The sequence below is a fragment of the Variovorax sp. ISS6 genome, assembly GCF_056523145.1.
In genome coordinates this window covers 843661-957079 of the sequence record NZ_JAWRZC010000002.1, presented here as the reverse complement: position 1 = coordinate 957079, position 113419 = coordinate 843661, and the positions used below count along the sequence as shown (strand labels likewise).

Here is a 113419-nt window from a genome sequence, read left to right as displayed (position 1 = left end):
CGTTGGAGAAGCCCATGCCGACCCAGGTGTCGAGCCGCAACCGGCGCAGCTGCGCACGGGCCTGCGCGGGATGGGTCCGCAGCGCGTGGTCCCCGGGGATGCGCTCGATCTCCTCCACCTCCTGCGCCGCCTGCCAGAAGAACAGGTAGGGACTGATCGTGGTGCCGAGGATCGCCACCACCATCTTGATGCTCTCGGCATCCCCGTGCAGGCGCGGCAGCAGCGCACCCGCGAGCGCGGCCTTCCAGTCGACGTGCGCCACCAGCGCCACGCCCACGTAGGCCAGCAGCGAGAGCGTGAGCCACTTGAGCACGCGCACGTAGCGGTGGTAGGGCAGCCAGGCCTGCAGCGCCAGCGACAGCAGGCCGAAGCCCAGCGCATAGAGCGCCTCGGGCCCGCCCAGGCCCAGCCGCGCGACCTCGGCCATGGCACCGATGTCGGCCGCGAGGTTCACCACATTGGCGACCAGCAGCAGCAGGACCGCGAGCAGCACGACCGGGCGTGGCCACAGGGCGGCGAAGGCCGAGGTGAGCCCGTGGCCCGTGGTGCGGCCGATGCGCGCGCTCGCGAGCTGGATGCCCACCATCAGCGGATAGGTCAGCAGCAGCGTCCAGCCCATGCCGTAGCCGAACTGCGCGCCGGCCTGGGTGTAGGTGGCGATGCCGCTGGGATCGTCGTCGGCGGCGCCCGTGATGAGGCCGGGGCCGAGGCGGTTCAGGAAGCCGCGTTTCGCGGGAGGCTCGGCGCCTTCGCTGTCTTTGTCCTGCTCGTTCGGCCTCGGCATGCTCGCCTCGTCGGTGACCTCGGAAACTCGAACGTAGTGCGCCGGTCCCCGGCTCTCCTGTAGGACGCTGCTGCAACCTGGCTGCACCTGGCAGGCAGGGGCGGCCATGCCGGCGTCCTACGCCTTCTTCTTCCGCGCCGGCCGCAACGAGATCTCCGCCGGCAACGCGAAACGGTCGCGCGCGCTCTCCTCCAGCCGCGTCGGCAGGTCCAGCGCCCGCGCCAGATGTGCCGCGTCGTAGGGCGCATGCACCTTGATGTCGTTGTCGAAGTAGCAGAACACCTCGCGTGCGCCGCGTTTCGCCGCGACCTTGGAGGCCAGCCGCGCGTCGCGCACCTGCCGGCCCTTGCGCCAGGCTGCAATGCGTTCGGCCCAGCGCGCCAGCGCCTGCCGGCTGTAGCCGCTTGCGTAGAGTTCCTTGTCGCCATGCAGCCGCAGATAGACGAAGTCGGCCGTCAGGTCCTCCAGCAGCGGCCAGCGCTTCGCGGTATCGGCCACCACGAGCGCGATGCCGTGGCGACGCAACTGCGCGATGAACGCCGGGTCGACGAAGCTGTCGTCGCGCACCTCGACGGCATGCCGGATGCGCCGCCGGCCGCCGGTGTGCAGCCAGGCCTGCCCCGCCACATTGTCGTCGTGTTCGCGCGCGAGTTTCAGGGCGGCAGCGCTGCTTCGCGGCAACAGCGAGAAGAAGGCCTCGAAGCGCTCGGGATCCCAGGCCATGCGCGGCGGAAACTGCCACAGGATCGGCCCGAGCTTCTCGCGCAGCGCGAGCACGCCCGAGGCCAGGAAGTTCGCGAGCGGCACGCGCACGTCGTTCAGGCGCCGCATGTGGGTGATGTAGCGCGGCCCCTTGACCGCGAACACGAAGCCCGCGGGCGTCTCGTCGTGCCAGGCCTCGTAGGACGACGGTCGCTGCAGCGAATAGAAGGAGCCGTTGATCTCGATCGTCGGCAGCACGCGCGAGGCGAAGGCGAGTTCCTGCCGCTGCGCGAGCCCCGCGGGATAGAACCTGCCGCGCCACGGCGCATAGCGCCAGCCCGAGATGCCGATGCGGATCGCGGCGGCGGCCATGTTCGCCTTCAGGCCGGTGCCGCGTGCACCGGCCGGGTGATCGGCGCGCCGACCGATTTCGCGCCCAGCGTCATCTCGGTCATCCACGACACCAGCAGCGTGCCGTAGGCCTGGCGCGACTCCTGGCGCGACAGCGCGTGGTCGGCGCCCGCGAGCACGCGATAGGTGACCGAGCGCACGCCGCCCTTGAAGGCCGCGAGGTAGTTCTCGATCACGGGGTGCGGCACCGTCTGGTCGTCCTCCGACTCGACGATCAGCACGTCGCCCTTGAAAGCGGCACAGGCCGCGAGCGCGCGGTTGTCGTCCGGGCCGACCAGCGTGCGGCGATAGGCCACGAGGTCGGAGCGGCTCAGCTGCCCCTTGGGCGTGAGCCACTCGCGGTCGCGGTAGAGCGCCGGCGCGCGCAGCGCGAGCCAGCGCACCGGCCGCATGCTGCTGACCAGCGCCGCGAGGTAACCGCCGTAGCTGCTGCCCACGATCGCGATCGCGTCGGGATCGACCGAGGGATGGCCCACGAGCGCGTCGTAGGCCGCGAGCACGTCGCGCAGGTTGTCCTCGCGCGTCACGCTCATGCGCTGGTCCGCGTGCTGCGCATGGCCGCGCAGGTCGAAGGTGAGGCACACGCAGCCCAGCGCCGCGAGATCGTGCGCGCGCGCCATGTACTGCTGCTGGCTGCCGTCCCAGCCGTGCACCAGCAGCACGCCCGGCACCATGGTCGAGGCGGCGACCAGGGTGCCGGCGATGTGCTGGCCGTCCACGGGGATGTCGATGGTGCTATGTCGTGTCGCTGTCATGGTTCTGAATCAGGGCGTACTTGGCGAGCGGCCCGACTTCGGGGTCTTCGCCGCGGTACGCCACGATGGCCTGGGGCGGCACCATGGCCGCGCCGTAGACCTCGAAGGTCGAGGCCCGCACCGCCCGGCGTTCGGGCGCGCGGCGGAAGACCTCCAGCGCTGCGATCTCCGCACCGGTGGCGCCGCCGACGCGCCACGACTGCTCGAGCACGCCCGAGCGCCAGTGGCCGGCGGCATTGCGGCCCTGCGCCACGTCGTAGTTGACGCGCGAGGCGAAGAAGCCGGGGAAGCCCTCGCGCACGGCCTGGTGGTAGCGCCGGGCCTGGTCGATGGCCGCGCGCAGCGGCGCGCTCAGGTCGCGCGCGGCAAGCAGGTCGTCGAAGCCGCCGCGTGCCAGTATCAGGTCGGAACCGCCGTAGACCGCGAGCCCCGCGTTGTCGCGCGTCATGCGCTGGCGGCCGTGGTAGCTCACGGTGAGTTCGTCGACCACGACCTGGCCGACGCTGAAGGTGTCGGGATCGCGCAGGTTCTCCTCGAGCACCACGCCGTGGGCGGCGAGCTCTCCGGCGTCGAGCGCATCGAGCTGGCGGTCGAGCTCGGCCGTGTCGTTCGCCACGGTCTGGCCGCGGCCGCCCGTGGCACGCACCGGCTTGACCCGCACCGCGCCGGCCTCGAGCAGGCGCCGTCCGGCCCGGCGCGCCTCATCGGGCGAAAAGGCCGAGAAGCCCGCGAGCACCGCGCCGGCGACGGCGTGCCCGAAGTGTGTCGACCATCCTGCGGGACGCTCGGCATCTGCATCGGGCAGCGGATGCGTGATCGCCTTGGTGGCGACGAAGGCGAATTCGACGACACCGCCGAACAGGTCGTCCGCACCCGCGATACCCATCGCGCGGGCGCGAACGGGGTCTGTCACGGTGCCGCTCGGGACGAAGTAGACATGCCCGCCATAGGTCCTTGGCGCGTCCGCGCGCAGGCTCGGCCCCGCGCGCCCGCCGCAGTCGCCCGCGTAGGCATAGCCCTTGAGCGTGGCGAGCCGGCGCGCGAAGTGGGCGCGCGTCTCGCGTTCGTGCGCGCTGCAGTAGGCGCCGGGCTCGACATCCCACGTGACCACGCTGCCGAATGGAAGGCTCTGGAGGCTGGCCGCTGCCGCTGTCATGGGCGCCATCGTGCGACGGCACGCGGCGCAAAGCGTAGGACGATGGCACCGCCCGGCTGTCGGCATGGGCGCAATGCGAAGCGGCCATGGCGGAGATTCGTGACGACCCACGGCTCGAGGAAGCGCTGCCAGAGCGGGTGCCGAAGCGACCTCTACCAACGCCTGAAGACCGTCGACGCCAGTATCGGCCGCCAAACTTAAGCCGGCTTGAATGAAATCGCGATCGCTCGGGACGCCCGCTGCAAACGCACCGCGGTGGCGATGGCCTTGTCGAGCAGCTCGAGGCCGAGGTCGATCTCGCTGTCGCTGATGGTGAGCGGCGGCGCGATGCGGAACACGCCGCCCATCGAGGGCAGCTTCACGATGTTCATGCTCAGGCTCAGCTTCATGCATTCGCGCGTCGCCGTTTCTGTCCAGCCTCTCAAACTCCGTGACTTTCGATGAAGCATCCCGGGCTCCGGCCGGCCTCGGGAGCGCTCAACTGCGCGATGAGGTGGCGGACAGGAAGTGCCTGAGTTCTTGAACCAGATCGACGAAACACGGCTTCGGCGACTCAGGCTACCCGGGCATGCGCGAGCGCGCCGCGCCGCAAGGTCGGCCTGACATGTGACAACGCGGGCAGGCAGGGTGCTTGATCCAACCTGAGTTCGTGACCGAGCACATGGAGAAGGTGAAGGCCAGCATCCCAGCCAGGGTCGAACACCCGTTCCGATTTACCAAACTGCGATTCGCCTTCAACACGGTTCCCTATCGAGGCTTGGCGAAAAGCACGCCGCAGGTCGTCACGCTGCTTCTTCGCTAGAACCTGTGGATGGTGCCCGTAGGGGCACCCGCACGGCGGAGATGCACAGCAACGAAAAATCAAAATTCCTCCAACGAGCGGAGCGGTCGCATCGTCGCCTTTGGCCTCTTTCAATCGCCTTGGTAGATCACGTTCTGCAGCTTATCCTCAGCCCATAGCTGCGGTGTTCATCTAAATTTTGGCGCGGCGCATCCGCGACATGGAAAGAAACGCGCGGTCTCGTCTAGGACGTCCAGCGATACTTCTGCGATGGTCCGACGCTTGCTGGACCCGGCTAGCGCTTGTCGGCATCTTTTCCGACAAACGTTGCAAAAGCCGTTGACTACGCTCTTCTGGATCTTGGGATCAAACGAAGTCTCATTCCGATTCCTGATTCGGCTCCCCCCGTCTCTGCTCATCCGACATGTCATATATGCATCAGCCACGGGCCTTCCACTCCTTCGTTGCACGAAAGCAGCCAAAGACGCCCGCTGTGCGCGGTGACGAGCGCGATGCGCTCTCGCATTCCGAGCGCTATCAGGAATGGGAGTTTCATTACAGACTCATGCCGGCGCCCGCGCTCGCCACCTTCTCCGGAACTGCGCAAATTCGTCGCGGGGGCGAACGCTATTGCGAGTTGCCAATCTTCGAGCCGCAGTGCAATGCGCTTGCATCGATCGACCTGTTACGAGAACAGTGCCTCGCCTGGATAGGAAGCCGGTCGGCGGCCGTAGACCCGCCAACGTTTTCCGCGAGCTAAGCGCAATGGACTGGATTTCCTGGCTGCAATGGCCCGCATTCGTCGCCTCGGTCGGCGCCGCCTGGCTTGTTGCATCGAACATGAAGAGTAAGCGCAACATTGGATTTTGGGTATTTCTTGCAAGTAACGCGCTGTGGGGTGTCTGGGGCCTTTATTCAAGCGCTTGGGCGCTGATTGCGCTCCAAGTCTGCTTGGCCGTGATGAACCTGCGCGGACTTCGCAAGACCGATGGCGCGTCTCCGCAAAAATGATCGGCGAGCGACCTGAAGCCGATAGAACCTCTGAACCGAGTTTGATCAACGCTTAGCCGAGAGGAAAGCGAAGGGCGCCGGTTTCTGCCCTTACCACCCGCGCGGTCAATGAACTGTGCACGCCATCTACCCTACATGCCGCCCCAGCGCGACGTGCAGCAGGCCATCGATCTGTCACCCAGCATTCGCGGCTTCGCCCGCAACGGATTTCCAGCCCTGAACGTCGGCGGTACGCCAAGACCATCGAGATCTATGCCTTTGCACCTGGCATTGATCCCGCAACACCAGCACCTTAGCTCGATTTTCGCGAATCGACGATGTGCCTCAGAGCAGCCTCGAGCGTCGGCCAGTTGCGGAACACATATACCTTCTCGCCGGGATCGAAGCGTGCGCCAAACTCGAGGAGCATGTCGGCAAGACTGGCCACGCTGCCCAGCAACGCGGCCTCCGGCTGACCATCCGACGATGCGAACTCGCCCACCGTGCAGCCCAACTGGGCGGCAAGTCCTTGTGCGCGCTGAGAACCTAGGGGAGCTGGAAGAAGCATGTTGCGATTCTGCCAGGGGCCGTTTGTCGGCATGCGAACGAATTCGTGGCGTTCTGTGTCCTTCTGCAATTGAGGGTCGAGGCTGCAGATTGCGCCCGCGTCAGGCCAACTCGCAAGGTTCGTCGAACAGCAGGCGCGGGTGTCGCTCGAAAAGCTTTGCCCAGCGCGATGGTCGTGATGCAAGCTCGCCGAAGGCTCTCTTTAGACGTTCAGGTATAACGACTCCGCTTTCTCAGCGGGTCTCGCTGGCCATTCGTTTTACTGCCCTTTCTTGCGCACGAAGGCCTGCACCGCGATCCGGTGTTCTTCGCTTGCCAGGGCAATGGCTTGCGCACTCGCTTCCATCGCCAGCATCGTCGGCAAATCACTTTGGAGTGATGCGTCCAATGCCTGCTTGGTCAGCAACAGCGCGGTAGGCGAACCGGTGGCCAGTGCGGCGGCTACTTCGTCCGCCCTTGCATGGAGTGTTTGCCAAGGCACGACTTCGAGTGCCAGGCCCATGGCGTGCGCTTCGGTCGCACCGATCTCGCGCGCCGATAGGGTGAGGGCCTTCGCTCGCTGCAGGCCCACGAGACGCGGAAGGGTGAAGAGCGCGGCACAGTCGGGAATCAGGCCGACCCGCTGGAACACCATGCAGAGCCTCGCGCGATCACTCAGCAGGACCATGTCGGCCAGAAGTGCGAGGCTCATGCCGGCGCCGAAGGCCACGCCGTCCACGGCGGCGATCACCGGTCGCGGAAAACCATGCAGTGCGAGCACGAGCCGGCGGTACCGGCTCATGCCTTCGAGGGCTTCGCCTGCTTGACGGACGCCTTGTCCCGCCATGTCGCGCACGTCGCCGCCTGCGCAGAACGCATGAGCCGCGCCGCGCAAGATCAGCACGCGCACGCTGGGGTCGGCGGCGAGGCGTTCTAGCGCATCCGTCATTTCATCGGCCATCAACCGGTTGATGGCGTTGAGCGATGCGGGACGGTTCAGCGTGAGCGTCGCGACGCCTGCGTCTGACACGTCGCAAAGAAGGGTTTCGAAGCTGTGCGTCATCGATGCCTTCTCAAACGACGCGCTGCTCGCGCAACGATGCGATCGCTTCGGGCGCCATCTCCAGCACCTCGCGCAGGATGCGATCGGTGTGCTCGCCGATCGTCGGCGGCGCGGTGGGCTGCGGCGCCGTGGTCCCGGTGAAGCGGATCGGGCTGACGCATAGCGTGACTTCTCCCGCCGTGGGGTGCGGCACGCGCTGCGTCACGCCGCGGTGCACCACCTGCGGATCGGCGAACACTTCCGGATAACGATGGATCGGGCCGCTGGGGATGCCCGCCTTTTCCAGCGCCGCCAGCAGCTCGCCGGCACGCCATTGCCGGGTGAGCGCGTTGAACACGTCGGCCAGTTCGCGGCGGTGCCCCAGGCGCGCCGAATTGGTGACGAAGCGAGGATCGTCGGCCAGCTGCGGCTGCTCCAGCACGCCGCAGAATGCCCGGTACTGCGCCTCGCTGCCGCAGATGACGATGATGCCGCCGTCGGCGCATTCGAACGCCTGCGAAGGCAGGCCGCCGTTGCCTTCGGTGCCGCGGCGCGGCGGGATCACGCCGGCCGCCAGGTAGGTCATGACCGAATGCGTCTGGGCGGCGATGGTGCAGTCGAGCAAAGCGATGTCGATGTGCCGCCCGATGCCCGTGCCTTGAGGCCCATCGCGCTCGTACAGCGCGGCCAATACCCCTGAGGCAGCGTACTGCCCGGCGATGAAGTCGGCGAGGCTGGGGCCGGTCTTCATCGGGCCGCCACCGGGCACACCGTCGGGCAAGCCGGTCACGCTCATCATCCCGCTCATGGCCTGGAACACGGTGTCGTAGCCCGGCAGGTGACTCTTGGGACCGGTCTGGCCGAAGCCGGTCACCGAGCAGTAGATGAGACGCGGATTCAGCGCGCGCAAGGACGCATGGTCCAGGTGGTAGCGGGCGAGGTCGCCGACCTTGAAGTTCTCGAGCAGGACGTCGGAGCGCGCCGCCAGTCGCCGGACCAGGTCCTGCCCCTGCGCACTGGCGATGTCGATGGTGATCGACTGCTTGTTGCGGTTGGCGGACAGGTACATGGGCGATTCGCGCGTGTCGTTGCCCTCGCGGTCCTTCAGGAACGGAGGGCCCCAGCGGCGCGCCTCGTCGCCGTTGCCGGGGCGCTCGACCTTGATGACTTCCGCGCCGAGGTCCGCCAGGGCCTGCGCGGCCAGCGGGCCCGCCAGGATGCGGCTCAGGTCGAGCACTTTGACGCCGCTGAGCGGCATGCGTGGGCGGGTATCGTTCATGCGGTTTCCTCCAGATTCCAGGCCAGGGCTGCCAGGGCCAGTTGCTGCGCCTGCGCGCCGCCCAGGTCCGAGCGCAGCATCTTGGCCCGCGTGGTCCAACGGTGCAGCGGGTGTTCGAGCGTGAGGCCCATGGCGCCCATGAACTGGTGCAGGTCGTAGGTGATGGCGGGCGTGCACTCCTGCGCGTGCGCCAGCGCGCAGGCGGCGTCGGCATCGCTGCCGCTGCGCGCCGCCTGCAGCGCGAGCCAGCGCGCGGCCTCCACCTGCACCGCGGCCGCGGCCAGGCGGTGCCGGATCGCCTGCAGCGCGCCCAGCGGGCGCCCGAACTGGCGACGCTCGCTCACATGCGCGACCACGGCGTTCAGGCCGGCTTCGAGGCAGCCGGCGAGTTCGGCCGCGACCCCCAGCCGCCAGAGCCGGCGCAGCTCGGCCGCGTCCAGGTCGAGCGCGCGCCATGCGAGCGCATCCGGCGCGACCAGGCGGCCCACCGGATAGCCGAAGGGGCTGTCCACGGCCATGACATCGGCGTCGGCGAGCACGGCGTGCTCGACCGCGTCGCCGCGAACGCAGAGCACCGAGCGCGCGCCGGGAAGCCAGCGCGCGGGCCGGTCGCGGCGCTCCCAGACGAGCGCGCAGGGGCCGGGCAGCGCGGGCGCGAGCAACGGGCGCACCAGCGCGGCCGCGAGCAGTTCCACGCACTGCGGCAGTTTGGCGAGCCGATGGACCATCGCCACCGCGGCCACCGGGCCGAGTTCCTCCAGGGCCGCGGCGTCGAGGAGACCGGTCGCTTCCAGGTCGGCCTGCAGCGACGCGGAGCACTCGAAGTGGCTGGCGTGGGACAGCGCCCGCGTCTCGTGCTCCAGCGCGATGCGTTCGACCGCATCCAGCAGCGCCACCTGATCGGGGTTGAATTGAAGGTTCATGAGCGCTCCAGGCGGGATTCGCGCGGCAGCCGCAGCCAATCGTTCGCCACCAGGTTGAGCTGGATTTCGGCCGCGCCCGAAGCGATGCCGGCGGCGATGGCGCGTTCGTGGTGCGCCAGCACGAGCGGCCAGCGGTCGCCGCACAGCGCATCGCCGAAATGCGCGAGCGCGAAGTCCGACACGGCATGGTCGGCCTTGACGACGGCGACGCGCGCCAGGTTGGAGACGGCGCTGGGGGGCAGCCCGCGCGCGCGCTCGTCGACCACGCGGTAGACCAGCAGGCGCGCCGCCTCGCACGCGGCCAGGGCCTGCGCGGCCTGGGCCCGGACGGCGCTGTCGGCGAACCGGTCTTGCGCAGTCAGCTCGCCGACCATCCGGTCCAGCACGCGGCGCGAGAACGCGTAGCGGGCCAGGCCCACGCGCTCCAGCGAGAGCGCATAGCCGATGATGGCCCAGGCCTGCCCTTCTTCGCCAAGGCGCGCCGCCGCGGGCACCACCACGTCGTCGAAGAAGACTTCGTGGATGTCGCCATGGCCGATCAGCGACGGGATCGGGCGCACGGTGATGCCCGGCGTGTCCATGGGCACCAGGAAGATGGCGATGCCGCCCTTGCCCGCGCCGGTGCGCGCCAGCAGGAAACAGGTCTGCGCCATGCCGGCATAGGAGGTCCACACCTTGCTGCCGTTGATGACGTACTCGCCGCCGCGCGGCACCGCGCGCGTGGCCAGCGCGGCGAGGTCGGAACCGGCCGAGGGTTCGGAGAATCCCTGGCACCACACCGCGCGGCCCGCGGCCATGTCGGGCAGGTAGCGGGCTTGTTGCTGCGGCGTTCCGAATTTCATCAGCGTGGCGCCGATGAAGTTGGCGTTCATGTATTGCGGCCCGCGCGGCTCGCCCGCGGCGAACAGTTCCTCGCCGATGATGAAGTGCTCCCATGCCGGCGCATCGCGTCCGCCATGCGCGGCCGGCCAATGCGGCACCAGCAGGCCCTCGGCCGCGAGCTTGGGGCAGAACGCCAGCGAAAACGCCGTCTGCGCCGGCGAGCCCGGGCCATGGCGGCTGATGTGTTCCCAGTCGGGCGGCAGTTCGCGCGCCAGCAGCGCGCGCACGCGCTCGCGCAAGGCCCGCTGTTCGGGTGTCCATTCGAAATTCACGCGTTGTTCACCTTGTGGAGATAGCTCAGGTAGCCCATGGGCACGGGGCTGCCGCCGTTGACCGCGATGAGGGCGCCGGTGGTCCACGACGCCTCGTCCGACAGGAGGTAGGCGCAGAGCGGGCCGATGTCGTCGGGCGTGCCGAGGCGCCGCAGCGGCACCGTCTCCACCTGGCGGCGGATGCGGCTCTCGGAGTCGAACACTTTCGCCAGTTCCTCGGTCATCACCACGCCGGGCGCCACGGCATTGACGCGGATGCCCCGGTGCCCCCATTCGGCGGCCATGGTGAGCGTGAGGTTCTCGACCGCTGCCTTGGCCGCGCCGTAGTGCCCGGTGTTGGGATTGGGATGCGAGGCGCTGCGCGAGGTGATGTTCACGATGGAACCGCCGCGCGGCATCGCGCGAGCGGCCGCCTGCGCCGCGAAGAAGGTCCACTTGAGGTTCAGGTCGACCACGCGGTCCCATTGGTCCTCGCGCACCTCCAGCAACGGGCCGGTGTCGCCCGGCGCCGCGCTGCCGGCGTTGTTGACCCAGCCATCGATGGCGCCGAAGCGGCTTTCCGCTTCGGTCACGAGGCGCGCGATGTCGTCGGCGCGCGTCACGTCCGCGGCCACGGCGTGTGCCCGCGCGCCGAGTTTTTCCAGTTCGAGCCGGGTGGCGGCCAAGGCCTGCATCGAGCGGCCGCTCAGCACCACGTTGGCGCCGCAGCGCGCCACCGCCAGCGAGATGCCCCGGCCGATGCCGCGCCCGCCGCCAGTGACGACGACGGTCTTGCCTGACAAGGAGAACATGCGCCTACTCCGGCTTGTAGCCGATCGCCGCGGCGGCCTGCGCCCACATCTGCTGCTCGGCCATCACCTGGCTGGAATGGACTTCCGGCGGCCCGCCGACCGGAATCACGCCGGCCTGCGCGAGCCGGGCGCGGATGTCGGGCTCCTTCAGCACCTCGTTGAACGCGACGTTCAGCCGGTCGACGATGGGCTTCGGCGTGGCGGCCGGCGCCCAGAAGCCGAACGAGAAGGCGAAGCTGAGGTCGGGCACACCGACTTCCGCCAGCGTGGGCACGTCCGGCAGGGAGGGCGAGCGCTCGGACGCGCCGTGCGCCAGTGCCTTGATGCGGCCTTCCTTGATCATGCCGACGTAGAAGAGCGGCACGTCGATGCCCATCTGGATCTCGCCGGCGATCAGCGCCGTCGCGACCTGGGTGGACCCCTTGTACGGGATGGGCGTCGCGCCGAAGCCCGCGCGCGACTTCAGCATCTCGCCCGCCAGCAGGATGCTGCCCGCGGTGTAGCTGAAGTTGACCTTGTCGGGGTTCTTCTTCGCGTAGTCGACGAACTCGCGGAAACTGTTCACCGGCAGCGTGCCCGGGACCATGAGCGTCATGCCGCCGCGCGCCACGCACACGACGGGCCGCATGGCGCGCAGCAGGTTGAACTTCAGGTCCTTGACCAGCACGGGCGTCAGGCTGCCGCCGCCCAGGAACAGAATGGTGTAGCCGTCGGCGGGCTGGGCGGCCGCGTATTCGGTGCCGATCAATGCCGCCGCGCCGGGCTTGTTCTCGACGATCACGGGTTGCTTGAGTTGCGCGCCGAGTCGCTCGCCGAGTGCACGAGCCAGCGAGTCGGATCCGCCGGCGCCGAACGGCACGATGATGCGCACCGGCTTGTCCGGAAAAGCGCCTTGCGCCAAGGCGGGCCACGGGGCGATGCCTGCCAGCGCGGCAACCGTGGCGGCCGCAACCAGGTTGCGCCGGCGGCGGGAAGGCGTGAAGGAAATCGGGTAGCCCATGGTCGTGCTCCTGTTGCGGCTTCGGGGGAATCGAGATCAACCACATGATGGAATAATCGAGCATCGAATTTGGCGCATGCGTTCGATGACATCCAGCCCTTCGCCTGCCGGCAAGGGAAATCACGGCAACCGCTGTTCCACATCATGGGCACTTCTCCCGAATCGGATCCTCCCAGCGGCACGCAGGCGATACGCCGGGCCGCCGCGGTGCTGCGCTCCCTTGGCAAAGCCGGCGCCGAAGGCGTGACGCTGGCGGAGGTGGCGGCCGATTGCGGCCTGGCCCGCTCCACCGCGCACCGCATCCTGCGCTGCCTGATTGAGGAACGGCTTGCGAGCGCGCCCGGGCGGGACAAGCGCTACCGTTTGGGGGAGTTGGTCCACGAATTGAGCCTCGCGCCGTCCGCCAGCATGCTCGAGGTAGCGCACTGGCGGCCCGTGCTTAACGCGATTTCACGTCGAACGGGCGCCACCGCGTACCTGATGCGTCGAAGCGGCGTCGAAGCGGTCTGCCTCGCCAAGGCAGACAGTCAGGCGCTCATGCGTTTCGTGCCTGTGGAAGTAGGCCAGCGACGCTTGCTTGGGGTGGGTGCGGGTGCCACCGCATTGCTGGCTGCGTTGGACAAGGAACACAGCGAGCAGATCATCGACCTGATCGCTCCCGGTCTGAAGCCTTATCCCCGCTTGAATCCCCAGAGCGTGCGCAGTGCCGTGCGCATGGCGCGCAAGACCGGCTTCGCTTTGAGTCAGGGCACCGTGGTGAAGGACGGCTTCGGCATGGGCACTGCAGTGCCTAGTGCGAGCGGCGCCCCGAGCTTGGCACTCAGCATCGCGGCCCATGCCTCGGTGGTCTCCGAGTCAACGATCGAAGACTGGAAGCGCGTGTTTCTTCAAGAGATGAGCGACCGCCCCTAGAGGGGGCAGGGGATGTTGAGCGCTCGGCTTTCAGGTGCCGGGGGAAACTGCAACTTCGCGGCCGGGCACGCAACCATAGATTTCCCCGTTCCTCCTCCGCTTTTTAGGGGGCGTGTTGTGCTCGCTGATGGCTATAGCCACCAAGATCGAGTTTGAATGGTTTTTACTTAAACAATGGTCATCCGATCGCGGCCACCAAGCGTATTACAGGTTCCGGATTCTGGAATCCTCATGTCACCCGACGCCGCTTCGGTAACTCAAAACAAAATCGACATTCCCTCTTCTTGTCCGATATGCACCGCCGGGGTCGTGGCTTGTCGGAGCTGCCACGGCAGCGGCCTGTACCGAACGCACGACGGCGATGAAGTTCCCTGCCCTTCCTGCTTTACGGAAGGGGTGGTCATCTGCAGCGCATGCCGAGGCACCGGGTTCCCATTGCTGATCGCTCGACAGACAAGCGAGCGTCTGGATTCGCCCGTCGGGCAAGATCGCCCCGAGGAAGAGCGGCTGCCTGATCGTTTCGCTGAGCAGAGTTTTTGGGTCGGCCATCGTTTCGAGTGGTTGATGGCGGCATACATCATTGCGATAGCGTTGATGGCGCTGGTCACGACGTTCCTCTGACCCTGGCGGGTCCCGATGCCGGGGGGGAAGGCTGGAAGCTTTTTTGTCGCCCCGGGACGGCCTGTGAGCTTGCGAGCGCGCGGGAGCGGTTCTCGGATGGCGCGTTGTCCTCGAAGGCCTCCGTCCTGATCTTGTCGCATGCGTTCCGAGCGCCGCCATCCTCGCCGGATCACGCACGCTGGCGTTCGGTGACCTGTTCGTCGTTCATGAGCAGGTGCATCCATCAGCGCCGAGCTCATCGACACCGCTCAGCTGTTTGCCTCGACGTCCTCGCACAAGTGGACGCAGCCAGGCGGGCGTGCCGTGCGCCTTGCTTCAAGTGCCGCCGGCGAGGCGGTCAGCAGCTGCTGGTACTCGGGGAGAAGTCCCCGAGCGATCGTTGCGTCCATCACATTGTGATCCCTGATCTTTTGACCGAGGAACTCGTGCTGCGTGGCGTAGTGCGTCGAGACGACGTGGCCGGCGAGATTTAAGACGGTGAGTTGGTCGACCACGGTACACAGACATGGGTGTCTGCCGCGGGTCCAATACTGCGTCCCGAGAGGGAAACGATGCCTCATTTGATTTCCAAGCTATTCATGTTATCGGTACATCGGCGGAAAACTTGATGGTGCTTTCGTGGCCCGCAGAAGGTCGACATCCGTGTGTCGCTTGAACGTCGGTCTCACCAACAGCGGGTAGGGACGTCCACGCGTTCGCTCGGGACCGCCTCGACTGCGAGACGCCCATTCGAGGCGCTCGGTGCCCCGCGGCTCACGGGCAGGGCATGGCTTTTCGCGTGCGACTGCTCCATGGCTGTGGCGCCAACTGTGTCTTGCACGATACGACGGCTGTCGATGAAGAACGGCAGGCCCCGGCCCCGGACGCAGGCATGCGTGAAGAAGCGCGAAGTGCCGTGCGCGAGGTGTTGTTCGTATCGCCGTCGAGCACAAGGCGCCGCAGCTGTCCCCGGGCGACCTGAGTTGTTTGCACACATACACCAAGTCTGGCGGTTCTGTCCGTCGTCTCGCCGCCGTCAAAGCAGTCGCACCCGCGTTGATCCGCGCGCATGCAGAGCCTTTTGAACTACCACTTGCACCTGAAAGAGAAAAACCGCACAATTCAAAAAAAACGAAGCCTCATTCATTTTGATAGGAGACAAATGTTAGTTCTTCGGGATCACTCTGGCGCACCTCGGCGCCCTGCGTGGCTGCGAGCCACCATCGCCATTGCTTGTGGCAGCGTGCATCTGTACGCCAGTGCGCAGTCAGATGCGCCGCCTGCCGTGTCCACCTCCGAGTCCGCTGCGCCCAAATCGATCGAGTCCATCAGCGTCACCGCGCAGCGACGCAGAGAGCCGGCAAGGGAGGTTCCGTTGACGGCGGATGTGCTCAAAGGCGAGGACATGGAGCGTGGTGGCTACCAGTCACTGAGTGACCTGGCTGCATTGCTGCCCGGCATGAATCACAACCAGTCGGGGGGCGGCACGGGCGGAAGCCAGATCACCATGCGCGGCATTTCGACAGGCTCGCAAGTTGGGGCGACGGTCGGCATGTACGTGGATGACGTTCCATTCGGCTCGAGCTCCGCCTATGCAGGCGGGGGATCTTCCTCGCTCGATCTCGGCCTGTTCGATCTCGCGAGCGTCGAGTCGCTTCGCGGACCACAGGGAACGCTCTATGGCGCCGGCGCCATGGGGGGGCTGATCAAGTATGTGGCTGTAGAGCCGGATTCGAGCGCGTTCAGCGGCCAAGTGACCGCGGAAGCTTCCGGTGTGCAGGGCGGCAAGACCGGTCACGTCATGCGAGGTATGTTGAACGCGCCGCTGAGCGACGGCGTCGCCGGGCTTCGGGCGACCGTTTATCAGCGTTCGGACGGCGGATTCATCCGTGACGTCAATCGCTCCGGACGCCTGGTGGACGCTTCGAAGACGGACGGTGCTCGCGTCGCTTTGCTCCTCACGCCTTCGAAGGACGTGACTGTTCGGCTGACCGCGCTGACCCAGAACCAGGAGCGCGACGGAGCGTCGACCCAGGACACCGACATCGCGACAGGTCGCCCCCTCTTCGGCGCACGGACCAAGCGGCTCATGTTGAGCGAGCCATCCGAGGTTCGCAACGACCTCGTCTCTGCAGCACTCAAAGTCGATCTGAAGTGGGCCACGCTCGATGCGATCACCGGATGGCAGCGTACCTCGAGCGCGGGCCGCGTCGACACCTCTGCACTTTACGTGCCGCTGCTCGCGCCGCAAGGAATCGTCAACAGTGCGTATGGCATGGACTATGGGTTCAACAACCGGAAGTTCACGCAGGAGGTGCGACTGACCTCGCCGCGCAGTCGGCAGTTTGAATGGCTGGGGGGCTTCTTCTATACCGACGAGACTGGCTCCAAGACGCAGCATCTCAGCCCGTTCAACGCGTTTGCGCAGCCGACGAATCCGGTTCTGGCAGATGCCAAGTTTCCATCGACCTTCCGTGAAACCGCCATCTTCGGCACCGGCACCTACTACATCACGCCAGATGCCGACGTCACCATGGGGGTACGCCACAGCCGCAACAGCCAACGCTTGGATCAGCAGTTCAGCGGCATCTTCGCGCCAAAACCCCAGCCTGCGTCGCAGTCATCGGAGGGTGTGACGACCTGGCTGCTCACAGGAAGATGGCGTCCGGCCGAACATCAAGCGATCTACGTACGCGCTGCCAGTGGATACCGGCCAGGGGGACCGCTGCCACTCATCGTGAATCCCCTGACCGGAGCACCGCTCACCAACTCCTCCTTCAAGTCCGACAGCCTGTGGAGCTATGAACTGGGCTGGAAAGGCGACGTGATACCGGGCCGCCTGTCGACGGAGGTGGCGCTCTACCAGATCGACTGGAAGGACATGCAGGTGTTCACGTCGAGCGCGGGCTTTTCCGGCATAGGAAATGCGGGGCGTGCGCGTTCGCGCGGTCTTGAATGGACGCTGCGCGCGGCGCCGATCGACTCGCTGCGATTGGCCACATCGCTCAGTGTGATCGACGCGAAGCTCGTCGACGACAGCCCCGATCTGGGTGGAAGGGCTGGGGAGCGACTGCCCAACACGGCGCGGGTCTCGGCCGCCGTGCAGGCCGACTACAACTTCAGCGTCAGCGGCTACCCGGCGTACTTCGGTGCGACCCTGCGCTATACCGGCGACCGTTTGAACAGCTTCAAGTCCTCCCCTGGGATCCCTCAATACAGGTTGCCGGCGTACACGGCGATCGACCTGCGCGGCGGCGTGCAGGTGGGCAAGGTCAATGTGGGTCTGTTTGTGCGTAACTTGACCAATCGCCGCGGGCAGACTGCAGCCGATACCACCCTGAGCACTGCGGGCGGACCGGCGCGGGTGAACCTTATCACCCCGCGCACGATCGGGCTGCAGTTCTCCATGGACTTCTCCTGAGCGGCGAGACGCGATGGAAATACACGCGTCCGCGCAGGACATCCTTTTCAAGCAGCCGTTGGCCATTGCCGGGCGCGTGCTGCCGGGGCAGTGTGTCCTCGGCGTGGAAGGGCGCCATGGGCGCCATGTGGCGCGCGCCGAGGCCGCTGGCGTGTTCTACCGCGGCGAGGACGGGCTGCGGATGAAACAAGACATCGAGGCCATGCGCGACTGGCTGCCGCAGGACCTCCTTGGTGCCTGGCGCGAGGTCCAGAAAATGCCCGCGGGTGGCGCACGCAACGCACTCGATTGGGTGCTCTGGCAGCTCATGGCCGCGCAACGGGGGGAACCCGCCTATCGCATGGCATTTCTGCCCTCGCTGCGTCCACTCCCCACCATGGTGACGCTTGGGGTGGACGAGCCTCAATGCATGGCGTTGGCAGCGCGGTCGCACTCGGCGGCCAAGGCTCTCAAGCTCAAGCTCGATGGGCACGAGCTCGATATCGAACGGATCAATGCAGTACGCTCTGCACGGCCGGACGCGGCACTCTCCGTCGATGCGAACGAAGGGTGGTCGATGGCCCACCTTGAGCGAATGATGGGCGCCTTGCTCGCTTGCCGGGTAGTGCTCATCGAGCAGCCGTTGCCCGCCGCGAACGATCACGAACTGCAGGGCTACTTCTCGCCGATTCCGATCGCCGCGGATGAATCTCTGCAGACCATCGAAGACCTGGACGATGTCGCGCAGAGATACCAAGTTGCGAACATCAAGCTCGACAAATGCGGTGGTTTGAGCGCTGCCTTGCTGCTCGTTCACGCAGCGCGTGAGCGCGGCATGAAAGTGATGGTCGGGTGCATGGGAGGACGATCGCGTGCCATCCAGCCGGCGTTCATCGCAGCGCAGTGGGCCGACCTGGTCGACCTCGACTCGCCCTTGCTGATGGCTTCAGACACCACGCCGGCGGCAGCCTACGCGGATGGCTACATCGATTTTGACGATGCAGCCTTTGTCATCGATACGAGTGAGCAGCCGTTGTGGGCTACCGCTTCACCCGCACGGGGGCGCCGTGCAGCAACTTGATCAGCAGGCGCGCCGCCTTGAGTTTGGCTTCAGCATTGGTAGGAACACCGATCAGCATCTGGGCTTGGGCCGCGATCAGCAGCGCCAGGATCGACTCTCCGATGGCAAGCATCTCGCCGTCGTCGGCATGACCGGATGCCTGGCCGATGCGCGCCACCGCCTCGAGCAGGGCGCGACGCAAGCTCTTGAAGTTTCTTGTGACAACGGCCTGAACGTCCGGATTGCGTCGCGTGATCGCGGCGACTTCGAGCGCCGTGCGGGCCGTCTGGTTGCTGGCATCCGGGCGCTCCTGGGCTTTGAGCAGGCTTTCCACAAGACCCAGCAGTTCTCCCGCACTGCTGCACTGCTCGAAGGGCGAGGCATTGACATCCGCCGCTTCGATCAATTGAAGCAGGACATCCTCCTTCGCACGAAAGTGAACGTAGATCGAGCCGATCGAAAGGCCCGCTTGCGTGCTGATCTCGGCCATCGATGCGTCAGCGACTCCCTTGCGTTCGAACACGACGCGGGCGGCGTCCAGGATTTGCTTACGCACCGACGCCATGTGGCTCTCATCTCGTTTGGGCATGCTGCACAGAAAAAACAATGATTGATCATTCATTTTAGGACCGAATAGAACCATGACCCTCCATCGCACCGAAAAGCTGGAAGCCGTGCTTTCCGAACTTCACCGCAACGACGCCCCCGGCCTGGTGGCCAGCGTCCAGCACCATGGGAAGACGCTTCTGCGTCGCGGCTATGGCATGGCCAGCCTGGACTCGGGCCTGATCAACACACCCTCCACGAAGATGCGCATCGGCTCGACGAGCAAGCATTTCGCCTCAGCGCTCGCGCTGCTGCTTCGTGATGAAGGTTTGCTCTCGATCGATGAGCCCGTCGGGCGCTGGCTGCCTGAGCTTCCAGCGACTCAAGGAATCCGCACACTTCGGCAGTTCATGAATCACACGGGGGGCACGCGCGACTATTTGGACCTCTCCTTGTTGTCCAACGGGATGACCGTTGTGCCCAGCGAAGGGGCCTTCGACTATCAGTGCCGACAGCAGGAAGAAAACTTCAAGCCTGGCGAACAGCTCATGTACAACAACGGGGGCTACCGCATGCTGTCCAAGGTGCTCGAGCGCGTGCTTGGGATCTCCTTGGCTGAAGGGCTGCGTGAACGGCTATTTGAGCCGTTGTCGATGAACGATTCCTTCTTGTGGTGTACAGATCTTGATCCGCTGCTTGGAAGCGCGACCTCGCACATCGCGAGAGCCGAGGGCGGATTCTCGAAGGGGATTTTTCCCTCGGTCATTCTCGGAGAAGGTGGCATTGCGTCCACCTTGGATGATATGCAGCGCTGGCTGAGCCACCTCATCACGCCCAGGATCTGGCCGCAGCGGCTCTCACACGAGTTGATGGCACCAACCGAGCTGAACAACGGATACCTCCACCCTTACGGCTTTGGGCTCATTCGTGAGACATGGCGAGGCGTGCAGATTCTTCATCATGCCGGTGGCGTGGTGGGCGGAACATGTCAGATGATCGCGGCACCTGACTACGGTGTCCAGATCGTGGTCATGAGCAACCGCAGCGACGTCACCGCGGTAGAGATTGCACAGCGATTGTTGAGCGTGATGCTCGAGGACGAACTAGAAGCAGCGGAGGAACCAGTGAGCGCAGATTCTGCGGATGCGCTGTGCGGTGACTTTCACTGTGCCTTGAACGGCCGCCACTTTGCCATTGCAAAGCAGGGGGACACCTTGGTCCTGCGCAGTTTCGGGCTTCCGCTCCCCTTGACTCAATCGACGTCGGACGTCTTGCAGGTGAATCTGTTGTCGGTGATTGCCCTGACGGTCGAGCTGGTGCGCAACGACGCTGACAGGGTTGTCGCGATCGACGTGATCGAACAAGGCCGGCGCTATCGCTGTGATCGCCTCGAAAACGCCGGGAAGGATCGGAAGGTTCTCGAGGCCTTCGCGGGCAAGTGGCGCAGCAGGGAACTCGGTGGCGAGGCCGTGATTGAGGACAGCCGCCCTGGGTTGATGCGCATCGCGGGACTGTATGGACGCAGCACCTACAAGTTGGAGCCGTTGATTGCCGATACCTGTCTGATGGTCTGCGAGGATCCGGCATTACCCTTGCACGGCACGCTGCGCCTGGTGACCGGTAAGGACGGGGAGCGCGAGCTATTGTTGGATACCGCACGCACTCGACAGCTGCGGTTCACAAGGGATCGCTCCCATGGCTGAGATGCCCGCGCCCTCGCGCATAGCCCTGGCGGGATTTGGTGCCGGGGCGTTCGGCTCTACCTTGAGTTCTGGCGTGGTGCCTCTGCTTTTCCTGTTCTACCTGACAGAGTTTGCAAAGGTACCGCCCGCGCTGGCAGGCGTGCTATTGGCGATTCCCAAGCTTGCTGATCTGCTGCTCGACCCATGGATTGGGCGACGAAGTGACAACGCCGCGCGTGCCGCGGGCAGTCGAAGTCACTTGATTGCCTTCAGTGCCTTCTCGCTCCCCTTCATCTTGGTACTGCTTTTTGTGCCTACGTGGGCTTTTCCGCTGCCGATAAGGATCTTTGTGCTGGGGTCCATCTTGATCCTGCAATCGTTGCTGCTCACTGTCTTCACTGTGGCCCATACAGCGATTGCGAGTGATATGTGCGACGGCATGGAGCACCGGAGCACCTTGATGTCATCCCGTGCACTTGGGCAGACCATTGCAGGACTCTTGGTGACTGTACTGGCGCCACAGATCGTTGCGCACTTTAGCGAGTTTCATGGCGGCTACCTCGTCGCCGCGCTGGTGCTGGCCGCCGGTGCTTTCGTCGCTTTGGGTGTCTGCTGGCTCGTCGTGCGGAGGGTCCCGATGCGCACCGGGATCGAGCGCGAGCGGCCTCCGTCGCTGCCGAAGGCTTTGCGCGCGACGCTGCGTAACAAGGCGTTCTATGGCGTCGCGCTAGTTCTTTTGCTACTTGGCACGAGTTCGACGGCGCTCCTCAGCGCTTTGCCCTACGCCAACAAGCATTTGCTCAAGGCAGGTCCTGAAAGCCTCTCGTTGCTTCTTACGCCGATCTTTGTCGCGCTGTTGGCGGGCGTTGCCGTGGCTCCGTGGGTCGCGCGTCGCGTTGCCCCGGCTCGCATCCTTGGCGGCGCGCTCTTCTTGGCGCTCGTCGGCGTCGTCTGCCTCACTGCCGGACCGCGCACGCTCACGCCGATGGTTGCTGGAGCCGTTCTGTTCGGCGTCGCTTGTGGAGGGCTCACGGTAGTAATCACCACACTGGCGATGGAGACCGCTACACAGTCGTCCGCGCAAGGTGAAAGCCTCGGGCTATACCTCGGTGTTCTCTTTTCCGCCGAGAAGTTTGGTCAATCACTGGGTGGCATCGTTGTGGGGATCGGGCTCGGCTGGGTTGGAACCCTGGGCGCGGCGCCCGATGCGTCGTCCCTACAGCGCTTGGCTTTGCTCTGGCTGGCGGCGCCGGCATCAGTACTCGTGCTCGCGCTAGTGATCGTCGCTTTGCTCGCACCGCGCTTGCGTGCGCTTTAAGACAGGCTCTTTTTCATGAAGATCTTCACATCCGCGTTGGTCACGGAGACCAACACATTCTCGGAGCACCCCACGACCCTCGCGTCGTTCGAGGAACTGGGCATCATTCGAGGACCGACACCCGCGCGAGCGCTGGGCGACGTCGGCCCGATCGTGGAACAGTGGCGCCTTCGCGCGCGCCGCTATGGCGACGAGGTGATCGAAGGCGTGTATGCCATTGCTCAACCGGCGGGGCGGGTCAGGGCCGAAGCTTACGCGCAGTTGCGCGGAGAGATCCTTAGCGCAGCGCGCGCGGCGATGCCGCTGGACATGGTGCTGCTGTTCCTTCATGGCGCAATGGTGGCCGAAGGCGAGGACGACTGTGAGGGAGACCTGATCCACGCCGTACGCGAACTCGTGGGTCCCCGATGCGTGATTGGCGTGGAGCTCGACCCGCACTGCCACATGACGTCCACCATGACCCAGCATGCGGACGTCATCATCCTCATGCGCGAGTACCCCCACACGGACTACGAAGCCCGGGCCGCGGAGCTGTTCGACGCCTGCCGGGCCGCGGCAAGCGGTGTCACCCGTCCGGTGATGGCCGTCGCGGATTGCCGCATGGTCGGCTTCTACCCCACGACCATCGAGCCGATGCGCGGCCTGGTGGACAAGATGAGCGAGGTCGAGAAACGTCCGGGCGTCCTTTCGGTGAGCCTGGTGCATGGTTTCCCATGGGGCGATGTGGCGGATGCGGGAACGAAGGTGCTGGTGGTGGCGGACGGCGACGCCGCCTTCGCAATGGCCCAGGCCACAGAACTTGCGCAGGCGCTTTATCGGATCCGCCATGCGATGCTGCCTCGTCTGGAGTCGGTCAGCCAGGCGCTCGAAGGTCTCGACGCGCAGGGCCTAGCGCCCCGGCTGCTGGCGGACGCAGGCGACAACCCGGGCGGCGGGGCGCCGGGCGACCACACCGTGCTGCTGGCCGAACTCTTGGAGCGCACGCAGCTTCGCAGTGCGCTGGGGATGCTGGTCGACCCGCAAAGTGTCCAGGCATGCTTCGATTCCGGGATCGGGACGCGCTTGCGGTTGAGCCTGGGCGGAAAGAGCGGAGCGGTATCGGGACAACCTCTCGAGGTGGTCGCAATCGTTCGAGGGCTCGCGCCCGATCACGTGCAGTGCGTCGGGGGTATTCGTGATCCGCTGGGTCGCGCCGCCTGGATCCGCGTCAATGCCACGGACATCGTCCTGAGCAGCCGGCGGCAACAAACGCTGTCGCCATCCGCCTTCACCGGGTTGGGCGTTCCTCTGCATGAAGCCCGGGTCATCGCGGTGAAGTCGAGCCATCACTACTACGCGGAGTTCTCGAAGCTATCGACGGACCGGCACGTCATCGAAACCGGTGCGGCGCTGTCGATGGACTTCGCACGACTCCCGTACCGCCATCGGCACATGCACTTCTTCCCCGCGACGGACAACCCGTCCCCGCATCTGGCATGAACACCACGATCTCCTTGGCTAGCGGCGGATCACCGCCTTGTCTTGTCGAATCGCCGAGTGGCGCATCGATGATGGTCGACGGGCGGCAACTGCTTTGTTTCGGCGGCTCGGCCTACCTCGGGCTGGGAGGCGCGCCGGAGCTCGTCGAGATCGGCTGCGCTGCACTGCGGCAGTTTGGTGCGAGCACACACCTGCCGCGCCACTACGGCTTCAGTTCAGGCGCGAACCAGCAAGCGGAGGCCGAGGCGCGTCGGTTCTTCGGCACGGAAGCTGCGATGTATTTCGGAACGGGCTACCTGTTCGGGCTCGTTGCGCTCACCGGACTGGCGCCCGACTGTGATGTTGTCTACATCGACGAATCCGCCCACTACAGCCTGCGGGAAGGAGCCCACGCGGCCGGCAAGCCAATCCATTCGTTTGCGCATCGCGATGTGCAAGACCTGGCGCGCATGCTCGGAAACACACTCGAGCGCGGTCAGCGGCCACTCGTCGCCACGGACGGAGTGTTCGCGACGACGGGAGCCATTGCGCCACTGTCGGCGTATGCGGAGCTGATCGCCCCTTTCAACGGGTGGCTGGTGGTTGACGAGTCTCACGCCTTCGGAACGATCGGTCCGCAGGGAAGGGGGAGCGCAGAACTCGCGCAGCTTCCCTTCGACCGGCTGGTGATCGGCGGCTCGACTGCCAAGGCGTTGGGCGCGCACGGAGGGTTTGCGCTTGGTGATGCGCAAACCATCGCGCAGCTGTGGCGCACCCCGGTGGCGCGTGGCGCGGTGCTGGGCTGCTCCGCGGGCGCCGCTATGACCGCGGAGAGCCTGCGCCTGATTCGCAGACGCCCCGAACTCCTTCTGCGCTTGCGTGAGAACGCGCGGTCGCTCAAGGCGGGCCTGCGGGGCCTGGGTCTGAAGGTCGAGGACAACGCCGGACCCATTGCCGCCTTTGTGCACGGGGATGGTCTGCAGATGCAGCGGATCCAGCGCGCACTCTGGAAACAGGGCATTTTCGTGGCCTATTCCACCTACGTGGGCGCCGGACCGATGGGCGTGTTGCGTTGCGCTGCCTTCGCGGATCACACGCCTGAACAGATCGCCCAGTTGCTTGGCGCGCTGCGCGAGTTGCTCTAGCAAGGCCGGCTCTCGATCGCTCGCAGGCGCTCCCCCGGCTCTCGACAAGTTTTCCAACCTTTCACTTCACAGAAGTTATCTGCGCCAAAGCACGGCGCAGCGCACACGATGAACCGTACCGACAACCAACTTCCGTTCTCCAAGATTCGCAGTACGAATGGACTGGTCTTCCTCTCCGGCGAGCTCCCGATCCCGGACGCTGGACCGATTCCCGATGGCATCGCGCCACAAACCAATCTGACGCTTGAGCGCATCGATGCCTCGCTTCGCACCGTTGGCCTGAGCTTGGCCGACGTCGTACAGGTCACCGTCCATCTCGCACGCGCGGAGGACTTCGCTGAGTTCAATGCGACGTACCGAAAGCATTTTCAGACGCCGTATCCGACGCGCACGACGGTGGTGGCACAGTTGCTGGTGCCCGGCGCACGCATCGAAATCACGGTGACCGCCGCAACGCGGCTCGAAACCGAAGCCATGCCCGATGCCAGATGAAATCGTGGTGCTGGGCGCCGGCATGGTCGGCACCTGTACGGCCCTGGAACTGACGCTGCGCGGACATTCAGTCACGCTGGTCGATCGCTCGCCGGTCGGGCGCGAGACCAGCTATGGCAATGCGGGAGTCATTCAGCGCGAGGCTGTCGAACCCTATACGTTCCCGCGCGATCTGAAAGCGCTGGTCGGTGCCGCCCTCGGACGGGGCCTGGACATCAACTATCACTTCATGGACCTGTTGGCCGCTCTACCTCAGTTGGTGCGCTATTGGCGGAATTCTGCCCCGTCGAAGCACCGCCGCATCAGTCGCGAGTACGCGGGGCTCATCAAACATTCCACGCACGAGCACGGCCGCTTTGTGGCGCTTGCTGGCGCCGAAGATCTGGTACGCCGCAAGGGGCTTCGCTTGATGTACCGAAGTCCGCGCGCCTTCGAGGGAGCAGTCGCCCAGGCCGAGCGCCTGAAGCTGGAGTACGGCATCGCCTTTGACGCACTTGACACTCATGCGATGGCCTTGGCCGAGCCGGCGCTGCGCATGCCAGTTGCCGGCGCCGTTCACTGGGTGCAGTCGTGGAGCGTGAGCGATCCAGGGGCACTGGTCGAACGCTATGCCAAGGCGTTCGAGCGACGAGGCGGCCACATCATCCGTGCCGACGCGATCGCCTTGAGGGAGCGATCGATCGGTTGGGAGGCTCGTCTCGATGGCGGCATCTTGCATGCACGGCACGTGGTGGTTGCGCTCGGCCCCTGGTCCGATTCGCTGATCAAACCACTGGGCTATCGGTTGCCGCTGTTCGTCAAGCGTGGCTACCACCGGCACTACATCGGGGGAGATGGCGTGCTCGTTCCGACCCTGGACGCCGAACGCGGCTACGTGATGTCTTCGCAGCGTCGAGGCCTGCGCATCACAACGGGCGCAGAGATCGCGCGTATCGATGCGCACCCGACGCCACGTCAGCTCGCCGGTGCTGAAGCCGAGGCCCGCGAGCTGCTGAGCTTGGGTATTCCCGTCGAAGACGAGCCCTGGGTCGGCGCGCGGCCATGTTGCGCGGACATGAAGCCGGTCATCGGGCGGGCGCATCGCCATCGCGGCCTGTGGTTCAACTTTGGTCATGGACACCATGGATTCACGTTGGGGCCGGCCGGGGCACGCCTTCTGGCGGACCTTATCGAGTCCAAGCGGCCTTACACGGAGGCGAAGGCGTTCTCACCCTCGAGGTTCGCATGAACGGGTTGCTCAACGCTCTGACTTGCCGACGCCGCGGTTGCGTCGCCTCGCACTTTGCCGACATCTGCCTGGCAGATCCCCGGCTAGGAAATTGATCCATGGATTTCAGTGAAAACCGAAGACCTGCAAGCAAGGCGGTCGGCTTCTTCGTGGTGGTCGGACTGCATCTGCTCTTGGGCTGGGCGCTGGTGAGCGGACTGGCGCGCCGGGTCGTGGAAGTCGTGAAGGCACCCGTGGAAGTCAGCATCCTGGAGGAGCCCAAGGCACCGCCCCCCCCGCCGCCGCCCCCGCCGCCCAAAGAAACGCCCCGAAAGCCTCCGCCTCCACGCAAGGCCGCGCCGCCGCCACCGAGCTATGTGCCCCCGCCGGAGCTCAATGTCGCGCCGCCTGCAGATGCGCAGCCGTCGATCACGGCCTCTTCGGTGCCGCCGCCCCCCGCGCCCGTGGTCATCGCGCCGCCAGCGCCGCCGTCTGTGCCTCGACCCTTGGGCACACCGGCGCGCATCGACGTGTCTTCTTGCGAGAAGCCGGAGTACCCGAGAGCGGCATTGAAAGCAGAGGCCACAGGGACCACGCGCATTCGATTCACGATCGACGCGTCTGGTCGCGTGGCGAAAGCGGAGATCGACAGGCCCTCGGGACCGACCCGGGAGCATCGTTCGTTGGATGCGGCGGCGGTGGAGGTGTTGAGCCGGTGTCCCTTCAAGCCGGGCACCGATTCGGAGGGGCAACCGATAGGCGGTGCGGTCGCCACCGTCGAGTACGTGTGGAAGCTCGAGTAAGAGCCGCCTCGCCGTCGCGCGCTCGCCGCGTCTGCCGCGACAGGTCTGTTCGTGCGGGGCGCGTTGCCACGCGCGATCCACGTGCCAGTGATGCACGTTTTGTCAAATTTTCAAATGGAGAAGCACTCATGTCCCTCATCAATTTCATTCGCAGCGTCCGGCTCGCTGCCATGTCTGTCACCTTGATGGTTGGCGCACTTACGGCGTCAGCCCAGCCGGTGCCAAGTCCGATGCCAGCGGCCAGTGCGCCGGCAGTTGCGAGCACCCACGCGAACGTCCCCTCGTCAACGACCGGTGAGAGCCCGGATCAAGGCCGAAGTGCAGCGCCGTCCGCGCACGCGATAGAGAATCCCTATGGACTGAGCGCCCTTTGGGCGCAGGGTGATTTCGTCGCGAAAGGGACGTTGATCATCATGGTGCTCATGAGCATCGGAAGCTGGTGCATCATCTTCGTCAAGCTGTACGAGCAGCAAAAGCTGCTGAATGCTGCCAGCGCGGCCAGCAAGTCGTTCTGGAAGGCTGGCAGTGTGCAAGCCGGAGCGCAAACGCTGCGAAATGGAAGCGCCTTTCGCTACATCGCCGAACAGGGCCTGACGGCCAGTCAGCACCATGAGGGCACGCTGGTTGAACAGATCGATCTGCATACATGGGTGACGATGAGCATCCAGCGCGCCGTGGAGAAGGTGCAGAGCAGGCTGCAGGATGGGCTTGCCTTTCTTGCGACGGTCGGTTCCACCGCGCCCTTCGTGGGTCTGTTTGGCACGGTCTGGGGCATCTATAACGCACTCACGGCGATCGGTATCTCAGGCCAGGCATCGATTGACAAGGTGGCAGGTCCGGTCGGGGAGGCGTTGATCATGACTGCCATTGGGCTGGCGGTCGCCGTTCCCGCAGTGATGGGCTACAACTGGCTGATCCGACGCAACAAGAGCGCGATGGAGCGGGTGCGCAACTTCAGCGGAGATCTTCACAATGTACTGATCGGAGCCAAGCGATGAGCCTGGTCGTGCTTGTGCCTGCCTACCTGCTGCGCGCCTACGGACAGGCGGGCGCTCAGTCGCCTGTCATCACGACGGAGCCTGCGAAATGGGAATGAACGTCAGTGCCGATGGGAATGACGAGGCATTGAACTCGAGCATCAACACGACCCCTTTGGTCGATGTGATGTTGGTATTGCTGATCATTTTTCTCATCACCATTCCGGTTGTGACGCAATCCATCAAGCTCGAACTCCCCAAGGAACGTAACGTTCCGACGCAGACCAAGCCGGAAAACATCGTGCTTGCTGTCAGCCGTGGCGGTGACCTCTACTGGGGTGTGGAACGGATGCCCGACGTGGAAGCCTTGGTCGCCCGATTGAAGATCATGGCAGTCAAGGAGCCGCAACCCGAGGTCCACATCCGCGGTGACGCAGAAGTTCCTTACGAGGCAGTCGGGCGACTGGTGGCCGCCTGTCGCCGGGCGGGCATCCACAAGGTTGGATTCATCACCGAGCCGCCTGCGGGCAGCGCGAGCCGGTAGGAGAAAAAGATGGCAATGAGTGCGAATAGCGGCGATGGTGATGAAGAGATCATCGTCGACATCAACACGACACCGCTGATCGACGTCATGTTGGTGTTGTTGATCATGTTCATCATCACGATCCCCATTCAGACACACGCCGTGAAGATGAACATGCCGGTCCCCAGCAACGATCCGCATCCGCCGATTGTCACAAAGGAGGTCCGCATCGAGGTCGAAGCCGATGGAACAATCGGATGGAACGGAGAGGTCGTGTCTGGCCGCGCTGATCTCGAGCAACGTCTGGCAACGATTGCCGCGCAGCCCGACCAACCCGAGGTCCATTTGCGCCCCAGCAAGAGTGTTCCGTACAAGCATGTGGCAGGCGTCATGGCCAGCGCTCAGCGTCTTGGCGTCGTCAAGATCGGGATCGTCGGCAGCGAGCAGTTTGCCAACTGAGTGACGATCGATTCGGCGCGAGGATCTTGTCCTTGCGTCTCATCTGGCCTGACCACCTTCCGCAGCCCTGAGAGACTACTGCTGAGTGCTGGTCAGTCCTGGCTACCTTGCTGCGTACCGGCCCGGTACTGCCGGCGATAGTCACTCGGCGACATCTTGAGAACTCGCAAGAATGCTCGACGCATCACTTCTTCTGTCGAGAAGCCGCAACGCAAGGCTATGGCCTTGAATGACATCGGCGTTGTCTCGATCTCGTCGCAAGCCCGACTTAGACGAAGTAACTCGACCGCGCGCGCCGGCGTGATGCCAGTGGTTCGGAGGTAAAAGCGACCAAAAGTTCTTGGTGTCATCGCCACCCGTTCCGCCAGTGTCTCCACGGACAGGCGTTCGTGGAGGTTCTCGTCCATCCAGGCGTGCAGGGCAATGACACGACTGTCCCCGGTGGCGCGTGCGGGAAGGCCACTGCGAAAGCGGAACGGTGCGGAGATCGGCTCCCAGGAGGCGCCGATCTGTTCGGTCACCTTGATGGCGATAGGCTGCCCGAGGTCGTCCGCCACCAGCTTGAGTGCGAGCTTCATGCCTGCGGAGGCCGCCACGGCATCCCACAGGCGACGGGCGTCTGGTCGCCCGGTCCTTCGGTGTGCGGCGTCGGCCACCGTGAAACCAACGGTTCCGACCGAGGCAATGCGATCGATCTTCGATCGATGCTGAAGGATCCAATCACGCGCACGGCTCGTATGCGTCGAAGATGCGGACAACATGTGCGATGCAGTGCCACCGATCACCAGCGCGGTGTGAACATTTTCGCCGAAATCTGCCGGCAGTGCGCTGATGTTCAGGATGGTGCTGCCAGCGCCACGAACCGGAGTTGCTGCCGGAGCAAAGATGTGGATCTCATAGAACGATCTCCCGTAGATCTCGCCGTGAGCCGTGTTGGCTGCCTCGAAGACCTGTATCGCAGCCGCGACATCGAACAGTTCGAATCCGTCGACAACGATCAACCAGATTTGCGCCATCAAGGGTGAATGGAGGTATTGGGGGCGTCGAGACACTCAGAATTGGTGCCCTTGCTCGATCCTAGACGTCGTCGTTTCGAAATGGCCGCGAGCACGCTTCCGTGGCGGGAAGAATGGAATATTTGTCGGTGTGACGAAAGAAGTCTGTTCTTAGACTGCCTGCTACCGGTTTGGTTTTCTGCATTCATGCTCTGGTGAAGCAAAGACCGACGGACGTAGACATTTGTTGAATGAAAGTCCGGCAGTGAAGAAAAAATCCTACCTACCGTTTCTGGGTCACCGCCATGGCAATGCGCTGCGGCTCTCGAAACCCCGACGGAGCGACAGCCTCATTCGAACAAACAACTTTTTTTTGGAGATTGACGATGCGTTGCAACGCGCAACGGGAGTCGAGTCCAAATTCGAAGCGATTGCCCGTGGTGCGCGATGCTTGGGGTTCGAGCACTGTGCCTATGGATTTCGGGTCTTCAACTCTTTTGCCCATCCCAAGACGTTGATGGTCAACAACTATGCGCCGGCTTGGCAGCAACGCTATCGTGAGCAAGACTATCTCTCAATCGACCCGACCGTAGCGCACGGCGTTCGCTCGCGCGCGCCGTTGATCTGGCGACAGGATGTATTCAAGGATGTCCCGCAGCTCTGGACGGAGGCCCGCGAGGCAGGATTGCTTGCGGGTTGGGCCCAGTCGTCATTTGATGCCACCGGAAGTGTCGGAATGCTTACGCTGGCACGCTCGCATGAGCCGCTCTCCGCAGCGGAAGTATCGGCGCGAGGCGCGCAGGTGCAATGGTTGTCGGATGCGGCACACCAACACCTTTCGGAGGTACTCTGGCCGAGCGAGCGACGGCTGTGCCCGGCTCTCACGGCTCGGGAACTGGATGTTTTGCGTTGGACGGCAGACGGGAAGACGTCGGACGAAGTTGCTATCTTGCTCGGCGTTTCGCCCAATACGGTCAACTATCACGTAAAGAACGCAATCCGAAAGTTGCGGGTTGCGAACAAGGCTGCGGCGGTAGCGTGTTTGGTTCGTCTCCGACTGCTGATATGAGATTGGACCGCGGTGCCACAATGCTTTTCGGCAGCCTTGCTGTCGCCTTGCGGCAAGGTAGCGGCTGACACGCCAAAGCCGCTCGTGAGGGTTCATCGAAAAGGTCAATGGCCCGTCCGCCTGCGGATCGAAGGCGCGATTTCGATCCTGCATGCGTACAGGAAGTGCTGGTTCAGACAAACTGGCCTGCCCATGCGATGTGCGACAACACCGGCTCGACGAAGAATGCGCTCGACGCCGAGGGGCGAAACGGTGACGAGTTCGTCCGCGCCGCCGAAGGCGGCCATGCGCATCACGACGTCCAGCAGTGCCAGGGCGCGTTCGGGGGCGTCGTGTGAGGCTTGGCTTTCGAGGCGGGGAGCGTCGAGATCGATGACTGAGAATCTTGACAGCTCCCATACCTTTTCGCTATTTGGGGGTGGATGGCCGTCAAGCAGCTCCGGGAAAACGTCATTCAGCAGGTAAGGCTGATTGGTGGGTAGAAGTCTGGCTACACCTTTCAGACGAGCATCTCGCTCGCGGGCCATCACGTACATGGTGTCCGGACGATCGAACTGGTCGAGTTCGGTGACGCCATCGTTCTCTGATGTTGCCCCCGTACTTCCGGGCCCGTCCTATTCGCAATAAAGCGCCTGGTCCATCACTGACTCTTGGCGCACCTGGGCGGCCTGCTGCCGCCTGAACTCCCGAGGTGATCGCATTTTCAGCGACGAGTGCGGATGCACCTCGTTGAAGTGCTCGAAGGCGGCCGGCAACTGCGCCAGCACCGTCTGTGCGTCACGCAGGTCCATGCGCGCCACGTAGTCGCGCTTGAAGGTGTTGACGAAGCTCTCGGCCATGCCGTTGCTCTGTGGGCTGCATACGGGTGTGTTGATGGGCTGCAAGCCCAGCGAGCGTGCCAGTGCGCGCGTGTCCGCCGCGATGTAGGCGCCGCCGTTGTCGCTCAGGAACTCCAGCCGGTGGCCCGCGGGGACGGCTTCCACGGTCCCGAAGCGCCGCTCCACCGCTTCGATGAGCATCTCGCGCACCGGCTCGCCCGGCAGTCCCTTGCCTTCCCAGGCACGCCAGGCCATCACCTCGCGGTCGCAGCAGTCCTTGGCGAAGGTGGCCGTCACCGTCTGGCCCGAGTCGCACTTGATTTCCAAGCCGTCGGAGCACCAGCGCAGGTCGCTGTTTGTCACGGACACCTGACCCTCATGCGTGCGGGCCGACTGGCGTCGTCGTGGTGCCTTGGGCAATAGCAAGCCCGCGTGCGCCATCACGCGATACACGCGCTTGGGATTGACCCGCGCCTCGCCCCTGGCGTCGCGCTGGCGGTTCACCAGGGCGCAGGCGCGCCGATAGCCATAGCTTGGCAACTCGGCAATCTCGTGGCGCAGCTCGGCCAGCAAGCTTGCATCGCCTTTCGGTGTGCGATGCGTTCGACCGTCCGTCCAGTCGTCGCCGCGTCCCAGCACCTCACACACATGCGAGCGCGCCAACCCCATCGTCCGGCAGACCGTCTTCACTGGTCTTCCCCGGGCAACAAGGGCGAGCGCGCAATCCACTTTTTTTCGGCGGCGTACTCCACGGCTTCCTTGAGGATTTCGTTCTCCAAGGTCTTCTTGCCGAGCACGCGCTGCAGCTTGGCGATTTCCGCACGGGCAGCCGCCAGCTCAGACGCCGGAACCACTGCTTCGCCAGCGGACACGGCAGTCAAAGCGCCTTGCCGCTCGAGCTTGCGCCACTGGAACAACAAGCTGGCCGCTACGCCTTCCTGTCGAGCCACGAGCGACACGCTCATCCCAGGCTCGTAGGTGCGCCGCACCAGCGCTGCCTTTTCAGGGAGGGACCAGCGCCTGCGGCGCTGGTCTTTCAAAATCACCTCCACCGACTCCGTATGCCTAGTCGTATTCATAGTCCTATTCCTATCTCAAAGATAAGCGATAGGACGGGACCGGGGAATCAGGGGGCTATCTCATCTCAAGCTCCCAATGAAGCTTTTCGACAAAGACGCGATAGCGGTAGTGTGCCATCGCCGCGAATGCGCTATTCGACAAAGAGCTCGCGGTGCCTGCCACGATGTGCATGATTCGCTTTCACTGAGTTTGCCTCGAAGGATTAGATGAAAGCGCACAGACTTTGAGAACTACCAGATCTGGCACCGGAGACAGGCGTGCATCGCGGAGCGGTGACGGCTGCCAACGTTGCTCGCCGTGTGCAGATCAAAACGGTAGCGCTGCCACGGACCGTCTCCTGGCGAGAAGAGCACCAGTTTTCCGTGGCGGGAGAGGCCACCGCGGTGCCATAGCCCCCGACCACAATTGCGTCACACGAAAGACGCATGGCTCGGACTGACTTGTATCGTTGTCCGGCGCGGTTTCAAGCTTGCCGCGCGTTCAGGTCAGAGCGACATGACTTTGCATCTCATGCAAGCCTTGCGGTCGATCACGGAAGCGACAAGGATGGGGTCCAAGAATTTCTTCCATCGGACTCATGCAACCCCCATCTTCGTTCTATGCGCTCGACAGTCGGACAGTGAGCGCCAGCCCCGACCAAGCCCTCGCGAGACTGAATGCGCTTCACGATCAACTCGATGGCATTGACGAACGTCTGCTCCACGCACTCCGGCAGCGGTTGGACTGCAGCACGCGCATTGGTCTCCACAAGCGCAAGCACGGTATGTCACTCTTGGAGCCTTGGCGGATGGATCGCGTCCAGCGACTCGCGTCTGCGTTCGCCGCGGACCATGGCATTCGTGGCGGCTTTCTGCAAGCGCTCTATTCGTTGATCATCGACGAGGCCTGTCGCCTCGAGCTTGAAGTCATGAAGACGTCATGCGACAGTGGATCGACGTGACATGGCTTGGCCGCCAGCTAGGTCCTGGAGCGGATGAATGGTCGTCGTGTGTTTCCTCGCCCCCCGGGGACGCACAAAGCCCCCTGAAAATTCGGGACCCATTGAGCTTGCAACGAGACCGATGGGATATGCGCAGCGGTAAGAACTTGTTCGACCTTCGGAATGCGGCGTGCCTTTCCGAAAGGCAGTTGGCACGACGCGCCGGCGTGTCTCGCGCGATGATCTCTCGCATAGAACTCGGTCGGATCCAGCCGCCGCCGGACGTTCTCGAGCGAATCGGACGCGTGATCGATGTCGCGATGATCGATCGCTTCTTTTCGCGATGAACGCGGGAAGGGGGTGAAGACCCGTGGAGCGCCTTGCCGGCCGGGTACGCCGTGGGACGCCAGCTAGAATCAGTCAGGGTAGAGCATCCGATGCGACGGGGTTGCGCGCGTGGTCCGGCAGGACGTGCCGAGGCGTCGCGATCGTCCCGTCTCCGATATTTCACATGAAAACCCACCGTCAACGCCTGCAACGCGCGCACTTCGCGTTCATGCGCGCGTTGATCCAAGGTCTCGACGCTCGAGCGAGCTGGGATCGGTATCTGCGGCTCGAGGGGGAGTCGGCCGACATGCGCAATGTTCGGCGCACCATCGGGTGGATGCGCGATGCCTTCGCGGCCGCTGCGCGGCGCGAGCGCCGCCCTGGTACTGCGCGGCTGATCCTGTTGGACCCAGAGCGGTTCGCCAGCGCACCCAGTTTCCCGACCCTGGAGGATTTCGCGCGCGAGCAGGGGCTGGAAGATTTCTCGCATGCCGAGCAGATCGAGGCGTACGAGGCGGCCCATCCGAAAGCGGGTGCCAGCGACGGCGCCGCGCAGGGCGGCGCGAGCTCGCGTCGGGCCCGGGTCGTGCAGCGCCAGCTGGAAGCCTTGCGCTGGCTCGAGGATCTGACAGCTGAAGATCCACGACCCAACGATCCCGTCAGCGCGTGGCTGCATCCCTTGCTGGCGGGCCGGCTGGAAAGGGCTCAATTGCGCACGCTGCAAGAGCTGGTCGAGCGCGTTAATCAGAGCGGCGCGCGCTGGTGGGTCAGGGTGCCCGGTATCGGCGCGCACAAGGCGGCACGCGTGGTTGAGTGGCTGCAGGCGAATGAGCAAGCGCTGGGCCTGCGCGTGGGGCGACACGCCTTGCGCAAAAGATCACAACTGGCGCTGAATGAACTCCATGCGGTGGTGCCGCCTGCGCTGGAACTTCGACCTTTGGAGAAGCTGATCCTGCCACCCGCCTTGGATGGCAGCCAAGGGGCGTTCCGCAGAGCAGTTGCAGCCGATAGCAACCCGTCTGCACGCAACGATGTCGAGGCCATCGTCGAGTGGCTTGGCAGTCGCAGCGCTTCTCTGGGGGCGGTCACTTCGTCCCTGCCGTCGGTGCTCAGCGCCACGCAACGGTCCTATCGCAAGGAGGCCGAGCGTATGCTTTTGTGGGCTACGCTCGAGCGAGGCAAGCCCCTATCGTCGCTCACGGCTGAGGATGTGCCTGCCTACCAGAGATTTCTTGTATCACCGCCTGCCGAATGGTGCGGTCCGCGTCACCATCAACGCTGGTCACCGTTATGGCGACCCTTTGAAGGTGGACTCTCTCCCGCGGCACAGCGGCAGGCCCTGGTGATCTTGCGTGGCCTGTTCGCCCACCTTGTGAAACGGGGATATCTCACGCACAGCCCCTTTGCGGCACACGCCTTGCCCGCGACTCCGCCAGTGGTAGCGCAAGTTGATCGGGCAGATCCGATGCCATGGGATCACCTTGATCGGGAGTTGGAACGGCATAGCGACGACGAGGCGGCGCGCCGGCTCCGCCGAGCGCTGCGCTGGATCCGCGCCACCGGCCTGCGGCTCGGTGAGGTGACGGCACTGCGCTGCGAAGACCTGGTGCCGCCCGGAGACGAGGGAGGTGCCCACCGCGCAGAACCCTGGCTGCTCGAGGTGAGGGATTCTGCACGCGTGACCAAGCGGCTGCCGATTGCGGCTGAGCATGTGTACGAACTGGAGCAGGAATTGGCGCGTCACGGACTCGAGCCGCATGTCAACGCGCGAAGCAATCACGGTATCGCGGTACTGGCGCGCTTCTCCCCCGGGGTGCCCCAGCCCAGCCCCTGGTCCGCTTCGGGCCTTCACAAGGCGATGAAGCGCTTCTTGCACCAGGTTGCACAGGGAATGGACGAAGCGCAGGCAACGCAGGTTCGACGCCTCAACACGCACGATCTGCGTCGCGTCGCGCGACGCACGACGCCCGGATCAGCCACGGCCTGAGTTGCAGCGGGAGGGCCTCCGACTACGTCGGAGGTCATCGACAACCCGGCCGTCGCGCCGCATGATGGCCGGTGTCGGCCGGCCCTTGCGGCCCCGGCGCCCCTCCCGGTTTCGAAAGCCTTCCCATGCCCACAGCAGAAACCCTCGAGAAATTCATCGCGCGCGTGGAGTCCAACTTCCATGCCGAAGCCCTCGCCGAGTTCTATACCGAGGACTCGACCATGCAGGAGAACCAGTCGCCGCCGCGCGCGGGGCTGGCCGCCAACATCGCGCGCGAGCGCGCCACGCTGGCCCGCGCGTCCGCGGTCCGTTCGCAGTGCGTGCGCCCGGCCTTCGTGCAGGGCGACCATGTCGCGATCCGCTGGATCTTCGAGTTCGACTGGCTCGACGGCAGCAGCAGCCGCATCGAGGAGATCGCCTGGCAGCGCTGGTCGGGCGAGCGCATCGCGTCGGAGCAGTTCTTCTACGACCCCGCGCAGATGGCGCCGAAGAAGCCCGCGCCATGAGCGAGCCCAAGCAGCTGGCCCATGCACGCGCGGTGCTGCAGGCCCAGCCCTTCAGCGTGCTGCTCGGCACCGAGATCCTGGCCTTCGGCCCCGTGCTCACCGAACTGCGCCTCGCGCTGCGGCCCGAACTCAAGCAGCAGCACGGCTTCGCCCATGGCGGCGTGCTCAGCTACCTGGCCGACAACGCGCTGACCTTCGCGGGCGGCAGCGCGCTGTCCGATGCGGTCGTCACCGCCGAGTACAAGATCAACTATGTGCGCCCCGCGCAGGGCGACACGCTGCTCGCGCGCGCCCGCGTGCTGCATGGCGGCAAGCACCAGGCCGTCTGTGCCTGTGAGATCTTCGCGCTCGATGCCGACGGCGGCGAGAAGCTGGTGGCCGTCGCGCAAGGCACGATCTCCTCGATGGGCGAGCGGCCGGCCGCGTGAGCATCGCGCTGATCCTGCGCCGCACGCGCCTCGAGCACGGCATCAGCCAGCTCGAGCTGGCAGGGCGTCTCGACGTCTCGCAGCGGCACGTCAGCTTCCTCGAATCCGGCCGCGCGCTGCCGAGCCGCGGCCTGATCCTCGCGTGGATGGCCGAGCTGGGCGTGCCGGTGTCGGTGCGCAACGCAGCGTTGTTGCAATGCGGATTCGCGCTGCCGCAGCCCGACGAGGACACGCAGGGCGCCGAAGCCAATCTCGTGCGCGAGGCCGTGCGCCGCACGCTCGAGGCGCACCTGCCGCATCCGGGCCTGGCCTTCGATGCCGACTGGAAGACGGTGGAACAGAACCGCGGCGCACGCTGGCTGTCGTCGGTCGTGATGCCCGGGCTCTGGCGCACGGCCGGCGGTGGTGGCATGGGCCTGGACATCATCACGGCCATCGGGCATCCGCAGGGCCTGCTGTCGCGCGCCCGCGAACCCGAGGCCACGGCCGCCGCGCTGCTCACGCAACTGCGCGCCGAAACCTGGAGCCGGCCCGCGCTCGCCTCGCGCGTCGAATGGCTCGCACGCGCGCTCGAGCGCCGTTACCCGGGCCGCATGCCCGAGCGCGGCCGCGCGGTCGGCGTGCCGTATTTCAGCTTCGTCTTCGACACCGAGTTCGGCGCGCTGTCCTTCGAGGTCATGCAGAGCGTGTTCGCGCTGCCGCAGGACGTGACGCCGGCCTCGCTGCGCGTCGAGATGTGGTTCCCGCGCGATCGCGCCACCTCCGAGGTGATGGCGCGCCACGTGCCGCTGCAACCGGCGCTTCAGGTGCCGTAGAGCACGAACGGCGCCCAGTAGGCGGGCTTGCGCAGGCGTTCGCCGTATTCGCCCTCGGCGAAGGCACGCTTGGTCTCCGCCAGCGCGCGTTCCACCGGCAGCCTGCGCTCGATGCGCGCGAAGAAGGCCTCCATGAAGCGCGCCGTGCTCTCGTCGCTGACCGGCCACAGCGTCATCACCGTGTTGACGTTGCCCGCTACGTACAGCGCATAGGGCAGCCCCATCACGCCGTCGCCCGCCACCACCTTGCCGATGCCGGTCTCGCAGGCCGACATCACGACCAGGTCGCTGCGCAAGGTGTAGCCCGGCCATTCCGCGGCCGTGACATAGCCGTCCACCGACGGCGGGTTGTCGACCTGGCCCAGCACCAGCGCGCTCAGCGCCGGCACGCTCGGGCTCAGGTAGCCGTGCACCGAGAACAGCAGGTGCCGGTACTTCGCGAGCTCGCCGCCGCGGTCGAGCCGCTGCAGGTTCTGCTCGGTCGCGTCGGCGCCGCTGACCAGGTCGACCTGGCGATGCCGGAACACGCGCGCGATGCTTTCGAGTTCGCGCTGCGTGCCCGGCAGGTTCTCCCAGCTGTTCTCGCGCAGTTCCTCGACCGCCGCGCCGATGCCTTCCTCGCTCTCGGCCGAGGCGCGGGCCGACAGCAGCGCATCGTCGCCGGCGGCCGCGCCGCGTTTGGCCGAAGGCTGTGCCGCCCGTGCATTGCCTTCGTACACCGGATTGCCGATCGCCAGCATCGCTTTGCGCGGTGGCAGGCGGCCGTAACTGGCCGAGCGGCGCTGCAGCAGTTCCATCATCGAGAGCGACTGCACGTAGCCCACGCTGTGGCGCTGCGCGAGCAGCTCGCCGTCGACCGGCAGCGTTTCGAAGGGCAGCATCGCGAGCGCGCCATCGGGCGAGACGATCAGCCGCCGCCGCGCGCCGATGCTCGCCTGCAGCGGCGCGATCAGCCGCTTCGACAGCCACTGACCGATCGGCGCCGCATCGCTCACGCGTTGCGCGCCTTCCTGCGGCGGCTGCGCGGCCGGTGCCACGCGATAGCGCTCGGGCCCGAGTTGCCACACCGCCTGCCCCTCGCCGAGCGCATCGCCCACCAGCCGCCGGTAGGCATCGATGCTGTCGGCGAGGCCGGGCAGCGGTGCGAGTTCGGCAGCTTGCAGCAGCCCGCTGCCATCGACCACGAAGGCCATTACGCGGTCGCCATCGAGCAGGTAGCTCACGAACACGCTGTCGGCCGGCAGCAGCCGCTTCGCATCGGCCAGCGAGGCGAGATGCGGCTGCGACTGCTGCGCGTACTTCGGATGCCGAGCGCGCAGCCGCCGCTGCAGGTCGGCATAGGACAGCACCACGCGGTTGCGCTCGGCCTCCAGCGTCTGGCGGCGGTCGACCTGCGCGCCGGTCTCGTCGAGGCTGCGGTCGATGCGTGCCAGCTCGGCCTCGTGCCGGTCGACCGCCTCCTGCTCCTTTGCGGGCAGCAGCCGGCCACGGTTGGCCTGCTGCAGCGCCGTGCTCTCGATCAGCGTGCGCGCCTTCGAAAGCTCCGCGATCTCGAAGGCCCGCGCGTTCTCGCCGTCGCGCACGCTGGTCAGCGCATGGTGGCGATAGCCTTCCACGTAGCGTTCGAACAGCGCGCGGCGGCTCTTCACGCTCAGGCCATGCTGCGCACGCAGCGCTTCCACGTCGCGCTGGAACCGCGGCATCAGCGGCTTCACCGTGTCGAGCCGGTCGGCCGCCAGCGCGGCACCCATGCGTTCGATCAGCGACAGCAGCGTTTCGGGATGCGCGTCGCCCAGCAGCGCGCGCCGGCCCTCGTGCGCGCGTTCGAAGAGTGCGAGCGCCTCGTTCGCATCGCCGGCCGACAGCACCGAGCGGCCCAGGCTGTGGACCGCGGCCAGCGTCAGCGGATGCTGCTCGCCCATCAGCGCGACGCGGATGTCGAGCGCCTCGCGCGAGCGCTGCGCCGCTTCCGTGTACCGCCCCTGCGCCTCGAGCACGCTCGCATAGACGTTGAGCGCATAGAGCGTGTCGGGATGGCCCGCGCCGCGCGCGGCCGCGAGTTGCGTCCAGGCCGCGCGCGCCTTGTCGTGCGCCGCGCCGAGTCGGCCCATGCGCCGCAGCTCAATGGCCTCGGCGCTCGCGGCCCGCGCGCTGCGCGGATCGGCGTCGCCATGGGCCGCGGCCGTGAGTTCGTGCACGCGCTGCGCATAGGCCAGGGCCTCGCGGTGGCGATACAGCGCCGAGTAGGTGGCCGACAGGCTGGCCAGCGAACTCAGCGTGTCCGGTGCCTGCGTGCCCAGCACGCGGCGGCGCGCTTCGTAGACCTGCTCGTGCAGCTTCAGCGCCTCGGCGAAACGGCCGAGGTCGCTGAGGTTCACCGCCACCGCATTGCGCATGCGCAGCGTCGTCGGATCGTCGGCGCCCCATTGCGCCTGCGCGGCCGCGGCCAGTTCCTCGCCGATCGCCAGCGCCTCGCCATAGCGGCCCGATTCGCCGAGCGTGCCCGCGAGGTTGTGGCGCGCGACCAGCGTGTTGCGCGAGGTGGAGCCGGCCGACTTCAGCGTGAGGCGGTAGATCTCTTTCTGCAGCGCGAGCGCCTCGCGGCAGCGGCCGACCTTGCACAACTGCAGCGCGAGTGCGTTGCGGCCCGACAGCGCCGCATTGGCCTCGCGGCCCCAGAAGGCATCGCGCCAGACCGCGCGTTGCTCGAGCCAGGCCAGCCGCGCGGCATCGTCGGCACGCGCATCGCTGTTGTCGGCGAGCCGGGCGAGGATCAGGTCCTTCGCGAGAAAGGCCTCCATCGACAGCGAGGCGGCCTGCTCGCGCGGCAACTGCTGCAGCGCGCGCCGAAGCCGTTCATCGCCGTCGCGGAAGCGGCCGGCCTTCTCGAGTTCGTCGGATTCGCGCACGAGGCCGCCGACTTCCGAATAGGCCGCGCCCAAGGGCGGAAACGGCGGCGCGGCCGCGGCGGCCAGCGGCAGCAGGAGCAATGAAAGAAGGAGGCGGTGGAGCGGCGTGGGCAAGAGCATCTTTCTCGCGGTGGATGCCCCGAAGCTAAGGGCGCCGGCGCGGCTTCACGACTACGAGCTTTCGTAGCGCGAGGCCCGCTGCGATGGCGCGAGACTTTCGTCTTCGGCAATGGCGAATGGCGAGGCAATCGATGTTCAGAGAAAAGTTCTCAACCCTGGTCTTCCTGCTCTGCGGCGCGGCGTACTGCCATGCCGCCTCCAGCCTCGAGCTGATCACCGATGCCGAAGCGAAGCTGCCTTCGGCCTATCTCGAGAACAAGCGCGCCGGCCTCACGCGCGGGCCCGGCATCGAGGTCGCGAGCCCGAGTACCGAAGCCGGCCGCGAGGCGGTCGCGCTGAAGATCGGTTTCAAGCCGCGCGGCGGCGTCGTGATCGATCCGAAGACGGTGAAGGTGCAGTACATGAAGGAGCCGGTGGTCGATCTCACCGAGCGCGTGCGGCCCTACATCAGCGACACCGGCATCGCGATCGACGCCGCGCGCGTGCCCGCGGGCGAACACCAGCTGCGCGTGCAGGTCGGCGATGCCGAGGGCCGTGTCAGCAGCAAGTTGATCCAGTTCAAGGCGCAGTAGTCCGCATGGGGGTTGCCGCAATCTCGCCGGACGCGCCGCGCACGGTCGCCTGTCCCTACTGCGCCGAGCCCATCGCCGAGCAGGCGCTGGCTTGCCGGCATTGCGGGCGCGACCTGTTCTTCTTCGCGCCGTTGCGGCGCGAGCTCGAGGCGCTGTCGCGGCGGGTCGCGGAACTCGAGAGTGTGCTGAGTGCCTCGCGCAGCGCGGTGGCGACGTTCGTTGCCGTTCCCGTGGACGCGCCGGTCGCGGCACCGGAAGCAGCCGAGCCCGCGATCCCGCCAACCCCGGCACAACCCCAGCGTCCCGGCATCGGCTCAGTGCTGCTGTTCCTCGTGCTGCCCGTGCTGTGCCTGGTCGCGATGCATGCCGTGACCATCGTGCTGCTCGATCTCAACGAGCTGTTCCTGCGCGTGGCCTCGGTGATCTTGCCGCTGGGCCTGGGCATGCTGTTCGTCGCGCTGTTCAGGGTGCGGCTGCCCTACCAGCTGCTGATGGCCGGGGCCATCGCCGTGCTGTCGGTGCTCGGCATGGCGGCGGTCATCGCCTACACCGACGACGTGCCGCTGATGCCGCAGGGCGCGCGCGAATGGCGCGAGATCCTCTACTACGTGACGAGCATCGCGTTCAGCCACATCACGGGCATCTTCACCGGCCTGCTGGTGTTCCATCGCCGCAACCGCGGCATCGACCGCCTCTCGCACCGACTCGCGAGCGCGCTCACCGACGGTTCGCCCGCACCGGGCAAGGCGCAGCGGCTGCGCCAGTACACCGAGCGCATCCGCGACTTCATCACACTGGTCACGCCGATCGTGACGGCGATCGTGTCGGTGGTCACCGGCATCGTGACCTTGCTCAAGAAGTAGGGAAGCACCGGCCGACCATGGTCAATGTCCTGCACGCGCTGTCGCCGAAGGATGGCGTGCCGTGCCGTGCGCGCTGGCGAGGCTGTGTGTTTCACCTGCCCAAGCCCGCCAAAGGAGGTCCCATGACAGCCAGCACCCGCAGCGCCGAGCACGCAGAGAACACCGAGCCGCTTCCGCGCGAGGAGCCGGAGGTCACCCGCGAGGAGTCGGTGCCGACCGATGGTCGCGACACCGAGGGCGAGAAGCTGATGAAGGAAGTGAAGAATCCAAAGCTCCACGAGGCGGGCCTGGCCGAACACAAGACGCCCGAGAAGGCCGAGGGCGGCAAGAAAGACGCCTGATCCCTCAGTCGAGCACGAGCTGCGTCTGCGTCACCAGCGCGCAGAGCCGCCCGTCGGCATTGGTGACTGAGGTCTGCCAAACCATCGTCGTGCGGCCGCGGTGCAGCGCCACGCAGGTGCCGGTCACGCTCGTGCCCAGCTTCGCGCCCGCGATAAACTTGGTGCTGGAATCGGTGGTGGTCGTGCGTTTGCCCTCGGGCAGGTTCGCGATCGTGCCGACCGCGCCCAGCGTGTCGGCGAAGGCCATGTAGGCGCCGCCGTGCAGGATGCCGCCGGCAGTGCAGAGGTCTGCGCGCACCTCCATCTGCGCCACCACGCGATCGGGTTCGAGCACGGTGAGGCGCACGCCCATCAGGCCGGGAAAGATCGGTTCCAGCAGTTGCTGGAGCGAGGCGAGGTCGTGCATAAGGTCTCCTTGCGTGTGTGTCGATCCTAGCCAGCCGCGGGCGCATCGCCAGGCGGGTTTTCCGCGTCGCTGCGCGCGCGCGGAAAGTGCTTGACCTCCAGTGCACTCGAGCCCTTGCAATGGCGGCGGCCCCGATGGGCCGATGCTTCCACCGCCATTGAAAGGACCTCTCCCGTGACCCATACACCGAGCTCCACGCTGTTTCACAACCCCGCGACCCTGCCGCCACCGGTGGGCTACTCGCACGTGGTGCAGTCCCGGGGCGGCCGCCTCATCCACGTGTCGGGTCAGGCCGCGCGCGACGCCGATGGCGCGCTGGTCGGCGAAGGCGACTTCACCGCGCAGCTGCAGCAGTGCTTCCTCAATATCCAGCACGCGCTCGAAGCCGTGGGCGCGTCAATGGCCGACCTCGTCAAGCTCAACTACTTCTGCGACGAGCGCGTGCCCCAGGTGGACCTGCGCTCGGTGGTCGTCGTGCGCGACCGCTTCGTGAACACGGCTCGGCCGCCGGCCAGCAGCTTCGTGGTGGTCAAGCGCCTGGTGCGGCCCGAGTGGCTGATCGAGATCGAGGCCGTGGCGCACGCCGCCGCGCTCGATGGGAGCGGCGCATGATCGCCGTGCTCGGGCATATCGAGGTCGAGCCGCGGGCCGCCGGGCGCCTGCGGGAACTGGGCATGGCGCTCGAGCGCGCCACGCGCGCGGAGCCGGGCTGTCGCCACTACGCGATCGGGTTCGATGCGCAGGTGGCGGGGCGTGCCTGGCTCAGCGAGCTGTGGGACGACGATGGTGCCTTGCAGGCCCATTTCGAGACGGCCCACATGCAGGCATTCCGTGCCGGACTGTCGGCATTGCCGGGCCTGGCGATCGAAGCGATGCGCTACCGCGTCGAGGCCGGCGAAGCGCTGGTGCGGCGCCCGCGCTCCGACGCGGCGTAGCGTGAGCGTCCCCTCAGGCCATGACCTCGGCCAGCAGGTCCGGGCTCGGCACCAGCCCGCCGCGCTCGATGCGCCCGATGATCTCGTTCACGCGCCGGTGGTAGCGCACATCCACCCCGACCTCCTCGCCACGCCGCGCCACCAGGCCGTTGATGTATTCGGTCTCGGTGCGCCGGCCTTTCTGGATGTCCTGGCCCATCGAGGGCCGCTGGCCGTCGCTGCGCGAGTTCGCCACCTCGAGGATCATGCGCGTGATCGCCTCGCGCGCCGCGGCGTCTTCCTCCGCGCGCGCCAGCAGGTCGAGGTCGAGCCCGCCCACCGGCTCGAGCGCGAGGCCCAGCGCGCGGCCCACGCGGATGCTCGAGCTGCCGAGCCGGATCGTGAGCTCGCGCGCCAGCTCGTTCATGTCGCGCTGCTTGCCGCTCAGGCCCGTGAGCGCGCACACGCCGTTGCGCATCGCGTTGATCGTGAGCTTGGACCAGCGCTCGCCCCAGAGGTTGGTCGTGACCCGGCTGGTGTCGCCATGCGCGAGCAGCGCCGAGATCGCTTCGGCGCGCGGCGTCACGCGCCCGTGCAGCTCGCCCACGCGCATGCCCCACTTCTTCTCGTCGCCCAGCGGCGAGTTGCGCACGATGCGGGCCGGCGCCACCAGCTCCGCCGCCAGCGCGCTCACCGAGCAGCCCAGCGTGCGTTCCCAGCCGGCGATGGCCGCGATGCTGTCCTCGTTGATGCCGTTCTGCAGCGACACCACGCAGCCCGTGGGCGCCAGCAGCGGCAGGATCAGCTGCGTGGCCCAGGCCGTGTCGTAGGACTTCACGGCGATGAAGGCGACGTCGAAGGCCGCTTCGCGCGCGAGCTGCGCCACCTCGCCCACGTGCAGCGCGCGCACCTTCGCATGCACCGCACCCGCGCCGTCCATGCCGTTCATTCCGCTCACGCTCAGGCCATCGCGCCGCATGGCCTCCACGTGTTCGGGCCAGGCGTCGACCAGCGTGGTGTCGACCCCCGCCCTGGCCAGGTGCGCGCCCACATAGCCGCCCACGGCCCCCGCGCCCACGATGCATATCCGCGTCATCCGTTGCTCCTTCTTCGATCGGTTGAAAACGCGAAGCGCGCCGCCAGCCGCCCGAAGGGGAGGGCGCCGCGCCTCAGAGATTGAACGAGCGCGCCTCCGTGCCCAGCTCGGCAGCCGCTGCCTCGAGTTCGCCGCGCAACTGCGCCAGGTGCCGCTCGCCATAGAGCTCGGGCGTGCCGAGCAGGCACAGCGCGGCGAAGGCCTCGCCATCGGCACCGCGCACCGGCGACGCAAAGGCATGGATGCCGGGCACCACGTCGCCGAGGTTCACGCCGAAGCCGTGCCGGTCGGAGCGTTCGCGCATGCGCTGCAGCGACGCTAGCCGCCCGGAGCCGCAGCGCGCCACTTCCTGCGCCACGTTGTCGAGCAGCACCGCGCGCGCCTGCGCCGCGTCCAGCGTCTGCAGGATCGCGACCCCGCCCGCCGTGGTGAACAGCGGCCGGCGCGCGCCCGGGTAGAGCACCGAGCCGGTCAGCGGAAGCTGGCCCTGGCGCACGCTGCACACGAGCTCGTTGCCGCTGCGCAGCAGCAGCACCGCGATGCCGCGCAGGCGGCGCGCGAAGGCCTCGAGCAGCACTTCGGCGCGGCGCTGGAACAGCAGGTGGTCGGGCAGCGCCAGTCCCAGCTCGTGCATCAGCGGGCCCGGCAGGTAGTGACGGTCGGCCGCGCGCTGCGTCACCAGCCGTTCCTCGACCATGCAGGCGAGCATGCGGTGCACGGTCGCCTTGTCGAGCTCGCAGGCCATGGCCAGGTCGGACAGCCGCCAGCCGAACTGCGGCCGCGAGGCGACCACGCGCATCAGCTTGATCGCGCGGCCCAGGCTGCGCGTGCCGGGGCGTTCGGTGGCGCTGGGTGCGTCCTGGAGGGTCGGCTGGTCGATGTCCATGGGCGGTGCTTCCTCGGGCAGATGCGGGGGAGGCCTACCGGACAGGGGCGCGGCGGGCGCGAACCATGCATTCTGCGATGGAGCGATGCGCGCGATCAGGGACGACGCCGCGGCCCGCTCCTCAGTCGCCGTCGAAGCCATAGAGCCGCGCCGGGTTGTCGACGAGGATGCGATCGAAAGTCCGCGCGTCCGGCGACCACTGCCGCAACTGCGCGAGCACGCCGGCGTTGTCGACCTCGTGCGGCGCGCTGACCTCGGTGGCCGAGGCGGCCGCGTCCGGCCGCGGATGCGGCCAGTCGCTGCCCCACAGCATGCGTTCGGGGTTGCAGCCGATGAAGCGGCGCGCCAGCGCTTCCATGTCGGCATGGCCGGGCATCGTGCTGCAGCGGTAGGGCGCCGAGAGCTTGACGTAGGCCTTCCCCTCCTCGACGAGCGCGAGCACCGCGGCCAGCGCCGGCGTGTCGAGGCCGTCCACCGCCTGCGCGCCCGCGTAGTGATCGAGCACCACCGGCACCGGCAGTTCGCGGATCGCCGCGGCGCAATCGGCCAGCAGCGGCAGGTTCGCATAGACCTGCACATGCCAGCCCAGCGGCGCCACGCGTTCGGCCGTGCGCCGGAGTTGCGCGGTGGCGCGGCGGGCATCGCCCTCGCGGTCGATCTCGAGGTTGACGCGCACGCCGCGCACGCCAGCGGCGTCCAGCATCCGCAGCTGCGTGTCGGTGGTGGCGTCGTCGATCACCGCCACGCCGCGTGCCCGCGCCGGGCCCAGTTGTCGCAGTGCCTGCAGCGTCGCCGCGTTGTCGAGCCCGTAGACGCTGGGCTGCACGATCACCACGCGCGCGATGCCGAGCGCGTCGTGCCATTGCGCCAGCGCCTCGATCGATGCCGGCGGCGGCGTGTAGCGGCGCGCGGGCAGCAAGGGAAACTCGCGCTCGTCGAGGAAGACGTGCGTGTGGCAGTCGCAGGCGCCGGGCGGAAGCTGCGGCGAAAGCCGCTGTGTCGAGGATGTCGTCATGCTGCGTTGGACGATAGCCGTCCGGCCCGCGCCCCGGCCCGATCGCGGGCAGCGGAATTTCATGGGTTGAACTTTCGCGCTCCGCCCCGAGCGCACGCCGCGGGGGTGCTCGATATTCTGCGCAGGGCCCGGGCAAGCCCGCCGCGGACATCGCAGAACAACGGAGACGACATGCCACCCTTCATTTCGCGCAAGACCTTCCTTCGCCGGCTGGCCGGATCGCTCGCGCTGGCCCTCGGGCCCGCCGCGGCGCTGGCCCAGGGCTTTCCCGCCAAGCCCGTGACCCTCGTGGTCCCGTTCGTGGCGGGCAGCCCGACCGACATCGTCGCGCGCGCCTTCGCCAGCGAGTTCTCGCTCGCGCTCAACACGCCGGTGCTGGTGGACAACAAGCCCGGCGCCAACCAGACCATCGCCGGCAGCTACGTGTCGCGCGCGGCGCCCGACGGCTACACCCTGTTCTTCGCCAACCTGCCGGCCGTGGTCGCGCCCTCGCTGCGCGCCAGCCTGCCCTACCAGGGCGTGGGCGACTTCGCGCCGGTGTCCGATGTGCTGACCATCGGCTTCATGCTCGTGACCGCGCCCCACGTGCCGGCCACCACGCTCAAGGAGTTCGTCGCGCTGCTCAAGGCCGATCCGTCGAAGTACTCCTATGGCTCCTCGGGCATCTCGACGGCGATCCACCTGATGGCCGAGATGTTCAACAAGGAGCTCGGCGTCAAGACCCTGCACGTGCCCTACAAGGGAGCCAACCAGGTCCAGCTCGACCTCATGAGCGACCGCGTGACCTACGCCTTCCTGCCGACCGGCACCATGGACTACGTGCGCGCCGGCAAGCTGAAGGCCTTCGGCCTGGCCGCCAGCCAACGCGACCCGGCCTATCCCGAGCTGCCCACCATGGAGGAGTCGGGCATGCCGGGCTTCAAGGCCACGGTCAACTTCGTGCTCGTCGGCCCGAAGAAAACGCCGAGCGACGTGCTCGCCAAGCTCAATGCCGCCGCCAACAAGGTCGTGGCCAGCGACGCCTTCTACGGCAAGGTCAAGCCCGTGGGCGGTGTCGAGCTGTCGCGGCCCGCGACCACGGCGCAGGTCGGCGCGCACATCGCGGCGGAGGAGGCGCGCTGGAATGCGCTGATCAAGCGGGCCGATATCCAGCTCGAATGAAGTGCCGGGTCGTAGTCTTCAGAACGTGAGCCAGCGCGTCGTGACGCGCGCGTAGCCGGAGAGTTGGCCGACATTCGCGCCGTTAGTGCCTTTTCGATGTTCACGTCGTTCACGGCGTGCTCCTTCTCAACCGCCCGCGGCCTCGACGATCACGCGCGCGGCCGCCGCGGGCTGCGAGGTCATCACCACGTGCGAGGCGCCCTTGACCACCACGGTCTTCTTCGCATGCGCGCGCTCGGCCATGAAGGCCATCGCGGCCGGCGGAATGTTCTTGTCGCGGTCGCCGTAGACGAACCACGAGGGCACCGACTTCCAGGCCGGCGTCTGCGCGGGCTCGTTGAGCGCGACCTCGGCGATCGGGCGCTGGCCGACGGCCATCAGGCGCGCCTGGGCCAGCGGCACGTCGGCGGCGAACTGCGCGGGAAACTTGTCCTGGTCGATGTAGAGGTCCTTGCCGCCATCGGCCAGCGGCACCGGCGGCGCCAGCGTCGGGCCGAGCGTGCTGCCCGGGAATTTGCCGGTGAGGCCGAGCGCGGTTTCGCCGGCCTCGGGCGCGAAGGCCGCCACGTAGACCAGTGCCTTCACGTTGGTCTTGCCGTTGGCGGCCGCCGTGATCACCGAGCCGCCGTACGAGTGGCCCACGAGCACCACCGGTCCCTTCACCGCATCGACCACGGCGGCGACCGAGGCCGCGTCGGAAGCCGGGCCGCGCAGCGGATTGGCGGCCGCGATCACGGGGTAGTGGCGCTTCTGCAGATCGCGCACCACGCCGTCCCAGCTCGAGGAATCGGCGAAGGCGCCATGCACCAGCACGATGGTGGGCTTGGGCGGCTGCGCGCCGGGCGCGGGCTGCGCGAAGGTGGCCAGCGGCGCGAGGGCGGCGAGGCCGAAGGCGGCGGCGAGGAGGGGGGCGCCGAGGCGGCGGGAGATCGGGGTCATGGTGTTTTCCTTGCTTGATTGAACGGGGAGGGTGGTCGGCATTGGCCGATGGCGCTGAATCTAGGGGCGCCGCCACGAGGGCCCGCCGGCCTCTGTATGCCTGTGTGTCCAGGCGGCCCACGAGCACATTACTTTTCATGCCGCGACGACAAAAACCCGCTTCCGCGCCATCGCCTAACAACGCCTAACACCCGCCAACGCCAGTCGCCGCTCTCGCGCGGCCAGCGCGGTTCCAATCGAGGCCGTCAGTCGGAAGCAGCCGGCAGGAGGCTCACACCATGCAGGATCAGGAACTCGGGACACGTGACAGCGCGGCGGCGTCCGATCCCCCCGAAGGACCGGCCCATCCGCCGGAAATGCGGTTCCAGGACTTTCGCGAACTCAGCGGCGGCATGCCGCGGCTCGAACGCGCGCGCGCGGGCGCCGGGCCCACCTCGCTGGTCGCGGGCCGGGGCCAGGCCACGCCAGCCGCGGCGGCATTGCTGCAGCGCGAGTACGGCTTGCGCCATGTGCTGCGCGAGGACTGGGCCGCGCTCCCCGTCGCGCTGATGCCGCACGGCGAAGGCGCGCTGCTGGTGCTGCGCGACCCGGGTGGCGAGACCCTGCGCGGCAGCGCCCCGCGCGCCAGCGACACGGCCGCCTTCCTCGATCTCGCGCTGCGCCTGGTCGCCGCCGTCGGCGCGATGCACGCGGCCGGCGTGCTGCACCGCGCGATCACGCCCGACCGCCTGCTGCTCGCGACCGACGGCCGGGCCTGCCTCACCGGTTTCGGCCATGCCGTCACGATGTCGGACGCCGAGGCCGCGCCCGATCACGATGAGGCCGCCTGGGACGAGGACTGCTTCCACTACATGGCGCCCGAGCTGGGCGCGCGCATGAACCTGCGCGTGGACGCGCGCGCCGATCTCTATTCGCTGGGCTGCGTGCTCTACGAGCTGCTGACGGGCCGCCCGCCGTTCCAGGGCGAGGATGCCGCGGCGCGCGTCCATGCGCATGCGACCCGCACCGCGCGCGCGCCGGGCGAGCTGGTGGCCGATGTGCCCGAACAGTTCTCGCTGCTGATCATGAAGCTGCTCGAGAAAGCGCCCGAGCAGCGCTACGCGGACGCCGCCGGCGTGCTGGCCGATCTGCGCCGCTGCGACACCCTGCTGCGCGAGCGCGGCGGCATCCCGCGCTTCGCGCTCGATGCCCACTCGGCGCTGCGCCGGCTGCCACGCCTCACGCGCGTGCTGGGCCGCGATGCCGAGCTCGAGGCCCTGCTCGCGCTGTACCGCGGCGTTGCGCTCGATGCGCGCTCGCGCGTGGCCTGGGTCTCGGGCCACTCGGGCATCGGCAAGTCCACGCTGCTGCGCGAAGCCATGCTGCGCATGCAGCAGTCGTGCGCACCGCTGCTGGCCACGGCCAAGAGCGAGGAGGGGCGCCGCGGCCGGCCCTATGCGCTGGTGGTCGACGTGCTCGAGCAGTTGCTGCAGTTCGTGCTCGGTTGCGCCGAGGACGAGTTCGCGCTCTGGCGCCGCCGCATCGCCGCCGCGGCCAAGCCGGTCGACCGCACGCTCGCGGGCCTGCTGCCCGCGCTCGCCGTCGTGCTTGGCGCGCAGCCCGAGCCGCCCGATGCGCCCGACGCCGCCCCCGGCCTCGAGCGCGAACGCGTGCTGCAGGGCATGGCGCGGCTGCTGGCCTGCTTCGCGAGTTCGGCGCGGCCGCTCGTGATCCTGCTCGACGACCTGCAATGGGCCGATGCCGGCACCCTGCAGGTGCTCGAGCGCCTGCTGCACCAGCACGAGGACGCGGCCCTGCTGCTGGTGGGCGCCTACCGCGCGGGCGAGGTGGCCGAGGACCATCCGCTGCGCGCCGGCCCGCTCGCGCAGGTGCCCGGCGCCGCGCGCATCGAACTCGGCCCGCTCGACGAAGCCGCGCTGCGCGAGATGATCGCGCAGGCGCTGCAGCAGGCACCCGCCGAGGTCGACGAACTGGCACGCGCCATCGGCCACAAGACCGGGCGCAATCCGCTCTTTGCGCACCACCTGTTGCACCTGCTGGCCGACGACGGCGTGCTTGTCTACGACGCGGACAGCGCCTCATGGCGCTGGAGCCTCGAGCGCCTCGCCTCGCACCCGGGCGTGGACAACGTGGCCGAGCTGATGGCGCGCCGCTTCGAGCTGCTGCCCGCGTCCGCGCAATCGGCGCTGCGCGTCATGGCCTGCCTTGGCCACCGCGCCTCGGCCGAGTCGCTCGCGGTCGCCATGGGCCTGGCGCCCGGCCCCGAGTCGGCCCGTGTGCTCGATGCGGTGCTCGAACCCGCGCTCGAGGCCGGCAGCGTGCACCGCGAGGGCGAGGACTGGGTGTTCTGGCACGACCGCATCCGCGAAGCCGCCTACCTCTCGCTCGCGGCCGGCGAGCGTCCGGGCCTGCACCTTCAGATCGTGCGCCGCCAGCTCGCGCATCAGGGCACGCACCAGGGCACGGATCAGGGCGCGCCGTCGCAGCGCTTCACGCTCGCCGTGCAGGCCAGCCTCGCGCGACCGGCCGTCGACGCGCCCGAGGAGCGGCGGGCCTTCGCGCGGCTCAACCTCGAGGCCGGCCGGCAGGCCAAGGCCGCCACCGCCCATCACTCGGCGCTCGGCTTCTTCCGCGCCGCGCTGGCCTTCCTGGGCGAAGACGATGCGAGCGAAGATGGCCTGCATGCGCGCGCCCTGTGCGGCGAGGCCGAGTTCATGACCGGTGCGCTCGAGCTGGCCGAGGCACGTTTGGCGGCCCTGGAGCAGGTCGCGGGCGAGGGCATCTTCGGCGCCGATCTCACGCGCCTGCGCGCGGCGCTCTACACCACGCTGGGCCGCTTCGACCGCGCGCTCGACGTCGGCCTGGCCTTCCTGCGCAAGGCCGGCATCGAGCTGCCGCGCCAGCCCGATGCCGCCGCGGTGGACCGCGAGCATGCGGCCCTGCGAAGCTGGATCGAGCGCCACGGCATGGCCGCCTTTCGGCAACTGCCGATCGTGGCCGACCCGCTGCGCCGTGCCATCACCGACATCTTTGCCGACCTGATCCCGCCCGCGCTCTACACCGACCAGAACCTGGTCGACCTGATCCTGCTGCACATGGCGCGGCTGGGCATCGCGCACGGCCATGCCGATGCCTCGGCCGACGGCTACGTCTGCATGACGCAGGTGTTCGGCGTGCGCTACGGCGACTACGCCACGGCGCGCGAGTTCGGCGCGCTCGCGCTGCACCTGGTCGACGAGCGCGGCCTCGCGCGCTACCGCGGCCGGGTCTACATGACCTTCGGCACCATGGTCGTTCCGTGGTCGCAGCCCGCGCGCGCCGCGCGCGACTACATCCGGCGCGCCTACGAGCTCGCCGTGGCGAGCGGCGACCACACCTTCGCGATCTACTGCGGGCGCAACCAGGCCACGGGCATGCTGTTCGCGGGCGAGCTGCTGGGCGACGTGCGCGACACGGTCGAGCGCGGCCTGGCGATCGCGCGCGACGCGAACTTCCAGCTCGTGATCGATGCGCTGCTCGCGCAGAAGCAGCTGCTGTCGCAATTGCAGGACGGCAGCGACGGCGACCCGCAGGCGCAGCCGCGCGTGCCGCGCGAGGGCGATCCCGCCACGCTCGTGGACTTCGCGTTCTGGGTCTACCGCCTGCAGGCCGCGCTGCTGTTCGGCCGGCTCGGCGAGGCACTCGAGGCGCGCCGCCGCGCCGAGGCCTGCGCCGATTCGGCACGTACCTTCGCCGAGAGCGGCGACCTGCCGTTCTACGGCGCGCTGGCACTGCTCGCGCTGCCCGAACGCAACGCCGCGCAACAGGCCGCGCTGCGGCGCGACCTGGCCCAGCTCGAGACCTGGGCCCTGGCCTGCCCCGGCAACTTCCTCGCGCGGCACGAACTGGTGCGCGCGGAGCGCCTGCGCATCGACGGCGATCCAGCGGCCGCGGTCGAGGCCTATGCGCGCGCCGTGACGCATGCGCGCCGCCACGGCTTCACGCAGGTGGAGGCCCTGGCGGCCGAACGCGCCGGTGCCTTCCATGCGGCGCGTGGCGACGAGCTGTCGGCCTACGGCAACCTGCGGCATGCGCGCGGCGCCTGGCAGCGCTGGGGCGCCATGGCCAAGGTGCGGCTGCTGCAGGCCGAGTACCCGGGCCTGTTCGAGAGCGACGATCAAGTGGGCGCCGGCAGCCGGTTGCAGGCGCTCGATGCGCAGGCCGTGCTGCGCATCTCGAACGCGCTGGCCGGCGAGATCGTGCCCGAGCGCCTGGTCGACACCCTGCTGCGCACCGCGCTCGAGAACGCCGGTGCCGAGCAGGGCACGCTCGCGCTGCTGCGCGAGGAGGCCTGGCAACTGCGCGCCCGGGCCTCGGTGGTCGACGGCACGATCGCGGTCACGCACAAGGCCGCGGCCTTCGGCCCCGAGGTTCTGCCGCTCGGCATCGTGCAGGCCGTCGCGCGCACCCAGCAGCACATGGTGATCGACGATGCGCGCGAGAACGCTTCGCTCGCACAGGACGACTACATCCGCCGGCGCCGGCCGCGCTCGGTGTTGTGCGTGCCGCTGATGCGCCATGCGCGCCTGGTCGGCGTGCTCTACCTCGAGAACAACCTCGCCTCGCACGTGTTCACCCCGGCCAAGGCCGAGGTGCTCGAGGTGATCGCCTCGCAGGCCGCCTTCGCGCTCGAGAACGCGCGCCTGTACGAAGAGCTGCTCGACCAGAACCGGCAGCGCGCCCGCGCCGAGGAGCAGTTGCGCGGCGCCCTCACCGACCTCGAGCGCGCGACCCGGCTCAAGGCCATGGGCGAGCTGGTCGCGTCGATCGTGCACGAGGTCGGCCAGCCGATCGCCGCCGTCGACACCTCCGCGAGCGCCGCGTTGCGCTGGCTCGACCGCAGCCCGCCCGACATCGCCGAGGCGCGCGAGATGCTCGCCCACATCGGCAAGAGCGCGCTGCGCGCGCGCAGCATCATCCAGGCCCTGCGCGCCAAGGCACGCAATGCCGAGCCGCGGCTCGCGGCCTTCGACCTCAACGAGGCGCTGCGCGAAGCCGCCGTGCTGGTGGCCGGCCCGCTCGACACGCTCGGCGTGGCGCTCGAGCTTCGCGGCCTGGAGGCGGTCGTGCTCGTGCACGGCGACCGCGTGCAGCTGCAGCAGGTGGTGGTCAACCTGCTGATGAACGGCGCCGAGGCCATGGCGTTGCTGCCGCCGGGTCCGCGTCCGCTGTGCCTGAGCTGCAGCGCCGATGGCGAGGGCCGCGTGCGCGTGGCCGTGGACGACGCCGGCACCGGCATCGGCGAAGACACGGGCGAGCACCTGCTGAAGCCGCTGTTCACGACCAAGCCCGACGGCATGGGCATGGGCCTGGCGATCTGCAAGTCGATCCTCGACGCGCACGGCGGCACCTTGTCGCTGTCGCGGCGCGAGCCCGCGGGCACGCGCGCCCTCTTCACCTTGCCCCTGTCCGAACCCGGCCTCGCTCCATGACCTCTTCCCACAACCTTCCCGCCAGATCCCCGGGCGCCCCGCTGGCCGGCGACGCGCGCGTGGTCTTCGTCGTCGACGACGACGACCTGGTGCGCGCCGCCATCGGCAGCCTGCTGCGCTCGGTCGACCTCGAGGTGCGCGCCTTCGCCACCACCGAGGAGTTCCAGGCCGCGCCGCGTGCGCCCGGGCCCTCGTGCCTGGTGCTCGACGTGCGCCTGCGCGGCCAGAGCGGCCTTGCGTTCCAGCAGGCCCTGCGAGAGGCCGGCCGGCCGCACATGCCGATCATCTTCATGACCGGCCATGGCGACATCGCGATGACCGTGCGCGCCATGAAGGCCGGCGCCGTCGACTTCCTCACCAAGCCCTTTCGCGACCAGGACATGCTCGACGCCGTGGCCGCCGCGCTCGATGCCGATGCGAAGCGGCTCGACACCGACCGCGCGCTCCGGGCCGCGCGCGACTGCTGGGCCCTGCTCACGCCGCGCGAGCGCGAGGTGGTGCAGCACGTGGCCTCGGGCCTCATGAACAAGCAGATCGCCGACCGCATGGGCATTGCCGAGATCACCGCGAAGATCCACCGCGGCCAGGCCATGCGCAAGATGGAGTCGCGCTCGGTCGCCGAGCTGGTGCGCAAGATGGAAGCGCTCGGCGTCGTGCAGGGCCTGCCGCGCGCGCAGCCGGCCGTCGCGCACCATACCTAGAGATGATGGCGCCGCGCCGTGACGCCGGTATTCTGCAAGCCCGGGTCGTGCCCGCGTGTCCTGCGCCATCGTCCCAAGCCCGGTAGAGAACGGGAAGCCTCTTGTCCCTGTCAGCCATCGATCTCGTTTCCATCGTCGACGACGACCCCTTCGTGCGCGCCGCCACCAGCAGCCTGGTGCGCTCGTTCGGCTGGGAGGCGCGCGCGTTCGAATCGGCAGCGGACTTCCTGGCCTCGGGCCTGCAGCGGCAGACCCGCTGCCTCGTGTGCGACATCCGCATGGCGACCATGGACGGCATCGAACTGCTCGAGCGCCTCGACCGCGATGGCCTGCGCGTGCCCACGCTGTTCATCACCGCCTATGCCTCGGCGCACACGCGCGATCGCGTGCGTGCCAGCACCGCGCTGTGCCTGATCGAGAAGCCGATCGACGCCGCCGAACTCGAGGCCTGGATCCGGCAAGCGCTCGCACTGCGCTGAGGCGCGTCGCCCGCGCCATCGTCTCTTGTCGCGCCAGCCGCGCGCATGCCGGGGGCAAACCTTCGTAGGGGTTGGGCGAACGCTGGTGCGATGGTGGGCAGCCCACCTCGCGTGATGTCATCGCTTCCATGCCGGCCGGTGCGTCGGCGACAGGAGATTCCAGATGACCCGCAGCCTTCAGACCCCCATCGCCCTCGTATCCGAACCACCCGCCAAGGCGATCCCGCGCACGCAGGGCCTGGCCTTGTACGCCGCCCGCGCGCTGGCACTCGCCGCCCTCGGCCAGAACACGCACGCCGCCACGCTCGCGCCCATGGTCTGCGGCATCGACGACGGCCTGCTGTGGATCCTCGGCGTGTCGGTGCTCGTCGTGCTCGCGCTGATCGGCGCCTTCCTCGGCCTCGAGGTCCTGGCCTATCGCGCCGGCGCCGTGCGCATCGCCCGCGCCCTCGAGTCGCACGGCGGCGATGCCCGCATGCCCGAACTGCCCGAGAGCGGCCCGCGCGCCATCGCGCGCCTGGCACGCGCCATCAACAAGGGCCGGCGCCGCCGCGTCGAGCGCGAGGCCGAGCACCTCGACGTGCAGGCCGCCTATGCCCACGACCTGCGCACCCCGCTCACCCGCATGGGCCTGCGCTGCGAGATGCTCGCCGACCCCGCGCTGCGCGAAGCAATGCAGCGCGATCTTGCCGAGATGCAGGAACTGGTCGAGGCCAGCGTCGCCAGCGCGCGCATGCAGCGCAGCGTGGCCGAGCCGCTGCAGCGCGTCGACGCCGACGGCCTGCTCGACAACCTCGTGCGCGGCTATCGCGACGCCGGCCGCGCCATCGCACTCGACGGCCGCATCGGCCAGCCCGTGGTCGCCTGCCCGCTAGCGCTGCGGCGCGTGCTGGCGAACCTGATCGACAACGCGTTGCGTTATGGCAGCGACGTGCGGGTGTGCGCGCACGTCGATGCGCAACGGCTGGTGCTGGCGGTGGTGGATTCGGGACCGGGGATCAAGCCGGCGCAGATCGATGCGGTGTTCGCGCCGTGGGTGCGGGGGCGGCAGGGGCAGGAGGACAAGCCTGGGTCGGGGCTTGGGCTGGCGATTGCGCGGCGGTTGGCGCGGTCGATGCAGGGGGAGTTGTTGTTGCGGAACCGGCGCAGTGGGGGGGTGGAGGCGCGGTTGACGTTGCCGTTGGTGGTGGCGTGAGAGGCGAGCAAAACAGAGGGTGCTCGTCACCTTAAGTGTTGCGTGGCCGGGAGGGGAAGTACGGGATGAGGCGGGGGCGTTGAAGTTCTTGGGGCGTTGGGTGGTGATACGGGCTGAAGGTCGTTTATGAGGCTTGCCGTACCCAACTCAGATCTAGATGTCTGCCTCAGACTTGTCTGAGTCATTCGCGGCAGTAAGCCTGAATGTCCGCTTCGGGCATCACCCGGTGTTTATCCGACTCAAGTTCGTACCATTTATGTGTCCCCACGGCCGGGGAGCACGAGACTGGATTTGCAATACGGTCTTAGCCGCCCGAGGCGGTTCAGCAAGCCACGCATCGGCCCGGACAATCACAATCTCTCTAGAAGCGCATCCAAGTCTTAGTGGCTTCGTGACTCCCCATGTCATGCGGGTCCACAATCGGAGGCGCGAAGCACCGCATTCACTAACCGTCGTCATTCATCATCAAGATATGGCAAAGATCTCGCGCAAGAAGAAGGGAAAAGCTCCCAGTTCATCGCGGCCAGTCGCCGCCAAAATCGACGTTCAGAAATTCTTGCACGAGCGCCCTGTGCACGAGGACGGCGCGTTCGAGCGTTCATTTCAGAGCCTGAAGACGCTGTTGACCGCGCATGCAGCAAGAGATGCACTGGTTGCGCTAAATGTCCTGGACCTCTGGCCGGCCAACGTTTCAGCACAGATGAAGGGCCAGCTGGCTTTTGCTGCCTATCTCTCGATCCCGCAGGACGAGTTCACTTCAGCCAAACTCGATTCGTACGATCAGTTCAGTCAATTCTGCCGAAGATTATTGGAAGTGCTCCCTAGTTGCCCGATGTTGGAAGATTATTGGCCTGAGTCTGATTGGGGCGTCGTCCGATGGGTCGACGGCGTTAATTCCAGGCCAACCTTCTACGGAGGAACTGTCCAGCGCATTCCCGACTTCATCCAGGCATTTCAGATCCTGCACGGTGACTCCAGCGAGGCAATGAACGACCTCCGCTGCGCCAGGCGAATGCAGTCCGCCGTCCTTGAAGCCGTTCCTGCCCCCGAAAGCCTTGCGCCCGTCGATGCGGCGTCTGGGCACATCGAGGTGCCTCCAGAGTGGTTCTGGGCTGCGGTACAGGAAGTGCTGTTGACTCAGCAAGCGCTTGTGGTGACGGCCGATCTCCTGGCATCACCTGGCATCGAACCAAAATGGAAGACAGCTTCGGAATTCGGCGACGCGGCGATGTCCGGAAAAGTCGTTCCATGGCTAGGCGTCAATGTTGGTGGGGCGTTTATGCCCGTATCGCTTCGGAACGCTCCAGCGGCAGTCATCGACTTCTGGTCCAATCGACGCAAGTTCGACCGCACTGCAGCATCGGTCCGCTTCACCGCCTTCATAGGGCAACGTGTTCAGCCACGCTCGTTCCTTGCTGGACCACTTCAAGTCATCAATCGCCGCGGGCCAGTTGCGCGTGTGCTGTCGGCCGTTCTTCCAGGCGATGACAAGCACTACCTAGTCGTTCTATCCGATGTCGATGAGCTGCGCCACATCGACACGGCTGTTGCAGAAATGAAGCGAAAAGTTCGGGAAAATCCGGACTGGGCTTTCATCCGTCCCGGGAGTCGCGACGGCCTGCAACTAAGCGACAGGAATGGGGGGACTCCCTCTGAAGATAGTCTCGAAGTCATCGTAGTGGTCGGCACCGTGACGACGAGGATCGTACGTATGTCGGTGCCGCAGAGAAGAGACTGCCATACCGTCTCCATCGTCGATGCCGTCACGATCTTCGACGCTATGGAGAACTTGGACGAGCTCACCCGATTTTGGAAGTACAGAACGGGGCTAAGGAGGCTGGTTGGGGGGATGCCGGACGTGGTCGACATGTTTGGGGCTTTCCGAGATAGCCATGGCCAGATTGTTGCTGGGGCAATCGTGCCCAACATGATCATGCTCGATCCACACTGGGGCGCAAGCTGGCGGTTCAACCAACTCGTACAGCACTGGAAAGGGGCGCCTGCAAACTTCCCAGACGACAGGAGTGCCTGGAGCACCAAGGAATCTCTTGGACGAACTACGCTGCGTCGTGTCACCGCACGCAACGCACCGCGGCTGGCGTGGTCCAGCCAGCTTGAAAATTCCACGATTCACGTCGTGCTGGACGTCGACCTTGTCGATCTTCAGTCTCAGGACGGCAAAGTTCTCGAGACATTCGTGCATTGCGCTGCAGACTGCATTGCCGAGCGAGAAGCAGAGCTGCAGTCCGTTGGCACGCTTCCCTACTCGCGCATCGTCATCGAATGTGTAGCGCAGGCGGATACCCTAGCCAGCCTGGCCGAAGAGGAGGTTGAAGCTGCCGCTTTCAGGGAACTGGTACTGAGTTGGCGAGTGATCGAAGACCAGGCGTCCGACGAGGTGCGCATCCGTTGCGTGATCAATCTCTCAAGAGTTTTCGCCCGTCTTCAAGTGGTTGAAGACGCGAGTTTTGAAGTGGAATGTGCGACTGTTCTGATGGACGTCCTCTTGACGCACGCCCATGGTCGTAGGCTGAACGAGTCTGAGCGCCAAGTTCTCTCCGACACTGGCAGTCGCCCTCCTCGCTTCGTGATGCGAAGCTACGAACGGACGGTGGATGTTCCCGACTTCGGCAGGCCCGATACGCCTGCGCCAGAAGCGTACAAGGTGGCTCGTCGCAAGCTTGCCGAGGTCTTGATGGCGCAAGGTGTGAAGCCGGGTCGGTACGAGCTTGGCGAAGCAAAGAAGCTTATAAACGCCGCACGTGCAACCTATCGAGAGCTCGTTCACGAAAGGCTGCGATCCTTTGACCGAGAGTCACTTCTGCGGTACTGCGCAACCCAACTCGATACCGCCAGCGCGCATTACGACAGCCAGGTCATGCGGCATCGACACAGCCTTGCCCACGACGTGGACTACGACCGAGAGGCTTCCCAAGCTGGGGCGCATGAAAAGTTCGTCCGTGATTCGCGGAACCTCCGCTACGCGGTGGAAGCTGGATTGTTCTTGACCCAACCTCAGTCAACGGACGCTCGTCCGGCTGAAATTCTCGACGTGCTAGGCATGATCGACTGGCTGCTAGTTCTCTATGGGGCAAGCGACGTGCTGCACAACGAAATCGAGGTGGGCGGATTGGATGTAGACGACCAATACATTCCTGAGGTGTTCTTCTCCAATACTCGTGACGCCCAGCAAGCTGAGTTCAGTCGGGAGATGGCAGCGTTAAAGCTCGGGGCTGGCGTCAACACCGAAGATAAGCTCGACGAACCATTTGAAGATGAAAAGTTCATCGAGTCGCTGGACGCCGCTTTCCTGATCAATCTCGATTTCACCTACCGTGATCTGCTCAAAGTCTTCTCTACCCTGCAGAACTGGGTCGGTATCGGCGCAGGAGCAGTCCTTGCCTTCGGCTACGAGGCCTTGCCCTCCGACATTGCGCGAGCAGCCATCGGCTCCCATGACGATTTGTCGGAGTCGGCGGCGCTGAAGGCAATTGATTTTCTCGTTCTCAAAGGCGATGGGATTCGACGACTTGTAGGCATCACTGCTGAGACTGATGACGTTCCGGTTTGGGAGCACAACAAGCGCCTGGATCGATTCACCATCAAACCACTGCTCGGTCTCCCTACAGGCAAGATTCTCTGGGGAGCATCCTCGGTGAATCGAACTCGAATGATTTGGATGAGTGCGATCTCTTCAGGTTATCTCCCAGCCGACTTCCCTTGGAGAAATGTGCGCGCCGTTGTCGACAAGGCGAAACAAAAGCTCGAGAAAGGCCTCGAGAAGACTGCGCACGCGATCTGCGCTCGGACGACCCCCTATGCAGAGAAGAACCTGGACTTCATGGACAGGTTCCCCAAGCGGGGCTTCGCTGATGTTGGGGATTTCGATCTTCTTGCCTACTGGCCGGAGGGAAACCGCTGGTTGCTCGGCGAGTGCAAGTACAACCAACCGCCTTTCTGCGTGAAGGACTCGCGCCGACTGCGAGATCGCGTCTTCGGTGGTGGCAGCGAAATCGGACAATTTGTGAAGATCGAGCGACGGAGAAAGTTCTTCGCTGAAAACGTCGAACTCATACGGCAACTCCTTGGATGGCCGGGGCCGACCACGCCCGAGCCGACCATAACTGAGGTTTACATCTGCAAGGATCTGCACTGGTGGCTTCGCTTCCCTTCGTACGACGTACCCACGAAGTTCACGCAGGTTGATACGTTCGATGCGTGGTTATCTGCAAATGGATTCGTCGACATACGTGAGCTTGATCTGGCTTGATGCCGTGATCACACAGCAGCCCAGGCCCAGTATGCCTACTGATATAGAAAAGCTTGTTCATATTGAGGAGGCTCTGCAGCACCAGCGCCGCTCTGCTGCAAGCAGCGGCGAATACGTTGCCTGGATGCGGCGAACCCCGATGGTGTCATCATGCTGGCGAGCGGCTGATTCAAGGCGGACACCCGTTGCACGCTTCGCCTCCGTGAACGACGACAATCGCCGCCGATTTTTGCCATTCAGCATAGCAACTACGCCAGGCCATCTCGGGCCGCCGGCGAATAAAGATTGAGTGCGGCCGGTAGGTGAGGCGCTTGCGAATGTCTGTTAACTAGTAGAGCAGGCGACTGAACATAAACCGACAGGGATCCTTCTCCGAGCCTCTGGACCTAGTCGCACCAGCGTGGCTAATCGTGGCCCGGTCTTCGGCTGCACCAATTCTGCCTACTGCTACGCCGGCCATCCCCAAGGGGAGTGGCCAAGCATTGCTGTCAAAATCTGAACACAGGCTGCGGCTCAGCTGTGGCATCACGATCTCACGCGAAAGAAAGCCAGAACATGACCGGACGTGACGCCGCGCCCCCGCGCGCGGCACCGATGAAACTGCCAAAGCTGACCTTGGCCGACGGCCGGTATGTCACACGAGGGGTGCCCCGCAATGGCGGCCTTGCCGCCGTCTACTTGGCCACGGACACGGAAACCGGCGAGAGCGTGGCCGTGAAGGTCTTTCGCAGCACCGGCGAGCTCGACGATGTCATTGAAGAGTCGTTCCGGCGGGAAGTTCAGGCGCTCTCGGAACTCAAGCACCCTCACGTCATCCGCATCCATGACTTCGGACGCGACGACGACCAAGGCGTGCACTATCTGGTTATGGACTGGGTCGCGCAGGACCTCAAGGTCCGTTTCCTGTCCCACGAGCCTCACCAGCCGGCATTCGCCGACTGGGACAACTACTACGAGGCAGTGGGTCGACCGGTCCTGGAGGCGCTGGCCTTTGCCCACTCCCGCGGCGTTGCCCATCGCGACGTCAAGCCCAGCAACATCCTCGTGACGCCTGAGGGCCAGGTACGGCTATGTGACTTCGGGATCTCCAAGATCCGCAATTTCCTCGCGCCCGGCGTGACGCTGGCCCATTTCGCGTCTGAGCCTTTCTCGCCATCGGAGCCGGATGACGGCAGTCATAGCTATAGCCGAGACGTTTACGGCTTCGCGGTTCTGAGTCTGAGCCTCCTGGCCGCGACCCCGCTCAGAACAACCGCCGACGTGCAGCAGGCCCTGGAAACGGTCGCGCTCACTGCGGACGTGCGCGCGGTGCTTAGCAGCTGTCTTTGTCCAGAGGATCCCGCCGACAGGCCTCCGATGGCATCTGTGCTGCTGGCCATGTTGCTTAAGGCCTCGCCCGCGCCGCGGCGACCGACCCCCGTGGTGCTGTTGGCCATCACGCGCGCTGTGCGAATGACCCTGGAGCATGACTTGGCGCTGACAGGGACTGATGCGGACGCCTTCATTTTGGAGGATCTGGCACAGGCCACCGGCGAGCAGGAGCGCGACGACGCTGAGCGCCCGGAGTGGGGCATACGGCTGTACGGGTCACGGTACGGCTACATCGGGCGCATGGACGAGACGCGCGCAAAGATCGTCCTTGTTAGCGCACGCGACTACTCGGTCTCCGAACTCGAGCGCAAGGCGAAGCAGGCGTTTGACCTGGGGGTGCGACTAGGCTTCGCTGGCGCATCCACGCATAGCTCGGGCCTTGCCTTCGACACGATGCGCGAGCAGCTCGCAGCGGCACAAGAGTTGCGCAAGCACCGACTGATCGAGGAGCAGGAGCGCAAGCTGTTTAACAAGTGGCTGGACCTGCTGTCCGCAAAATCAGACCTGGAGAAACACAGGCGTGTCGCGCTGCGCTATGACAAGCGCGAGGAGCATCAGGAGTTCCTCCGCCTGACTTTACGAGAGGGTGAGGATGCCGTGGCACTTACAGACCAGCCGGTTGTGATCAGCGTGGGCAAGCGCGACGATTTCCAAGGCATGGTCGTCCGCGCCCATGACCGCACGCTGCTGATTCGCCCGGCTGAGCGTAACCGGGTCAGCATCGCTTCGCTGCCGGAGCAAGGCGCGGTCGAGACGGACTCGACCCGCACGGACATGGCCTTGGATCGCCAGCGTGCCGCGGTGGAGGCCGTTCGACATGGGCGTTCGGTCAATCCCGAGCTAGGCCAACTGATCGCCAATCCAGCAAGGGTGACCGTCCCGCCACTTCCGGACGTGGACTTCATTCAACAAGACATGGACGAGGACAAGCAGGACGCCGTTCGCGCGGCCTTGTCGGCGCCGGACTTGCTGGTGGTGCAGGGCCCGCCCGGCACCGGGAAAACTACCTTCATTACCGAACTGGTGTTGCAGACGCTTCGAGCGCAGCCTAACGCGCGGGTGTTGTTGACCTCCCAGACGCATGTGGCGCTGGACAACTCGCTCGAGCGCATTGTGGCGCGCTCCGGCGGCGCGGTGGAAGCCATCCGCATCGGCCAGCGCGAAGACGAACGGATCGCTGAGTCAACACGGCGCCTGCTGCTCGACGAGCAGTTGCCCGCATGGCGGGAGCACGCGCTCGCATCGGGCATTCAGTTCCTTGAGCGCCGCGCGGCCGAAGCGGGTGTCCCGCTGCGCGAGGTCCAACGCTCTTTGGCACTGGACGTTTTCTTCAGCCTTAAGCTGCGGCTGGAAGACGTCATTGTGCGCAGTCAGGATGCACTGGCCTTGCTTGAGAGCACGACCCTAAAGCCACTGTCCGAAGAAGTGATTCGTCAGCATCGTGACGAGCTGACGGGCTTGGCCGCTGAACAGCGAGAGCTAGAGCAAAACCTGGTGAAGGCACGCAAGGAGCTCGCGGCACATCTGTCGGCAGAGACACTGGCCGAACTCGTCAAATGCGAGGCCGAGGATCTGCCGCACTGGATTGAGGTGTTCGACAGCGGCTCCTCAGCGGCTCCGCAGTTGAAGGAACTGCTGCGCATTCATGCAGACTGGTCGGCCGAATTCGGGCGGAGCATCGAGTTCAAGGCCGCGCTGGTCGCTTCCGCGCAAGTGGTGGCGGGAACTTGCCTAGGCGTGGCCAGCGTGCCGGGCAAGAATGAGCTGATCTACGACCTGTGCATTGTCGACGAGGCCTCAATCGCCACGCCGACCGAGGTTATGGTCCCGATGGCGCGGTCACATCGGATCATCCTGGTGGGTGACAACAATCAGCTTTCGCCATTCCAGGACCGCGAGCTCGGGCAAAAGGGTTTGTTGGAGACCTACGGACTTACGCCGAATGACCAGAAGCTGACTCTCTTCCAGCGACTGACCGACGAGCTGCCCGCGGACCTTCGCAAGACACTCACAACGCAGCACCGCATGTTGCCCGCATTGGGCAAGCTGGTGTCCGACTGCTTTTACGAGGGACGCCTCAATAGTGTGGCGCGCAAGCCTGCGGTGCACCTGCACGGCGTGTGGCCCAGACCTGTGACGTGGTTTTCGACCTCCCGCCTGGCGCGCCGTGAGTCCCAGAAGTGGGGGACGTCACATTACAACGACGTGGAAGTGGAAGTCATATTGCAGCAGCTGTTCCTGCTGGATCGTGCGATCCAGCGTGGCGCGCACAAGGACATGCGGATCAGTGTCGCGCTCCTAACGGGCTATGGCGAGCAACGTCAGCGTCTCGAGCGCAGCGTACAAACGCGGCGACACGAGTGGAGCAGTTTCAGCGACATCTACGTCAATGTGGTGGACGCCTTCCAGGGGCGTGAAGCCGACGTCGTGCTGTTCTCGGTCACTCGCTCCGGCGTGGAGCATTTGGGCTTTCTAAAAGAGATGGAGCGCATCAACGTCGCGTTGTCACGGGGCAAGGAGCTGCTAGGCATCGTGGGCGACCTGCACTATTGCCAGAGTGTGCAGGGCGCGACCAATCCACTCAAGGGTGTCATTGAACACATGCGCCGTAATCCTGCCGATTGCCATGTCCAGGAGTTGATGGCATGACGCTGCAGACGATGCTCAACGAAGCCGCGCGCAGTCGCGCGGGCCAACAACTCGCCCACTTCAAGGAGGCCGGGTTGCCGGTCTACGTTCTGCAGGTGCGCGTGCTGGTCAAAGAGACGCGCCCATTGCCTCCGATCGAAACAGCCGTCCTGCGCGCGGTCCGCGCGGGCTTGAGCACGCCCGCCGAGATCTACGGCTTCCTGGGCATGTCCGAGCGCGCCATGGTGCCGGTGCTGGCCGAACTCAACAAGAAGGAGTTCATCCAGTACAGCAAAGCCGCTGGGGATGCGCAGGCGTCGCTCAAGCTCACGGGCCCGGGCCGCAATGCGGTGGCTGAGGCCTGCGCTGTCGTTCCGATCGAGCGTACGGTTCCGATCTGCTGGGATGCACTCACGCGCAAGATCATCACAGTGCCGCCCGAGCACCTGAACCGTTCGAGGGACATGACCGAGCTGGGGCGGTTCGAGGTGCCCGGGGCACAGGCGCGTAATCTGCAACCCTCGGACATCAGCCTGGATGTGCTGCATGGAATCATCGATCGCCACAAGCCGGCCTCCATCGTCCGGCAGGAGTTGGTTGCGATCAAAAGTATCGAGCGGCGCGAGCTCAGGTTTCTCGATTGCCTGATGTTGTTCTTCCGCCGCATGGCGGAACCGGCGGTCGTCGACGTTGCGTTCTGGCGCGAGGACGGAGCATCCATGGCGCACGAGCAGGCCTTTCGCCATGCCGGAGGACCGGATCGCGTGGGTGCGCGGCTTTTGGCGGCCGTCGACCCGCTGCTTGTTCCCTCGTCTTCCACGTTCCTGACATCAATCGCTGATATCTCAGCGAACACGGTTGCAATCGGGGCCGCCAATACGACCGAGGATAAGCCGGTTGCTGCACCCGAAGCCGGGCTCAGACTGTCCGCTGCAGCGGACGCCACCCTGGAATCGCTGCTGTGCCATCAACATCCCGAGATTCTTCGAGGAGCGCTGAAGCAGGCCCGCAAAAGGCTTTTGATCATTTCGCCATGGATACGACACCATGTCGTGGACGATTTCTTCTTGCGCGACCTCGAAGCGGCACTACGTCGAGGCGTGAAGGTGCATATAGGCTACGGCATCGATGACGGCGATCAGCGCAGGCCAGGGTCGCCGGTGCCCGCGGTTAACAACAAGCCGGCGATCACCAAACCGGCAAAGCTCGCACTCGATGCATTGGCCAGGCGCTATCGCCACTTCAAGTTTGTCTACATCGGCAATACGCACCGCAAGTTGCTGGTGTGCGATGACGCGTTTTCAGTCATCACGAGCTTCAACTGGCTCTCCTTTCGTGGGGATCCGAAAGACAAGCCGCGTGATGAGTATGGCCAGCTGGTACGAAAACCTCACTACGTCGACAAGCACTATGCCGAGGGACTCGCCCTCATAGAGCAGGGCTACAGCGGCGCCCCTAAACCGACCGTTGCGACGCCGCCCGCTTAGCCCACCTGGAAAGGCCGGCCCGCGGTCGAGATCTGAGCGAAGAAAGTCTGCGATCGCCGCGAAGCTCCAGTTGACTCTCAGGCTGTAGCCCCGACGGATCGCAACGCGGGTTGCATTTGCTGTGCAAGCCCAATAGATCGTTGAATCGCCGCTGTGTGTGCGCTGCGCAAGTTCGTTCCAGCCAAGCACGGTCATTTGACCGCCATGTTCTCAAGATGCTCGGAAGACGATGATTGAGATAACCGTCGCACACTCCGGTGTCGGAGCTACGGAAGCGCCAGCGACCGCATACTGGCCCAGACCGCTCATTCGCTTTGGCGGTGGCAACCGCTGCGACGCGGACACTTGACCTATGGACTACTAGAAGGCGAGTTCGAATCGAACGAGCGTGATACCAGTCCGATCTCCCGCACCCTGCTGCAAGACGGCATGGTCTCGCCGATCGCCGCATCGTGCCGATCGACAACATCCTGCCTGCGCCGAACTGCTGGAGCACATGGAGCACATGGAGCACATGGAGCACATGGAGCGCGAGTGCCGCGAGCACCTGGACCGCGCCCGGTCCAGGATGAACTGGGCCTTTTCCTGCCCGCATCCCGCCACCGCCCACGCCGATTGGTACCCGCACGCCATCACCTTGTCGAGGCCTGCACGCCGCGCATTACGGAAACTGCATTTGTTGGCGCTTACCGCAACTTCATGCCAAACGGCACCGCACCCCGCCCACTTCTTCCCTAGAGTGGATGCCCCTCTCACTCACCACCCCACCTAGGGAGGAAGAAAGGCACAACACACCAACCACACCAAGACGTTCAAAGACTGCCCGCCCCGCAGCAGGCCGTCATTGCCAAAGCAGCGACGCAAATGCGAGGTATCAAAAGGCGACGGCCAGGGTGTCGTGAGCACCCCAGCCGTCTAACCAAGTTCGTGCAATACCCTCGAAAGGAGCGCACAAAAATGGCTACCAAGACTATAGCTACAGCCCGGCGTCGCACGCCGGTTTCCCCCGGAGAAAACGCCCAAGGCCCGGCGGATCTCCTCGAAAACACCCTCTCCCAGCTCGAAGCGCTTCTGTGGGCTTCCCACGGAAGGGACATCGATTGGTGCAGCGGTGACGGGCCTCGCCAACTGGACAACCTGCTCTGGCTCGCGTCGGACCTCGCGCAAGGCCGGGGAGCTGTTTCAGATGAGCGAGCTGGCGCGACGTGGAGCGCTCGAAACTTGCGGGTAAGTGCCGGTCTGCGGGCCCCGGTTTCGCGGCGCGCCCTCTCAGGCCAGAACGCCCGAAGCGAGCACCGCGTCGGCGTACGACGACAGCCTCCGGATCGTCTCCCGCATGTCGCTCTCAGTGGCATCCGGATGAATCGCGCAAATCCGCAGCACGGTCCGATTGCGCAAGCGCGTCGTCAAGACCGTCGCAAAGCCCTCCTGAAGTGCCCGCGCTGAAATCTCGCTGTTCAGCGCATCGAGCGCCTCCGGGCTCATGGCCGCATGCGTCATGCGGAAGGTGACGATGCCCAACTGCGCGGGCGACACGATGTCCCAGCGAGGATCCTTCTCGAGCTCGTCCTGAGCCCAGGTCGCCAACCGGCAACCATGCGCAATGGCCTCGCCCATGGCGTCCGACCCCAGCACCTGCAAGGTGAGCCACAGCTTCAGCGCGCGTGCCGGTCTCGTGAGTTCCACGCCGAGGTCCCAGAAATTGACCTGGTCGGCGTCGGTGTCGGCCTGCGCATCGAGCAGGTATTCGGGGCGGGTATGGAAGACCTGCGAGAGGTGCTTGCGCTGACGCACGAAGACCATCCCGCAGCCGTAGGTCTGGAACAGCCACTTGTGCGCATCCCAGCTCAGGCTGTCGGCCTCGCCGATGCCGTCGAGCAAACCCCGATGCGATGGCGACAGCGCGGCGGATGCACCGTACGCGCCATCCACGTGCATCCACATGTCGTGTGCATCGCACAGCGCGCGAATCCTTCGCAGTGGATCGATGCTGCCGGTGTTCGTCGTGCCCGCGCTTGCCACCACGGCGAAAGGCCTGAGCCCCTCGGCGATGTCCTGCGCGACCGCGGCCGCCAGGGCCGCCATGTCCATGCGGAACGCGGCGTCGGTGGGCATGCGGCGAATCTGATGCGGCAGCAGCCCGAGGATCTTCAGACTCTTGGCAACGGATGAATGCGTTTGCTCCGAGACGTAGGCCACCCCTTGCAGGCGCTGCGCCGGCTCGAGCTTGAAATCGCGTGCCATCGCAAGCGCCGTCAGGTTGGCCATGGAGCCCCCCGACACGAACAGGCCGCCCGCCGAAGGCGGGAGCCCGACCTGCGCCGCCAGCCATTGAATGAGCGCCGCTTCGATGACGCTGGCCCCCGAGCTCTGCAGCCAACTGCCGGCGTGGACGTTGTGAACGGCGGTCAGGTAGTCGCCCAGGGCCGACAGCGGCGAAGACGGTCCCGGAATGAAGGCCAGGAACCGGGGATGGTCCATGCGCGCACGCCAGGGGTAGATCTCGTCGAGCATCTGGTCGATCACCTCTTCCAGCGGCCGGGCCTGTGCGGGCACGCCGATCGCGCGAAGCGACTCGGCGCTGGCGTGATCGATCACGTCCACCGGACGTTGCTCGCGGGATGAAGAGCCGATCGGGCTCATGCGAGACAGGACCCGTGCCCATGCGTCCGGTGGCACCTCTCCGAGCAGGCGGCTGGGTGGCGCTCCATCCGACGTCGAGGGAGGAAGGGTGAGGTCCGAAGGTGTGGGCATAGTGTTTGCCGAATGATGTTCTGTCTTTGGCTTATTCTCCCGAACATCATTCAGCCGCCCTAGCGCTTTCAGGACCATGGCCAAAAATACGAACCAGCTTCAACCGGAGAGCAAGGCACCCGCCCGCCTGGATGCTGTCGACCGAAGACTGTTAGGGCTTCTTGCGAACGACAGCACGCTCAGCTATGCCGCACTGGGTGAATTGCTTCATCTGTCGGCGCCCGCGGTGCACGAGCGGGTGAAGCGGCTCAAACGCGACGGGGTGATCCTCGCGACCGTGGCGCGCCTCGATGGCGCGAAGCTGGGGCGGCCGCTGCTGTGCTTCGTGCAGGTGATCACCAGCACCGTGAAGCGTGCCCGCCAGATCGCGGCGCTGGAATCGCTTCCCGATATCGAGGAGATCTACATCGTCACCGGCGACAGCGGCCTCCTGTTGAAGGTGCGCACGCGCGATGCGCAGGCGCTCGAAGTGCTGCTGGCGCGCATCCACGAGGTCGAGGGCGTGGAAGGAACGCGCACGCAGATGGCGCTGCGCACGCTGGTCGAACGCGGGCCCAGTCCGCACGCGGCGGATTGACGACAGGACCCGCGCGCCCGGCTCAGCGCAACGACCTGAACGCCGCCCGCACCTCCCGGCTGAACAGCTCCGGCTGCTCCCAGGCCGCGAAGTGCCCGCCGTTGTCGACCTCGTTCCAGTAGATGAGCTTGTGATAGGCCCGGTCCGCCCAACTGCGCGGCGCCTGGTAGATCTCGCCGGGAAACACGGTCACGGCCGCGGGCAGCGAGATGTCGACCGCATTGAAGTTGTTCGAGTGGTCCTCCCAATAGATCTGCGCCGCCGAGGTCGCGCTGTTGGTGAGCCAGTACAGCGAGATGTCGTCGAGCATCTCGTCGCGCGAGAGCACGCGCTCGGGCACGCCGCCCGAATAGGTCCAGGTCGCGAACTTGTCGTAGATCCAGGCGGCCTGGCCCACGGGCGAGTCGGCGAGGGCGTAGCCCAGGGTCTGCGGGCGCGTGACCATCATGGCGGAGTAGCCCGAGCTGTTCTTGTAGAAGTCGTCGAGCTTGTCGAAGGCGGCGCGCTCCTTCGGCAGCAGGCCGGCGGGCGCGGGGCCGCCCGCGGCGAGGATGGCGGCGATCTCGGCGGGCACGGTGCCGGGCATGTTGACGTGGATGCCGATCAGGCCCGGCACCTTCTGAATCGCCATGCGGTGCGAGATCACGGAGCCGCAGTCGCCGCCCTGCGAGACGAACTGCTTGTAGCCCAGCCGCGCCATCAGCACGCCCCAGGCGCGCGCGATGTGGTTGGAGTCCCAGCCGGTGGCCTCGGGCTGACCCGAGAAGCCGAAGCCCGGCAGCGAGGGGAGTACGAGATGGAACGCATCCTCGGCGCGGCCGCCGTGCGCGGTGGGGTCGGTCAGCGGGCCCACGATCTTGAGCAGCTCGAAGATGGAGCCGGGCCAGCCGTGGGTCATGATCAGCGGCATCGCGTCGGCGTGGCGCGAGCGGATGTGGGCGAACTGGATGTCGAGGCCGTCGATGGTGGTCACGAACTGCGGCACGGCATTGAGCCGCGCCTCGCCCTTGCGCCAGTCGTAGTCGGTGGCCCAGTAGCGCACCAGCGATCGCAGGGTGGCGAGGCGCACGCCCTGCGAGGTGTCGGCCACGGTCTCGGCGCTGGGCCAGCGCGTGGCGGCGAGACGCCGGCGCAGGTCGACCAGGGCCTCGCGATCGACGGCGACGCGGAAGGGCCGCACCGAGGTGTCGTCGGGGCCGGTGGCCGAAGGCGGGCGCAGCATGGCGAAGGCGCCGGTGGCGGCCGACGCGGCGCTGAAGGCCATCGAGGTGGCGAGCAGGTGGCGGCGCGTGAGGGAGGAAATCGGTTCGGTCATGGTGTGGTCTCTGTGAAGTGAAAACCACTCGATTGAAGCCAGCCGATGTATCCCGGATGTGTGAAGAATCGGCCGATTCGCATGCGCAAGTACCTGCAAGGCGGCGCGACACACGGCCATACAAATCCACCGCGCACGGGTGACACGGCGCCTGCGCGCGGCGCATGTCGCTCGGGTATCCTCGGCGCGCCCCGACGCCCCCAGATCCCCTTTCCGCCATGAGCGACGCACCGCCCTTCGCGGCCAACGACATCCTTCACTTCGGTCCCTTCACGCTGCGCGTGGGCGAACGCCTGCTCGCGCGCGACGGCGAACCGGTGGAGCTCGGCGGGCGCGCGATGGACGTGCTGCTGGTGCTGGTCGCGAAGGCCAACGCGATCGTGAGCAAGCAGGAGCTGATGGCACGCGCCTGGCCCGGCATGGTGGTGTCCGACGGCAGCCTGCGCTACCAGATCACGATGCTGCGGCAGGCCTTGAACGACGGCCAGGACGGCGCGCGCTATCTGTCGAACGTGGTGGGCCGCGGCTATTGCTTCGTCGCGCGCGTCACGCGCGGCCAGGCCGTGACCGAAGTCCGGGCCGAAGCCGCGGCCGCGGTGGGGCCGATCGAGCCCGGCCTGCCGGCGCAGCCGCTCGAACTGCTGGGCCGCGCCAAGGAGCTGGCGGCGATTCCCGCGCAGCTCGCCAGGAGCCGCTTCGTCACCATCGTGGGCTCGGGCGGCGTGGGCAAGACCTCGGTCGCGATCCGCGTGGGGCAAGACATGTTGAGTGGCTTCGACGGCGCGGTGGTGTTCGTCGACCTCTCGATGCTGGCCGACCCCGGCCTGGTGCCGAGCGCCATCGCCTCGATGCTCGGGCTGTCGGTGCGCTCGGCCGATCCGGTGCCCAGCCTCATCGCCTACCTGCGCGGCCGGCGCATGCTGCTGATCCTCGACAACTGCGAGCACGTGATCGCGGCGGCCGCGGCGCTGGCCGAGCGCATCTTCCAGGCCGCGCCCGGCATCCACCTGCTTGCGACCAGCCGCGAGGCGCTGCGCGTGCCGGGAGAGCACATCCATCCGCTCGACCCGCTGGCCACGCCGCCCGACCAGCCCGGCCTGTTGGCGCGCGACGTGCTGCTGTATCCGGCCACGCGCCTGTTCATGGACCGGGCCGGCGCGAGCGGCGCGATGCCGGCGCTCGACGATGCCGATGCGCAGGTCGTCGCGGGCATCTGCAGGAAGCTCGACGGCCTCGCGCTCGCGATCGAACTCGCGGCGCGCCGCGTGACGACCTATGGCCTGCGCCAGACCGCCGCGCTGCTCGACGAGCGGCTCGCGCTGTCATGGCTTGGCCAGCGCACGGCGCGACCGCGCCACCAGACCTTGCAGGCCACGCTGGACTGGAGCTACGAGCTGCTCGACCCGCGCGAGCGCGAGGTGTTGTGCCGGCTCGCGGTCTTCGTCGGTCGCTTCTCGCTCGAGGCCGCGCGGCAGGTGGTGGCCGACGAGGCGTTGACGCAGGCGCAGGTGGTCGACGCGATCGCGAGCCTGGCCGAGAAATCGCTGCTCGCGGTGCATCGCGCGGGTGGCTCCGCGCAGTACCGCCTGCTCGAGAGCACGCGCGCCTACGCGCTCGCCAAGGCCGATGCGCGGACCGCCGAGGCGAGCGCGCGCCGCCATGCGCTGCACTTCCGCGCGCGGCTCGAGCGCATGGCCGCCGAGCACGATGCGTTCTCGGGCGACACCGCGCGCGCCTCCGACCTGGCCGACCTCGGCAACGTGCGCGCGGCGCTGGCCTGGTGCTTCGACCGCGGCGGCGACCGGGACCTGGGCCTCTCGCTGGCGGTGGCGGCCGTGCCGGCCTTCATGGCGATGTCGCTGCTGGCCGAGTGCCATGGCTGGTCGATGCGCGCGCTGGCCGAACTCACGCCCGCCGCGCGCGGCGGCGCGGTCGAGATGCATCTGCAGGCGGCCGTGGGTCTCTCGCAGATGTTCACGCGCGGCAACAGCGACGAGGTGCGGCATGCGCTCGAGCGCAGCCTGCAGGTGGCCGAGGCGCTCGGCGACGGCGCCAGCCAGGTCCAGCTGCTGGCGCGGCTGCAGATCTTCCACGAGCGGATCGGCGATTTCGTGGAGTCGCTGAGCCATGCGAATCGCTGCGCGCGCGTGGCGGCCTCGATCGACGACCCGACCGCCCGGGCCATCGCGGATTCGCTCGTGGGGCTGTCGAACCACCTGCTGGGCGACCAGGCCGGCGCGCGGCATTTTCTCGAGGCCGCGATCGCGGGGTCGACGCTGTCGCAGCAGGGCACCAGCATCTACTCGGGCTTCGACTTCCACAACCGCGCCTGCATCTCGCTGGCCCGCACCCTGTGGCTGCAGGGCCATCCCTCGCAGGCGATGGCGCTGGCACAGCGCGCGGTCGACGAGGCACGCGCGCTCAACCATCCGGTCACGCTGTGCATCGCGCTGATCTGGGCCGTGTCGGTCTATCTCTGGGCTGGCGATCTCGAGCGCGCCGAGCGCGACATCGACAGCTTCATCGCCTTCGCCGAATCGCATTCGCTCACGCCCTACCTCGCGGTGGGCCGCGGCGTGAAGGGCGAGCTCTGCGTGCGGCGTGGCGACGCGGAGCAGGGCGTGCGCGCGCTGCAGGGCTGCCTGGTCGAGCTGCGCGAGTCGCGTTACGAACTGCTGACCTCGGCCTTCAACCTCACGCTCGCGGAAGGCCTGGTCATGACCGGCCGGCACGACGAAGCCCTGGCCTTGATGGACGACACGCTCGCGCTGGTCCATGCCAAGGGCGACCTCTACAACCTGCCGGAGCTGCTGCGCGTGAAGGCACGCGCGCTGTCGGGCGGGCCGGCGCCGCGCCTCGCGCAGGCGCGGCAATGTCTCGACGAAGCGCTGGCGGTCAGCCGCCAGCAGGGCGCGCGCTCTTGGGAGCTGCGCGTGGCGATGGACCTGGCGCGGCTGTGGGCCGATGGCGAGCGCGCGCAGGAGGGCCGCGATCTGCTCGCGGGGGTGTTCGCCAACTTCGCCGAGGGCTTCGAGACGACCGACCTGCAGGAGGCCGCGCGCCTGCTCGACGGCGCGGAGGATGCGGTGGGCTGAGGGCAACCGCCGCCGTCCCGCTCACTAAAGCTGCACGGCCTCCACCGTCGTCGCCAGTTCCCGCAGCCGCCGCAGGCAGTCGCCCTCGGGATAGCCGAGCACCTTCCAGCGCGGCACGGCCAGCGGCAGTCGTTCGAGCAGGTGGCCCGCATGCTCGGCGAAATGCGGCCACGCGACGATGGTCGGGGTTTCGCCCGCGACCTCGCAGAGAAAGACCAGGTCGGCTTCGGGCAGCCAGGTGTCGACGCCCTTGGGCAGCACCGCATAGCTGACCAGCGCGCCATCGGATTCGCGCCGCAGCAAGCTGTGCTTGGCGACGAAGACGTCGACGCCCGAGCTTTCATGCGCCTTTTCCAGCACCCCCTGCTGGTCGTTGTAGTCGACCGCCTTTTCCTCGCGAAGCAGCGCCGTGAGCTGCACGCCGGCCTGCCCGGGCGGGGTCCACAGCGACCAGGTCCTGTCGCGCAGCCTGAACATCTCGGCGCTCAGCGGGCGCGATTGCTCGCGCAGCACCCGGCGCGCGGTGGCGATCATGGTCTCGAGCGCCGCCGCATCGCCGGCACCGCAGAGCAGCAGGCAGGTGCGGTTCGGCGCCATCGCCACCGGGTCGCCATCGAGCGGCAACTGCCAGGCCAGTTCGTGCAGGAAGATGCGGCCCGCGTCGTAGTAGTCGCCGTAGTTCGACACGTAGAGCCCGGGCGCGAGCTGGCCGAAGGCCGGCGCGGCCTTGTGGCGCAGGTTGTCGACCGCGATCTCGAAGGCCTGCTCGAAGCCGATGCCCCAGCGCTCGAGGTCGTCGGGGCTCAGCTGCGCGATCGCATGGTCGCTGTCGATCGCGACGGCCGCGCCCAGCGTGGGCGAGAACGGGGTCCACACCATCGTGTCCTCGAGCTTCTTCGAGAAGTCGCCATGCGAGATGCGCGCGAGGTCCACGCCGGCTAGGCGCCGCAGTATCGGCAGCAGCCGCGGCCTGGCCTCGTCGAGGTCGGCGGGCCGGTCGCTGCCGATGCCCGCGACGCCGAGCGCGAAGCGCGCGATCTGCTCGCGCCGCTCCGCCGCCCGGGCCTGGCAATAGTCGGTGTAGAGGTTGTGCAGGTAGACCGTGCCGCCGTCCGCGCGGCGGATCAGGAACTGCTCGGGATCGAGGACCAGCTTCTCGTCGGGCAGCAGGCGTTGCAGCTCCTGCAGGAGCAAGCGGGCGACCTGTTCGGTGCCGGGCTTCCGGTCGAAAAGGCGGCGGATGAATGACAGCATGTTCCCCTCCTGCGAACCAGTATAGGCAGCGCCCGTGTCACGCCGGCCCCTCTTTCCGGGCGAGGTCGGATGCTACGGAGAATGTATGATTCATATATGTTTCGTATATTCGACATGCATTGAGGTTCGAGCATCCATGGCTTCCGGCATCCACATCAAGTCCCCCGAAGAGATCGAGAAGGCGCGCCAGGCCGGCCGCCTCGCGGCCGAGGTGCTCGCCATGATCGAGCCGCACGTGGTGCCGGGCGTGAGCACCGAAGCGCTCGACCGCATCTGCCACGACTACATCGTGAACGTGCAGGGGCTCGTTCCGGCCAACGTGGGCTACCTGGGGTATCCGAAGACCATCCTCACCTCGGTGAACCAGGTGGTCTGCCACGGCATTCCCTCGCCCGACAAGATCCTGAAGAAGGGCGACATCGTCAACATCGATGTGGCCGTCATCAAGGACGGCTGGTTCGGCGACACCAGCCGCATGTACTTCGTCGGCGCGCCGAGCGTGCTCGCGCGCCGGCTGGTGGAGACGACCTACGAGGCGATGCGCGCCGGCATCCTCGCCGTCCGGCCCGGCGCCACGCTGGGCGACGTCGGCCATGCGATCCAGTCGGTGGCGCAGCGCGAGCGCTTCGGTGTGGTGCGCGAGTTCTGCGGCCATGGCATCGGGCAGGTCTACCACGAGGACCTGCAGGTGCTGCACTACGGACGCCGCGGCGAGGGCCTGCGGCTCGTGCCGGGCATGGTGTTTACCATCGAGCCGATGCTCAACGCAGGCGGGCGCGAGATCCGCCACCTGCCCGACGGCTGGACGGTGGTGACGAAAGACCGCTCGCTCTCGGCCCAGTGGGAGCACATGGTGGCGGTCACGCCAGAGGGCCACGAGGTGCTCACGCGCTGGCCCGACGGGACCGGAAGCTACCCGCCGGTCTGAAGGCCGTTCGTCGAAGCGGTCCGCATCCGTAGACATCGATGGCGGCCCGGATGCGCGAATCTCCTACTTTTGCCGAGCGAGATGGCTCCCAGTCTGTGTGCATCTGTCTTTCAAGGAACCGACGCACATGGCAACCAGCAGCATCCTCGGCGGCGAGCACGCCCCGACCGCCCCCAAGGGCACCGACGCCGACGCCCTCGGCCCCAGCGATTCCAGCGACAGCGGCAGCGATGCCGCGGGCGTCGACCGCGCCGTCACCGACGGCGGCGAGGAGCCCGCTACCAACGCGGACATCCTGCCCGACCGCGTGGGTGTGTTTCCGGACGCCGCGACGGAAGTCGCCGAGGCCGTCGACGATCCCGAAGCGCTGAGCGCGGAAGAACTTGCCGACGAGGACGGCGAGGACGACGAAGAAGAGACCGCCTGATGCCAGGCGTTCCCGATGCGGCCGCGCGCCTGAAGCACACGCTGCGCCACGTGTTCGGCCATGCTCGCCTGCGCGCGGGCCAGGCCGAGGTTATCGAGCGCGTGATGGCGGGCCGGTCGACGCTGGCCGTGATGCCCACCGGCGCCGGCAAGTCTCTGTGCTACCAGCTGCCGGCCTTGCTGCTCGAAGGCCGCACGCTGGTGGTGTCGCCGCTCATCGCGTTGATGAAGGACCAATGCGACAAGCTGCAGGCGCTGGGCATCGGCGCCGTGCAGGTCAACAGCGCACTGAGCGCCGAAGAGCTGGAACGGGCCGAACAAGCGATCGACGACGGCAGCGCGCGCATCGTGCTGGTCACGCCCGAGCGGCTCTCGGACCCCGCGTTCGTGCGGCGCTTGTCGACCCATCCCGTGGCGTTGGTCGCGGTCGACGAAGCGCATTGCATTTCCCAATGGGGCCATGACTTCCGGCCCGCCTTCCTCGAGATCGGCCCGGCCGTCCGGGCGCTCGGCGGCCCGCCCGTGCTCGCGCTCACGGCCACGGCGGGCGAGGAGGTGGCGGCGGACGTCATGAAGAACCTGGGCATTCCGCGCGCCGGCCTGATCGATACCGGCGCCTACCGCGCCAACCTGCAGTTCGCGGTCGAGCAGATGACGCAGGAACAGGATCGCCAGCGCCGCATCGTCGAACTGGTGCGCGAGGAGGCCGGCAGCGGCATCGTCTACGCCGCCACGGTGAAGGCCGCGCAGGAGGCCTTCGATGCCCTGAAGGCGGCCGATCAATCGGTCGCGCTTTACCACGGCAAGCTCGGTGCGCGCGAGCGCGCCGAGGCGCAGGAAGCGTTCATGGCGGGCAGCGCGCGCGTGATGGTCGCCACCAACGCCTTCGGCATGGGCATCGACAAGCCCGACATCCGCTTCGTCGTGCATTGCCAGATGCCCTCGAGCCTGCATGCCTACTACCAGGAGGCCGGTCGCGCGGGCCGCGACGGCGAGCGCGCGCGCTGCGTGTTGCTGTTTCACGCCAAGGACCGGTCGGTGCAGCAATTCTTTCTCGCGGGCCGCTATCCGCAGCTCGAGGACCTCGATGCCGTGTACCGGCAACTGCTCGCGGAGCCACCAACGCCCGAGGGCTGGACCGCCGCGAACCTGCTCGACGCGCTGGAGCGTCCGCGCACGCGCATGCAGGCGGCGATCGCCTTGCTGCGGCAGCAGAAGCTGCTGGCCATCGACCGGCGCGGACGCATCGCGCTGCGCCAGGCGATGGCCGAGCGCGCCGACTTCGGCGCCATGCTCGACGGCTACAAGGCGCGGCGCGAGCAGGACCGCGAGACCCTCGAGCGCATGCTGGCCTATGCGCAGTCGGGCCAGTGCCGCTGGCAACTGCTGCTCGACGACCTCGATCCCTCGGCCACGGCGAAGCGCTGCGGCACCTGCGACAACTGCCGGCGCATCGCGGCGCACGAGGCCGCGATGGCGCAGCCCATCGTGGTGAGCGAGCAAACCGCCAAGGTCGCGAAAGCCGCGACGCGCGAGCGCATGCCCTTCGCCGAGAGCGATCCCGTGAAGGTCAAGCGCTTCGGCGCCGGCGTCGTCGTGTCCTCGACCGACGGGATGGTCACGGTGGCTTTCGAGGATGGCAGCCGGCGCTGCTTCCATCCCGACTACGTGAGCCGCCGGAGAGCGGCGCGCAAGTCGCCCGCCGCACTCGCGATGTCGGGCGCCGCTAGCTTCGCGGTGCCCGTGCCGGCCTGATCCGCCGCGTGCGGCGCATCGCCAGCGCCATGAACAGCGCGCCGCCGGCGAACATGGCCAGTGGCGATGCCAGCCGGCGCGGCGCGCGACGGACAGGCCCGGGCGGAGCGCGACCGGTCGCGACCTGGCTGTCCGTGCCCGCCTCCGCCTGCCGTGCGGCTTCCTCCGTGGCCGCCTGCGCCTTGCCCGCGGCCACCGAGCCATGGGCATTGGCATAGACCTTGGTGAACTCCGCGCCCAGCAGGAAGATCTGCGCCGCGTAGTAGACCCAGGCCAGCAGCACCACCAGCGAGCCCGCGGCCGCGAAGGATTCGTTGACGCCGCTCTTGCCGAGGTACAGGCCGATCAGCACCTTGCCGATCTCGAACAGAACCGCCGTCACGAGGGCGCCGATCCACACGTCGCGCCAGGCAATGGGCGCGCTCGGCATGAACTTGAAGATCATCGCGAACAGCACGGTGAGGATCGCGAGCGAGACCAGGACGTTGAGGCCCTGCAGCAGCGTCTCCCATCCCGGCAGCAGCGCGGCGCTCCAGCTTCCCAGGGCGGCCAGCGCGGCGCTCACCACGAGCGAGACCATGAGCAGGAACGCGAGGCCGAGGATCAGTCCGAACGACAGCACGCGCGCGCGCAGGATGCCCCACACGCCCTGCGGCTTCACGCGCTCGGGCACATGCCAGATGCGGTCGAGCGCGCTCTGCAACTCGGCGAAGACCGTGGTGGCGCCGACGACCAATACGACGATGCTGATCGCGCCCGCAATCAGGCCACGCGATGGCTCGCTGGCGCTGCGGATCAGCCCCTGCACCGCCAGCGCGCCTTCTGCGCCGATGAGGCCCGAGAGCTGCGCCGCGATCTGACCCTGCACGGCTTCGGCGCCGAATAGCGCGCCGGCCACCGCGATCACGATCACCAGCAGTGGCGCCAGCGAGAACATCGTGTAGTACGAGATCGCCGCGCCCATGCTCGGCGCGAAATCGTCGATCCATGCCATCACGGCGTCCTTGCACAGGCGAAGAAGACCGGGCGAGCGGGCGGTGCGGGTCGAGGAAGAGGCCATGGTCGACACCGTGCCCGCACCCTCGCTCGCCGGCCGTAGGAAACCGGCGGCTCATGGCGTGGGTCGCGTGGGGTGCGCGTTGGCTGACAGGGGAGGGCGCGTATCCCCCACCCGGGCCGATACGGCATGGCGGTTCATTGAAGTCTTCTCTTCATCACTTCAGGAAAGACTTCTTCATGAACCGAATCACCCGAATCCTTTGCGCGAGCGGTTTCGCGCTGGCCGTCGTGCCCGCCCTGGCCCAGTCCGGTGGCGGCGGCGGGCCGGGCCTGAACAGCTCGGACAGCGTCGCGACGCAACCGAAGAATGGCGGGACCTCGGCCGCCACCCAGCCTTCGGCGACCAGCCAGGGCAATTCGATGTCGGGTGGCAACCTGAGTCCGCAGGGCAAGGCGCCGAACCAGAAGACGCGTCCCGGCACGAGTTCGTCGACGGGCGCCAGGACGGGCGAGAACCCCAACACGCAAGCCACGGGACAGGGCCGGACGACCAGCCCTCAGTAAGTGGGCGCGGGAGTCACTCCGGCTCGATGCCGGCGGCTTTGATGACCTCGCTCCACCGGCGCGACTCGCTGGCCTGGAACCTCGCGAGCTCCTCGGGCTCGGTCGTCCATGCGGACGCGCCCGAAGCCTGCAGGAAGCTTTGCGTCCGGGGCCCGCCGACCGCCGCGGCCAGCGCCTCGCGCAGCTTCGCCACCACGGGCGCGGGCGTGGCGGCCGGTACATAGGCGGCGAACCAGTAGCCGAGGTCGTAGCCCTTGAGGCCCGACTCGTCGAAGGTGGGCACGCCAGCGAGCGCCGGCACCCGCCTGGCCGACGAGACGGCGATCGCGCGCAGGCGCCCGCCCTCGATCTGCGGAATGCCGGTGACGGTGTCGACGATCATCATGTCGAGCTGTCCGCCGATGAGGTCGGTCATCGCGTTGGGGTTGCTGCGATAGGGCACGTAGAGCAGGTCCGTGCCGCTCATCTGCTTGAACATCTCGCCGGCGATGCGGCTCGACGAGTTGCCGGCGCCGAACGAGAGCTTGCCCGGTGCCGCGCGCGCGGCGGCGATGACGTCGGCGAGGGTCTTCAGACGCGAATCCGGCCGCACCACCAGCACCATGCCGCCGCGGCCCAGGCCGGTCACCGGCTTGAAGTCCTTCACCGGATCGTAGGGGAGCTTCTTGAACAGGTGCGGGTTCGCGACCTGCGTGGTGTTGGTCGTGATCAGCACCGTGTAGCCGTCGCCCGCGGCGCGCGCCACTTCCTGGCTCGCGATGAGCCCGCTCGCGCCGCCCTTGTTCTCGACGACGACCGGTTGCTTGAGGCGCTCCGCGACGGTGGCGCCGACCGCCCGCGCGAGCTGGTCGGTGGCGCTGCCCGCGCCGAAGGGGACGACGAGGACGATCGGCTTGCTCGGATAGGGGGCCGCTTGCGCCCACGCGGCGGGCATCGCCATCGCAACGGCCGCGAGGACGCAGGCCGAACGCACGATGCGGAAAAGCTGGCTGGGGGTGTTCTTCATCTGCTTGTCTCCGGTCTTTCTTCTTTCTCGATGGCTATCGGGTGCCCCGCCCGTTCGCGAGGAAGCCGCGCACCGCGTTCTTATGCTCGTCGCCGCACAGCAGGATGGCCTGCATCGAGGCCGCCTGCTCGAGCGCGCCGGCCAGCGTCGACTGGCTGGCATCGCGCACGAGCCGCTTGGCCATGCGCATGCCGTGCGGCGGGTTCATCGCGATCCGCTCGGCGAGCTTCAGCGCTTCCTCATGGAGCCGGTCGGCGCCGAACACCTGGGAAACGACGCCCAGGCGCAGGGCGGCCTGCGCGTCGATGAACTCGCTCGTCAGCGTGAGCTCCATGGCCTTCGACAGGCCGACGAGGCGCGTCAGGAACCAGGCGCCGCCGATGCCCGACACGAGGCCGAGGCGCAGGAAGCTCTCGGAGAAGCGGGCCTCCTCGCTGCACAGGCGCACATCGCACATGAGCGACAGGTCGAAGCCCGCGCCGATCGCGAGGCCGTTGACCGCGGCGATGACCGGCACCTCGATGCCGTGGACCGCATGCGTGATGCGATGCAGGCGCTGGAGCAGCCGCTCGCGCACCTGGGTCGTGCTGCCCGCCATCAGGTCGGTGCCGTCGCGCATGTCGTTGACGTTGCCGCCGATGCAGAAGTTCTTGCCGCTGGCGCGCAGGACCACGCAGCGGACCTCCTCGTGGGCGTTGACGCGCTCGAGCGCATCGGCAAGCGCCGAGGTCATCGCGAGGTTCAGCGCATTGCCGGTGGCGGCGGACTGCATGGTGATGGTGAGAACGGGGCCGTCGATGCGCGAGGCGACGAGGTCGGAAGGGGAGGAGGTCATGCGGTAAGGATTTGGGAGAGGGGAGTGGTGGCGATGACGCCGCAGCGAAGCAGCGCGTCGATCTCTTGCGGGGGGATGCCGTAGGCCGCGAGCACCGCCGCCGAGTGCTGTCCCACGAGCGGTGGCGGTGTGGCGTGCGCGCCATCGCCGCCTGCGTTTCCGATCGCGAATCCGGGCATGCGCACCGCTCCGGCGACCGGATGCTCGATCACGGTTTCGACGCCGCTGCTGCGGTACTGCAGCGAGGACGTGACTTCCGCATAGCCGGCGATCGGCGCGCAGAGGATGTCGACCGCTTCGAGCGTCGAGAGCCAGGCCTCGGTCGGGCGCTGCTGGAACGCCGCGGCCAGTTGCTGGAACAGCGCATCGCGATGCCTGACGCGTGACACGTTGTCCGCGAACAGCGGATCCTTTTCGAGCGCGGGCCGGCCGATGGCATGACAAAGCGCGCTCCAGCGCCCGGGCTGGTAGGCCGCCACCATGATCCAGCCATCGGCGGTCGGAAAGGCTTCGTTCGGCGCTGCATAGGGCGCGGCGCTGCCGCTCTTGCCGGGCTCGATGCCGCTGGCCAGGAACGACGCAAGGCCCACCTGCTGGAGCATCAGCGTGGCGTTGTAGAGGCTGACGTCGATGTGCTGTCCCTCGCGTCCCTGCCGCACCGGAACGAGCGCGCCGAGGATCGCGATGGTTGCGAGGTAGCCGGTCGCCATGTCGGCGATGGGGCTCGGGACCTTCGAGGGCGGCGACCCCGCCGGCCCGAGGGTGCTCATCAGGCCCGCGACCGCCTGGATGATCCCGTCGACGCCGGCCTTGCCGCTCGAAGGACCCTGCTGCCCGTAGGCCGAGATCGAGCAGTAGACCAGCGAGGGATTGGCCTCGCGCACGCTGTCGAAGTCGAGGCCGAAGCGCTGCATCACGCCGGGCCTGAAGCTCTCGATGACCACGTCCGCGGAGGCCATCAGGCGCCGCACGAGGTCACGGCCCCGCGGTGTCTTGAGGTCGACCGCGAGGCCCTGCTTGTTGCGGTTCACGCTGAGCGAGATCACGCTCTCGCCGTGGAGCCAGGGCGGGCCGATGCGCCGCCCCATCTCGCCTTCCGGCGACTCGATCTTGACGACCTCGGCGCCGAGATCGCCGAGCAGCATGCCGCACAACGGACCCGCGACGACGTGCGAGAAGTCGAGCACGCGCAGCCCGGCCAAACTGGTTCCCAACATCTGTTCTTGCCTCTTGTTCTCGAAGCCGGCGGTAGGCCGGTGCCCACCGTCAGGGGGTGGTTTCAACGAGGCTCGAGAATAGAAATCGGCTGCCCCGCGGGCAAACGACATTTGCTGCCGAGGCTTTGACTTTTTGTTAAAGCGCCGAGGGCATCGTGGTGCCCGACGCGGCGACCGCGTCCGCCAGCCAGCGCCGGAACGCGGCCAGCTCGACCGACTCCTCGCGCTCGCGGGGCGAGGCGAAGTAGTAGGTGTGGTCGCCGCGATCGAGCGCGAGCCCGAACGGCATCACGAGGCGTCCCTCGGCGAGGTCCTTCTCGACCAGCGCCTTCTGCGCCATGGCCACGCCATGCCCCTCGACCGCCGCCTGGTAGGACAGCAGCGAGGTCTCGTACTTCATGCCCTGGTAGGCGTTGACGCCGGGCGCGCCGGCCGCGCGCAGCCACAACGCCCAGTCGTCGATGCGCGCGAGCGAGTGCAGCAGCGTCTCGGCGGCCAGCTCGCGCGGCTCCCGCGGCACGGCGGCGCCCGCGCGCGGCGCCATCACCGGCACGAGTTCGTTCGGCACCAGCTTCTGCACGATCAGCCGCGGCCAGTGGCCGTCGCCGAGTTCGATACCGGCGTCGATGTCCTCCCGGCTGAAGTCCAGCGGCGCCGCCGATGCGGTCAGCTGGACGTCGATGCCCGGATGCAGCTGATGGAAGCCCGCGAGCCGCGGGATCAGCCAGCGCACCGCGAAGGTGGCCGGCGAGCGGATCCGCAGCACGCGCCGCCGGTAGCCGCCACCCATCGCGGCATTGGTGGTCTCCCGCAAGGCCATGAAGAGGGGCGTGATCTCCGCCAGGTATTTCGCGCCCGCGGGCGTGAGAGACAGGCCGCCATGCTCGCGCCGGAACAGCTGGAAGTTCAGGAACTCCTCGAGCACGCGGATCTGCCGGCTGACGGCCGCCGGTGTCACGAACAGTTCCTCGGCCGCCTTCGAGATGCTCAGGAGGCGCCCCGCGGCCTCGAACATCTTCAGCGGGTTGAGCGGCGGCAGCGGCGTCATGGTCTTCAGTGCGCGGCCACGTACAGCGCATGCGGCGAGGGATCGGGCCGCGCGAAGGCCTCGCGCATGCGCGCGGCCTCCTCGGCCGGACCGCGGCCGAACATGCGCTTGAACTCGCGGCTGAACTGCGAGGGGCTTTCGTAGCCCACCTGCGCGCTGGCGTGCGCGGCCGTGACCTGGTGCCGTGCCATGATCAGCCGGGCCTGGTGCAGGCGCGTGGTCTTCAGGTACTGGATCGGCGAGGTCGAGGTGACGGCCTTGAAGTGCGCGTGGAACGAGGTGGGGCTCATGCCGGCCTCGTCGGCGAGGCCGTCGATGTCGAGCTTCCGGTCGAAGCGCGCATGGATGGTGCGGATGGCCTTCGCGATCTTGCCGAAGTGGCCCTGGCGCGTGAGCGAGGCCCGGATGGCGCCGCCCTGCTCGCCGGTGAGAACGCGGAAGTAGATCTCGCGCACCAGGTCGGGGCCGAGGATGGGGGCCTCGAGCGGCGAGTTCATCGCCTCGAGGAAGCGCAGCACGCCGCGGGCCAGGCGCTCGTCCATCGGGGTCGACATCAGGCCCCTGGGCGCCGCGCCTTCGGCCAAGCCGTGCTCGTCGAGCTCCATCATCAGCTCGGCCGCGACCTGGAAGTCGAGGCGGAAGTAGATCGCCAGCAGCGGCTCTTGCGCCGATGCGTCGGTGTCCATCGAGAAGGGAACGGGGACCGACACGGCCAGGTAGTGCTGCGCGTCGTAGAGATAGACCTCGTCGCCGAGGAAGCCGCGCTTGCGGCCCTGCAGCACGATGACGATGCCGGGTTCGTAGAGCACCGGCGCGCGCGCCAGCGGCCGGTCGGAGCGCAGGATCCGGACATCGGGCAGCACGGTCAGGTTGTAGCCCTCGATCGGTGCCAGGGGCCGCACCAGGTCGACCATCTGCCGCTGCACAGCGGAGACCTTGGGCGGTGTGTTGCGTGGACGAGCGTCATTCATGGGAGCCGCGAATCTGCCACAGCCGGGCCGCCGGGTCCACGGCTTCGTAGTTTTAGGCAAGCCATGTGTGCGACTCGGCATATCGCGACCGTGCTGCGATTTCTACGATCGGTGCCTGATCTTCAAAGAGCCGACCATGACCCAGACCACAGTAAAAACCTTCCTCATCACGGGCGTCAGTTCGGGATTCGGAAAAGCCTTCGCGGCAGCCGCCCTCGCGCAAGGGCACACGGTGCTCGGCACCGTCAGGAGCGAAAGCCACAAGGAAGCCTTCGAGCGCGGCGCGCCCGGCCGATCGCATGCCGTGGTGCTCGACGTCACCGATTTCGACGCGATCGAGCGATCCGTTCCCCGGCTGTTCGCCGAGCACGGGCCCATCGACGTGCTGGTCAACAACGCGGGCTACGGGCACGAAGGCACGCTCGAGGAGTCCAGCCTGGCCGAGATGCAACGCCAGTTCGACGTGAACGTCTTCGGCGCGGTCGCGATGATCAAGGCCGTGCTGCCCTCGATGCGCGCGCGCCGCCGCGGCCACATCGTCAACATCACCTCGATGGGCGGCTTCATCACCATGCCGGGCATCGCCTACTACTGCGGCAGCAAGTTCGCGCTCGAGGGCATCTCCGAGGTGCTCGGCAAGGAGGTCGCGGGCTTCGGCATCCATGTCACCGCCGTCGCGCCGGGCTCGTTCCGCACCGACTGGGCCGGGCGCTCGATGGTGCGGTCGGAGCGCAGCATCGTGGACTACGACGCGCTGTTCGATCCGATCCGCGAGGCCAGGCAGGCCAAGAGCGGCGCGCAGACCGGCGACCCCGCGAAGGCGGCGCAGGCGCTGCTCGCGCTGGTCGACGCGCCGAATCCGCCGGCGCACCTGCTGCTGGGCACCGATGCGCTCGCGCTCGTGCGCGCCAAGCTCGCGGCGATGTCCGATGAGATCGATGCCTGGGAAACGGTGACGCGCTCGACCGATCACGTCTGAGGTTCGCGCAGCAGCGCATGCAGCGCCGCGGCCATGTGGGCCTGCATGGAGGCCGCGGCGCCGGCCACGTCGCCCTCGCAGATGCGGGCCACGAGTTCGGCATGGCCGTCCTGCACCTGCTGCAGGCTCTTGCGCGTCTTGCGCCGTTCCATGCCCTGGCGCGACAGCGATTCCAGCGAGGCGCGGATCGAGCCGATCATCTGCCACAGCAAGGGGTTGCCGCTGGCGCGCGCGATCTCGACATGCAACTCGGTGTCGAGTGCCGCATAGGTGGCCGGGTCGCGCAGGCAGCCCTGCATGCGCGTCACCAGCGCCGTCATGCGCTCGATCTGGGCCGGCTGCCGGCGCGCGGCCGCGAGCGCCGCGGACTGGCTTTCGAGCGCAGCGCGCACGGCCATCAGGTCCTCGGTGGAGTTGTCGAGCACCTGCAGCGCGCGCGCGAAGTAGATCGACATCGCGGTGGCGTCGAGGTCGCGCCGGATGATCGGGCTCTTGCCGTTGGCGATGTCGACCACCCCCATGCCCTTGAGCGTGCGCAGCGCCTCGCGCACCACGGGCCGGCTCACGCCAAGGATCTCGGCCAGCCGGCCTTCGCCGGGCAGCGCGGCGCCGGGCGCCAGCCGCGAGCGCTCGATGTAGCCCAGCAGGCTCTGCACGGCCTGCTCCGAGAGCGGCACGCGCTCGAGCTTGTCCAGGACGAAAGGGTGGGCGGTCATCGCTACCTATCATATAGGGTGAGAGCTTGCGACCCAGGCGGGCGCCCCGTTCAATCGGGCCATTGATCACCGGCCGACCGAACGAACGAGACAAGCATGTGGAAAGACGATGACGAGCTGTTCCAGCTCATGAAGACCAAGCTGTTCCCCGCCGTGGTGGGCGACATCCTCGACACCATGGGGCTCTTGCGGCAGTTCCTGCCGCCCGCCATCCGGCCGGTGGAGCGCTCGATGGTGATCGCGGGCCGCGCGATGCCGGTGCTCGAGACCAACTGCTTCGCGCGCACCGAGCCCGAGGGCAAGACGCCGCTGAGCCGGCAACCCTTCGGGCTGCTGTTCCAGGCGCTCGACGATTTGAAGCCCCACGAGGTCTATGTCGCGACCGGCTGCGCGCCGCAGTTCGCGCTCTGGGGCGGGCTCATGACGACGCGGGCCCAGCACCTGAAGGCGGCGGGCGCCGTGCTCGACGGCTACTCGCGCGACACCAACGAGGTGCTCGAGCTGGGCCTGCCGGTCTTCTCGCTCGGCGGCTATTCGCAGGACCAGGGCCCGCGCGGCAAGGTGGTCGACTACCGCGTGCCGGTGGAGATCCAGGGCGTGCGCGTGCGTCCGGGCGACATCGTGTTCGGCGACCAGGACGGCGTGCTGATCGTGCCGAAGGAGGCCGAGGTCGAGGCCTTCCGCCGCGCGCTCGAGAAGGCCAGCACCGAGAACGCGGTGCGCACCGCCATCCGCAACGGGATGAGCACGGTCGAGGCCTTCGAAACCTTCGGCGTGATGTGACGGGACCGCCTCGCTTCTCTCTCGTACCCCGCCGCCCCATTCACAAGGAGACTCAGATGTTCGATTCGATGTCGCGCCGGCAGCTGCTGGCGGTCGCGGCCGGCGCCGCCATGGCCGGCCTGTCCGGCGGCGCCGTGGCGCAAAGCGCCGCGGAAATCCAGAAGAAGGGCCAGCTCACGGTCGGGCTGCTCGTGGACTTTCCGCCCTACGGCACCACCAATGCGCAGAACCAGCCTGACGGCTATGACGCCGACGTCGCGCGGCTGCTGGCCAAGGACCTCGGCGTCAAGCTCAACCTCGTGCCCGTCACCGGGCCCAACCGCATCCCGTTCCTGCTGACCAACAAGGTCGACCTGCTCGTGGCCTCGCTCGCGATCACGCCCGAGCGCGCCAAGCAGGTCGACTTCTCGGCGCTCTATGCGACCGCCACCGTGATCCTGTACGGCGCGAAGAAGGTCGACATCAAGAGCGCGGCCGACCTCAAGGGACGGCGCATCGGGGTGGCGCGCGCGAGCGTCCAGGACGTGGCGCTGACCGCCATGGCACCCGAGGGCACCGAGATCCGCCGCTTCGACGACGATGCCTCGGGCATGCAGGCGCTGATCTCGGGCCAGGTCGATGCGATCGGCTGTTCCACCACCGTAGCCGCGCAGATCGCCAAGCGCGTGCCGCCCGACACCTACGAGAAGAAGTTCACCGTGCGCGAGCAGGTCATGGCCATCGCCATGCGGCCCGGCCAGGCCGAGCTCAAGAAGACGCTCGACGAGTTCGTCGCGCGCAACCGCGCGAACGGCGAGCTCAACAAGCTCTATCAGAAGTGGCTGGGGACGGACTTTCCGGTGATCGCGGCGTCCTGAGAGCGTCGACCCGACGAGCGCGGCACGCGCCGGTTTTGCGTTAGGGTCGAGGCATGAACCCAGCGTCTGTCTCGCCACTTCTCGTCGTCAGGAGCCTGAGCTTCGCCTACCCCGGGCGGCCCGCGCTCCTGTCCGCCTGGAACGCCAGCGTCGGCGCCGGGGTGACCCAGATCCACGGTGACGACGGCAGCGGAAAGTCGACGCTGCTCCGGCTGCTGGCGGGGAAGCTTCGCGGCGAAGGCCAGCTGGACCTCGCTGGAGCGCGCCTGGACGAAGACCGGGACGCCTATGCCAGGAACCTGTTCTTCGTCGACCCGGAGACCGACGCCTTCAATGAGATCCCGGCGACGCAGTGCACCGCATCGTTGAGTGCCGGCGACCCAGGCTTCGATGCATCGAAGTGGCAAGCGCTCGTGGAGGGCTTCTCCCTGACGCCGCACCTCGAGAAGCCGATGTACATGCTCTCCACCGGGTCGAAACGAAAAGTCTGGCTGGCGGCGGCACTGGCCTCGGGGCGTGCACTCATCTTGCTCGACGAACCCACCGCGGCGCTCGATGCCAACTCGATCCGCTGTCTGTGGCGCACCCTCTCCGAGAGCGCCGGCCGGTCCGACCGCGCGATCGTGATCGCAAGCGCCGAACGGATCGAGGCGGTGCCGCTCGCGGGACTGATCGAACTGCCCTCATCCTGAGGCCAGCTTTCGGTAGCCAGCGCGGCCCGAACACCGGCATCGCGGTTGACAACCCCACGTTTGGGGGATGCGACGAGAAACATGCGCCCCCGGGCTTTTGCGAAAATCCGCGCATGCTTCTTCCTCCTTCGAGCGGTACGGACCGCGCGCAGGGCCTTGCGGCGCGGCTTGGCTGCACAGTGGCCGAGCACTGCGAACCCTATGGAAAATCCAAGCCCGCCGTGTTGGGCAGCCTCTCCGGGCTCGCGCTGACGCTCAAGGAATTCGGTGGGCGCTGGGACCGGGTCGAACGGGTCTACGTGTTCGCCAACTGGCCGATGCTCGAGGCGGCGCTCGAGTACTGCGTGAGAAACAAGGACGAAGCACGCGCGCCGGTGTGAACGAAGGGGCCGCGCCAGAGGCCCGCGCACCCGGTCAGAGCTGTCCCTCGATCGATGCCTTGTCGATCACCGACCACACCTCGCGGATCCGCTGGTCGGCGACCTCATAGAAGACGTTCTCGGCGAACGCGATGCGCCGGCCATTCACCGGCAGTCCCATGAACAGGCCCTTGGGCGTGCATTCGAACGCGAGCCGGCTCGCGATGCGGGGCGGCTCGCTCACGAGCAAGTCGATGAGGAAGCGCAGGTCGGGGATCTGCGCGAAATCGGTCTCGAGCATCTCCCTGTAGCCGGCGAGCCCGAGCCGGACGCCGTTGCGCCGGACGTCGTCGTGCACGAAGTCGCCCAGGCGCGCCCAGTCCTGGGCGTTGAGGCAGTCGATGTAGTGGCGGTAGAGGGTGGCGAGGTCGGAGGCGGTCATGAACGCAGCATAGGAGCCGGCATGCGCCGCGTCTCGCGCCGGGCGGCGAATCGGCGCATTTGCCAGCAGCGCGCCGGCCGAACTCCCCGGGCCTTCAAAGTGTGACGCAGTTCTCATTCCGTGCCGGTCAGCCCGCGATGGTCTGGTTTTCCCTAGGAATCTGGCAATGTTAAGCGCTTGCGCAAGCGCTTACGTCGTTGAAAAATGCCTCCAACGGCGGTGAATGCCGTTTTCAAGGAGGCAAGAGTGCTGATAAAGATTCGCCACGCCGCGGCGTGCATCGCCGTCGTGTTCGCCCACTCGGCGATACCCGGCGCCTTCGCTGCCCAGCCCGTCATCGGCCTGGTCACGAAAGCCGACACCAACCCCTACTTCGTGAAGATGAAGGAAGGCGCCAAACAGGCCGCGGACGCCGGTGGCGCGAAGCTGCTCACGGGTGCCGGCAAGTTCGACAACGACAACGCCGGTCAGGTCACGGCCATCGAGAACATGCTCGCGGCGGGTGCCACGACGATGCTCATCACCCCGAGCGACTCGAAGGCGATCGTGCCGACGATCAAGCGGGCGCAGGCCAAGGGCGTGATGGTCATCGCGCTCGACAGCCCGACCGATCCCATCGAGGCCAGCGACGCGCTCTTCGCGACCAACAACTACACGGCCGGCGAGTTGATCGGCCGGTATGCGAAGGCGGCACTCGGCGGGAAGCCCGCGAAGATCGCGACCATCGACCTGTTCCCCGGGCACCCGGTGGGCGCGCAGCGGCACAACGGCTTCCTCGCGGGCTTCGGCCTGCCCGGCGTGGCCGATGCCAGGAGCAACCAGCTGTCGACCGCGCCCGAGGTGGTCTGCATGGCCGACAGCTACGGCGACCAGCCGCGCGGGCAGACCGCGATGGAGAACTGCCTGCAGAAGTCTCCCGACATCAACCTCGTCTACGCGATCAACGAACCCGCCGCCGCCGGCGCGTACCAGGCGCTGAAGAAGGCGGGCAAGGAGAAGGGTGTCGTCATCGTCGCGGTCGACGGCGGATGTACCGGCGTGAAGAACCTCAAGGCCGGCATGATCGACGCGACCTCGCAGCAGTATCCGCTGCGCATGGCGAGCCTCGGCGTCGAGGCCGGCATCGCCTTCGCGAAGACCGGCAAGAAGGCCAGCGGCTACACCGACACGGGCGTCACGCTGATCACCGACAAGCCCATGCCCGGCATCGACAGCAAGGACAGCGCCGTCGGCCTCGGGCTGTGCTGGGGCGCCAAGTAGGCGCACGCGCGAGCACCCGGCCACCGTTCACCCGTTTCTTCCTCCAGCCGCCATGGCTCGCATGGCGGTCGGGCGCAGCCATGCCGCACGCAGGGCACCACCGCCAACCACGAGGCCGCCATGAGCCATGCATCCCCCACTTCATCGTCGCTCGGCCGAACGGCCGGCCCGTCGCCGGGCCCGAGCCTGCGGCATCGCCTGCCCCGGCTGTCCTCGCTCGGACCGGTCATCGCGCTGCTGCTGGCCTGCACCTTCTTCTCGTTCCAGAGCGATCGCTTCCTGAGCGTCGAGAACTTCTCGCTGGTGCTGCAGCAGGTGATGGTGGTCGGCACCATCGCCATCGGCCAGACCCTGGTGATCCTCACGGCCGGCATCGATCTCTCGTGCGGCATGGTGATGGCGCTCTGCGGCATCGTCATGACGAAGCTCGCGACGGCCGCCGGCCTCGATCCCTATCTCGCGATCGCCTGCGGCATGCTGGTGTGCGTGGCCTTCGGCCTGCTCAACGGCCTGCTCGTGACGCGGGTACGGCTGCCGGCCTTCATCGTCACGCTCGGCACGATGAACATCGCGTTCGCGATCACGCAGCTCTACTCCAATGCGCAGACCGTGACCGATCTTCCGTCGCCGTTCACCTGGTTCGGCGGCACGGTGTCGATGGGCGGCGTGGAGATCAACTACGGCACCGTGCTCATGCTCGGCCTCTATGCGCTGATGTGGTGGGTGCTGCGCGACACACGGCCCGGCCGTCATGTCTATGCGGTGGGCAACAACCCCGAGGCCACGCGCCTGACCGGCATCTCCACCGATCGCGTGCTGCTCGGCGTCTACATGGTCGCCGGCCTGTTCTACGGCATCGCGGCCCTGCTGTCCGTGGCGCGCACCAGCGTGGGCGACCCCAACGCGGGGCAGACGGAGAACCTCGACGCCATCACGGCCGTGGTGCTCGGCGGCACCAGCCTGTTCGGCGGGCGCGGCCTCCTCCTGGGCACGCTGCTCGGCGCGCTGATCGTGGGCGTGTTCCGCAACGGGCTCACGCTGATGGGCGTGTCCTCGGTCTACCAGGTGCTGATCACCGGCGTGCTGGTGATCCTCGCGGTGGCCACCGACGAACTCTCGCGTAAGAAGGGATGAACATGAACGCCAGAACACCTCCCCCGCTCGTGATGCAGGCGCGCGGCCTGGTCAAGCGCTACGGCCAGGTCACGGCGCTGGACGGCGCCGACTTCGACCTGCGCGCCGGAGAGATCCTCGCGGTGATCGGCGACAACGGCGCAGGCAAGTCCTCGCTGATCAAGGCGCTGTCGGGCGCGACCATTCCGGACGAGGGCGAGATCCTGCTCGACGGCCGGCCCGTGCAGTTCAAGTCGCCGATGGATGCGCGCCGCAAGGGCATTGAGACGGTGTACCAGGACCTCGCCGTGGCGCCCGCCATGACCATCGCCGAGAACCTGTTCCTCGGCCGCGAGCTGCTGCGCGACAGCCTGCTGGGCCGGCTGTTCCGCATCATCGACAAGAAGCGCATGCTGGCCGAAGCCGAGGCGCACATGAAGCTGCTGCAGATCGGCATCCGCTCGATGGTGCAGGCGGTGGAGACGCTCTCGGGCGGCCAGCGCCAGGGCGTGGCGGTCGCGCGCAGCGCCGCCTTCGCGCGGCACGTGGTGATCCTCGACGAGCCCACGGCCGCGCTCGGCGTGAAGGAGGGCAACATGGTGCTCGAGCTGATCCGGCGCGTGCGCGACAAGGGGCTGCCGGTCATCCTGATCAGCCACAACATGCCTCACGTGTTCGAGATCGCCGACCGCATCCACATCGCGCGGCTCGGCCGCCGCGCCGCGGTGGTCAACCCCAACGCGATCGGCATGAGCGACGTGGTCGCGGTCATGACCGGTGCGAAGCGGCCCGAGGACCTCCCCGCGGAGGCACTGGCTTGAGCAAGATGCATCCAGGGAGCTCCCCGTTCGAGGGAATAATCGTGTCCGCCCGGCTTTTGGCGCCGGGCGATCAACAGGAGCAGCTTCCCCTTGCCAACCATGAACGACGTCGCGCTCGCGGCGAAGGTCTCCACAGCCACCGTGTCGCATGTGCTGAACGGCACCCGCGTGGTCCATCCGGACACGGTGCGCGCCGTCGAGGCGGCGATCGCCAAGGTCGGCTACACGCCGAACATCCTCGCGCGCTCGCTGGCGCGCTCGGCCTCGAGCACGATCGGCGTCGCGATCGCGGCGGTGTCGAACCACTACTTCTCGGGCACGGTGCATGCGATCGAAGCCGAGTGCAGCCGGCTCGGGCTGGCGATGCTGTTCGTGGACACGCACGACGATCCGGCCCAGGAGCTGCGGGCCATCAAGACGCTGCACCAGCGCCGCGTGGACGGCATCCTGTTCGCCCCGGCCGCCGATCCCGAGCGGCGGGCGCTGAAGTACCTGCAGGAAGCCAATGTGCCCACGGTGCTGGTCGATCGGCTCATGTCGACGGACTTCGACCAGGTCGGCGTGGAGAACGTGGCATCGACCGCGCAGATGGTCGCGCACCTGGTCGGGCATGGCCACCGGCGCATCGGCTTCGTCTCGGGGGCGCCGGAGCTCTCGACCTCCATGGAACGCCTGCAGGGCTACCGCGACGCGCTGGCGCAGGCCGGGCTGCCCTGGGATGCATCGCTGGTGCGCGAGGGGCAGTCGACGATCGGGCCGGCGCGCGAGGCGGTGAAGGCGCTGCTGGCGCTGCCCGAGCCGCCCACGGCCATCGTCTCGGCCAACAACCTGATGACCATCGGCGTGGTCAGCGCGATCCGCGAGGCGGGCCTGGACATCCCCGATGCCGTGGCCGTGGTGGGCTTCGACGATTTCGACTGGGCCGAGTACTTCGAGCCACGCCTCACGGTCATGGCACAGCCGGTGCAGGACATCGGCCTGCGCGCGATGAAGCTGCTCAACAAGCGCATCAAGGCGCCCGACGGTCCACGGCAGACCGTTCGCCTGGCGCCGACCTTCATGGTGCGCCGTTCCTGTGGCTGTGCCTAGCCGACGCTGACCGGCGCGCCATGCGGGGAGCGATCCCCGCATGAGCACGAACGTTTCGCTGGGGATCGATCTCGGCACCTCCGCGGTAAAGGTGCTGCTGCTGGACGAGGACGGCACGGTGCTCTGCCATGTCGACAAGCGCCTGCCGATCTCCCGTCCGCAGCCCGACTGGTCGGAGCAGCATCCCCGCCAGTGGTGGGCCGCGTGCGCGAGGCGCTGGCCGACCTGCGCAACGCCTGTCCACGGGCCTGGCCGTGCATCGCCTGCATCGGCCTCACGGGCCAGATGCACGGCGCGGTCGTGCTGGACCGCGACGACCAGCCGATCCGCCCGGCGATGCTGCACAACGACGGGCGCGCGGTGAAGGAAAGCCGGGAGATCGAAGCCGCGGTGCCGCAGGTGGCGGCGATCGCCGGCAGCCGGCCGATGGCCGGCCTCACCGCGCCCAAGCTGCGCTGGATGGCGCGGCACGAGCCCGAGCGCTTCGCCGCCATCGACTGCGTGCTGTCGCCCAAGGACTACCTGCGGCTGCGCCTGACCGGCGAACGCGCCACCGACGTCTCGGATGCGGCGGGCACGCTGTGGTTCGACGTGAAGCGGCGCTGCTGGAGCGAACCGCTGGTCGCGGCCAGCGGCCTCGCGCTCTCGCAACTGCCGCGCGTGCGCGAGTCCATCGAGCCGGGCGCGACGCTGCTGCCGCAGGTCGCGGCCGAGCTCGGCCTGGCGGCCGGCGTCGTGGTGGCTGCCGGCGGCGGCGACACGCCGGTGTCGGGCCTGGGCATCGGCTCGATCGAACTGGGCGAGGCCTTCGTCAACCTGAGCACCAGCGCATCGATCGTGGCCGTGACGGGCCACGCCGCCATCGACGAGGCGGCGTCGATCCACGCCTGGTGCCATGCGCTGCCCGGGCGCTGGTACCAGATGGGCGCGATGCTCTCGGGCGCGAGCTGCCTGCGCTGGATCAGTCGCGTCGTCGGCGAGCCCGACGAAGACGCGTTGCTGCGCGTGATCGAAGGCAACATGGCACGAGGGGGCCATCCCGCGCAGGCCTTGCATCCGGCACAGGCGCCCCTTTTCCTGCCCTATCTGTCGGGCGAGCGCACGCCGCACAACGACGTGGACGCGCGCGGCGTCTTCTTCGGCCTGTCGCACGACACGAACGCCGCGCTGCTCGGGCACTCGGTGCTCGAAGGCGTATGCTTCGGCCTGCGCGATGCCATGGCCGCGATCGAGTCGACCGGCACGCGCATCGCCTCCCTGGCCGTCGTCGGCGGGGGCGCCCGCAGCATCTACTGGACCGAGATGCTCGCCAGCGTGCTGGGCAAGCCGGTGCACCGGCTCGCGGGCGGCGAACTCGGCGCTGCGCTTGGCGCCGCGCGGCTGGGCTGGCTCGCGCTCGGCCATGACCCACGGGCCGTGTGCAGGCCCGCGCGCGTGGTGTCGCGCCACCAGCCCGACGAAGCGCTGGCTTCGATGTTCGACACCCGCTACCGGAGTTTCCGCGACATGTACCGCGCCCTGGCCCCCCTGTTCGGCGCGCGTGCGCAGGCGCTTTCTCCCCGCTTCATGGAGCCCGTGCAATGAGCATCGCCACCGCCTTCGCCCCCGTCGCCCGCGCCACGTACGCGCCGGCAGGTGCACCGCATCCGCGCGAGCCGCACGAGGCCACCTTCGAACACGCACTGCTGCGCGACCCGGCGCTGGGCTTCGAGACCGCGCCATCCAGCGGCATCGGCTGCCTCGTGCACGGCGCGCCGTCGCGGCTGGACCGTTGGCACTACCACGACGAATACGAGCTGCACCTGGTCGTCAAGACCCGGGGCAAGGCCTACATCGGCGACGAGATCGTCGATTTCGCGCCGGGCTTCCTCGCGCTGATCGGCCCATCGGTGCCGCACCATTTCGTCTCCCACGACATACCGGCGGGCGGCGTGGCCGCGCGAAGCCTGGCGATCCAGTTCGGCGACGATGCCTTGCGCCAGGCGGCGGGCCTGTTTCCCGACCTGGGCGAGGCCTTGCGCCTGCTGTAGCGGGCACGCCACGGGATCGAGTTCGCGGGCATGGGGGAGGAGATCCGCGAACACTTCCACCGCATCCGGGCCTACCGCGGCCTGGCGCGCTTCGCGGAGCTGGTGGCACTGCTGAGCTACCTCGCGACCTGGCCCGAGAGCCATCCGCTGTCGATGGACCGCGCGCTCCCGCGGCCATCGCAGGAAGTCACCGAACGGCTGTCGAGCCGGATCGACAAGGTGGTCGGCCACATCTGCGAGCACTACATGGAAGACCTCACGCTGGGCGGGATGGGCGAGCTCGCGGGCATGGGCGCGCAGACTTTCTCGCGCTCCTTTCACCGGGTGATGGGCTGCACCTTCGTCGAGTTCGTGACGCGCACGCGCATCACCAAGGCATGCCACCTGCTTCGTCACACCGACCAGCAGATATCGAGCATCTGCTACCAGGTCGGGTTCAACAACATCTCGAACTTCAACCGCCACTTTCGCCGGCTTCGCGGGATGACCCCGGCGGCGTACCGCAGCGACAAGGCATTCCTCCAATCGGCCGGCGCATAGCCGCTACCAGCGAGCACTCCATGCAAGATCTTTCGTCTCCCTTTACGGGGAGCCCCCGCGGCGTGGCCGGACTGCGCGGCGTCACCAAGCAGTTCGGCGGCACGGTCGCGCTGAGCGACGCGTCCTTCGACCTGATGCCCGGCGAGGTGCTGGCCCTGCTGGGCGAGAACGGCGCGGGCAAGAGCACCTGCGTGAAGCTGCTCGCCGGCGTGCACCAGCCCACGCGCGGCGAGGTGCACGTCGGCGGCGAGCCGGTCACGCTGCGCTCGCCGCTCGATGCCCAGCGCATGGGCATTGCCGTGATGCACCAGCACCCGGGACTGTTCGCCGATCTCTCGGTGGCCGAGAACCTGTTCATGGGGCGGCAGCTCAAGAGCCCGTTCGGCGCGCTCGACCATCGCCGCATGCATGCCGAGGCCGAGCGCCTGCTCGAGACCGTGGGCCTGTCGTGCGCGCCGCGCACGCCGCTCGGCCGGCTGCGCAGCTCCGAGCAGCAACTGGTGGAAGTGGCGCGCGCGCTGTCGGTGCAGGCTCGCGTCCTGATCATGGACGAGCCCACCGCCGCGCTGACCACGCGCGAGGTCGACCGGCTGTTCGAGGTCGTGGCGCAGCTGCGCACCCGCGGCGTGGCGATGATGTTCGTGGGCCACCGCATGGAGGAGATCTACCGCGTGTCGGACCGCGTGGCGGTGCTGCGCGACGGCCGCATCGTCGAGGTCGCGCCGGTGGCCGACATGCCGCACGACCGCGCGGTGCGGCTGATGATCGGGCGTCCACTGGCGGACCTGTATCCGGCGCTCGCGCCGCCGGCCGGTCCGGTCGTGCTCGAGGTGGAGCAACTCGGGCGCGACGGTGCGTTCGAGGACGTGTCGTTCGACCTCCAGGCCGGCGAGATCCTCGGCATTGGCGGGCTGGTCGGCAGCGGCCGCACCGAGATCGCCCGCGTGCTCTTCGGCATCGACCGGCCCACCAGCGGGCACATCGTGCTGGCCGGCGAGCGCCGCGTCTTCGCCTCGGCCGCCGAGGCGATGGAGGCGGGCATCGCCTACGTGTCGGAGGACCGCCTGGGCCAGAGCCTGGTCATGGACTTCGGCATCCTCACCAACGCCACCCTGGCGGTGCTCGACCAGGTCAAGCGCGCGGGCCTGGTGAACCGCGAGGCCGAGCTGCGCGCGGTCACGCCGCACCTGGACCGCCTGCGGCTTCGCTACCGCAGCTACGACCAGCCCATCGGCGACCTCTCGGGCGGCAACCAGCAGAAGGTGGTGCTGAGCAAGTGGCTGGCGACCGGCCCGAAGGTGCTGATCCTCGACGAGCCCACGCAAGGCGTCGACGTGCGGACCAAGGCCGAGGTGCACGCCATGATGGCGGACCTGGCGCGCGGCGGCATGGCGATCGTGATGATCTCGTCGGAGCTGCCCGAGTTGCTGGGCATGAGCCATCGCGTGCTGGTGATGCGCGAGGGGCGCATGTCGGGCAGCTTCGACCGTTCCGAGGCCACGCAGGAGTCGGTGATCTATGCGGCCACCGATGCGGGGCGGGCGAGCGCGGCCGCATCGGCGGCGCCGCGCGTCGACGTGGCGATGCCGACCCCCGTGGCCACCGCCGGACGAAACACCGCCGCGCGGCGGCTGTCCGCCGCACTCCCGCGGCGCGAACTGGGCCTGCTCGTGGTCATCGCGGCCGTGGTGCTGGGCGTCTCGCTGCTGAACCCGCGCATGCTGAGCGCCAGCAACCTGAGCGCGCTGGCGATGGATGCGGGGCTGCTGCTGATCGTCGCGCTGGCGCAGATGCTGGTGCTGCTGACCCGCAACATCGACCTGTCCGTCGCCTCGGTGATCGGGTTGTCGGCCTATGTGGCCGCGGCATTGATGCGGGCGCATCCCGAGCTCGGCACGGCCGCTGCCATCGGCGCGGCCGTGGGCGTGGGCCTGGCCTGCGGGCTGGTCAACGGCGCCATCGTCACCTATGGCGGCGTGCCGGCCATCGTCGTGACCCTGGGCACGCTCGCGATGTACCGCGGGCTCGACAGCATGCTCGCGAGCGGCAGCCAGGTCAGCGCCGACCAGGTGCCGGCGTCGTGGCTCGAGGTGTCGAGCCGCGCGGTGATGGGCCTGCCGGCCACGGCCTGGCTCGCGCTTGCCGCGGCGCTGGCCGTGGGGCTCGGCCTGCGCTATGCGACCGTGGGCCGCGACGTCTATGCGATCGGCTCCAACCCCGATGGCGCGCGGCTGATCGGCATCCCGATCGGGCGCCGCGTGCTCGCCGTGTTCTGCATCGCCGGCATGCTGGCCGGCTTCACCGGCGCGATGTGGGCGTCGCGCTACGCGACCATCGATTCGCGCACCGCCTTCGGCTTCGAGCTCACCGTGATCGCCGCCGTGGTGGTCGGCGGTGTCGCCATCCGCGGCGGCTCGGGCACCGTGCTCGGCGTGGTGCTGGGGGTGGTGGCGCTGCTGCTGATCCGCAACGGGCTGGTGCTGCTGCGCATCGATCCCCTGTGGCTGCAGGCCGTCTACGGCCTCGCGATCCTCGCCGCCATCACGATCGACGCGGTCGTGACGCGGCGCGCCAACCAACCCCGGCGCGTGACCAGGAGCCTCGCATGAACCGCTTCGTTCGATGGCTGGGCCGCGCGGCCGGCTGGGAAGGTTTTCTCGCGCTGCTGGTGCTGTTGGTGGCGGCCTACGGGTGGGCCCGCGTGCCGGGCTTCGCCACCTCGTTCAACCTGTCGCAGATCGCGGCGGGCGTCTCCGAGAAGGCGCTGCTGGTGCTGCCGATGGTGCTGTTGATCATCGCGCGCGAGATCGACCTTTCGGTCGCCAGCATCCTCGGCCTGTGCAGCGTGGTGCTGGGGCTGCTGCTGCGCGCCGAGGTGCCGCTGGCCGCCGCCGTGGCCGCCACCTTCGCGGTGGGCGCGGCCGCCGGCGCGATGAACGGACTGCTCGTCACGCGGCTGCTGCTGCCTTCGCTGGTGGTCACGCTGGGCACGATGGCGCTGTTCCGCGGGCTGAGCTACATCCTGCTGGGCACAGACTCGGTCAGTGAATTGCCGGCCCTGCTGACCGATTTCGGGGTCGACAACGTGCCGGGAACGGCCGTGCCCTGGATCTTCGTTCCCTTCCTGCTGCTGGCTCCCGTCTTCGCCGTGTTCCTGCACCGTACCGCGACCGGCCGGCGCATCTATGCCATCGGCGGCAATCCCGACGTGGCGCTCTACACGGGCATTCGCGTGGCGCGGCTGCGCATGGGCATGTTCGTGGCGAGCGGGCTGGTCTGCGCGCTGGCCAGCGTGGTGCTCACCGCGCGGCTGTCGAGCGCGCGCGCCAGCAACGGGCTGGGCTTCGAGCTCGATGTCATCACCATCGCGCTGCTCGGCGGCATCAGCGTCTTCGGCGGGAGGGGGCGCATGGGCGGCGTCTTCTGGGCCCTGGCGCTGGTGGCGTTGATCCGCAACCTGCTCGCGCTGAACCAGACCGGCGGCGACGCGCAGGGCCTGGCCATCGGCTTCCTGCTGATCTTTTCGCTGTTGCTGAGCAACGGCATTCGCAGGCTGGCGAACACCGCGTTCGCGCGACGGCTCGTCCAGCGCTTTTCCAACCGCCGGATCGAAGGACCGGTCCCCTGAGGAGACAACCATGACACTGAAGAAGACCCTCGCTTGCTGCCTGATCGCCTGCGGCTGCATGGCCGCGGCCCTGCCGGCCTCGGCGGCCGACCCCGCGTGCCTGAAGGCGCCGGGCACCATCGGCTTCCTGCCGAAGATGGACACGGACCCCTACTTCCATGTGGCGCGCCAGGGTGCGCTCGAGGCGCAGAAGGAGATCGGCGGCAAGCTGATTCAGCAGGCGCCCTCGACCGCCACGGCCGATGCGCAGATCGAGTTCGTGAATGCGCTGGTGGCGCAGAAGGTCGACGTGCTCGTGGTCTCCAGCACCGACGCGAACGCGCTGGCACCGGCGCTGCGGCGCGCGCGTGCCCAGGGCGTGCGCGTGATGACCTACGACTCCGATGCGACCAAGGAGGCGCGCACGCTGTTCATCAACCAGGCGCGTTCCGACAGCCTGGCGCTGCAGATGCTCGACAGCATGGGCGCGTTGATCGGCTACAGCGGCGAGTTCGCGATCCTGTCGAGCACGCCCACCGCGACCAACCAGAACACGTGGATCTCCGTGATGAAGGCGCAACTCGCGAACAATCCCAAGTTCACGCAGATGAAGCTGGCGCAGGTGGCCTACGGCGAGGAGAGCGAGCAGATCAACCAGCAACAGGCGCTGGCACTGGCCGAGGCCTTCCCGAACCTCAAGGGCATCCTGGTGCCGGCGGGCATCGGCCTGCCGGCGGCGGCGCGCGCGCTCGAGCAATCGGGCGGCATCCAGAAGATCAAGCTCACGGGCGTCGCACCCGCGACCTTCATGAAGAAGTACATCGAAGCCGGCTCCGCGCAGGACATCTGGTGGAACGTGAGCGACCTCGGCTATCTCGCCTACCACGCCGCACAGCAACTGGCCCAGTGCAAGATCACCGGCAAGAAGGGCGAGAGCTTCACGGCGGGCCGCCTGGGCAGCTACACCATCCTCGACAACGGCGAGATCGTGCTGGGAGAGGCCGAGATCGTGACGCCGAAGAACCTGCAGAAGTTCAAGTTCTGAGCCGGTCCGGCCGCGGTGGGCGCCGTCAATCCATCGAGAAGCCCGAGGCCTTGATCACCGGCGCCCAGATGGCGGTCTCGTCCTTCGCCTTCTTCGCGAGCTCCTCGGGCGAGCTGGGCTTGGGGTCGAAGGCGAGCTCGCCCAATCGCTGCCGCACCTCGGGCAGGACCAGCACGCGGCGCATCGCGGCATTCCAGCGCTCGACCGAGGCGGCCGACGTGCCGGCCGGTGCATAGAGGCCGAAGAAGCCGCGCGCGACGACCTGCTTGAACCCCAGCTCGGAGAACGTCGGCACGTCGGGAATCCGCGGGTCGCGCGTGCTGCCCGGCACCGCGAGGATTCGCACCCGGCCGTTGCGATGCATCTCGAGCATGTCGGTCAGTGTGTTGATGCCCGCCGACACGTGGCCGCCGATCATGGCCGTCAGCAGCGGCGGTCCGCCTTGAAACGGCACATGAACGAGGTCGACGCCGATGTCCTTGCCCACCATCAGGCCGATGAAGTGCAAGGGGCTGCCCGGTGCCGGCGAGCCGAAGTCCGCGCGCGGGCGATTGGCGCGTGCCCATGCGACGTATTCGGGAAAGCTCTTCGCGCCCGTCTCCGCGCCGGTGGCGAACGCGAAGGCGAACTCGGCGACGAGGGAGATCGGCACCAGCTCCGCCACTTCGTAGCCGGGCTTCCTGAAGACCAGCGGGTTCGTCGTGACCAGCGCGTCCGGCGCGAGCATCACGACCGAGCCATCCCGAGGAAGACCCTTGAGCGCCATCGCCGCGATGCGGCCGCCGGCACCCGGGCGGTTGTCGACGAGCACGGGCCGCTGGAAGTCCAGGCGCAACTTGTCGGCCAGCAGGCGAGCGATGGTGTCGGCCGATCCGCCGGCCGGGAATCCCACCACGATGCGCAGGGGCCCCTCGCCGGATTGCGCATGGGACGCGGTGACCGTCGCCCACGTGAGCGCGGAGAGAAGAAGCGCTCGCAACAGGCGTGAATGAAATCTCATGGCTCTACTCCCCACGACAGGTGGATGGACCGAAGGTCGACACGGCGAACTGCCGGTGCCGTGATCGAAGGCTAAGGTCGCGCCCGCGCCCCGCACTATCGAAAACTGGCAAACATCGCGCCCCGGCCGCGCATACCGACCCGATCTTGTTGTCAACGCAATGGCTCGAAGCTACGCTGGACTTCCCTCTTCGCAGCGGCTTCACACCATGGATTGGTCACTTCCCTACGCATCGCATCGCATGCCGACCCTGGCACGCAACGTGGTCTCGACCTCGCAACCGCTGGCCGCGCAGGCAGGGCTTTCGATGATGCAGATCGGAGGCAATGCCGTCGATGCCGCGTTGGCGACGGCCATTGCATTGACGGTGGTCGAGCCCATCATGAACGGCATCGGCGGCGACATGTACGCGCTGGTCTGGGACGGCCATGAACTGCATGGCCTCAATGCCACCGGCGCGGCACCCGCGGCCTGGCGTCCCTCGCGTTTTGCGGGGCGCACCGAGATGCCGCGCGTCGGTTGGGATTCGGTCACCGTGCCCGGCCAGGTGGCCGGATGGCTGGCGTTGTCGGAGCGCTTCGGCGTGCTGCCGTTCGAACGCCTGTTCGAGCCGGCGATTCGTTACGCGCGGGAGGGGTTTCCCGTGTCGCCGGTGATCGCCTCGGTCTGGCCCCAGCTCGCCGCCCTGGTGGCCGACCAGCCCGGCTTTGCCGATGCCTTTCTGCCGGGCGGGCGGGCGCCGCGAGCGGGCGAGCTCTGGCGCTTCGCCGATCAGGCCCGCACGCTTGCCGAGATTGCGCAGAGCCGTGGCGCATCGTTCTATCGCGGCGAACTGGCCCAACGGATGCTGCAGCATTCCGAGGCCCATGGCGGTGCGTTGAGCGCGGAGGACCTGGCCGCGCATCGGGCGGAATGGGTCCAGCCGCTGGCCTTGCGCTACCGCGACTTCACGCTGCACGAGATTCCGCCGAATGGCCAGGGCATCGCGGCCCAGATGGCGCTGGGCATGCTGCGGCATTTCGATCTGCGGGCCAGTGGCCTCGATACCGCAGCGACGCTGCATCTGCAGATCGAGGCCATGAAGCTGGCCTTCTCCGATCTGCATGCACATGTCGCCGATCCGCGCTTGATGAAGGTCAGTGCGAGTGCGCTGCTCGACCCCGACTACCTGGCCGCACGCGCCGCTGCCATCGATCCCACGCGCGCGGGCCGCCCGCAGGCCGGAACGCCCAGGGCCGGCGGCACCGTGTACCTGGCCGCGGCCGACGCGGGCGGCATGATGGTCTCGTTCATCCAGTCGAACTACTACGCCTTCGGCTCGGGCATCGTCGTGCCCGGCACGGGAATCTCGCTGCACAACCGCGGATGGAACTTCAGCCTCGTGCCGGGACATCCCAATGAAGTGGGGCCCGGCAAGAAGCCCCTGCACACGATCATTCCCGGCTTCGTGACGGGCCCCGACCACCAGCCCGTGATGGCCTTCGGCGTCATGGGTGGGTTCATGCAGGCGCAGGGCCATGTACAGATGATGTGCAGGCTCGCGGACTTCTCCCAGAATCCGCAGGCCATGAACGACGCGCCGCGGTTCATGGTCTCGCCGCTCGACGGCAGCGTGAAGCTCGAAGCGCACATGCCCGCGGAAGTCGCCGAAGGGCTGCGGACCCGGGGGCATGCCGTCCAGATACTGCCGACCGGGCATCTGGATTTCGGCGCCGCGCAACTGGTGCAGCGCGGCGGCGAACATTTCTACATCGCCGCCTCCGACGGGCGGCGCGACGGCCTGGCTGTCGGCTACTGAGCGTCGGACGCGAGTCAGCTCAGCAAGGCCGCGCGCACCGCGTCGAAGCTCGCGCGATCGGCGGTGCAGATCAGCCCACCGCTGCGGTGCGCGGGCCGGTATGCCGAGCCGTCGTGATGCGCCGCGTAGCCGCCCGCCTCGCGATGCAGCAGCCAGCCCGCCGCATGGTCCCAGGGCATGAGCTTGTTGTAGAACAGGGCGTCGATGTCGCCCGCGGCCGCGAGCCGGTATTCGTGCGCGGCGCAGCGGAACCAGTTGGTCATGCCCAGGCGCGACAACCGTGCGTTGACTTCGCTGCGCAGCGGCTCGGGCAGGAAGTTCGTGCCGACGATGGCTTCCATCTTCTCGACGGGGACCGCGGGCGCGACCTGCAATGGATGCCTTGCGCCCGAGGCCGATTCGATCCACGCGCCGCCGCCACGGATCGCGAAGGCCGTGTCTGCGCGCACCGGGTCGTGGATCGCCGCCGCGATCACCTCGCCCCGCGCGGTCACCGACGCCATGGTGCCGAACAAAGGCAGGCCACTCGCGAAGTTCTTGGTGCCGTCGAGCGGATCGACGATGAATGCGAGCTCGGCGTCGTCGATGGCCTCGAGCAATGCGGGCTCGCGCGCGCAGGCCTCCTCGCCGATCAGCACGGCCTCGGGGTGGCGCGTGCGCAAGCCGGCGAGCACCGCGGCCTCGCAGGCCTCGTCGGCGTCGGTCACGATGTCGAAGGACGAGGTCTTGCGCCGGCGGTCGACGGTGTGGAGCGTGCGGAAGCGCGGCATGATTTCTGCGCGCGCGGCAGTGGCGAGAAGCGATCCCAGGAACGCGAGGTCGTCGGAGGTGAAAAGCGAAGCGGACATGCGAGGTACCGAAGGAGTGGGCTCGCGGGGAGGATAAGGCGGTTCCTTCAGCCCCGCTTGAGTTCCGGCAACACCTCTTGCGCGAACAGCCGCATCCCGCGCATCGCCACCGCGCGATCGATCACGCCGTTGCCATTGAAGACGCAGCGCAGTTGCCGGATGCCGGTGCGCGCGACGAGGGTCTGTATCTGTTCCAGGCACGAAGCCGGATCGCCGACGAGCGCCTGCGAGCGCAGCACCTCGGCAGGATCGCGCATCGCCAAGGTGCCAGGGGCCTGCCCGCGCAGGATCGCGAAATGCTCGCGCCGGCGATGGAGCAGGGGCAGCAGCGCGTCGAACTGCCGACGCGCCTCGACCGGGGTCGCGCCGATACAGACGTAGCGCGACAGCGAGGAGCGTGCGAGGAAGGCGGCACGTCGCGGCGCTACCGCTTCATCGTCGAGCGCAGCGAAAGCCGCCTCCACATGCGCGAGCTGCGCCGGCTCCGGTGGTTCCAGGCTCAACAGCAGCGGCAGGTCCTCCGTGACGGCGAAGCGCATCGTCTCCTCGGTCGAGCCCGCGATGTACAGCGGCGGTGCCGAGGTCGAGAGGTGGCGGATCTGCTGCGCCTCGAAGCGCCAGGGGCCGTCGCTCGACGACACGCTCTCGCCGCGCAGGGCCGCGATCACCAGGCGGCAGCCCTGCGCGAAGCGCTCGCGCGTCTGCTGCGGATCGATCTCGAGCGCGCGCAGGGTCGATGCATCGGTGCCACGCCCGAGTCCCGCGTCGAAGCGGCCATCGCTCTGCAGCGCCAGTTGTGCGATCTCCTCGGCCAGCAGCAGCGGATGGTGCAGCGGCACCACCAGCGCGGAGACGCCGATGCGCAGCCGTTCGGTGCGCGCGAGCAGCGCGGCCGCCAGCAGCAGCGGCGAGGGATAGGGGCCGCCTTCGGCGAGCAGGCGGAATTCGTGGAACCACGCGCCGTCGAAGCCCAGCCGCTCGGCTTCCTCGAAGAACGCGAAGAACTCGCGCGACGGGCCGAGCGTGGCCTCGCGCGACCAGCCGGCCAGGTCGATGCGCAGCGCGCGTGCGGTCATGGCGCGGGAGCGGCCGTGAAGAAGCGCAGGCCGCCGCTCGAGAAGGCGGCGATGCCCGGGCCATAGGCCTGCGCCAGGCGTTGGTCGCTCAGCACCTCGGCCGGCGTTCCGCTCGCCACCAGCCGGCCCTGGCCGAGCAGCGCGAGCCGGTCGCACCAGGTGCTGGCCACATGCAGGTCATGCAGCACCACGAGCACGGCGCACGTGCGGGCGCTGTCGCGCAGCAGGGCCATCAGGCGGTGGTGGTGCGGAATGTCGAGGTGGGCCGCGGGCTCGTCGGCCACCAGCAGCCGCGGGTCGTGCGCGAGCGCGCGCGCCACGCCGACGCGGGCGCGCTCGCCGCCCGACAGCGAGGCATGGCGGCGGTCGATCAGCGCGTCGAGCTCGAAGCGAGCGACCAGCGCGGGATCGGGCGCGCGGCCCGGGCGCTGCAGCTGCAGCATCTCGCGCACCGTCAGGTCCCAATGGCTCTCGCCGTGCTGCGCGACATAGCCGATGTGGCGCGCAAGCTCGGCCGGTTTCCACTGGTCGAGTGCGCGCCCGAGCAGCGCGACGCGACCCTCGCGGGGTCGCACCAGCCCGAGCGCGGCGCGCAGCAGCGTGGTCTTGCCCGAGCCATTGGGGCCGACGATGCCGAACAGGCCGCGCTCGGGGATCGCGAGGTCGATGCCGTCGAGCAGGGTGCGACCCGAAGCCTGCACCCGCAGGCCGTCGAGGCGCAGGGCATCGGCCGTCATCCGCGTCTCCACAGCAGCAGCGCAAGGAAGAAGGGGCCGCCGATCAGTGCCGTGAGCAGGCCCGCCGGGATCTCGCTCGGAGCCATGGCCGAGCGCGCCAGCGCATCCACCAGCACCATGAGGGCGCCGCCGGCGATGGCGCAGGGAACGGTGAGCCGCGCATGCAGCGGGCCGATCCACCAGCGCATCACGTGCGGCACGATCAGGCCCACGAAGCCGATCAGGCCGCCCCAGCTCACGGCCAGCGCCGTCGCGAGCGAGGCCACGAGCACGGCACGCGCCGAGAAGGAGGCGGCGCGCACGCCCATCGCATGGGCCGTGTCCTCGCCCAGCCCGAGCGCGTCGAGGCCGCGGCCCAGTGCGCGCACCAGCAGCACCAGCACCAGCAGCACGGGCGCGAGCACGGCGATCTCGGCGCTCGTGGGCGTCTGCACGCCACCGAGCTGCCAAGAGATGATGGCGCGCAGGTTGGTCGACTCGTCGCCGAACACGATCACGATGAGGCTGCGCAGGGCGGCCAGGATCGCGGCCAGGCCGACGCCCGCGAGCAGCAGGCGGTTGCTTTGCCAGCCACCGCCGAGCCTGCCGGCCAGCAGCACCAGCCAGCTCGCGCCCCAGGCGCCCGCGAAGGCCAGCACCGGCAGGCTCAGCGCGGTGGGCACCAGCGCCGGCAGCAGCAGCGAGACCGCGGCGCCCACGGCCGCGCCGCTGGCGCTGCCGAGCAGGTAGGGTTCGGCCAGCGGGTTGCGGAACACGCCCTGGAACACCAGGCCCGCCAGCGACAGGCAGGCGCCGACAAAGAAGGCCCCGGCCACGCGCGGCGCGCGCCACACGCGCACCAGTTCGGCCTGCAGGGTGCCGGTGCCCCACCACTGGGTGGGCCAGACCGTGGCGGCGCCCACGCTCAGCGCGAGCACCACGGCAGCGGCCAGCAGCAGGAGCAGCACGAGCCACACCGTGGTCGTCGATGCACGCCGGCCGTCGGTGGCGCGCCTCATGCGAAGCGCTCCGGATGCAGCGCGCGCGCGTACTGCTCGACGGCCTCGATCTGGCGCGGGCCGGGAATCAGCTTGTGGCCGCGCTCGAGCACGACCACGCGCTTCGTGCGCACGGCGCGCAGCGTGTGCCAGCCGGGGCGCTGGCCGATCAGCGCCGGATCGCGCGGCACCTGTTGCAGCGAGACGATTACGTCGGGGTCGCGCGCGAAGATCGCCTCGGCGCTGACCTGGGCCGCGCCCTGGAGGTCGGCGAACACGTTGCGTCCGCCGGCCCAGCCCAGCGCGTCGTTGGCATAGTGGCCCGTGCCCACGGTCTGGAAGGCACCGCGCGCGGCGGCGGCGGTCTCGAAATAGACGCTGCGACGCGGCGCGCCCTCGAGCCGGCGCTCGATCGCGGCCAGCCGCGCCTGCATGTCCTCGCGCACCCGGCGCGCCTGTTCGTCGGCACCTGTCGCGCGCCCGAGCAGGTCGATGTTGCGGAACACCGAGGGCAGGTCGGGATGCGCGAGCACCACGCAGGGCAGCTTCGCGCGGTCGAAGGCATCGACAAGCGACAGCGCTGAATGGTGCGAGGGCGTGACCACGAGCAGGTCGGGCTGGAAGGCGGCCACCGCCTCGGCCGAGTAGCCGAGCGCGCTGCCGATGCTGGGCTTGGCGCGCGCATCCTCGGGCCAGCGCACGCGCCCGCCGATGGCCACCACGCGGTCGGCCAGGCCCAGCGCCCAGGCCAGCTCGACGTTGCTCGGGAACACCACCACGATGCGTTGCGGCGCGCGCGGCACGACGACGCGCCGGCCCAGCGCATCGACGAGTTCGCGCGGGAAGCCGGCCGACGGCGCCCCCTCGGCGCCCGCGGGCAGAACGGCCGTGATGCACACCATGCCGAGGATCGCGTCGCGCCGGTTCACGCTCAGAAGGTGTAGCGCGCGCGGGCGAACACCGTCCTCGGTGCACCGGCGTTGCCGGCTTCCTGCGCCGACAGGTCGTCGGCGATGTAGTACTTGTTCGTCAGGTTGTTCACCCCGGCCTGCAGTGTGAGCGAAGGATTGACGCGGTAAGCCACGGCGACGTTGAGCAGCAGGTAGGCGGGCAGCTTCTGCGGATTGACCGCATTGTCGCGGAGGTAGCGGCTGCCCACGTAGCTGGCTGTGCCGGTCACGGCCCAGGCGCCGTGCGCATAGGTCAGGCCCGCGCCCGCGATGTTGTGGGCCGACATGCGCACGCGGTAGCCGCCGAAGTTGGTGCTGCGCGCGCCGCTGTCGGTGTAGGTCTGGAAGTCCTTGAGCCGCGCGTCCTGCCAGGTGTAGTGCAGGTAGCCGTTCCAGCGCGGCGAGAGCTGGAACTGCCACTGGGTTTCGATGCCCTTGGTGCGCGAGGTCGCGTTGCTGAAGACGAAGGAGTCGGGGCCGTTGCGGTAGGAGCGCTGGCCGTCGATCTTCTCGGCCTCGAACAGGCTGACCTGATAGCTCCAGCGGTCGTCCGCCGCGCGGCCCTTCAGGCCCACTTCCTTGCTGCGCGTGATCTCGGGCCGCAGGATGTCGGGCACCACCACGCCGCCGCGCGTGTTGAGCGCCACCGCCTGCGGCCGGAAGCCTTCGCTCCAGTTCGCGAACACGGCGTGCGAGGAGGCATCGCCCTGCAGGAACAGCCAGTCCACGCCGGCGCGCGGGCTGGTGTGGCTGCCTTCCTGCGCCGAGATCACCTGCGTGCCCGTGCGGCCGAGGGTCTGCTCGAAGCGGTCGTGGCGCACGCCCAGCGTGAAGCCGACCGGGCCGTACTCGAAGCGGTCCTGCAGGTAGACGCTGCGCACCTCCTGGTCGAAGCGCGAGGAGGTGATGCTGCCGCGCACGCCGCGCGGATCGTTGCGCACGTTGCTCACGGGGATGTCGTAGAACGGCCCGCGGTAGGTGGGCGCGTTGCTGAAGCTCGGCGAGTCGAGGCCCTGCCAGCCGCGCTCGAGGTTGAAGCCGGCCTGGAACTCGTTGCTCCAGCCCTTGCCCGCCATCAGGTGCGTGGCGGCGAGCTCGTGGTAGACGCCGCGGTCGGCGGTGTAGCTCTCGGAATAGCCCTTGCTCACGGCCGCGGGCGGCGGAACGATGGTGATGCCGCCGGCGAAGAAGCGGTTGTAGCGCGCGAAGCTGCTCAGGTGGTTGATCGACCAGCCGGCGCCGAGCTCGAAGCGGTTCTTCCACGAGAACGACTGGTAGTCGCCCGTGACGTAGGAGTCGGGAATGCCGTAGTTGTCGCGCGAGGTGATGCCGAAGATCGGCTTGCCGTTGACCAGCGGCACGATCGAGCCGCGGTCGCCGCGCACGCGTGTGTCGTAGAGCTGGAAGCCGGTGGTCCAGTGGCGCGTGACGGCGAAATCGCCGCCGACCAGCAGGGCCGACTGCGCGCGGCCGGCATCGCGCTGGAAGCCGTTGTAGTCGCTGTTGGCCACGCCCACATAGAGGTTGCCGCGCTCGAAGTCCCAGCGGTAGCGCAGGCTGCCGTCGAGGCGGCCGTAGCTGCCGACGGTGGCCGTGAGGCTGCCGCCCGCGCGCTCGGGCTTCATGAAGAACTGCGCCACGCCGCCGATCGCGTTCTTGCCGTAGAGCGCCGAGGCCGGGCCCTTGATGAACTCGAGCCGGTCCACCAGGTCGGGCGCGATCAGCGTGATGTCTGCATTGCCCTGCAGCAGGCGCAGCGGCACGCCGTCCATCAGCACCAGCACGTCCTGCGTGTCGCGCAGGCCGCGGGTCTCGAAGCGCGAGTAGTAGTTGCCCTGCGTGCCGTACTGCAGGCCCGGCACGCTGCGCAGCGTGTCCTCGAGCGTGACGGCGCCCACCGCGTCGAGCTGCGCGCGTTCGACCGAATAGGTGGCGAAGGGCAGGCGCAGCGTGTCGGCTTCCTGGCGCGTGGCGGTGGAGATGGTCTTGCGGTCGCTGACGGTGGTGGGCGGCAGCGAGCCTTCGGCGTCCTGCGCCGAAGCGACCGAGGCGAGCAGCATGACGCCGGATCCGATGAGGGCTTGGTGGGGTCTGACGCGGCCGCGCCGGGAGATGTTGCGCACGAGGGTTTCCTTCGAGCCCGCGCTCCCGCGGGCCATGAGAACAACCGGACGCCGAGGGGACCCGCCAGCGACCGGCCCCGCGCCCACGCGTGACCGATACGGCTTGCCTGCACTCCCGCAGCGACCGAACGAGGCGAAGGCCGGTATCCGGGCTTGCGGAGCGCCGCGGTGCATCAGGGAGATGCGCCGTTGCCGCGATCCTCGCCTTCCCATGCCGGGGCACAGTGACTGACGATGCCCGCGAGGGCATCGACCGTGAGAATCGCGAATCCGCCGACCGTTGCGGGGGCAGCGCAGGACTGGGGCCCTGGAGGGCTCGTCACCTGCTTCCCGTTTAACGCCGGTCCTGCAACCGGCGCACCTTCGCGCGTGCCGGCTTGGGTGATGCTTTCGTTTGCATCGGCCGGCGGGGCGGATTATAGGAGCGGGTCTTGCGCCGCCCGGCGCGAAAAGCTCAGGCCGCGGGGGCGGGCGTGGGCGTCTGTGGCAGCCGCACGGTGAACACCACGTAGCCGTCGTCGTGCGCATAGCCGAGGCTGCCGCGGTGCGAGCGCACGATGGCCTGCGCGATGTGCAGCCCTAGGCCCAGTCCGCCCTTGTTGCGCTCGTTGGGCACGCTGCGCCGCTTGAAGGCGCTGAACAGGTCGGGCACCAGCGCGGCATCGATCGGCGGCGCGCGGTTGGCCACGCTGAACACCACGTGCCCTTCGGCCTGCTCGAGCCGGATGCGCACCGCCTCGCCGGGCAGGCCGTGGTGGCGCGCATTGCTCACGAGGTTGCCGACCAGCTGCGCCATGCGGTCGGGGTCGGCCAGCACGGGCAGCGTGCTGGGCGCCTCCAGCTCGAGCTGCGAGCCGGGGTAGGCGGTGCGCGACTCGTCGACCGCGTCTTCCAGCAGCCGTGCCAGGTCGATCTGCGCCGGCACCACCTGCAGGCCCATGCCGCTTTGCAGGCGCGAGGCATCGAGCACCTGGCCGATCAGCCGCGCCATGCGGCTGCTCGATGTCTGGATGCGCTGGCCCAGCCGCGCGCCGGCGTTGCTGCCGTCGGGCAGGCTGCGCTCGAGCAGCTTGGCCGCCATCGTGATCGACTGCAGCGGATCGCGCAGGTCGTGGCCGAGCACGGCCAGCAGCTCGGTGCGGGCCTTGTAGGTGTCGGCCAGCCGCGCCGCGCTGGCGCGGATCAGCTCGTCGCGCAACTGGCGCGCGAAGTCGAGGTCGTTGGTGCCCCAGGGCACGCTGGTGTCGCGCACCGTCTCTTTCCAGACGTCGAAGGAGCCGCGCGGCGTGAGCCGGGGGCCGAGCGGGCCGCTCACGTAGTGCTTCTCGGGCTTGCCGCCCCAGCTGATGGTCTCGACCTGCTCCTTGCGCGCGAGCACCAGCCAGCCGTTGTCGATCGCGTCGAAGCGCAGCGCGAGAAAGCCGCACCACACGCCGCCCAGCGAACGCAGGTTCTCGGGCAGCCGCTCGCGCTCGTGCAGCGCCACGATCTCGTCGCCGTTCGTCGACGCGGTGAGCCACTGGATCAGCGCCGCCGCGGCCTCGCGCGGCATGTCGCCTTCCACATGCAGCCGCGACTGCTCTGCGATGATCGCCGCCTGCGCGTCGAAGGCATCGGCCAGCGGGCGCGCCAGCCCGATCAGCGCGCTGAAGGTGTCCTCGGCATGCAGCACGGCCTCGATCAGCGAGCCGCGCAGCTGCGCCGCGCTCGAGACCCAGCCTGCCTGCTCGCGCGCCAGCAGGCTCTGCACGTTCGAGGCCAGCAGCTGCGCGAGCACGTCGCAGGCCATGCGGATCGCGTAGGGCACCTGGTGGGCGCTGCGATGGTGGCAAGCCAGCATGCCCCAGAGCTGGCCGTTGATGACGATCGAGATGCTCATCGACGCGCCCACGCCCATGTTGCGCAGGTACTCGATGTGGATCGGCGACACGCTGCGCAGCGTGCAGTGGCTCATGTCCAGCGGCGGCAGCTGCGGATCGGCCACGTCGAGCCCGACCGGCGTCGACTGCACGTCGGCGATCAGGCGCAGGGTGTTGATCACGTAGAGCCGGCGCGCCTGCGCCGGGATGTCGCTGGCCGGATAGCGGCGGCCCACGAAGGGCTCGAGCGCCTCGTGGCGGCGCTCGGCCACCACCTCGCCGCTGTCGTCGTGGCGGAAGCGGTAGGCCA

The 113419-nt window shown here is 67.6% G+C and carries 96 protein-coding genes, 3 pseudogenes and 1 riboswitch (2 of these 100 running past the window's edge); of the genes and pseudogenes, 57 read left to right on the top strand and 42 right to left on the bottom strand.

What is annotated here, in order from left to right; all coding sequences use genetic code 11:
* The 5 genes and pseudogenes from AC1HIL_RS36025 to AC1HIL_RS36005 form a co-directional block, all read right to left on the bottom strand.
* Window positions 1-784: the 5' portion of an Nramp family divalent metal transporter gene (locus AC1HIL_RS36025; RefSeq protein ID WP_479668829.1), read on the bottom strand. The gene continues 524 nt to the left of window position 1, outside the view; 784 of the gene's 1308 nt are visible here — the first part of the coding sequence; its start codon is at window positions 782-784; its stop codon lies beyond the left edge, outside the window.
* 117 nt (window positions 785-901) lie between these two features.
* A complete protein-coding gene (locus tag AC1HIL_RS36020; RefSeq protein ID WP_479668830.1) occupies window positions 902-1858 on the bottom strand; it encodes a DUF72 domain-containing protein in 957 nt (318 codons plus the stop codon).
* 8 nt (window positions 1859-1866) lie between these two features.
* Window positions 1867-2652: an alpha/beta hydrolase family protein gene (locus tag AC1HIL_RS36015; protein WP_479668831.1), complete on the bottom strand. Its 786-nt coding sequence runs from the start codon at window positions 2650-2652 to the stop codon at window positions 1867-1869.
* A complete protein-coding gene (locus AC1HIL_RS36010; protein WP_479668832.1) occupies window positions 2633-3808 on the bottom strand; it encodes a DUF3182 family protein in 1176 nt (391 codons plus the stop codon). Before AC1HIL_RS36010 ends, AC1HIL_RS36015 begins: the two co-directional genes overlap by 20 nt.
* 197 nt (window positions 3809-4005) lie before the next feature.
* A pseudogene (locus tag AC1HIL_RS36005) lies at window positions 4006-4209 on the bottom strand (hypothetical protein); the annotation flags it as partial.
* 1145 nt (window positions 4210-5354) lie between these two features.
* On the opposite strand from AC1HIL_RS36005, the gene AC1HIL_RS36000 reads away from it, so the two are divergent.
* Window positions 5355-5600, top strand: coding sequence for a hypothetical protein (locus tag AC1HIL_RS36000; RefSeq protein ID WP_479668833.1), 246 nt, complete (start codon window positions 5355-5357; stop codon window positions 5598-5600).
* 292 nt (window positions 5601-5892) lie between these two features.
* On the opposite strand, the gene AC1HIL_RS35995 is transcribed toward AC1HIL_RS36000, so the two are convergent.
* From AC1HIL_RS35995 to AC1HIL_RS35965, 7 genes are all read right to left on the bottom strand, one after another.
* On the bottom strand, window positions 5893-6180 hold the full coding sequence (locus tag AC1HIL_RS35995) for a hypothetical protein (RefSeq protein WP_479668834.1): 288 nt from the start codon (window positions 6178-6180) through the stop codon (window positions 5893-5895).
* Between the two features lie 225 nt (window positions 6181-6405).
* The gene (locus tag AC1HIL_RS35990) at window positions 6406-7188 is read right to left on the bottom strand and encodes an enoyl-CoA hydratase/isomerase family protein (RefSeq protein WP_479668835.1); all 783 of its coding nucleotides are present in this window, start codon (window positions 7186-7188) and stop codon (window positions 6406-6408) included.
* 10 nt (window positions 7189-7198) lie between these two features.
* A complete protein-coding gene (locus AC1HIL_RS35985) occupies window positions 7199-8446 on the bottom strand; it encodes a CaiB/BaiF CoA transferase family protein (RefSeq protein ID WP_479668836.1) in 1248 nt (415 codons plus the stop codon).
* On the bottom strand, window positions 8443-9369 hold the full coding sequence (locus AC1HIL_RS35980) for an acyl-CoA dehydrogenase family protein (protein ID WP_479668837.1): 927 nt from the start codon (window positions 9367-9369) through the stop codon (window positions 8443-8445). Before AC1HIL_RS35980 ends, AC1HIL_RS35985 begins: the two co-directional genes overlap by 4 nt.
* Entirely contained in the window at window positions 9366-10523 is a 1158-nt protein-coding gene (locus tag AC1HIL_RS35975; protein WP_261216302.1) for an acyl-CoA dehydrogenase family protein, read from the bottom strand. The genes AC1HIL_RS35980 and AC1HIL_RS35975 overlap by 4 nt, the downstream gene beginning before the upstream one ends.
* On the bottom strand, window positions 10520-11314 hold the full coding sequence (locus AC1HIL_RS35970) for an SDR family NAD(P)-dependent oxidoreductase (protein ID WP_261216303.1): 795 nt from the start codon (window positions 11312-11314) through the stop codon (window positions 10520-10522). Before AC1HIL_RS35970 ends, AC1HIL_RS35975 begins: the two co-directional genes overlap by 4 nt.
* A 4-nt stretch (window positions 11315-11318) precedes the next feature.
* Window positions 11319-12314 carry a Bug family tripartite tricarboxylate transporter substrate binding protein gene (locus tag AC1HIL_RS35965; RefSeq protein ID WP_479668838.1) on the bottom strand — a complete coding sequence of 332 codons (996 nt, stop codon included), beginning with the start codon at window positions 12312-12314 and terminating at the stop codon, window positions 11319-11321.
* Window positions 12315-12383: 69 nt separating this feature from the next.
* On the opposite strand from AC1HIL_RS35965, the gene AC1HIL_RS35960 reads away from it, so the two are divergent.
* Both AC1HIL_RS35960 and AC1HIL_RS35955 read left to right on the top strand, forming a co-directional pair.
* The gene (locus AC1HIL_RS35960; protein WP_479668839.1) at window positions 12384-13226 is read left to right on the top strand and encodes an IclR family transcriptional regulator; all 843 of its coding nucleotides are present in this window, start codon (window positions 12384-12386) and stop codon (window positions 13224-13226) included.
* 231 nt (window positions 13227-13457) lie between these two features.
* Window positions 13458-13847, top strand: coding sequence for a hypothetical protein (locus AC1HIL_RS35955; RefSeq protein ID WP_479668840.1), 390 nt, complete (start codon window positions 13458-13460; stop codon window positions 13845-13847).
* Window positions 13848-14095: 248 nt separating this feature from the next.
* On the opposite strand, the gene AC1HIL_RS35950 is transcribed toward AC1HIL_RS35955, so the two are convergent.
* Window positions 14096-14341 carry a hypothetical protein gene (locus AC1HIL_RS35950; RefSeq protein WP_479668841.1) on the bottom strand — a complete coding sequence of 82 codons (246 nt, stop codon included), beginning with the start codon at window positions 14339-14341 and terminating at the stop codon, window positions 14096-14098.
* Between the two features lie 554 nt (window positions 14342-14895).
* Between AC1HIL_RS35950 and AC1HIL_RS35945 the strand changes: the two genes are divergently transcribed.
* Both AC1HIL_RS35945 and AC1HIL_RS35940 read left to right on the top strand, forming a co-directional pair.
* Window positions 14896-17247 (top strand): TonB-dependent receptor, encoded by a 2352-nt coding sequence (locus AC1HIL_RS35945; RefSeq protein WP_413765073.1) that lies wholly within the window; start codon window positions 14896-14898, stop codon window positions 17245-17247.
* Window positions 17248-17260: 13 nt separating this feature from the next.
* On the top strand, window positions 17261-18307 hold the full coding sequence (locus AC1HIL_RS35940; RefSeq protein WP_479668842.1) for a dipeptide epimerase: 1047 nt from the start codon (window positions 17261-17263) through the stop codon (window positions 18305-18307).
* Here AC1HIL_RS35940 and AC1HIL_RS35935 read toward each other — a convergent pair.
* Window positions 18267-18908: a TetR/AcrR family transcriptional regulator gene (locus AC1HIL_RS35935; protein WP_479668843.1), complete on the bottom strand. Its 642-nt coding sequence runs from the start codon at window positions 18906-18908 to the stop codon at window positions 18267-18269. The genes AC1HIL_RS35940 and AC1HIL_RS35935 overlap by 41 nt on opposite strands.
* 19 nt (window positions 18909-18927) lie before the next feature.
* Between AC1HIL_RS35935 and AC1HIL_RS35930 the strand changes: the two genes are divergently transcribed.
* The 10 genes from AC1HIL_RS35930 (at window position 18928) to AC1HIL_RS35885 (ending at window position 28896) form a co-directional block, all read left to right on the top strand.
* Window positions 18928-20535, top strand: coding sequence for a serine hydrolase domain-containing protein (locus tag AC1HIL_RS35930; RefSeq protein WP_479668844.1), 1608 nt, complete (start codon window positions 18928-18930; stop codon window positions 20533-20535).
* Window positions 20528-21832, top strand: a complete 1305-nt coding sequence (locus tag AC1HIL_RS35925) for an MFS transporter (protein WP_422098398.1) — start codon at window positions 20528-20530, stop codon at window positions 21830-21832. The genes AC1HIL_RS35930 and AC1HIL_RS35925 overlap by 8 nt, the downstream gene beginning before the upstream one ends.
* Before the next feature lie 15 nt (window positions 21833-21847).
* Window positions 21848-23311, top strand: a complete 1464-nt coding sequence (locus AC1HIL_RS35920) for a M81 family metallopeptidase (RefSeq protein ID WP_479668845.1) — start codon at window positions 21848-21850, stop codon at window positions 23309-23311.
* Window positions 23308-24435, top strand: coding sequence for an aminotransferase class I/II-fold pyridoxal phosphate-dependent enzyme (locus AC1HIL_RS35915; protein WP_479668846.1), 1128 nt, complete (start codon window positions 23308-23310; stop codon window positions 24433-24435). Before AC1HIL_RS35920 ends, AC1HIL_RS35915 begins: the two co-directional genes overlap by 4 nt.
* Before the next feature lie 108 nt (window positions 24436-24543).
* Window positions 24544-24927 carry a RidA family protein gene (locus tag AC1HIL_RS35910; RefSeq protein WP_422098396.1) on the top strand — a complete coding sequence of 128 codons (384 nt, stop codon included), beginning with the start codon at window positions 24544-24546 and terminating at the stop codon, window positions 24925-24927.
* On the top strand, window positions 24917-26155 hold the full coding sequence (locus tag AC1HIL_RS35905) for an NAD(P)/FAD-dependent oxidoreductase (protein WP_261216316.1): 1239 nt from the start codon (window positions 24917-24919) through the stop codon (window positions 26153-26155). Before AC1HIL_RS35910 ends, AC1HIL_RS35905 begins: the two co-directional genes overlap by 11 nt.
* A gap of 98 nt (window positions 26156-26253) precedes the next feature.
* Window positions 26254-26937, top strand: a complete 684-nt coding sequence (locus AC1HIL_RS35900; RefSeq protein ID WP_479668847.1) for an energy transducer TonB — start codon at window positions 26254-26256, stop codon at window positions 26935-26937.
* Between the two features lie 128 nt (window positions 26938-27065).
* A complete protein-coding gene (locus AC1HIL_RS35895; RefSeq protein WP_422098394.1) occupies window positions 27066-27935 on the top strand; it encodes a MotA/TolQ/ExbB proton channel family protein in 870 nt (289 codons plus the stop codon).
* Between the two features lie 88 nt (window positions 27936-28023).
* Window positions 28024-28458: an ExbD/TolR family protein gene (locus AC1HIL_RS35890; protein WP_057595951.1), complete on the top strand. Its 435-nt coding sequence runs from the start codon at window positions 28024-28026 to the stop codon at window positions 28456-28458.
* Between the two features lie 9 nt (window positions 28459-28467).
* Window positions 28468-28896: an ExbD/TolR family protein gene (locus tag AC1HIL_RS35885; protein ID WP_261216319.1), complete on the top strand. Its 429-nt coding sequence runs from the start codon at window positions 28468-28470 to the stop codon at window positions 28894-28896.
* 92 nt (window positions 28897-28988) lie between these two features.
* Here AC1HIL_RS35885 and AC1HIL_RS35880 read toward each other — a convergent pair whose 3' ends face one another.
* Entirely contained in the window at window positions 28989-29912 is a 924-nt protein-coding gene (locus tag AC1HIL_RS35880; protein WP_422099446.1) for a GlxA family transcriptional regulator, read from the bottom strand.
* A gap of 244 nt (window positions 29913-30156) precedes the next feature.
* Here AC1HIL_RS35880 and AC1HIL_RS35875 point away from each other — a divergent pair, with 244 nt between their 5' ends.
* Window positions 30157-30960, top strand: a complete 804-nt coding sequence (locus tag AC1HIL_RS35875) for a LuxR family transcriptional regulator (protein ID WP_261216320.1) — start codon at window positions 30157-30159, stop codon at window positions 30958-30960.
* Between the two features lie 104 nt (window positions 30961-31064).
* Here AC1HIL_RS35875 and AC1HIL_RS35870 read toward each other — a convergent pair.
* Both AC1HIL_RS35870 and AC1HIL_RS35865 read right to left on the bottom strand, forming a co-directional pair.
* Window positions 31065-31517, bottom strand: a pseudogene (locus AC1HIL_RS35870) (acyl-homoserine-lactone synthase); the annotation flags it as partial.
* A gap of 57 nt (window positions 31518-31574) precedes the next feature.
* Window positions 31575-32857 (bottom strand): IS3 family transposase gene (locus AC1HIL_RS35865; protein ID WP_245610619.1). Its coding sequence is split into 2 segments (ribosomal slippage): window positions 31575-32521 and window positions 32521-32857, totalling 1284 coding nucleotides; the frame shifts between segments, so codons are not numbered across the junction.
* A 620-nt stretch (window positions 32858-33477) separates the two neighbouring features.
* Here AC1HIL_RS35865 and AC1HIL_RS35860 point away from each other — a divergent pair.
* From AC1HIL_RS35860 to AC1HIL_RS35835, 6 genes are all read left to right on the top strand, one after another.
* Window positions 33478-33798 carry a chorismate mutase gene (locus tag AC1HIL_RS35860; protein WP_172705468.1) on the top strand — a complete coding sequence of 107 codons (321 nt, stop codon included), beginning with the start codon at window positions 33478-33480 and terminating at the stop codon, window positions 33796-33798.
* Entirely contained in the window at window positions 33777-34124 is a 348-nt protein-coding gene (locus AC1HIL_RS35855) for a helix-turn-helix domain-containing protein (RefSeq protein WP_422098391.1), read from the top strand. Before AC1HIL_RS35860 ends, AC1HIL_RS35855 begins: the two co-directional genes overlap by 22 nt.
* A gap of 164 nt (window positions 34125-34288) precedes the next feature.
* Complete coding sequence (locus tag AC1HIL_RS35850) at window positions 34289-36091, top strand: phage integrase family protein (RefSeq protein WP_479668848.1); 1803 nt, start codon at window positions 34289-34291, stop codon at window positions 36089-36091.
* Window positions 36092-36216: 125 nt separating this feature from the next.
* Window positions 36217-36597, top strand: a complete 381-nt coding sequence (locus AC1HIL_RS35845) for a nuclear transport factor 2 family protein (protein WP_413765085.1) — start codon at window positions 36217-36219, stop codon at window positions 36595-36597.
* Entirely contained in the window at window positions 36594-37025 is a 432-nt protein-coding gene (locus AC1HIL_RS35840) for a PaaI family thioesterase (RefSeq protein WP_479668849.1), read from the top strand. The genes AC1HIL_RS35845 and AC1HIL_RS35840 overlap by 4 nt, the downstream gene beginning before the upstream one ends.
* The gene (locus AC1HIL_RS35835) at window positions 37022-37840 is read left to right on the top strand and encodes an MmyB family transcriptional regulator (RefSeq protein ID WP_413765087.1); all 819 of its coding nucleotides are present in this window, start codon (window positions 37022-37024) and stop codon (window positions 37838-37840) included. The genes AC1HIL_RS35840 and AC1HIL_RS35835 overlap by 4 nt, the downstream gene beginning before the upstream one ends.
* On the opposite strand, the gene AC1HIL_RS35830 is transcribed toward AC1HIL_RS35835, so the two are convergent.
* Window positions 37828-40863, bottom strand: a complete 3036-nt coding sequence (locus AC1HIL_RS35830; protein ID WP_479668850.1) for a CHAT domain-containing tetratricopeptide repeat protein — start codon at window positions 40861-40863, stop codon at window positions 37828-37830. The two genes, AC1HIL_RS35835 and AC1HIL_RS35830, sit on opposite strands and share 13 nt — an antisense overlap.
* Before the next feature lie 137 nt (window positions 40864-41000).
* Here AC1HIL_RS35830 and AC1HIL_RS35825 point away from each other — a divergent pair, with 137 nt between their 5' ends.
* The 3 genes from AC1HIL_RS35825 to AC1HIL_RS35815 are packed head-to-tail and all read left to right on the top strand — an operon-like array spanning window position 41001 to window position 42645.
* Window positions 41001-41441, top strand: coding sequence for a hypothetical protein (locus AC1HIL_RS35825; protein WP_057598166.1), 441 nt, complete (start codon window positions 41001-41003; stop codon window positions 41439-41441).
* A 5-nt stretch (window positions 41442-41446) separates the two neighbouring features.
* Window positions 41447-42304 (top strand): zinc ribbon domain-containing protein, encoded by an 858-nt coding sequence (locus tag AC1HIL_RS35820; protein ID WP_479668851.1) that lies wholly within the window; start codon window positions 41447-41449, stop codon window positions 42302-42304.
* 17 nt (window positions 42305-42321) lie between these two features.
* The gene (locus AC1HIL_RS35815; RefSeq protein ID WP_479668852.1) at window positions 42322-42645 is read left to right on the top strand and encodes a hypothetical protein; all 324 of its coding nucleotides are present in this window, start codon (window positions 42322-42324) and stop codon (window positions 42643-42645) included.
* Window positions 42646-42649: 4 nt separating this feature from the next.
* Here the strand turns inward: AC1HIL_RS35815 and AC1HIL_RS35810 are convergent, their stop codons facing one another.
* Window positions 42650-43051 (bottom strand): PaaI family thioesterase, encoded by a 402-nt coding sequence (locus tag AC1HIL_RS35810; RefSeq protein WP_479668853.1) that lies wholly within the window; start codon window positions 43049-43051, stop codon window positions 42650-42652.
* Window positions 43052-43225: 174 nt separating this feature from the next.
* Between AC1HIL_RS35810 and AC1HIL_RS35805 the strand changes: the two genes are divergently transcribed.
* Together AC1HIL_RS35805 and AC1HIL_RS35800 are read left to right on the top strand one after the other, a co-directional pair.
* Window positions 43226-43663: a RidA family protein gene (locus AC1HIL_RS35805; RefSeq protein WP_479668854.1), complete on the top strand. Its 438-nt coding sequence runs from the start codon at window positions 43226-43228 to the stop codon at window positions 43661-43663.
* Window positions 43660-43986 (top strand): putative quinol monooxygenase, encoded by a 327-nt coding sequence (locus AC1HIL_RS35800; RefSeq protein WP_479668855.1) that lies wholly within the window; start codon window positions 43660-43662, stop codon window positions 43984-43986. Before AC1HIL_RS35805 ends, AC1HIL_RS35800 begins: the two co-directional genes overlap by 4 nt.
* A gap of 13 nt (window positions 43987-43999) precedes the next feature.
* Here AC1HIL_RS35800 and AC1HIL_RS35795 read toward each other — a convergent pair whose 3' ends face one another.
* The 3 genes from AC1HIL_RS35795 to AC1HIL_RS35785 all read right to left on the bottom strand — a co-directional run bounded on the left by AC1HIL_RS35795 (window position 44000) and on the right by AC1HIL_RS35785 (window position 46962).
* Entirely contained in the window at window positions 44000-45061 is a 1062-nt protein-coding gene (locus AC1HIL_RS35795) for a ketopantoate reductase family protein (RefSeq protein ID WP_479668856.1), read from the bottom strand.
* A 73-nt stretch (window positions 45062-45134) separates the two neighbouring features.
* Window positions 45135-45947 carry an IclR family transcriptional regulator gene (locus tag AC1HIL_RS35790; RefSeq protein ID WP_479668857.1) on the bottom strand — a complete coding sequence of 271 codons (813 nt, stop codon included), beginning with the start codon at window positions 45945-45947 and terminating at the stop codon, window positions 45135-45137.
* A 121-nt stretch (window positions 45948-46068) separates the two neighbouring features.
* Window positions 46069-46962, bottom strand: coding sequence for an amidohydrolase family protein (locus AC1HIL_RS35785; RefSeq protein WP_479668858.1), 894 nt, complete (start codon window positions 46960-46962; stop codon window positions 46069-46071).
* A 171-nt stretch (window positions 46963-47133) separates the two neighbouring features.
* Here AC1HIL_RS35785 and AC1HIL_RS35780 point away from each other — a divergent pair, with 171 nt between their 5' ends.
* Window positions 47134-48123, top strand: coding sequence for a Bug family tripartite tricarboxylate transporter substrate binding protein (locus tag AC1HIL_RS35780; protein ID WP_479668859.1), 990 nt, complete (start codon window positions 47134-47136; stop codon window positions 48121-48123).
* A gap of 126 nt (window positions 48124-48249) precedes the next feature.
* Here AC1HIL_RS35780 and AC1HIL_RS35775 read toward each other — a convergent pair whose 3' ends face one another.
* Window positions 48250-49062 (bottom strand): alpha/beta fold hydrolase, encoded by an 813-nt coding sequence (locus AC1HIL_RS35775; protein WP_479668860.1) that lies wholly within the window; start codon window positions 49060-49062, stop codon window positions 48250-48252.
* A gap of 356 nt (window positions 49063-49418) precedes the next feature.
* On the opposite strand from AC1HIL_RS35775, the gene AC1HIL_RS35770 reads away from it, so the two are divergent.
* The 7 genes from AC1HIL_RS35770 to AC1HIL_RS35740 all read left to right on the top strand — a co-directional run bounded on the left by AC1HIL_RS35770 (window position 49419) and on the right by AC1HIL_RS35740 (window position 66664).
* Window positions 49419-54533: a trifunctional serine/threonine-protein kinase/ATP-binding protein/sensor histidine kinase gene (locus tag AC1HIL_RS35770; protein WP_479668861.1), complete on the top strand. Its 5115-nt coding sequence runs from the start codon at window positions 49419-49421 to the stop codon at window positions 54531-54533.
* Window positions 54530-55234, top strand: coding sequence for a response regulator transcription factor (locus AC1HIL_RS35765; RefSeq protein WP_479668862.1), 705 nt, complete (start codon window positions 54530-54532; stop codon window positions 55232-55234). Before AC1HIL_RS35770 ends, AC1HIL_RS35765 begins: the two co-directional genes overlap by 4 nt.
* A 101-nt stretch (window positions 55235-55335) precedes the next feature.
* Window positions 55336-55713, top strand: a complete 378-nt coding sequence (locus tag AC1HIL_RS35760; RefSeq protein WP_479668863.1) for a response regulator transcription factor — start codon at window positions 55336-55338, stop codon at window positions 55711-55713.
* Window positions 55714-55876: 163 nt separating this feature from the next.
* A complete protein-coding gene (locus AC1HIL_RS35755) occupies window positions 55877-56908 on the top strand; it encodes an ATP-binding protein (protein WP_479668864.1) in 1032 nt (343 codons plus the stop codon).
* Between the two features lie 472 nt (window positions 56909-57380).
* A complete protein-coding gene (locus AC1HIL_RS35750; RefSeq protein WP_479668865.1) occupies window positions 57381-61178 on the top strand; it encodes a hypothetical protein in 3798 nt (1265 codons plus the stop codon).
* A gap of 555 nt (window positions 61179-61733) precedes the next feature.
* Window positions 61734-65198, top strand: coding sequence for an AAA domain-containing protein (locus AC1HIL_RS35745; protein WP_479668866.1), 3465 nt, complete (start codon window positions 61734-61736; stop codon window positions 65196-65198).
* A complete protein-coding gene (locus AC1HIL_RS35740) occupies window positions 65195-66664 on the top strand; it encodes a phospholipase D-like domain-containing protein (protein ID WP_479668867.1) in 1470 nt (489 codons plus the stop codon). Before AC1HIL_RS35745 ends, AC1HIL_RS35740 begins: the two co-directional genes overlap by 4 nt.
* Window positions 66665-67933: 1269 nt before the next feature.
* On the opposite strand, the gene AC1HIL_RS35735 is transcribed toward AC1HIL_RS35740, so the two are convergent.
* Window positions 67934-69307 (bottom strand): pyridoxal phosphate-dependent decarboxylase family protein, encoded by a 1374-nt coding sequence (locus tag AC1HIL_RS35735; RefSeq protein ID WP_479668868.1) that lies wholly within the window; start codon window positions 69305-69307, stop codon window positions 67934-67936.
* Window positions 69308-69494: 187 nt separating this feature from the next.
* Between AC1HIL_RS35735 and AC1HIL_RS35730 the strand changes: the two genes are divergently transcribed.
* Window positions 69495-69995 carry an Lrp/AsnC family transcriptional regulator gene (locus AC1HIL_RS35730; protein ID WP_479668870.1) on the top strand — a complete coding sequence of 167 codons (501 nt, stop codon included), beginning with the start codon at window positions 69495-69497 and terminating at the stop codon, window positions 69993-69995.
* Between the two features lie 22 nt (window positions 69996-70017).
* Here the strand turns inward: AC1HIL_RS35730 and AC1HIL_RS35725 are convergent, their stop codons facing one another.
* On the bottom strand, window positions 70018-71310 hold the full coding sequence (locus tag AC1HIL_RS35725; protein ID WP_479668871.1) for an epoxide hydrolase family protein: 1293 nt from the start codon (window positions 71308-71310) through the stop codon (window positions 70018-70020).
* Between the two features lie 218 nt (window positions 71311-71528).
* On the opposite strand from AC1HIL_RS35725, the gene AC1HIL_RS35720 reads away from it, so the two are divergent.
* Entirely contained in the window at window positions 71529-74405 is a 2877-nt protein-coding gene (locus tag AC1HIL_RS35720) for an ATP-binding protein (RefSeq protein WP_479668872.1), read from the top strand.
* Between the two features lie 24 nt (window positions 74406-74429).
* Here AC1HIL_RS35720 and AC1HIL_RS35715 read toward each other — a convergent pair whose 3' ends face one another.
* The gene (locus AC1HIL_RS35715; protein WP_479668873.1) at window positions 74430-75659 is read right to left on the bottom strand and encodes a DUF1444 domain-containing protein; all 1230 of its coding nucleotides are present in this window, start codon (window positions 75657-75659) and stop codon (window positions 74430-74432) included.
* Window positions 75660-75795: 136 nt separating this feature from the next.
* On the opposite strand from AC1HIL_RS35715, the gene map reads away from it, so the two are divergent.
* The 3 genes from map to AC1HIL_RS35700 all read left to right on the top strand — a co-directional run bounded on the left by map (window position 75796) and on the right by AC1HIL_RS35700 (window position 78768).
* Window positions 75796-76587 carry a type I methionyl aminopeptidase gene (map, locus tag AC1HIL_RS35710; protein ID WP_479668874.1) on the top strand — a complete coding sequence of 264 codons (792 nt, stop codon included), beginning with the start codon at window positions 75796-75798 and terminating at the stop codon, window positions 76585-76587.
* A 127-nt stretch (window positions 76588-76714) separates the two neighbouring features.
* On the top strand, window positions 76715-77014 hold the full coding sequence (locus AC1HIL_RS35705) for a hypothetical protein (RefSeq protein ID WP_479668875.1): 300 nt from the start codon (window positions 76715-76717) through the stop codon (window positions 77012-77014).
* Window positions 77014-78768 (top strand): RecQ family ATP-dependent DNA helicase, encoded by a 1755-nt coding sequence (locus AC1HIL_RS35700; protein WP_479668876.1) that lies wholly within the window; start codon window positions 77014-77016, stop codon window positions 78766-78768. The genes AC1HIL_RS35705 and AC1HIL_RS35700 overlap by 1 nt, the downstream gene beginning before the upstream one ends.
* On the opposite strand, the gene AC1HIL_RS35695 is transcribed toward AC1HIL_RS35700, so the two are convergent.
* On the bottom strand, window positions 78740-79828 hold the full coding sequence (locus AC1HIL_RS35695) for a YihY/virulence factor BrkB family protein (RefSeq protein WP_479668877.1): 1089 nt from the start codon (window positions 79826-79828) through the stop codon (window positions 78740-78742). The genes AC1HIL_RS35700 and AC1HIL_RS35695 overlap by 29 nt on opposite strands.
* Before the next feature lie 176 nt (window positions 79829-80004).
* Here AC1HIL_RS35695 and AC1HIL_RS35690 point away from each other — a divergent pair, with 176 nt between their 5' ends.
* Window positions 80005-80331 (top strand): hypothetical protein, encoded by a 327-nt coding sequence (locus AC1HIL_RS35690; RefSeq protein WP_479668878.1) that lies wholly within the window; start codon window positions 80005-80007, stop codon window positions 80329-80331.
* Between the two features lie 13 nt (window positions 80332-80344).
* Here the strand turns inward: AC1HIL_RS35690 and AC1HIL_RS35685 are convergent, their stop codons facing one another.
* The 5 genes from AC1HIL_RS35685 to AC1HIL_RS35665 all read right to left on the bottom strand — a co-directional run bounded on the left by AC1HIL_RS35685 (window position 80345) and on the right by AC1HIL_RS35665 (window position 85408).
* Window positions 80345-81337 carry a Bug family tripartite tricarboxylate transporter substrate binding protein gene (locus AC1HIL_RS35685; RefSeq protein WP_479668879.1) on the bottom strand — a complete coding sequence of 331 codons (993 nt, stop codon included), beginning with the start codon at window positions 81335-81337 and terminating at the stop codon, window positions 80345-80347.
* A 34-nt stretch (window positions 81338-81371) separates the two neighbouring features.
* Window positions 81372-82172 (bottom strand): enoyl-CoA hydratase-related protein, encoded by an 801-nt coding sequence (locus AC1HIL_RS35680; RefSeq protein WP_479668880.1) that lies wholly within the window; start codon window positions 82170-82172, stop codon window positions 81372-81374.
* Window positions 82169-83389: a CaiB/BaiF CoA transferase family protein gene (locus AC1HIL_RS35675; protein ID WP_479668881.1), complete on the bottom strand. Its 1221-nt coding sequence runs from the start codon at window positions 83387-83389 to the stop codon at window positions 82169-82171. Before AC1HIL_RS35675 ends, AC1HIL_RS35680 begins: the two co-directional genes overlap by 4 nt.
* Window positions 83390-83525: 136 nt before the next feature.
* The gene (gcvA, locus tag AC1HIL_RS35670) at window positions 83526-84437 is read right to left on the bottom strand and encodes a transcriptional regulator GcvA (RefSeq protein ID WP_479668882.1); all 912 of its coding nucleotides are present in this window, start codon (window positions 84435-84437) and stop codon (window positions 83526-83528) included.
* Window positions 84438-84442: 5 nt separating this feature from the next.
* A complete protein-coding gene (locus tag AC1HIL_RS35665; protein ID WP_479668883.1) occupies window positions 84443-85408 on the bottom strand; it encodes an AraC family transcriptional regulator in 966 nt (321 codons plus the stop codon).
* A 136-nt stretch (window positions 85409-85544) separates the two neighbouring features.
* Here AC1HIL_RS35665 and AC1HIL_RS35660 point away from each other — a divergent pair, with 136 nt between their 5' ends.
* Window positions 85545-86387, top strand: a complete 843-nt coding sequence (locus AC1HIL_RS35660) for an oxidoreductase (protein WP_479668884.1) — start codon at window positions 85545-85547, stop codon at window positions 86385-86387.
* Here the strand turns inward: AC1HIL_RS35660 and AC1HIL_RS35655 are convergent.
* Window positions 86378-87103: a FadR/GntR family transcriptional regulator gene (locus AC1HIL_RS35655; RefSeq protein WP_479668885.1), complete on the bottom strand. Its 726-nt coding sequence runs from the start codon at window positions 87101-87103 to the stop codon at window positions 86378-86380. The genes AC1HIL_RS35660 and AC1HIL_RS35655 overlap by 10 nt on opposite strands.
* A 96-nt stretch (window positions 87104-87199) precedes the next feature.
* Here AC1HIL_RS35655 and AC1HIL_RS35650 point away from each other — a divergent pair, with 96 nt between their 5' ends.
* From AC1HIL_RS35650 to AC1HIL_RS35635, 4 genes are all read left to right on the top strand, one after another.
* On the top strand, window positions 87200-87886 hold the full coding sequence (locus tag AC1HIL_RS35650; RefSeq protein WP_057596250.1) for an RraA family protein: 687 nt from the start codon (window positions 87200-87202) through the stop codon (window positions 87884-87886).
* Between the two features lie 56 nt (window positions 87887-87942).
* Window positions 87943-88743, top strand: a complete 801-nt coding sequence (locus AC1HIL_RS35645) for a transporter substrate-binding domain-containing protein (protein ID WP_479668886.1) — start codon at window positions 87943-87945, stop codon at window positions 88741-88743.
* A 53-nt stretch (window positions 88744-88796) separates the two neighbouring features.
* The gene (locus AC1HIL_RS35640) at window positions 88797-89435 is read left to right on the top strand and encodes an ABC transporter ATP-binding protein (protein ID WP_261216350.1); all 639 of its coding nucleotides are present in this window, start codon (window positions 88797-88799) and stop codon (window positions 89433-89435) included.
* A gap of 113 nt (window positions 89436-89548) precedes the next feature.
* Window positions 89549-89815: a hypothetical protein gene (locus AC1HIL_RS35635; protein ID WP_261216351.1), complete on the top strand. Its 267-nt coding sequence runs from the start codon at window positions 89549-89551 to the stop codon at window positions 89813-89815.
* Window positions 89816-89849: 34 nt separating this feature from the next.
* On the opposite strand, the gene AC1HIL_RS35630 is transcribed toward AC1HIL_RS35635, so the two are convergent.
* Complete coding sequence (locus tag AC1HIL_RS35630; protein ID WP_261216352.1) at window positions 89850-90236, bottom strand: ester cyclase; 387 nt, start codon at window positions 90234-90236, stop codon at window positions 89850-89852.
* A gap of 252 nt (window positions 90237-90488) precedes the next feature.
* On the opposite strand from AC1HIL_RS35630, the gene AC1HIL_RS35625 reads away from it, so the two are divergent.
* The 10 genes and pseudogenes from AC1HIL_RS35625 to AC1HIL_RS35580 all read left to right on the top strand — a co-directional run bounded on the left by AC1HIL_RS35625 (window position 90489) and on the right by AC1HIL_RS35580 (window position 101741).
* Window positions 90489-91496 (top strand): substrate-binding domain-containing protein, encoded by a 1008-nt coding sequence (locus AC1HIL_RS35625; RefSeq protein WP_479669647.1) that lies wholly within the window; start codon window positions 90489-90491, stop codon window positions 91494-91496.
* A 120-nt stretch (window positions 91497-91616) separates the two neighbouring features.
* Window positions 91617-92630, top strand: a complete 1014-nt coding sequence (locus tag AC1HIL_RS35620) for an ABC transporter permease (RefSeq protein WP_479668887.1) — start codon at window positions 91617-91619, stop codon at window positions 92628-92630.
* A 2-nt stretch (window positions 92631-92632) separates the two neighbouring features.
* Window positions 92633-93430 carry an ATP-binding cassette domain-containing protein gene (locus tag AC1HIL_RS35615; protein WP_261216354.1) on the top strand — a complete coding sequence of 266 codons (798 nt, stop codon included), beginning with the start codon at window positions 92633-92635 and terminating at the stop codon, window positions 93428-93430.
* 99 nt (window positions 93431-93529) lie between these two features.
* On the top strand, window positions 93530-94519 hold the full coding sequence (locus AC1HIL_RS35610; protein WP_413765110.1) for a LacI family DNA-binding transcriptional regulator: 990 nt from the start codon (window positions 93530-93532) through the stop codon (window positions 94517-94519).
* A gap of 40 nt (window positions 94520-94559) precedes the next feature.
* Window positions 94560-96103, top strand: a pseudogene (xylB, locus tag AC1HIL_RS35605) (xylulokinase).
* A complete protein-coding gene (locus AC1HIL_RS35600) occupies window positions 96100-96549 on the top strand; it encodes an AraC family ligand binding domain-containing protein (protein ID WP_479668888.1) in 450 nt (149 codons plus the stop codon). Before xylB ends, AC1HIL_RS35600 begins: the two are co-directional and overlap by 4 nt.
* Before the next feature lie 30 nt (window positions 96550-96579).
* Window positions 96580-97089, top strand: coding sequence for a helix-turn-helix domain-containing protein (locus AC1HIL_RS35595; protein ID WP_479668889.1), 510 nt, complete (start codon window positions 96580-96582; stop codon window positions 97087-97089).
* Window positions 97090-97151: 62 nt separating this feature from the next.
* Entirely contained in the window at window positions 97152-99698 is a 2547-nt protein-coding gene (locus AC1HIL_RS35590; RefSeq protein ID WP_479668890.1) for an ATP-binding cassette domain-containing protein, read from the top strand.
* Complete coding sequence (locus AC1HIL_RS35585) at window positions 99695-100717, top strand: ABC transporter permease (RefSeq protein ID WP_413765114.1); 1023 nt, start codon at window positions 99695-99697, stop codon at window positions 100715-100717. The genes AC1HIL_RS35590 and AC1HIL_RS35585 overlap by 4 nt, the downstream gene beginning before the upstream one ends.
* Before the next feature lie 10 nt (window positions 100718-100727).
* The gene (locus AC1HIL_RS35580) at window positions 100728-101741 is read left to right on the top strand and encodes a rhamnose ABC transporter substrate-binding protein (RefSeq protein WP_479668891.1); all 1014 of its coding nucleotides are present in this window, start codon (window positions 100728-100730) and stop codon (window positions 101739-101741) included.
* 25 nt (window positions 101742-101766) lie between these two features.
* Here the strand turns inward: AC1HIL_RS35580 and AC1HIL_RS35575 are convergent, their stop codons facing one another.
* Complete coding sequence (locus AC1HIL_RS35575; RefSeq protein WP_479668892.1) at window positions 101767-102741, bottom strand: Bug family tripartite tricarboxylate transporter substrate binding protein; 975 nt, start codon at window positions 102739-102741, stop codon at window positions 101767-101769.
* 208 nt (window positions 102742-102949) lie between these two features.
* Here AC1HIL_RS35575 and AC1HIL_RS35570 point away from each other — a divergent pair, with 208 nt between their 5' ends.
* Entirely contained in the window at window positions 102950-104539 is a 1590-nt protein-coding gene (locus AC1HIL_RS35570; RefSeq protein WP_479668893.1) for a gamma-glutamyltransferase family protein, read from the top strand.
* 14 nt (window positions 104540-104553) lie between these two features.
* Here AC1HIL_RS35570 and AC1HIL_RS35565 read toward each other — a convergent pair whose 3' ends face one another.
* The 7 genes from AC1HIL_RS35565 to AC1HIL_RS35535 all read right to left on the bottom strand — a co-directional run.
* Complete coding sequence (locus AC1HIL_RS35565; protein ID WP_479668894.1) at window positions 104554-105387, bottom strand: inositol monophosphatase family protein; 834 nt, start codon at window positions 105385-105387, stop codon at window positions 104554-104556.
* A gap of 47 nt (window positions 105388-105434) precedes the next feature.
* Window positions 105435-106463 (bottom strand): LLM class flavin-dependent oxidoreductase, encoded by a 1029-nt coding sequence (locus AC1HIL_RS35560; protein WP_479668895.1) that lies wholly within the window; start codon window positions 106461-106463, stop codon window positions 105435-105437.
* Window positions 106460-107200: an ABC transporter ATP-binding protein gene (locus tag AC1HIL_RS35555; protein WP_479668897.1), complete on the bottom strand. Its 741-nt coding sequence runs from the start codon at window positions 107198-107200 to the stop codon at window positions 106460-106462. The genes AC1HIL_RS35560 and AC1HIL_RS35555 overlap by 4 nt, the downstream gene beginning before the upstream one ends.
* The gene (locus tag AC1HIL_RS35550; RefSeq protein ID WP_413765121.1) at window positions 107197-108198 is read right to left on the bottom strand and encodes a FecCD family ABC transporter permease; all 1002 of its coding nucleotides are present in this window, start codon (window positions 108196-108198) and stop codon (window positions 107197-107199) included. The genes AC1HIL_RS35555 and AC1HIL_RS35550 overlap by 4 nt, the downstream gene beginning before the upstream one ends.
* Window positions 108195-109106 carry an ABC transporter substrate-binding protein gene (locus AC1HIL_RS35545; protein ID WP_479668898.1) on the bottom strand — a complete coding sequence of 304 codons (912 nt, stop codon included), beginning with the start codon at window positions 109104-109106 and terminating at the stop codon, window positions 108195-108197. Before AC1HIL_RS35545 ends, AC1HIL_RS35550 begins: the two co-directional genes overlap by 4 nt.
* 2 nt (window positions 109107-109108) lie before the next feature.
* Entirely contained in the window at window positions 109109-111187 is a 2079-nt protein-coding gene (locus tag AC1HIL_RS35540) for a TonB-dependent siderophore receptor (protein WP_479668900.1), read from the bottom strand.
* Between the two features lie 184 nt (window positions 111188-111371).
* Window positions 111372-111630, bottom strand: a riboswitch (cobalamin riboswitch).
* Between the two features lie 74 nt (window positions 111631-111704).
* Window positions 111705-113419: the 3' portion of an ATP-binding protein gene (locus AC1HIL_RS35535; RefSeq protein WP_479668901.1), read on the bottom strand. 523 nt of this gene lie beyond the right edge of the window; 1715 of the gene's 2238 nt are visible here — the last part of the coding sequence; its start codon lies off the right edge, out of view; the stop codon is at window positions 111705-111707.

Excerpts from the sequence above, each read along its gene's own strand:
- AC1HIL_RS35970 (WP_261216303.1), bottom strand. The coding sequence starts at position 11,314 with ATGTTCTCCTTGTCAGGCAAGACCGTCGTCGTCACTGGCGGCGGGCGC.
- AC1HIL_RS35905 (WP_261216316.1), top strand. The coding sequence starts at position 24,917 with ATGCCAGATGAAATCGTGGTGCTGGGCGCCGGCATGGTCGGCACCTGT.
- AC1HIL_RS35755 (WP_479668864.1), top strand. The coding sequence starts at position 55,877 with ATGACCCGCAGCCTTCAGACCCCCATCGCCCTCGTATCCGAACCACCC.
- AC1HIL_RS35600 (WP_479668888.1), top strand. The coding sequence starts at position 96,100 with ATGAGCATCGCCACCGCCTTCGCCCCCGTCGCCCGCGCCACGTACGCG.
- AC1HIL_RS35790 (WP_479668857.1), bottom strand. The coding sequence starts at position 45,947 with ATGGACATCGACCAGCCGACCCTCCAGGACGCACCCAGCGCCACCGAA.
- AC1HIL_RS35780 (WP_479668859.1), top strand. The coding sequence starts at position 47,134 with ATGCCACCCTTCATTTCGCGCAAGACCTTCCTTCGCCGGCTGGCCGGA.
- AC1HIL_RS35665 (WP_479668883.1), bottom strand. The coding sequence starts at position 85,408 with ATGAATGACGCTCGTCCACGCAACACACCGCCCAAGGTCTCCGCTGTG.
- AC1HIL_RS35825 (WP_057598166.1), top strand. The coding sequence starts at position 41,001 with ATGTTCAGAGAAAAGTTCTCAACCCTGGTCTTCCTGCTCTGCGGCGCG.
- AC1HIL_RS35895 (WP_422098394.1), top strand. The coding sequence starts at position 27,066 with ATGTCCCTCATCAATTTCATTCGCAGCGTCCGGCTCGCTGCCATGTCT.
- AC1HIL_RS35980 (WP_479668837.1), bottom strand. The coding sequence starts at position 9,369 with ATGAACCTTCAATTCAACCCCGATCAGGTGGCGCTGCTGGATGCGGTC.
- AC1HIL_RS35550 (WP_413765121.1), bottom strand. The coding sequence starts at position 108,198 with ATGAGGCGCGCCACCGACGGCCGGCGTGCATCGACGACCACGGTGTGG.
- AC1HIL_RS35985 (WP_479668836.1), bottom strand. The coding sequence starts at position 8,446 with ATGAACGATACCCGCCCACGCATGCCGCTCAGCGGCGTCAAAGTGCTC.
- AC1HIL_RS35815 (WP_479668852.1), top strand. The coding sequence starts at position 42,322 with ATGGTCAATGTCCTGCACGCGCTGTCGCCGAAGGATGGCGTGCCGTGC.
- AC1HIL_RS35585 (WP_413765114.1), top strand. The coding sequence starts at position 99,695 with ATGAACCGCTTCGTTCGATGGCTGGGCCGCGCGGCCGGCTGGGAAGGT.
- AC1HIL_RS35915 (WP_479668846.1), top strand. The coding sequence starts at position 23,308 with ATGAACACCACGATCTCCTTGGCTAGCGGCGGATCACCGCCTTGTCTT.
- AC1HIL_RS35935 (WP_479668843.1), bottom strand. The coding sequence starts at position 18,908 with ATGAATGATCAATCATTGTTTTTTCTGTGCAGCATGCCCAAACGAGAT.
- AC1HIL_RS35555 (WP_479668897.1), bottom strand. The coding sequence starts at position 107,200 with ATGACGGCCGATGCCCTGCGCCTCGACGGCCTGCGGGTGCAGGCTTCG.
- AC1HIL_RS35735 (WP_479668868.1), bottom strand. The coding sequence starts at position 69,307 with ATGAGCCCGATCGGCTCTTCATCCCGCGAGCAACGTCCGGTGGACGTG.
- AC1HIL_RS35770 (WP_479668861.1), top strand. The coding sequence starts at position 49,419 with ATGCGGTTCCAGGACTTTCGCGAACTCAGCGGCGGCATGCCGCGGCTC.
- map (WP_479668874.1), top strand. The coding sequence starts at position 75,796 with ATGGCTTCCGGCATCCACATCAAGTCCCCCGAAGAGATCGAGAAGGCG.
- AC1HIL_RS35840 (WP_479668849.1), top strand. The coding sequence starts at position 36,594 with ATGAGCGAGCCCAAGCAGCTGGCCCATGCACGCGCGGTGCTGCAGGCC.
- gcvA (WP_479668882.1), bottom strand. The coding sequence starts at position 84,437 with ATGACGCCGCTGCCGCCGCTCAACCCGCTGAAGATGTTCGAGGCCGCG.
- AC1HIL_RS35740 (WP_479668867.1), top strand. The coding sequence starts at position 65,195 with ATGACGCTGCAGACGATGCTCAACGAAGCCGCGCGCAGTCGCGCGGGC.
- AC1HIL_RS35885 (WP_261216319.1), top strand. The coding sequence starts at position 28,468 with ATGGCAATGAGTGCGAATAGCGGCGATGGTGATGAAGAGATCATCGTC.
- AC1HIL_RS35990 (WP_479668835.1), bottom strand. The coding sequence starts at position 7,188 with ATGACGCACAGCTTCGAAACCCTTCTTTGCGACGTGTCAGACGCAGGC.
- AC1HIL_RS35720 (WP_479668872.1), top strand. The coding sequence starts at position 71,529 with ATGAGCGACGCACCGCCCTTCGCGGCCAACGACATCCTTCACTTCGGT.
- AC1HIL_RS35685 (WP_479668879.1), bottom strand. The coding sequence starts at position 81,337 with ATGAAGAACACCCCCAGCCAGCTTTTCCGCATCGTGCGTTCGGCCTGC.
- AC1HIL_RS35690 (WP_479668878.1), top strand. The coding sequence starts at position 80,005 with ATGAACCGAATCACCCGAATCCTTTGCGCGAGCGGTTTCGCGCTGGCC.
- AC1HIL_RS36000 (WP_479668833.1), top strand. The coding sequence starts at position 5,355 with ATGGACTGGATTTCCTGGCTGCAATGGCCCGCATTCGTCGCCTCGGTC.
- AC1HIL_RS35705 (WP_479668875.1), top strand. The coding sequence starts at position 76,715 with ATGGCAACCAGCAGCATCCTCGGCGGCGAGCACGCCCCGACCGCCCCC.
- AC1HIL_RS35845 (WP_413765085.1), top strand. The coding sequence starts at position 36,217 with ATGCCCACAGCAGAAACCCTCGAGAAATTCATCGCGCGCGTGGAGTCC.
- AC1HIL_RS35855 (WP_422098391.1), top strand. The coding sequence starts at position 33,777 with ATGCGACAGTGGATCGACGTGACATGGCTTGGCCGCCAGCTAGGTCCT.
- AC1HIL_RS35890 (WP_057595951.1), top strand. The coding sequence starts at position 28,024 with ATGGGAATGAACGTCAGTGCCGATGGGAATGACGAGGCATTGAACTCG.
- AC1HIL_RS35910 (WP_422098396.1), top strand. The coding sequence starts at position 24,544 with ATGAACCGTACCGACAACCAACTTCCGTTCTCCAAGATTCGCAGTACG.
- AC1HIL_RS35730 (WP_479668870.1), top strand. The coding sequence starts at position 69,495 with ATGGCCAAAAATACGAACCAGCTTCAACCGGAGAGCAAGGCACCCGCC.
- AC1HIL_RS36010 (WP_479668832.1), bottom strand. The coding sequence starts at position 3,808 with ATGACAGCGGCAGCGGCCAGCCTCCAGAGCCTTCCATTCGGCAGCGTG.
- AC1HIL_RS35540 (WP_479668900.1), bottom strand. The coding sequence starts at position 111,187 with ATGCTGCTCGCCTCGGTCGCTTCGGCGCAGGACGCCGAAGGCTCGCTG.
- AC1HIL_RS35725 (WP_479668871.1), bottom strand. The coding sequence starts at position 71,310 with ATGACCGAACCGATTTCCTCCCTCACGCGCCGCCACCTGCTCGCCACC.
- AC1HIL_RS35675 (WP_479668881.1), bottom strand. The coding sequence starts at position 83,389 with ATGTTGGGAACCAGTTTGGCCGGGCTGCGCGTGCTCGACTTCTCGCAC.
- AC1HIL_RS35645 (WP_479668886.1), top strand. The coding sequence starts at position 87,943 with ATGTTCGATTCGATGTCGCGCCGGCAGCTGCTGGCGGTCGCGGCCGGC.
- AC1HIL_RS35650 (WP_057596250.1), top strand. The coding sequence starts at position 87,200 with ATGTGGAAAGACGATGACGAGCTGTTCCAGCTCATGAAGACCAAGCTG.
- AC1HIL_RS35880 (WP_422099446.1), bottom strand. The coding sequence starts at position 29,912 with ATGGCGCAAATCTGGTTGATCGTTGTCGACGGATTCGAACTGTTCGAT.
- AC1HIL_RS35680 (WP_479668880.1), bottom strand. The coding sequence starts at position 82,172 with ATGACCTCCTCCCCTTCCGACCTCGTCGCCTCGCGCATCGACGGCCCC.
- AC1HIL_RS35955 (WP_479668840.1), top strand. The coding sequence starts at position 13,458 with ATGTCACCCGACGCCGCTTCGGTAACTCAAAACAAAATCGACATTCCC.
- AC1HIL_RS35925 (WP_422098398.1), top strand. The coding sequence starts at position 20,528 with ATGGCTGAGATGCCCGCGCCCTCGCGCATAGCCCTGGCGGGATTTGGT.
- AC1HIL_RS35595 (WP_479668889.1), top strand. The coding sequence starts at position 96,580 with ATGGGGGAGGAGATCCGCGAACACTTCCACCGCATCCGGGCCTACCGC.
- AC1HIL_RS35560 (WP_479668895.1), bottom strand. The coding sequence starts at position 106,463 with ATGACCGCACGCGCGCTGCGCATCGACCTGGCCGGCTGGTCGCGCGAG.
- AC1HIL_RS35965 (WP_479668838.1), bottom strand. The coding sequence starts at position 12,314 with ATGGGCTACCCGATTTCCTTCACGCCTTCCCGCCGCCGGCGCAACCTG.
- AC1HIL_RS35945 (WP_413765073.1), top strand. The coding sequence starts at position 14,896 with ATGCAGAGCCTTTTGAACTACCACTTGCACCTGAAAGAGAAAAACCGC.
- AC1HIL_RS35810 (WP_479668853.1), bottom strand. The coding sequence starts at position 43,051 with ATGCACGACCTCGCCTCGCTCCAGCAACTGCTGGAACCGATCTTTCCC.
- AC1HIL_RS35620 (WP_479668887.1), top strand. The coding sequence starts at position 91,617 with ATGAGCCATGCATCCCCCACTTCATCGTCGCTCGGCCGAACGGCCGGC.
- AC1HIL_RS35930 (WP_479668844.1), top strand. The coding sequence starts at position 18,928 with ATGACCCTCCATCGCACCGAAAAGCTGGAAGCCGTGCTTTCCGAACTT.
- AC1HIL_RS35940 (WP_479668842.1), top strand. The coding sequence starts at position 17,261 with ATGGAAATACACGCGTCCGCGCAGGACATCCTTTTCAAGCAGCCGTTG.
- AC1HIL_RS35580 (WP_479668891.1), top strand. The coding sequence starts at position 100,728 with ATGACACTGAAGAAGACCCTCGCTTGCTGCCTGATCGCCTGCGGCTGC.
- AC1HIL_RS35635 (WP_261216351.1), top strand. The coding sequence starts at position 89,549 with ATGCTTCTTCCTCCTTCGAGCGGTACGGACCGCGCGCAGGGCCTTGCG.
- AC1HIL_RS35660 (WP_479668884.1), top strand. The coding sequence starts at position 85,545 with ATGACCCAGACCACAGTAAAAACCTTCCTCATCACGGGCGTCAGTTCG.
- AC1HIL_RS36020 (WP_479668830.1), bottom strand. The coding sequence starts at position 1,858 with ATGGCCGCCGCCGCGATCCGCATCGGCATCTCGGGCTGGCGCTATGCG.
- AC1HIL_RS35995 (WP_479668834.1), bottom strand. The coding sequence starts at position 6,180 with ATGCCGACAAACGGCCCCTGGCAGAATCGCAACATGCTTCTTCCAGCT.
- AC1HIL_RS35615 (WP_261216354.1), top strand. The coding sequence starts at position 92,633 with ATGAACGCCAGAACACCTCCCCCGCTCGTGATGCAGGCGCGCGGCCTG.
- AC1HIL_RS35700 (WP_479668876.1), top strand. The coding sequence starts at position 77,014 with ATGCCAGGCGTTCCCGATGCGGCCGCGCGCCTGAAGCACACGCTGCGC.
- AC1HIL_RS35820 (WP_479668851.1), top strand. The coding sequence starts at position 41,447 with ATGGGGGTTGCCGCAATCTCGCCGGACGCGCCGCGCACGGTCGCCTGT.
- AC1HIL_RS35640 (WP_261216350.1), top strand. The coding sequence starts at position 88,797 with ATGAACCCAGCGTCTGTCTCGCCACTTCTCGTCGTCAGGAGCCTGAGC.
- AC1HIL_RS35575 (WP_479668892.1), bottom strand. The coding sequence starts at position 102,741 with ATGAGATTTCATTCACGCCTGTTGCGAGCGCTTCTTCTCTCCGCGCTC.
- AC1HIL_RS35775 (WP_479668860.1), bottom strand. The coding sequence starts at position 49,062 with ATGACCCCGATCTCCCGCCGCCTCGGCGCCCCCCTCCTCGCCGCCGCC.
- AC1HIL_RS35630 (WP_261216352.1), bottom strand. The coding sequence starts at position 90,236 with ATGACCGCCTCCGACCTCGCCACCCTCTACCGCCACTACATCGACTGC.
- AC1HIL_RS35745 (WP_479668866.1), top strand. The coding sequence starts at position 61,734 with ATGACCGGACGTGACGCCGCGCCCCCGCGCGCGGCACCGATGAAACTG.
- AC1HIL_RS35565 (WP_479668894.1), bottom strand. The coding sequence starts at position 105,387 with ATGTCCGCTTCGCTTTTCACCTCCGACGACCTCGCGTTCCTGGGATCG.
- AC1HIL_RS35900 (WP_479668847.1), top strand. The coding sequence starts at position 26,254 with ATGGATTTCAGTGAAAACCGAAGACCTGCAAGCAAGGCGGTCGGCTTC.
- AC1HIL_RS35655 (WP_479668885.1), bottom strand. The coding sequence starts at position 87,103 with ATGACCGCCCACCCTTTCGTCCTGGACAAGCTCGAGCGCGTGCCGCTC.
- AC1HIL_RS35570 (WP_479668893.1), top strand. The coding sequence starts at position 102,950 with ATGGATTGGTCACTTCCCTACGCATCGCATCGCATGCCGACCCTGGCA.
- AC1HIL_RS35715 (WP_479668873.1), bottom strand. The coding sequence starts at position 75,659 with ATGCTGTCATTCATCCGCCGCCTTTTCGACCGGAAGCCCGGCACCGAA.
- AC1HIL_RS35695 (WP_479668877.1), bottom strand. The coding sequence starts at position 79,828 with ATGGCCTCTTCCTCGACCCGCACCGCCCGCTCGCCCGGTCTTCTTCGC.
- AC1HIL_RS35610 (WP_413765110.1), top strand. The coding sequence starts at position 93,530 with ATGAACGACGTCGCGCTCGCGGCGAAGGTCTCCACAGCCACCGTGTCG.
- AC1HIL_RS35800 (WP_479668855.1), top strand. The coding sequence starts at position 43,660 with ATGATCGCCGTGCTCGGGCATATCGAGGTCGAGCCGCGGGCCGCCGGG.
- AC1HIL_RS35785 (WP_479668858.1), bottom strand. The coding sequence starts at position 46,962 with ATGACGACATCCTCGACACAGCGGCTTTCGCCGCAGCTTCCGCCCGGC.
- AC1HIL_RS35750 (WP_479668865.1), top strand. The coding sequence starts at position 57,381 with ATGGCAAAGATCTCGCGCAAGAAGAAGGGAAAAGCTCCCAGTTCATCG.
- AC1HIL_RS35920 (WP_479668845.1), top strand. The coding sequence starts at position 21,848 with ATGAAGATCTTCACATCCGCGTTGGTCACGGAGACCAACACATTCTCG.
- AC1HIL_RS35795 (WP_479668856.1), bottom strand. The coding sequence starts at position 45,061 with ATGACGCGGATATGCATCGTGGGCGCGGGGGCCGTGGGCGGCTATGTG.
- AC1HIL_RS35850 (WP_479668848.1), top strand. The coding sequence starts at position 34,289 with ATGAAAACCCACCGTCAACGCCTGCAACGCGCGCACTTCGCGTTCATG.
- AC1HIL_RS36015 (WP_479668831.1), bottom strand. The coding sequence starts at position 2,652 with ATGACAGCGACACGACATAGCACCATCGACATCCCCGTGGACGGCCAG.
- AC1HIL_RS35765 (WP_479668862.1), top strand. The coding sequence starts at position 54,530 with ATGACCTCTTCCCACAACCTTCCCGCCAGATCCCCGGGCGCCCCGCTG.